At 70.7% G+C, this 115,343-nt stretch carries 94 protein-coding genes, 1 tRNA gene and 1 rRNA gene (1 of these 96 running past the window's edge); 31 read left to right on the top strand and 65 right to left on the bottom strand.

Annotated elements, in window-relative coordinates; translation table 11 throughout:
* Positions 1-1,178 carry the 3' portion of an ATP-binding protein gene (locus ACFYWX_RS33400; protein WP_389428570.1) on the top strand. It extends 493 nt beyond the left edge of the window, so only the last 1,178 of its 1,671 coding nucleotides appear in the window; the start codon falls outside the window, past its left edge; its stop codon occupies positions 1,176-1,178.
* Positions 1,175-1,855 (top strand): response regulator, encoded by a 681-nt coding sequence (locus tag ACFYWX_RS33395; protein ID WP_389428569.1) that lies wholly within the window; start codon positions 1,175-1,177, stop codon positions 1,853-1,855. Before ACFYWX_RS33400 ends, ACFYWX_RS33395 begins: the two co-directional genes overlap by 4 nt.
* 24 nt (positions 1,856-1,879) lie before the next feature.
* On the opposite strand, the gene ACFYWX_RS33390 is transcribed toward ACFYWX_RS33395, so the two are convergent.
* From ACFYWX_RS33390 to ACFYWX_RS33380, 3 genes are all read right to left on the bottom strand, one after another.
* Positions 1,880-2,941: an ABC transporter substrate-binding protein gene (locus tag ACFYWX_RS33390; RefSeq protein ID WP_389428568.1), complete on the bottom strand. Its 1,062-nt coding sequence runs from the start codon at positions 2,939-2,941 to the stop codon at positions 1,880-1,882.
* Between the two features lie 82 nt (positions 2,942-3,023).
* Complete coding sequence (locus ACFYWX_RS33385; protein ID WP_389428566.1) at positions 3,024-3,887, bottom strand: ABC transporter permease; 864 nt, start codon at positions 3,885-3,887, stop codon at positions 3,024-3,026.
* Positions 3,877-4,692: an ABC transporter ATP-binding protein gene (locus tag ACFYWX_RS33380; RefSeq protein ID WP_389428564.1), complete on the bottom strand. Its 816-nt coding sequence runs from the start codon at positions 4,690-4,692 to the stop codon at positions 3,877-3,879. The genes ACFYWX_RS33385 and ACFYWX_RS33380 overlap by 11 nt, the downstream gene beginning before the upstream one ends.
* A 159-nt stretch (positions 4,693-4,851) precedes the next feature.
* On the opposite strand from ACFYWX_RS33380, the gene ACFYWX_RS33375 reads away from it, so the two are divergent.
* Positions 4,852-5,544 (top strand): response regulator, encoded by a 693-nt coding sequence (locus tag ACFYWX_RS33375; RefSeq protein WP_389428562.1) that lies wholly within the window; start codon positions 4,852-4,854, stop codon positions 5,542-5,544.
* Positions 5,545-5,618: 74 nt separating this feature from the next.
* Here ACFYWX_RS33375 and ACFYWX_RS33370 read toward each other — a convergent pair whose 3' ends face one another.
* From ACFYWX_RS33370 to ACFYWX_RS33345, 6 genes are all read right to left on the bottom strand, one after another.
* A complete protein-coding gene (locus ACFYWX_RS33370; RefSeq protein WP_389428560.1) occupies positions 5,619-7,211 on the bottom strand; it encodes a cation acetate symporter in 1,593 nt (530 codons plus the stop codon).
* Positions 7,208-7,762, bottom strand: coding sequence for a DUF485 domain-containing protein (locus ACFYWX_RS33365; protein ID WP_389428558.1), 555 nt, complete (start codon positions 7,760-7,762; stop codon positions 7,208-7,210). The genes ACFYWX_RS33370 and ACFYWX_RS33365 overlap by 4 nt, the downstream gene beginning before the upstream one ends.
* Before the next feature lie 60 nt (positions 7,763-7,822).
* Positions 7,823-8,515, bottom strand: coding sequence for a response regulator (locus ACFYWX_RS33360; RefSeq protein ID WP_389428556.1), 693 nt, complete (start codon positions 8,513-8,515; stop codon positions 7,823-7,825).
* Complete coding sequence (locus ACFYWX_RS33355) at positions 8,512-9,666, bottom strand: sensor histidine kinase (protein ID WP_389428554.1); 1,155 nt, start codon at positions 9,664-9,666, stop codon at positions 8,512-8,514. The genes ACFYWX_RS33360 and ACFYWX_RS33355 overlap by 4 nt, the downstream gene beginning before the upstream one ends.
* Positions 9,663-10,187: a DUF1453 domain-containing protein gene (locus tag ACFYWX_RS33350; RefSeq protein WP_389428553.1), complete on the bottom strand. Its 525-nt coding sequence runs from the start codon at positions 10,185-10,187 to the stop codon at positions 9,663-9,665. Before ACFYWX_RS33350 ends, ACFYWX_RS33355 begins: the two co-directional genes overlap by 4 nt.
* A gap of 212 nt (positions 10,188-10,399) precedes the next feature.
* A complete protein-coding gene (locus ACFYWX_RS33345) occupies positions 10,400-12,523 on the bottom strand; it encodes a type IIA DNA topoisomerase subunit B (RefSeq protein ID WP_389428551.1) in 2,124 nt (707 codons plus the stop codon).
* 444 nt (positions 12,524-12,967) lie between these two features.
* Here ACFYWX_RS33345 and ACFYWX_RS33340 point away from each other — a divergent pair, with 444 nt between their 5' ends.
* Entirely contained in the window at positions 12,968-13,198 is a 231-nt protein-coding gene (locus tag ACFYWX_RS33340) for a hypothetical protein (RefSeq protein WP_389428549.1), read from the top strand.
* Between the two features lie 103 nt (positions 13,199-13,301).
* Here ACFYWX_RS33340 and ACFYWX_RS33335 read toward each other — a convergent pair whose 3' ends face one another.
* The 7 genes from ACFYWX_RS33335 to ACFYWX_RS33305 all read right to left on the bottom strand — a co-directional run bounded on the left by ACFYWX_RS33335 (position 13,302) and on the right by ACFYWX_RS33305 (position 24,673).
* On the bottom strand, positions 13,302-14,168 hold the full coding sequence (locus ACFYWX_RS33335) for a S1 family peptidase (RefSeq protein WP_389428547.1): 867 nt from the start codon (positions 14,166-14,168) through the stop codon (positions 13,302-13,304).
* 132 nt (positions 14,169-14,300) lie between these two features.
* A complete protein-coding gene (locus ACFYWX_RS33330) occupies positions 14,301-15,845 on the bottom strand; it encodes an RNA polymerase sigma factor (RefSeq protein WP_389428545.1) in 1,545 nt (514 codons plus the stop codon).
* A 431-nt stretch (positions 15,846-16,276) separates the two neighbouring features.
* Positions 16,277-17,164 carry a FadR/GntR family transcriptional regulator gene (locus ACFYWX_RS33325; RefSeq protein ID WP_389428543.1) on the bottom strand — a complete coding sequence of 296 codons (888 nt, stop codon included), beginning with the start codon at positions 17,162-17,164 and terminating at the stop codon, positions 16,277-16,279.
* A gap of 161 nt (positions 17,165-17,325) precedes the next feature.
* Positions 17,326-19,413, bottom strand: coding sequence for an ATP-binding cassette domain-containing protein (locus tag ACFYWX_RS33320; protein ID WP_389428541.1), 2,088 nt, complete (start codon positions 19,411-19,413; stop codon positions 17,326-17,328).
* Positions 19,414-19,481: 68 nt separating this feature from the next.
* Positions 19,482-20,240, bottom strand: a complete 759-nt coding sequence (locus tag ACFYWX_RS33315; RefSeq protein WP_133932823.1) for an NUDIX hydrolase — start codon at positions 20,238-20,240, stop codon at positions 19,482-19,484.
* Positions 20,241-20,370: 130 nt separating this feature from the next.
* Positions 20,371-22,308 (bottom strand): glycogen debranching N-terminal domain-containing protein, encoded by a 1,938-nt coding sequence (locus tag ACFYWX_RS33310; protein ID WP_389428614.1) that lies wholly within the window; start codon positions 22,306-22,308, stop codon positions 20,371-20,373.
* A 616-nt stretch (positions 22,309-22,924) separates the two neighbouring features.
* Positions 22,925-24,673 carry a DUF4192 family protein gene (locus ACFYWX_RS33305; RefSeq protein WP_389428539.1) on the bottom strand — a complete coding sequence of 583 codons (1,749 nt, stop codon included), beginning with the start codon at positions 24,671-24,673 and terminating at the stop codon, positions 22,925-22,927.
* Positions 24,674-24,792: 119 nt separating this feature from the next.
* Between ACFYWX_RS33305 and ACFYWX_RS33300 the strand changes: the two genes are divergently transcribed.
* Together ACFYWX_RS33300 and ACFYWX_RS33295 are read left to right on the top strand one after the other, a co-directional pair.
* Positions 24,793-26,958: a RecQ family ATP-dependent DNA helicase gene (locus tag ACFYWX_RS33300; protein ID WP_389428537.1), complete on the top strand. Its 2,166-nt coding sequence runs from the start codon at positions 24,793-24,795 to the stop codon at positions 26,956-26,958.
* A 333-nt stretch (positions 26,959-27,291) separates the two neighbouring features.
* The gene (locus tag ACFYWX_RS33295; protein ID WP_389428535.1) at positions 27,292-27,912 is read left to right on the top strand and encodes a hypothetical protein; all 621 of its coding nucleotides are present in this window, start codon (positions 27,292-27,294) and stop codon (positions 27,910-27,912) included.
* 384 nt (positions 27,913-28,296) lie between these two features.
* Here ACFYWX_RS33295 and ACFYWX_RS33290 read toward each other — a convergent pair whose 3' ends face one another.
* From ACFYWX_RS33290 to ACFYWX_RS33280, 3 genes are all read right to left on the bottom strand, one after another.
* Positions 28,297-28,938 carry a hypothetical protein gene (locus tag ACFYWX_RS33290; protein WP_389428533.1) on the bottom strand — a complete coding sequence of 214 codons (642 nt, stop codon included), beginning with the start codon at positions 28,936-28,938 and terminating at the stop codon, positions 28,297-28,299.
* 68 nt (positions 28,939-29,006) lie between these two features.
* On the bottom strand, positions 29,007-29,708 hold the full coding sequence (locus tag ACFYWX_RS33285) for a ribonuclease HII (RefSeq protein ID WP_389428531.1): 702 nt from the start codon (positions 29,706-29,708) through the stop codon (positions 29,007-29,009).
* 82 nt (positions 29,709-29,790) lie between these two features.
* Positions 29,791-30,414: a TetR/AcrR family transcriptional regulator gene (locus ACFYWX_RS33280; protein WP_389428529.1), complete on the bottom strand. Its 624-nt coding sequence runs from the start codon at positions 30,412-30,414 to the stop codon at positions 29,791-29,793.
* 187 nt (positions 30,415-30,601) lie between these two features.
* Here ACFYWX_RS33280 and ACFYWX_RS33275 point away from each other — a divergent pair, with 187 nt between their 5' ends.
* Positions 30,602-32,149 carry an MFS transporter gene (locus ACFYWX_RS33275; RefSeq protein ID WP_389428527.1) on the top strand — a complete coding sequence of 516 codons (1,548 nt, stop codon included), beginning with the start codon at positions 30,602-30,604 and terminating at the stop codon, positions 32,147-32,149.
* Between the two features lie 79 nt (positions 32,150-32,228).
* Positions 32,229-32,393, top strand: coding sequence for a hypothetical protein (locus ACFYWX_RS33270; protein ID WP_389428525.1), 165 nt, complete (start codon positions 32,229-32,231; stop codon positions 32,391-32,393).
* Between the two features lie 98 nt (positions 32,394-32,491).
* Here ACFYWX_RS33270 and ACFYWX_RS33265 read toward each other — a convergent pair whose 3' ends face one another.
* The 3 genes from ACFYWX_RS33265 to ACFYWX_RS33255 form a co-directional block, all read right to left on the bottom strand.
* Positions 32,492-33,397 (bottom strand): ADP-ribosylglycohydrolase family protein, encoded by a 906-nt coding sequence (locus ACFYWX_RS33265; RefSeq protein WP_389428523.1) that lies wholly within the window; start codon positions 33,395-33,397, stop codon positions 32,492-32,494.
* 12 nt (positions 33,398-33,409) lie between these two features.
* Complete coding sequence (locus ACFYWX_RS33260) at positions 33,410-34,069, bottom strand: histidine phosphatase family protein (RefSeq protein ID WP_389428521.1); 660 nt, start codon at positions 34,067-34,069, stop codon at positions 33,410-33,412.
* A 128-nt stretch (positions 34,070-34,197) separates the two neighbouring features.
* Entirely contained in the window at positions 34,198-34,803 is a 606-nt protein-coding gene (locus tag ACFYWX_RS33255; protein ID WP_389428519.1) for a YdbC family protein, read from the bottom strand.
* 156 nt (positions 34,804-34,959) lie between these two features.
* Here ACFYWX_RS33255 and ACFYWX_RS33250 point away from each other — a divergent pair, with 156 nt between their 5' ends.
* A complete protein-coding gene (locus ACFYWX_RS33250) occupies positions 34,960-35,493 on the top strand; it encodes a TerD family protein (RefSeq protein ID WP_389428517.1) in 534 nt (177 codons plus the stop codon).
* Positions 35,494-35,580: 87 nt separating this feature from the next.
* Here ACFYWX_RS33250 and ACFYWX_RS33245 read toward each other — a convergent pair whose 3' ends face one another.
* Together ACFYWX_RS33245 and nrdR are read right to left on the bottom strand one after the other, a co-directional pair.
* Positions 35,581-38,475, bottom strand: coding sequence for a vitamin B12-dependent ribonucleotide reductase (locus tag ACFYWX_RS33245; protein ID WP_389428515.1), 2,895 nt, complete (start codon positions 38,473-38,475; stop codon positions 35,581-35,583).
* A gap of 165 nt (positions 38,476-38,640) precedes the next feature.
* Positions 38,641-39,198 (bottom strand): transcriptional regulator NrdR, encoded by a 558-nt coding sequence (gene nrdR / locus ACFYWX_RS33240; RefSeq protein WP_389428513.1) that lies wholly within the window; start codon positions 39,196-39,198, stop codon positions 38,641-38,643.
* A 582-nt stretch (positions 39,199-39,780) separates the two neighbouring features.
* On the opposite strand from nrdR, the gene lexA reads away from it, so the two are divergent.
* Positions 39,781-40,560, top strand: a complete 780-nt coding sequence (gene lexA, locus ACFYWX_RS33235) for a transcriptional repressor LexA (protein ID WP_362445790.1) — start codon at positions 39,781-39,783, stop codon at positions 40,558-40,560.
* Positions 40,561-40,713: 153 nt separating this feature from the next.
* On the opposite strand, the gene ACFYWX_RS33230 is transcribed toward lexA, so the two are convergent.
* From ACFYWX_RS33230 to ACFYWX_RS33215, 4 genes are all read right to left on the bottom strand, one after another.
* Positions 40,714-42,744: an ATP-dependent DNA helicase gene (locus ACFYWX_RS33230; RefSeq protein WP_389428511.1), complete on the bottom strand. Its 2,031-nt coding sequence runs from the start codon at positions 42,742-42,744 to the stop codon at positions 40,714-40,716.
* Between the two features lie 181 nt (positions 42,745-42,925).
* The gene (locus ACFYWX_RS33225; RefSeq protein ID WP_389428509.1) at positions 42,926-43,723 is read right to left on the bottom strand and encodes a GNAT family N-acetyltransferase; all 798 of its coding nucleotides are present in this window, start codon (positions 43,721-43,723) and stop codon (positions 42,926-42,928) included.
* 20 nt (positions 43,724-43,743) lie between these two features.
* On the bottom strand, positions 43,744-45,666 hold the full coding sequence (locus tag ACFYWX_RS33220; protein ID WP_389428507.1) for an IucA/IucC family protein: 1,923 nt from the start codon (positions 45,664-45,666) through the stop codon (positions 43,744-43,746).
* A complete protein-coding gene (locus tag ACFYWX_RS33215) occupies positions 45,663-47,396 on the bottom strand; it encodes an aminotransferase class III-fold pyridoxal phosphate-dependent enzyme (protein ID WP_389428505.1) in 1,734 nt (577 codons plus the stop codon). The genes ACFYWX_RS33220 and ACFYWX_RS33215 overlap by 4 nt, the downstream gene beginning before the upstream one ends.
* 277 nt (positions 47,397-47,673) lie before the next feature.
* Between ACFYWX_RS33215 and ACFYWX_RS33210 the strand changes: the two genes are divergently transcribed.
* Positions 47,674-48,903: a trypsin-like serine peptidase gene (locus ACFYWX_RS33210; protein WP_389428503.1), complete on the top strand. Its 1,230-nt coding sequence runs from the start codon at positions 47,674-47,676 to the stop codon at positions 48,901-48,903.
* Between the two features lie 184 nt (positions 48,904-49,087).
* The gene (locus ACFYWX_RS33205) at positions 49,088-50,290 is read left to right on the top strand and encodes a trypsin-like serine peptidase (protein WP_389428501.1); all 1,203 of its coding nucleotides are present in this window, start codon (positions 49,088-49,090) and stop codon (positions 50,288-50,290) included.
* A 101-nt stretch (positions 50,291-50,391) separates the two neighbouring features.
* Here the strand turns inward: ACFYWX_RS33205 and hflX are convergent, their stop codons facing one another.
* The 6 genes from hflX to miaA all read right to left on the bottom strand — a co-directional run bounded on the left by hflX (position 50,392) and on the right by miaA (position 58,623).
* Entirely contained in the window at positions 50,392-51,885 is a 1,494-nt protein-coding gene (gene hflX / locus ACFYWX_RS33200) for a GTPase HflX (RefSeq protein WP_389428499.1), read from the bottom strand.
* Between the two features lie 180 nt (positions 51,886-52,065).
* A complete protein-coding gene (locus ACFYWX_RS33195) occupies positions 52,066-53,562 on the bottom strand; it encodes a M1 family metallopeptidase (protein WP_389428497.1) in 1,497 nt (498 codons plus the stop codon).
* Between the two features lie 99 nt (positions 53,563-53,661).
* The gene (locus ACFYWX_RS33190) at positions 53,662-55,845 is read right to left on the bottom strand and encodes a RelA/SpoT family protein (protein WP_389428495.1); all 2,184 of its coding nucleotides are present in this window, start codon (positions 55,843-55,845) and stop codon (positions 53,662-53,664) included.
* Positions 55,846-56,144: 299 nt separating this feature from the next.
* Positions 56,145-57,038, bottom strand: coding sequence for a diaminopimelate epimerase (gene dapF, locus ACFYWX_RS33185; RefSeq protein ID WP_389428493.1), 894 nt, complete (start codon positions 57,036-57,038; stop codon positions 56,145-56,147).
* A gap of 34 nt (positions 57,039-57,072) precedes the next feature.
* Positions 57,073-57,576, bottom strand: a complete 504-nt coding sequence (locus ACFYWX_RS33180) for a hypothetical protein (RefSeq protein WP_389428613.1) — start codon at positions 57,574-57,576, stop codon at positions 57,073-57,075.
* Between the two features lie 108 nt (positions 57,577-57,684).
* Positions 57,685-58,623 carry a tRNA (adenosine(37)-N6)-dimethylallyltransferase MiaA gene (gene miaA / locus ACFYWX_RS33175; RefSeq protein WP_389428491.1) on the bottom strand — a complete coding sequence of 313 codons (939 nt, stop codon included), beginning with the start codon at positions 58,621-58,623 and terminating at the stop codon, positions 57,685-57,687.
* 218 nt (positions 58,624-58,841) lie between these two features.
* Between miaA and ACFYWX_RS33170 the strand changes: the two genes are divergently transcribed.
* Both ACFYWX_RS33170 and ACFYWX_RS33165 read left to right on the top strand, forming a co-directional pair.
* Positions 58,842-59,192: a hypothetical protein gene (locus tag ACFYWX_RS33170; RefSeq protein WP_389428489.1), complete on the top strand. Its 351-nt coding sequence runs from the start codon at positions 58,842-58,844 to the stop codon at positions 59,190-59,192.
* Positions 59,193-59,217: 25 nt separating this feature from the next.
* Positions 59,218-59,487: an antitoxin gene (locus tag ACFYWX_RS33165; protein ID WP_389428487.1), complete on the top strand. Its 270-nt coding sequence runs from the start codon at positions 59,218-59,220 to the stop codon at positions 59,485-59,487.
* 213 nt (positions 59,488-59,700) lie between these two features.
* Here the strand turns inward: ACFYWX_RS33165 and ACFYWX_RS33160 are convergent, their stop codons facing one another.
* The 9 genes from ACFYWX_RS33160 to ACFYWX_RS33120 all read right to left on the bottom strand — a co-directional run bounded on the left by ACFYWX_RS33160 (position 59,701) and on the right by ACFYWX_RS33120 (position 67,761).
* Complete coding sequence (locus ACFYWX_RS33160; protein ID WP_389428485.1) at positions 59,701-60,414, bottom strand: class III extradiol dioxygenase subunit B-like domain-containing protein; 714 nt, start codon at positions 60,412-60,414, stop codon at positions 59,701-59,703.
* 210 nt (positions 60,415-60,624) lie between these two features.
* A complete protein-coding gene (gene miaB / locus ACFYWX_RS33155) occupies positions 60,625-62,169 on the bottom strand; it encodes a tRNA (N6-isopentenyl adenosine(37)-C2)-methylthiotransferase MiaB (RefSeq protein ID WP_389428483.1) in 1,545 nt (514 codons plus the stop codon).
* Between the two features lie 207 nt (positions 62,170-62,376).
* Positions 62,377-62,655, bottom strand: a complete 279-nt coding sequence (locus ACFYWX_RS33150) for a hypothetical protein (protein WP_389428481.1) — start codon at positions 62,653-62,655, stop codon at positions 62,377-62,379.
* 34 nt (positions 62,656-62,689) lie between these two features.
* Positions 62,690-63,064 (bottom strand): VOC family protein, encoded by a 375-nt coding sequence (locus ACFYWX_RS33145; protein ID WP_389428479.1) that lies wholly within the window; start codon positions 63,062-63,064, stop codon positions 62,690-62,692.
* Positions 63,065-63,093: 29 nt separating this feature from the next.
* On the bottom strand, positions 63,094-63,840 hold the full coding sequence (locus tag ACFYWX_RS33140; protein ID WP_389428477.1) for a PP2C family protein-serine/threonine phosphatase: 747 nt from the start codon (positions 63,838-63,840) through the stop codon (positions 63,094-63,096).
* Between the two features lie 128 nt (positions 63,841-63,968).
* Entirely contained in the window at positions 63,969-65,252 is a 1,284-nt protein-coding gene (locus tag ACFYWX_RS33135) for an NAD(P)/FAD-dependent oxidoreductase (RefSeq protein WP_389428475.1), read from the bottom strand.
* On the bottom strand, positions 65,249-66,046 hold the full coding sequence (locus ACFYWX_RS33130; RefSeq protein WP_389428473.1) for an amino acid ABC transporter ATP-binding protein: 798 nt from the start codon (positions 66,044-66,046) through the stop codon (positions 65,249-65,251). The genes ACFYWX_RS33135 and ACFYWX_RS33130 overlap by 4 nt, the downstream gene beginning before the upstream one ends.
* Positions 66,043-66,819, bottom strand: coding sequence for an amino acid ABC transporter permease (locus ACFYWX_RS33125; protein WP_389428471.1), 777 nt, complete (start codon positions 66,817-66,819; stop codon positions 66,043-66,045). Before ACFYWX_RS33125 ends, ACFYWX_RS33130 begins: the two co-directional genes overlap by 4 nt.
* Before the next feature lie 9 nt (positions 66,820-66,828).
* Complete coding sequence (locus ACFYWX_RS33120) at positions 66,829-67,761, bottom strand: substrate-binding periplasmic protein (RefSeq protein WP_389428612.1); 933 nt, start codon at positions 67,759-67,761, stop codon at positions 66,829-66,831.
* 240 nt (positions 67,762-68,001) lie between these two features.
* On the opposite strand from ACFYWX_RS33120, the gene ACFYWX_RS33115 reads away from it, so the two are divergent.
* On the top strand, positions 68,002-69,243 hold the full coding sequence (locus tag ACFYWX_RS33115; RefSeq protein ID WP_389428469.1) for a CdaR family transcriptional regulator: 1,242 nt from the start codon (positions 68,002-68,004) through the stop codon (positions 69,241-69,243).
* A gap of 3 nt (positions 69,244-69,246) precedes the next feature.
* Here ACFYWX_RS33115 and ACFYWX_RS33110 read toward each other — a convergent pair whose 3' ends face one another.
* Positions 69,247-69,906 carry a response regulator gene (locus ACFYWX_RS33110; protein WP_389428468.1) on the bottom strand — a complete coding sequence of 220 codons (660 nt, stop codon included), beginning with the start codon at positions 69,904-69,906 and terminating at the stop codon, positions 69,247-69,249.
* 112 nt (positions 69,907-70,018) lie between these two features.
* A complete protein-coding gene (locus ACFYWX_RS33105; protein ID WP_389428466.1) occupies positions 70,019-70,963 on the bottom strand; it encodes a sensor histidine kinase in 945 nt (314 codons plus the stop codon).
* Between the two features lie 258 nt (positions 70,964-71,221).
* Here ACFYWX_RS33105 and ACFYWX_RS33100 point away from each other — a divergent pair, with 258 nt between their 5' ends.
* Positions 71,222-71,707 (top strand): cation:proton antiporter regulatory subunit, encoded by a 486-nt coding sequence (locus ACFYWX_RS33100; RefSeq protein ID WP_389428464.1) that lies wholly within the window; start codon positions 71,222-71,224, stop codon positions 71,705-71,707.
* Positions 71,708-71,711: 4 nt separating this feature from the next.
* A complete protein-coding gene (locus tag ACFYWX_RS33095; RefSeq protein ID WP_389428462.1) occupies positions 71,712-73,028 on the top strand; it encodes a cation:proton antiporter in 1,317 nt (438 codons plus the stop codon).
* Between the two features lie 61 nt (positions 73,029-73,089).
* Here the strand turns inward: ACFYWX_RS33095 and ACFYWX_RS33090 are convergent, their stop codons facing one another.
* A complete protein-coding gene (locus ACFYWX_RS33090) occupies positions 73,090-73,497 on the bottom strand; it encodes a MazG nucleotide pyrophosphohydrolase domain-containing protein (protein ID WP_389428460.1) in 408 nt (135 codons plus the stop codon).
* Between the two features lie 122 nt (positions 73,498-73,619).
* Between ACFYWX_RS33090 and ACFYWX_RS33085 the strand changes: the two genes are divergently transcribed.
* Positions 73,620-74,618 carry a TAXI family TRAP transporter solute-binding subunit gene (locus ACFYWX_RS33085; RefSeq protein WP_389428458.1) on the top strand — a complete coding sequence of 333 codons (999 nt, stop codon included), beginning with the start codon at positions 73,620-73,622 and terminating at the stop codon, positions 74,616-74,618.
* A 29-nt stretch (positions 74,619-74,647) separates the two neighbouring features.
* On the opposite strand, the gene ACFYWX_RS33080 is transcribed toward ACFYWX_RS33085, so the two are convergent.
* On the bottom strand, positions 74,648-76,054 hold the full coding sequence (locus tag ACFYWX_RS33080) for an ATP-binding protein (RefSeq protein ID WP_389428457.1): 1,407 nt from the start codon (positions 76,052-76,054) through the stop codon (positions 74,648-74,650).
* A gap of 80 nt (positions 76,055-76,134) precedes the next feature.
* Positions 76,135-76,821 (bottom strand): response regulator transcription factor, encoded by a 687-nt coding sequence (locus ACFYWX_RS33075; RefSeq protein WP_389428455.1) that lies wholly within the window; start codon positions 76,819-76,821, stop codon positions 76,135-76,137.
* Between the two features lie 297 nt (positions 76,822-77,118).
* On the opposite strand from ACFYWX_RS33075, the gene ACFYWX_RS33070 reads away from it, so the two are divergent.
* From ACFYWX_RS33070 to ACFYWX_RS33040, 7 genes are all read left to right on the top strand, one after another.
* Positions 77,119-77,895 carry an amino acid ABC transporter ATP-binding protein gene (locus ACFYWX_RS33070; protein ID WP_389428453.1) on the top strand — a complete coding sequence of 259 codons (777 nt, stop codon included), beginning with the start codon at positions 77,119-77,121 and terminating at the stop codon, positions 77,893-77,895.
* 82 nt (positions 77,896-77,977) lie between these two features.
* The gene (locus ACFYWX_RS33065) at positions 77,978-78,814 is read left to right on the top strand and encodes a glutamate ABC transporter substrate-binding protein (RefSeq protein ID WP_389428451.1); all 837 of its coding nucleotides are present in this window, start codon (positions 77,978-77,980) and stop codon (positions 78,812-78,814) included.
* A gap of 76 nt (positions 78,815-78,890) precedes the next feature.
* Entirely contained in the window at positions 78,891-79,559 is a 669-nt protein-coding gene (locus ACFYWX_RS33060; protein ID WP_389428449.1) for an amino acid ABC transporter permease, read from the top strand.
* Complete coding sequence (locus ACFYWX_RS33055; RefSeq protein WP_389428447.1) at positions 79,556-80,452, top strand: amino acid ABC transporter permease; 897 nt, start codon at positions 79,556-79,558, stop codon at positions 80,450-80,452. The genes ACFYWX_RS33060 and ACFYWX_RS33055 overlap by 4 nt, the downstream gene beginning before the upstream one ends.
* A 174-nt stretch (positions 80,453-80,626) precedes the next feature.
* On the top strand, positions 80,627-82,228 hold the full coding sequence (locus ACFYWX_RS33050; protein ID WP_389428445.1) for an FAD-dependent monooxygenase: 1,602 nt from the start codon (positions 80,627-80,629) through the stop codon (positions 82,226-82,228).
* Between the two features lie 108 nt (positions 82,229-82,336).
* Positions 82,337-82,423 carry a putative leader peptide gene (locus ACFYWX_RS33045; RefSeq protein WP_319285218.1) on the top strand — a complete coding sequence of 29 codons (87 nt, stop codon included), beginning with the start codon at positions 82,337-82,339 and terminating at the stop codon, positions 82,421-82,423.
* Between the two features lie 138 nt (positions 82,424-82,561).
* Positions 82,562-83,071, top strand: a complete 510-nt coding sequence (locus tag ACFYWX_RS33040) for a cysteine dioxygenase (RefSeq protein WP_389428443.1) — start codon at positions 82,562-82,564, stop codon at positions 83,069-83,071.
* A gap of 133 nt (positions 83,072-83,204) precedes the next feature.
* On the opposite strand, the gene recX is transcribed toward ACFYWX_RS33040, so the two are convergent.
* Positions 83,205-84,089: a recombination regulator RecX gene (gene recX / locus ACFYWX_RS33035; RefSeq protein WP_389428441.1), complete on the bottom strand. Its 885-nt coding sequence runs from the start codon at positions 84,087-84,089 to the stop codon at positions 83,205-83,207.
* A 3-nt stretch (positions 84,090-84,092) separates the two neighbouring features.
* The gene (gene recA, locus ACFYWX_RS33030; RefSeq protein WP_389428439.1) at positions 84,093-85,226 is read right to left on the bottom strand and encodes a recombinase RecA; all 1,134 of its coding nucleotides are present in this window, start codon (positions 85,224-85,226) and stop codon (positions 84,093-84,095) included.
* A gap of 443 nt (positions 85,227-85,669) precedes the next feature.
* Here recA and ACFYWX_RS33025 point away from each other — a divergent pair, with 443 nt between their 5' ends.
* Positions 85,670-86,395 carry a hypothetical protein gene (locus ACFYWX_RS33025; RefSeq protein WP_389428611.1) on the top strand — a complete coding sequence of 242 codons (726 nt, stop codon included), beginning with the start codon at positions 85,670-85,672 and terminating at the stop codon, positions 86,393-86,395.
* 31 nt (positions 86,396-86,426) lie between these two features.
* Here the strand turns inward: ACFYWX_RS33025 and ACFYWX_RS33020 are convergent, their stop codons facing one another.
* Together ACFYWX_RS33020 and ACFYWX_RS33015 are read right to left on the bottom strand one after the other, a co-directional pair.
* Positions 86,427-87,674 carry an AI-2E family transporter gene (locus ACFYWX_RS33020; RefSeq protein ID WP_389428437.1) on the bottom strand — a complete coding sequence of 416 codons (1,248 nt, stop codon included), beginning with the start codon at positions 87,672-87,674 and terminating at the stop codon, positions 86,427-86,429.
* Between the two features lie 60 nt (positions 87,675-87,734).
* Positions 87,735-87,929: a DUF3046 domain-containing protein gene (locus ACFYWX_RS33015; RefSeq protein ID WP_389428435.1), complete on the bottom strand. Its 195-nt coding sequence runs from the start codon at positions 87,927-87,929 to the stop codon at positions 87,735-87,737.
* Between the two features lie 80 nt (positions 87,930-88,009).
* On the opposite strand from ACFYWX_RS33015, the gene ACFYWX_RS33010 reads away from it, so the two are divergent.
* From ACFYWX_RS33010 to ACFYWX_RS32995, 4 genes are all read left to right on the top strand, one after another.
* A complete protein-coding gene (locus ACFYWX_RS33010; protein WP_389428433.1) occupies positions 88,010-88,954 on the top strand; it encodes a hypothetical protein in 945 nt (314 codons plus the stop codon).
* A gap of 385 nt (positions 88,955-89,339) precedes the next feature.
* The gene (locus tag ACFYWX_RS33005) at positions 89,340-94,427 is read left to right on the top strand and encodes an ATP-dependent helicase (RefSeq protein WP_389428432.1); all 5,088 of its coding nucleotides are present in this window, start codon (positions 89,340-89,342) and stop codon (positions 94,425-94,427) included.
* Between the two features lie 85 nt (positions 94,428-94,512).
* Positions 94,513-95,355: an Fpg/Nei family DNA glycosylase gene (locus ACFYWX_RS33000; RefSeq protein ID WP_389428430.1), complete on the top strand. Its 843-nt coding sequence runs from the start codon at positions 94,513-94,515 to the stop codon at positions 95,353-95,355.
* 107 nt (positions 95,356-95,462) lie between these two features.
* Positions 95,463-96,227 carry an SDR family NAD(P)-dependent oxidoreductase gene (locus ACFYWX_RS32995; RefSeq protein ID WP_389428428.1) on the top strand — a complete coding sequence of 255 codons (765 nt, stop codon included), beginning with the start codon at positions 95,463-95,465 and terminating at the stop codon, positions 96,225-96,227.
* On the opposite strand, the gene ACFYWX_RS32990 is transcribed toward ACFYWX_RS32995, so the two are convergent.
* The 10 genes from ACFYWX_RS32990 to ACFYWX_RS32945 form a co-directional block, all read right to left on the bottom strand.
* The gene (locus tag ACFYWX_RS32990) at positions 96,175-96,498 is read right to left on the bottom strand and encodes a hypothetical protein (RefSeq protein ID WP_389428426.1); all 324 of its coding nucleotides are present in this window, start codon (positions 96,496-96,498) and stop codon (positions 96,175-96,177) included. The genes ACFYWX_RS32995 and ACFYWX_RS32990 overlap by 53 nt on opposite strands.
* Before the next feature lie 120 nt (positions 96,499-96,618).
* Positions 96,619-97,089 carry a Dps family protein gene (locus tag ACFYWX_RS32985; protein ID WP_389428424.1) on the bottom strand — a complete coding sequence of 157 codons (471 nt, stop codon included), beginning with the start codon at positions 97,087-97,089 and terminating at the stop codon, positions 96,619-96,621.
* 204 nt (positions 97,090-97,293) lie between these two features.
* Positions 97,294-97,668, bottom strand: coding sequence for a helix-turn-helix domain-containing protein (locus tag ACFYWX_RS32980; protein WP_030178264.1), 375 nt, complete (start codon positions 97,666-97,668; stop codon positions 97,294-97,296).
* 109 nt (positions 97,669-97,777) lie between these two features.
* The gene (locus tag ACFYWX_RS32975; protein ID WP_389428422.1) at positions 97,778-98,323 is read right to left on the bottom strand and encodes a CinA family protein; all 546 of its coding nucleotides are present in this window, start codon (positions 98,321-98,323) and stop codon (positions 97,778-97,780) included.
* Positions 98,320-99,087 (bottom strand): CDP-diacylglycerol--glycerol-3-phosphate 3-phosphatidyltransferase, encoded by a 768-nt coding sequence (gene pgsA, locus ACFYWX_RS32970; protein ID WP_389428420.1) that lies wholly within the window; start codon positions 99,085-99,087, stop codon positions 98,320-98,322. Before pgsA ends, ACFYWX_RS32975 begins: the two co-directional genes overlap by 4 nt.
* Positions 99,084-100,556 carry a 30S ribosomal protein S12 methylthiotransferase RimO gene (gene rimO, locus ACFYWX_RS32965; protein WP_389428418.1) on the bottom strand — a complete coding sequence of 491 codons (1,473 nt, stop codon included), beginning with the start codon at positions 100,554-100,556 and terminating at the stop codon, positions 99,084-99,086. The genes pgsA and rimO overlap by 4 nt, the downstream gene beginning before the upstream one ends.
* Positions 100,557-100,640: 84 nt before the next feature.
* Complete coding sequence (locus tag ACFYWX_RS32960; RefSeq protein ID WP_389428416.1) at positions 100,641-101,477, bottom strand: helix-turn-helix domain-containing protein; 837 nt, start codon at positions 101,475-101,477, stop codon at positions 100,641-100,643.
* A 268-nt stretch (positions 101,478-101,745) separates the two neighbouring features.
* Positions 101,746-104,511 (bottom strand): DNA translocase FtsK, encoded by a 2,766-nt coding sequence (locus ACFYWX_RS32955; RefSeq protein WP_389428414.1) that lies wholly within the window; start codon positions 104,509-104,511, stop codon positions 101,746-101,748.
* A 124-nt stretch (positions 104,512-104,635) separates the two neighbouring features.
* Positions 104,636-105,322 carry a two-component system response regulator gene (locus ACFYWX_RS32950; protein ID WP_389428412.1) on the bottom strand — a complete coding sequence of 229 codons (687 nt, stop codon included), beginning with the start codon at positions 105,320-105,322 and terminating at the stop codon, positions 104,636-104,638.
* Positions 105,323-105,661: 339 nt separating this feature from the next.
* Positions 105,662-111,139, bottom strand: a complete 5,478-nt coding sequence (locus ACFYWX_RS32945) for a HAMP domain-containing protein (RefSeq protein WP_389428410.1) — start codon at positions 111,137-111,139, stop codon at positions 105,662-105,664.
* Positions 111,140-111,519: 380 nt separating this feature from the next.
* On the opposite strand from ACFYWX_RS32945, the gene ACFYWX_RS32940 reads away from it, so the two are divergent.
* A complete protein-coding gene (locus ACFYWX_RS32940; RefSeq protein ID WP_389428408.1) occupies positions 111,520-114,270 on the top strand; it encodes a SpoIIE family protein phosphatase in 2,751 nt (916 codons plus the stop codon).
* Positions 114,271-114,326: 56 nt separating this feature from the next.
* Here ACFYWX_RS32940 and ACFYWX_RS32935 read toward each other — a convergent pair.
* From ACFYWX_RS32935 to rrf, 3 genes are all read right to left on the bottom strand, one after another.
* A tRNA-Thr gene (locus tag ACFYWX_RS32935) sits at positions 114,327-114,402 on the bottom strand.
* Between the two features lie 74 nt (positions 114,403-114,476).
* Entirely contained in the window at positions 114,477-115,139 is a 663-nt protein-coding gene (locus tag ACFYWX_RS32930) for a DegT/DnrJ/EryC1/StrS family aminotransferase (protein ID WP_389428610.1), read from the bottom strand.
* 116 nt (positions 115,140-115,255) lie between these two features.
* Positions 115,256-115,343 (bottom strand): 5S ribosomal RNA (gene rrf / locus ACFYWX_RS32925); the annotation flags it as partial.

The raw sequence follows: 115,343 nt of genomic DNA, 5'->3' as shown, positions 1-115,343 counted from the left end.
TCTCGGTCGGCATCGAGTACGACAGCGTCCGGGCCCGGCTGATCCACGCCATCCCGGGGCTGTTCGCCTACGCCGGCGGTGCGCTGGCCGTGGGCGCGCTGGCCGCCTGGCTGATCTCCCGCCGGGTGCAGCGGCAGACCCGGGATCTGGCCTTCTCGGACATCTCGGGGCTGCTGGCGGAGCGGGAGGCGATGCTGCACGGCATCCGGGAGGGCGTCGTCGCCCTGGACCGCGCCGGCCGGATCCGCCTCGTCAACGACGAGGCACAGCGTCTGCTGAGCATCGGCGACGAGGTCGTCGGCCGGTCTCCCGACGAGGCGCTCGGCGAGGGACGTACGGCCGACGTCCTGGCCGGCCGGGTGAGCGGCACCGACCTGCTGACGGTCCGCGGTCAGCGTGTGCTGGTCGCCAACCGCATGCCCACCGACGACGGCGGCGCCGTCGCCACCCTGCGCGACCGCACCGAGCTGGAACAGCTCGGCCGGGAACTCGACTCCACACACGGCCTCATCGACGCCCTGCGCGCACAGGACCACGAGCACGCCAACCGCATGCACACGCTGCTCGGGCTGCTCGAGCTGGAGATGTACGACGACGCCGTGGAGTTCGTCGGAGAGGTGGTGGGCGACCACCGGGTCACCGCGGAACAGGTCACCGAGAAGATCGAGGACCCGCTGCTCGCCGCTCTGCTCGTCGGCAAGGCCACCGTCGCGGCGGAGCGTGGCGTCGCCCTGTGGGTCTCGGACCGCACGCGGCTCCCGGACCGGCTGATCGACCCCAGGGGGCTGGTCACGGTCGTCGGCAACCTGGTGGACAACGCGCTCGACGCCGTAGGGGGCACACCGCACGCGCGCGTGGAGGTCGAACTGCGCGCCGAGGGACGCACCGCCACCCTGCGGGTGCGCGACACAGGGCCCGGGATCCCGGCGGAGCAGCGGGAACTGGTCTTCACCGAGGGGTGGTCCACGAAGAAGCCGCCGGCGCACGGCAAGCGCGGCATCGGGCTCTCCCTGGTGCGCAGACTCGCCGAACGACAGGGCGGCAGCGCCGCGGTGACCGAAGCCGACGGCGGCGGCGCGCAGTTCACCGTCGTCCTGCCCGAGGCGCTGACCGAACCGGCCCTGGAACCCGCCCTCACCGCCCCCGTGAAGGCTGCTGTCGAGGAGGAGACGCGATGATCGAGGTCCTGGTCGTGGACGACGACGCCAGGGTCGCGCAGGTCAACGCCGCCTACGTCGAGAAGGTACCGGGATTCCATGTCGCCGCCGAGGCGCACAGCGCGGCCGAGGCGTTGCGGCAGCTGGAGGCGCTGCCGCGGCTGGACCTGGTCCTCCTGGACCACTATCTGCCCGACGAGACGGGTCTGGAGGTGGTCCAGGAGATGCGCCGTCGCGGCCATCAGACCGACGTGATCATGGTGACGGCCGCACGGGACGTCTCCACGGTGCAGGCAGCGATGCGGCACGGGGCGCTGCAGTACTTGGTCAAGCCGTTCGCCTTCGCGGGCCTGCGCGCCAAGCTGGAGGCGTACGCGGAGCTGCGGCGCACCCTCGACGGCGGCGGCGAGGCGGAACAGGCCGACGTGGACCGCATCTTCGGCGCGCTGTCCGCGTCCTCGGAGCCCGGACTGCCCAAGGGGCACTCCCCCACCACCGCGGAGCTCGTGCGGCAGTCCCTGATGAACGCGGAAGGGCCCCTGTCGGCGCAGGAGATCGCCGACCGGACCGGGGTCAGCCGTCAGACCGCCCAGCGCTATCTGAAGCTCCTGGAGCGCACGGGGAGGGCCCGGCTGACCCTCAAGTACGGCGACGCGGGCCGCCCGGAACACCGTTACGTGTGGGCGACCCGCGCGTGAGGGCCGTGCGTCGGGGTGCGGCGGTCAGCCGGCCGCCTTCTCGACGAACTCCGTCGTGTACGTCTTGGTCAGGTCCACCTTGGCGTTCTGAATGTTGGGGTTGAACGCCTTGAGGACCTTCTCGACGGTCTCGGGACCGTCCTTGGGCATGACGCCGTCCTTGGTGAACATCGGCAGGGTGCTCTTGATCGCCGCCGCGTAGAGGATCTTGTTGCCCTGCGAGTAGTCGGCCGGCATCTCGTCGGCGATCTCGGAGGCGCTGTGCGTGGACATCCACGTGAGCGTCTTGACGAACGCGTTGGCCAACTTCTGGACGGTGTCCTTGTGGCTGTTCACCCAGTCCGTCTGCATGTACAGACTTGACGACGGGTAGGGCCCGCCGAGCGCCTCGAGCGAGCCGGCGGGCGTGCGCATGTCGAGGAGGACCTTGCCCGCCCTCTTGGCGAGGATCGTCGCGACGGTCGGGTCGGTCGTCATACCGCCGTCGATGGCGCCCTGCTGGAGCGCCGAGATGAAGGTCGGGCCCGCGCCCACGGCGACCGGCGTGAACTCGTTGACCTTCACACCGTTCTTGACCGCGAGGTACTTGGTGAGGAAGTCGGTCGAGGAACCGAGGCCGGTGACGCCGAGCTTCTTGCCCTTGAAGTCCTTGGGCGAGGTGATGTCGTCGGCCGCCTTGTTGGAGACGACCTCCACCTCGCCCGGTGCGTGCGAGAACTGCACGACGGACTCGACGGACTTGCCCTTCACCTGGAGGTCGAGCGTGTGGTCGTAGAAGCCGACCGCGCCCTGCACCTGGCCGGAGACGAGCGCGGTCTCGGCCTGCACGCCGGCCGGCTCGCTGAGCAGTTCGACGTCGAGGCCTTCGGCGTCGAAGTAGCCGAGCCGCTGGGTGAGCATCGCGGGCAGGTAGATGACCTTGTCGAGGCCACCGACCATGATCTTGACCTTGGTCCCCTTGCCGTCACCCTTGCTGCCGGAACCGGTGGACGCGGTGCTTGCCGCGTCGTTGGCACAGGCGGTGAGTGAGGAGAGGGCGAGCAGTCCGGCAGCGGCCAGGGCGGCGTATCTGGCGGGCTTGTGCATGGCGGTTCACGTCCTTGTGAGAGGGCGGTGCGGGGAGAAGGCGCACACGGAGGAGGAGCGACGGGGAGGGGGGCGAGGTGGTTCAGCTGTCGGAGCCCGACGCCTTCCACCGGAAGATGCGGCTCTCGGCGAACGTCAGCAGCCCCTCGGCCACGAGCGCGACGACGGCGAGGATGACCATCGCGGCGTAGACACCGGCCGCGTTGAAGGTGCCCTGCGACTGGGCGACGAGCAGTCCGATCCCCTTGGTCGCGCCGATGTACTCGCCGACGATGGCGCCGATGAGGGCGAAGCCGAAGCTGACGTGGAGGCTGGTGAAGATCCACGAGGTGGCCGAGGGGATGACCACCTGAAGCGTCACCCGACGGTCGCTCGCACCGAGGATGCGGGCATTGGCGACCAGGTTGCGGTCGACCTCCCGGGCGCCCTGGAAGGCGTTGAAGAAGACCGGGAAGAACACCAGGACCACGGCCGACGCGACCTTGGAGGCGGGCCCGAGGCCGAACCAGATCACGAAGATCGGTGCCAGGACGATCCTGGGGATCGAGTTGAGCACCTTGATGTATGGACCAAGGACATCGGCGAGGAAGGCGATCCGCCCCAGGGCGATACCGAACACGACACCGGCGACGACACCGATGACCCAGCCGAGCAGTGCCTCGTGCAGGGTGTACCAGATCTGTTCGCCCAGGGAGCCGAGCGCGGTGCCATGGGTGATCCAGGTGTAGATCTGGTCCCAGATCTTCGAGGGCATCGAGAAGTTGAACGGGTCGATGGTCTTGGTCCGGGCGAGCAGCTCCCACAGGCCCAGGACGCCGATCAGCAGGAGCACGCGCGCGCCGGTGACGACGGCCTTGCGTCTGCGGGCCGCCCGGGCCCGCGACTGGGCTCGGTTCGGGGCCTTGACCGTGTCGACGACCGGTGTGCTGAGAACCTCATGCGACATGCGCGGCACCCCTCTCGCGGGTGATGCGGACCTCTTCGCCGAGGGACTCCCAGATCTCGCGGTAGATCTCGATGAAGCGCGGCTCCAGGCGGACGGACTCGACCTTGCGGGGCCGGGGCAGGTCGATGTCGAAGACGTGCTTGACGGTGGCCGGGCCCGCCGTCATGACGACGACCCTGTCGGCCAGCGCGATGGACTCCTCCAGGTCATGTGTGACGAAGACGACAGAGGCGCCCGTGCCCTCCCACAGCTCCAGCAGCTCGTCCGACATCAGCGCCCTGGTCTGCACATCGAGGGCCGAGAACGGCTCGTCCATGAGCAGGATCTCGGGGTCGTTGACGAAGGTCGCGGCGAGCGCGACACGCTTGCGCTGGCCGCCGGAGAGCTGGTGCGGGTAGCGGTCCTCGAAGGCGGAGAGCCCGACGCGGGCCAGCCACTCGCGGGCCTTCTGCTTCGCCTCGGACTTGGGTACGCCGCGGAAGCGCGGGCCCGCCATGACGTTGGACAGGACCGTGCGCCACGGGAAGGTGGCGTCCTGCTGGAAGACGAAGCCGACCTTGTCGCCGACGCCCCGGACCGGTCGGCCGGTGACCAGAACCTCGCCCTCGGAGGGCTCTTCCAAGCCGCTGACCAGCGTCAACGTGGTCGACTTGCCACAGCCGGTCGGTCCCACGACGGCCACGAACTCGCCCCGCCGGACCGTGAGGTCCAGTTCCCTGACGGCCGTGTGCAGACCCCCCGACGGGGTCTTGAAGATCTTGCTCGCGCCCCGCAGTTCGATGGCGGGGCTGGTGTCTGCGCTCATGGCCGGGGACAGTAGGTGTGACCCGGGCCACGACAGCAGCCTTGTGGGCACATGCGCTTCTTTTGCCTGCAACGGCCTGTTGTGCTCGTTTTGCTCGCGCTACAACAACGGAGCCGAAACACGGGCTTTACGCGCCTGGGCTTGAGGGAAAGAGGCCCGATGATTGACGTCCTGGTCGTGGACGACGACTTCCGCGTCGCTGAGATAAACGCAAAGTACGTGGGCAAGGTTCCCGGCTTCCGGGTGGCCGCCCGCGCGCACAGCGCCGCCCAGGCTCTGGCCACCGTCGAGCGCGGCACCATCGACCTGGTCCTGCTCGACCACTACCTACCCGACCAGACGGGCCTCCAACTCGTCCACCGCATGCGGGAACAGGGCCACGGCACCGACGTCATCATGATCACGGCGGCCCACGACGTCACCACCGTGCAGACCGCAATGCGCCTGGGCGCCCTGCACTACCTCGTGAAGCCGTTCACCTTCGCCGCGCTGCGCAGCCGCCTCGACTCCTACGCCGCCCTGCGCCGCACCGTCGACCGGGTCGGCGGCCGAGGCATCGCCGGCCAGGAGACGGTCGACCGGATCTTCGGCGCCCTGCGCACCACCCCGGCACCGTCGTCACCGGGACTGCCGAGCGGCCACTCGGAGCCGACCACCGACCTGATCTGCGCGGTACTGCACGGCGCGGACCACCCCCTCTCGGCCCACGAGGTCGCCGCCGAGACCGGCCTGAGCCGCTCCACCGCCCAGCGCTACCTGCGCCACCTCGAACAGGCCGGCCGCCTCCGCCTCTCCCTGAAGTACGGCGACACGGGCCGCCCGGAACACCGCTACGCCTGGGTGGCGCCCTAGCAACCGCCCTCTGCCGGCTTCTGCCGACCTCTGCCCCCCAGCCGAACGCGCTACGAGGATGAAGGCCGCGCCCGCTACACGGCCCCCGCCCCCGTCAGTGACCGCACCTCGGTCTCCGCGTGCCTGGCCTCGTCCGGGAGCTCCGCCGAAGTGACCGTGCCGAGCCAGCCGGCGACGAAGCCCAGCGGGATCGAGACGAGGCCGGGGTTCTCCAGCGGGAAGTACTGGAAGTCCACGCCCGGGAAGAGGGACTGGGGGCTGCCCGACACCACCGGCGACAGCAGCACCAGCACGAGGGCCGGGATCAGCCCGCCGTACACGGCCCACACGGCTCCGCGTGTGGTGAAGCCGCGCCAGAACAGCGAGTAGAGCAGCACCGGCAGGTTCGCGGACGCGGCGACCGCGAAGGCCAGGCCCACCAGGAAGGCGACGTTGAGGTCGCGCGCCAGCAGACCGAGGGCGATCGCGACGACGCCGACACCGACCGCCGCCAGCCGTGCCACGGCGACCTCACTGCGCGGCTCGGAGCGCCCGCGTCGCAGTGACGCGTACAAGTCGTGGGCCACCGATGCCGAGGAGGCGAGGGTGATCCCGGCGACCACGGCGAGGATCGTGGCGAAGGCGACGGCGGCGACGATCGCGAACAGAACAGTTCCGCCGGTGGAATCGGCACCGCCGCCCAATTCGAGGGCGAGCAGCGGTACCGCCGTGTTCCCGGCCGCGTTCGAACCGCGGACCGCCTCAGGACCGATGATCGCCGCCGCTCCGAAGCCCAGGACGATCGTCATCAGGTAGAAGCCCCCGATGAGCCCGATCGCCCAGACCACCGAACGCCGTGCCGCCTGCGCGGTGGGCACGGTGTAGAAGCGGGAGAGGATGTGCGGCAGCCCCGCCGTGCCCAGCACCAGGGCGAGCCCGAGGCTGATGAAGTCGAAGCGCGCCGTCCAGTCCCCGCCGTACTTCAGCCCGGGAGCCAGGAACGCCGCCCCGTGACCGCTGCGCTCGGCCGCCGTCATCAACAATCGGTCGAAGTCGCCGTGGAACCGCATCATGACGAGCACCGTCAGCGCGATGGTGCCGCCGAGCAGCAGAACCGCCTTGACGATCTGGATCCACGTCGTGGCCCGCATCCCTCCCAACGACACATAGATCACCATGAGCGCCCCGACGCCGATGACCGCCCAGGCCTGCGCCGCCCCGCCCGTCCGCCCGAGGAGCAGCGCGACCAGACTGCCCGCACCCACCATCTGCGCCACCAGATACAGAACGGACACGGTGACCGAGGAAGTTCCCGCCGCGATACGCACCGGCCGCTCCCTCATCCGCGCCGCGACCACGTCGGCGAGCGTGAACCGCCCGCAGTTGCGCACCAGTTCGGCGACGAGGAACAGCACCACCAGCCAGGCCACCAGGAACCCCACCGAGTACAGCAGCCCGTCGTAGCCGAAGAGCGCGATCAGCCCGGAGATGCCCAGGAAGGATGCGGCCGACATGTAGTCGCCCGCGATGGCAAAACCATTCTCCATCGGTGAGAAGAGCCGCCCGCCCGCGTAGAACTCCTCGGCCGAACCCCGCCTTTTGCGGCTCACCCAGGTCGTGATCCCCAGGGTGACCGCGACGAACGCGCTGAACAGGAGCAACGCCGGCGTCTGATGGTTACCGTTCACGACGCACCGCCTCGGGCGCCGCGGGCCAGCTCCTGGGTGTCCCAGCGCAGTTCGAGTGCGGCGCGGTCCCTGCGCAGCCGGGCGTGCCGGGCGTAGCCCCAGGTGAGCAGGAAGGTGCTGAGGAACTGCCCGAGTCCGGCGAGCATCGCCACGTTCACGGCGCCCGCCACGGGCCGCGCCATGAACCCGGGTGCGATGGTCGCCGTCACCACATACCCCACGTACCAGGAGAAGAAGACCGCGACCGCCGGAATCACGAACCTCCGGTACCGGGTGCGCACCTCCTGGAAGGCGGCGCTCCGCTGCACCTCGAGATAGACGTCGGCCTCCGCCCCGCCCACCCGCTCCGGGCGCGGCTCCGCGACAGCCGCATCGAACGTGTTGTCGGCGACCGACTCGCCCCAGCCCGAGGCGAGTGCGTCGTACCAGGGGTCGTCGTATTGCACGTCCGTGGACGCCTCGGCCGGGGCCGAATCTTGACCTGCGTGGTCCTCGACGGATCTGTCGGGACCACCCCCGCCGCCGCGGGCGCGACCGTTGCTTGACTGCATGCCCAAGGATGGACAGAACGGGAAGATCCCTGACTCTTCTTCCCTGTGCTCTTCACCCCATCAGGTGACTTCGCCCGCGGGTGGCCGCACCAGCCCCTTCGCATAGGCGTAACGCACCGCCTGCGCCCGGTCCTTGATCCCCGTCTTGGCGAAGAGGTTGTTGATGTGGGTCTTCACGGTCGCGGTGGAGACATGCAGCCTGCGGCCGATCTCCTGGTTGCTGAGGCCCTCGGCGATCAGCACCAGCACCTCGGATTCCCGTGCGGTGAGCCCGTCCGGCAGCTCCGGGGGCGCGGTCGGCCTGGTTCCTGGTTCCGACAAGCGCTCCAGCAGCCGCAGCTGGATGCTCGGCGACAGCCCGGCGTCCCCCGACAGCACGCTGTGCACGGCCCGCACGATCTCGTCACCGCCCGCGTCCTTCGTGAGGTACCCGCGCGCCCCCGCTCTCAATGCCGGGAACAGCGAGTCGTCGTCCGCGTACGTCGTGAGCACCACGACCTGGGTCCCGGGGTGCTCCGTCCGGATCCGCCGCGTCGCCTCCACTCCGTCGCAGCGGGGCATCCGCAGGTCCATCAGCACAACGTCCGGGGCCAGTTCGGCAACGAGCTTCACCGCCTCGTCACCGTCACCGGCGGCACCGACGACCTCGACGCCGGGCAACAGCCCCAGCAGCATCACGATGCCCTCCCGCACGACGGTCTGGTCGTCCGCCACCACCACCCGCGCAAGCTTCTCCCCGCCCTCCTCCGTCATGCCGGCACCTTCAACGTCACCACGAACCCCTCCTCGCCCGGTCCGGCCCGCAGCGAACCGCCCAGCAGTTCGGCACGCTCCCGCATGCCCAGCAGACCGTATCCGGCCCCCGCCCCGGCGAGCTCGCCCGGAGAGCCTCCCGTGTCCCGTACGTCCAGCGTCACTTCGTGCGGGCCGTACTCCAGCCGCACCCGCACCTTGGCGCCCGGGGCGTGCTTGCGGACGTTCGTCAGGGCTTCCTGGGCGACCCGGCGCACGGCCTGCGACGCCTCGGCCGACAGCGGTCTGCGTTCACCCGTAATGGCGACCTCGGCAGTGTCCACCGCCGTGCCGACCAGACCGCTCAGGAAGTCCTCCAGCGGGGTCAGCTCGCCACGCAGAGCGGACAGCGCCTGCCGGGTCTCGGCGAGGCCGTCGCGGGCCATGCCCCGTGCCGCCACGACCCGTTCGTGGATCTGCTCGCGCTCGGCCCCGCGCTCGATCAGCAGTCTCGCCGCCTCCAGGTGCACCAGCTGCGCCGAGAGACTGTGGGCCAGTACGTCGTGGATCTCCCGCGCGATGCGCGTGCGCTCGGCCAGCGCGGCCGACTCCGCCTCCGCCGCACGGGCCGCACGCTCCTGGGCGAGCAGCCGCTGGGCACTGCCGCGGGCCTCGGCGTCCAGCCTCAGGGTGTATCCGGCGAGGGCCATTCCACCGACGGTGGCGACGGCGGCCGGGAACGAGTCGTCGCTGACCACGGCGAACCACCCGAAGGCGATCGAGGCGACGGGCAGTGCGGCCCCGATGGGCATCCGCTCCAGCGCCGTGATCGCACAACCGCACCACACGACGAGGGTCAGAGTCCCGAAGCCCGCGGAGTGGGCCGCGGCCGCCAGTCCCACCAGCAGCAGGACGAGCACCAGTGACGGCCCCAGCCGGTGCTGGAGCGTGGTCCGGAAGAAGGACCACGCCAGCACCCCGGCGACGATCACTCCCCCGGCACCGGCGGCCGTCATCCACCCATGAACGTGGTCGTTGTGGAAGGCGCCCCACAGCAACAGGGCGAGGACGAGCAGCCGCACGGTCCAGCCGAGCATGCGCCTGGTTCCCGACATCCCGTCGCGCCCCAGAGCCTCCCGAGAGGGCCAGCGTGTCCAGGCGTTCTCCCTCACACACGCTCCTTCCGTGCGGACGCGGCCAGGGTGTCACCGTACGACGTGCCCACCGCGTGAACCGGGCTCAGAGGCCGTGCCCGCCAGGCCATGATCCCGGAGCGGACCAGCAGGGTGCCGGCGAGCCCCAGCATCAGGGCCGAGCTGTCCTGGTGGACGCCGAGCATCGCGCCGCACGCGAACAGCCCCGCGCGCAGTCCGATGCCGACGATCCAGACGGCCACGCTCGCCTTGGTGCTCTTGCTCCACACGGCACCGTCCGTCGCCACCCATATCCGGGTGGTCCAGGCCCAGCCCGCTCCGGTGGCCAGGCCGACGAGCAGTTCGGCGCCGACGAGCAGGATCGACTCGGTGCGGTGGTGGGTGTCGAGGATGCCGGGCTCGCGCAGGGCCACGACCGCCAGGATCGCGGGGGCGAGCCACCATCGCCGGTCCGCGTCGATCCTTTGGACACGGAACTGGCGCACGATCACCAGGGCGATCACGGCCACGATCAGCAACGCGTTGACGAGCCCGGGCATCTGAGCCTCCGTGAGCGGAAGGGAGTGCCGGCGACGAGTGCCGCCGACGCCTTCGACGCTACGGAAACGCGCAGGTCCGCAGATCGGAGCCGGGGTGGATCACGGGTGGATCCTCGGACGCCCGCCGTCTCCACCCAGGGGTGGAGAGACACCCCTGCACGCGACGGTGCGGCGCCTGCCGGCGCCGCACCGTCCCCTTGCGAGCAGAGCGGTTACGCGTCGATCCGCGACCGGTCCAGCGTCGCCGCGGAGCTGGAGATGAACTCCTTGCGCGGCGCCACGTCGTTGCCCATCAGCAGATCGAAGACCTGCTCGGCGGCCTCCAGGTCGGAAAGGTTGATCCGGCGCAGGGTGCGGTGACGCGGGTCCATCGTGGTCTCCGCCAGCTGGTCGGCGTCCATCTCGCCGAGGCCCTTGTAGCGCTGGATGGAGTCCTTGTACCGGATGCCCTTGCTCTGGAACTCCATGAGCTTGTCGCGCAGCTCACGGTCCGAGTACGTGTAGACGTACTTGTCCTGCCCCTTCTTGGGCTGGATCAGCTCGATGCGGTGCAGCGGCGGCACCGCGGCGAACACCCGGCCGGCCTCGACCATGGGACGCATGTAGCGCTGGAACAGCGTCAGGAGCAGACAGCGGATGTGAGAGCCGTCCACGTCGGCGTCGGTCATCATGATGATCTTGCCGTAGCGGGCCGCGTCGATGTCGAAGGTACGCCCGGACCCGGCTCCTATGACCTGGATGATCGCACCGCACTCGGCGTTCTTCAGCATGTCCGTCACGGACGACTTCTGGACGTTGAGGATCTTGCCGCGGATCGGCAGCAGCGCCTGGAACTCGGAGTTGCGGGCGAGCTTTGCGGTGCCGAGCGCGGAGTCTCCCTCCACGATGAACAGCTCGCTGCGGTCGACGTCGTCGCTGCGGCAGTCGGCGAGCTTCGCGGGCAGCGAGGACGACTCCAGGGCCGTCTTGCGGCGCTGCGCGTCCTTGTGCTGGCGGGCGGCGATGCGCGTACGGGCCGCGGCGACGGCCTTCTCGAGGACCACGCGGGCCTGAGCGGCCGCGTCCCGCTTGGTGGAGGTCAGGAACGCCTTGAGCTCCTTGGAGACCACCTGCGTCACGATGCGGCGGGCCGCCGAGGTGCCGAGGACCTCCTTCGTCTGACCTTCGAACTGCGGCTCGGCGAGTCGCACGGTGACGACGGCGGTGAGGCCTTCCAGGGCGTCGTCCTTGACGACGTCGTCCTCGGCGACGCGCAGCAGCTTCTTGGTCCTCAGCACCTCGTTCATGGTGGCGGCGACGGCCTGCTCGAAGCCCGCGACGTGGGTGCCGCCCTTGGGGGTGGCGATGATGTTCACGAACGACTTGAGGGTCGTGTCGTAGCCGGTGCCCCAGCGCATGGCGATGTCGACGCCGAGCTCACGGGTGACCTGGGTGGGGGTCATCTGGCCGTGCTCGTCCAGGACGGGAACCGTCTCCCTGAACGTGCCCTGCCCGGACAAGCGCAGGACGTCACAGACAGGCTTGTCCGAGGCCAGGTACTCGCAGAACTCACTGATGCCGCCGTCGAAGCGGAAGGACTCCTCGCCCTTGCTGCCGCCCTCGCCGAGCCCGTACTCGTCACGGACGACGATCGTCAGGCCGGGCACCAGGAACGCGGTCTGGCGGGCACGCTGGTGCAGGTTCTCCAGGGAGAGCTTGGCCTCCTTGAGGAAGATCTGGCGGTCGGCCCAGTACCGCACGCGCGTGCCGGTGCGGGTCCTGGGAATCTTCTTGGCCTTGCGCAGACCGCTGCCGGACTCGAACTTCGAGTCCGGGCCGTTCGTGGCGAAGGCACCCGGGACACCTCGCCGGAAACTGATGGCGTGGGTGTGGCCGCTGCGGTCGACCTCGACGTCCAGGCGCGCCGAGAGCGCGTTCACCACGGAGGCGCCCACGCCGTGCAGACCGCCGGAGGCCGCGTAGGAGCCGCCGCCGAACTTGCCGCCGGCGTGCAGCTTGGTCATGACGACCTCGATGCCAGAGAGGCCGGTCTTGGGTTCGACGTCGACCGGGATGCCGCGGCCGTTGTCGCGCACCTCCACGGAGCTGTCGTCATGAAGGATCACTTCGATGTGGTCGCAGTAGCCCCCGAGGGCCTCGTCCACGGAGTTGTCGATGATTTCCCACAGGCAGTGCATCAGACCTCGACTGTCGGTCGAGCCGATGTACATACCCGGGCGCTTGCGCACGGCCTCGAGGCCCTCGAGGACGAGCAGGTGCCGCGCGGTGTAGTTGGAACCGTCCCGGTCTGCTCCTGCCAGCAGCGCTGTGGACGGCACGGACGTCTCGGCGGTCACGCGGTTCGCTCCTCGCTGAATTTCAGGGTGGGCCCTTCTGGGTAAGGGCGCGGCATCGGTAGCCATTCAGAGGGTACCGAGGCCTGGTAGAGCCGTTGTAACGCCACCCTCGTCTGACCTGAGCCTAGTCCAGAGTCGCATACACGTTCGATCCCTCGTTGGAGTGAAGTACATATCACGTTCCCTTCGGGGCATGAACCATTTAGGCTCCGGGCACGTCCTCATGAACAAACCGGCAATCCAGCCGGGAGGACCGACCACTGACCAAGAGCGCGAAACCGTAAGACACGACTGACACGCAATACGGCACATTCGCCGCCAAACCGGCAGCAGACGGCCGCCTCGAAGGATTTTTTTCGAGGAGAAGCCACGAGCGGGAACGTTTTGGGGCTGGTTGGATGTTGACCCTGGTACGACAGCTCGTCGAGCTAGAGAAGAGGCGACGTGACTACTGTTCTGACCCCCGCGAGCCCGCTGACGGCCGCTGATCGCTGCGACCGTTGCGGCGCCCAGGCCTACCTGCGGGTCGTCCTGGTGAGCGGCGGAGAACTGCTCTTCTGCGCCCACCACGGCCGCAAGTTCGAGCCGGAACTCAAGAAGATCGCCGCTGAGATACAGGACGAGACGGAGCGGCTGACGTCCGTTCCGGCAGCTACCTCCGAAGAAGAGCGCTGACGCTTCGCACCACGACGAGCCAGCTCCGGCACAGGCCGGCATACGGGCGGCCGCCCCTGCTTCCAGGGGCGGCCGCCCGTACTCACAGCGTGGTGAGGGCCGCTCAGGCGCCCTCAGGCACTTCGTGTGGCCGTCGCGCCCCGTCGCCGGGGCTCAGCGCCCGCACGACGTCGGACAGGCGCGTGTAGACGCCGGGGCTCCCCGGCCATCCGCAGCCGCTCCCCCACGACACCAGCCCGATCAGCCGCCCCTGGGCGACGAGCGGCCCCCCGCTGTCCCCCTGGCAGGCGTCCCGGCCGCCTCCCACCTCCCCCGCGCAGACCATGGCCGTGGCGAGGTACGTGCCTTCGGCGCCGCCCGGGTACGCCTTCTCGCACAGGGCGTCGTGCAGCACGTGTACGCGTGCGGCCCGCAGACTGGGCGCGTAGTCACCGGCGCTCGTGGTGTCCCCCCAGCCGTAGACCGCCGCTTCCACCCCCGGCTCGTAGGCGGGATCGTCCCCGGCGGCCATCCGGATCACCGCCGTCGGCGGGAGAGGCTCGGAGAGGGTGAGGACGGCGAAGTCCCCGGCGTTACTGAAAGCGTCGTAGCCCGGATTCACCCAGGTACGGCGCACCGGGATCTCCTGCCCCTGATCCGAGAGCAGGTTCGTACGTCCGGTGATGACCTTGAGATCGCGCACGCGGTCCGGTGGCGCGCCCAGGACGTCCTCGCCCAGGCAGTGGGCCGCGGTGAGCACGATGGTCGGCCCGACCGCCACACCTCCGCAGAACTGCCCCGACCGCATACCCCCGAACCGGTCACGGCTCGACAGGGCGACCGTCCAGGGGCTCACGGAGATGTCCACGGGGAATCCGCCGACGACGACACTGTCGGCAGCCACGGGGACGGCCGACACCAACGGTATGACGGCCGCCGCGGCCGCCAGGACCAGCGGCCGGGTCAACACCCGGACAATGAGACGACGCATGCGGGCTCCTCACTCTGGGGTGGTCGTGGGAAACCCAGAGTGATCCACGGCGTCGCGCCCCGCACCCGCGCCCGACGCCGAAGGCCCGGCTCCCCAAGGGGAGCCGGGCCTTCGGCGTCGTACTGGTGCGACCTAGTCGAGGTAGTCGCGCAGCACCTGGGAACGCGACGGGTGGCGCAGCTTCGACATGGTCTTGGACTCGATCTGGCGGATGCGCTCGCGCGTGACGCCGTACACCTTGCCGATCTCGTCGAGGGTCTTCGGCTGACCGTCGGTGAGACCGAAGCGCATCGAGACGACGCCCGCCTCGCGCTCCGACAGGGTGTCGAGGACGGAGTGCAGCTGCTCCTGAAGGAGCGTGAAGCTGACCGCGTCGGCCGGGACGACGGCTTCGGAGTCCTCGATGAGGTCACCGAACTCGCTGTCGCCGTCCTCGCCCAGCGGGGTGTGCAGCGAGATGGGCTCGCGGCCGTACTTCTGGACCTCGATGACCTTCTCCGGGGTCATGTCGAGCTCCTTGGCCAGTTCCTCCGGGGTGGGCTCGCGGCCCAGGTCCTGGAGCATCTGGCGCTGCACACGCGCGAGCTTGTTGATGACCTCGACCATGTGCACCGGGATACGGATGGTGCGGGCCTGGTCGGCCATCGCGCGGGTGATCGCCTGACGGATCCACCAGGTGGCGTACGTGGAGAACTTGTAGCCCTTGGTGTAGTCGAACTTCTCGACCGCGCGGATCAGACCGAGGTTGCCCTCCTGGATGAGGTCCAGGAAGAGCATGCCGCGGCCGGTGTAACGCTTGGCCAGCGAGACCACCAGACGGAGGTTGGCCTCCAGGAGGTGGTTCTTGGCGCGGCGGCCGTCCTCGGCGATGATCTCCAGCTCACGCTTGAGCTTCGGTGCCAGCTTGTCGGCGTTGGACAGCTTGTCCTCGGCGAACAGGCCCGCCTCGATGCGCTTGGCGAGCTCGACCTCCTGCTCGGCGTTGAGCAGGGGGACCTTGCCGATCTGCTTCAGGTAGTCCTTGACCGGGTCGGCGGTGGCGCCGGCCGCGGCGACCTGCTGGGCGGGCGCGTCGTCCTCGTCGTCGTCGGAGAGGACGAAGCCCGCGCTCTCGGTGCCCTCGGGCTCCTCGCCGGGCTTGGGGGTCTCCTCGAGAACCTCGTCCTCGAGGACCTCGGCGTCGTCCTTCTTCGCGCTGGTCTTCTTGGCCGCCGTCTTCTTGGCGACGGTCTTCTTCGCGACCGCCTTCTTGGCGGTCGTCTTCTTCGCTGCGGCCTTCTTGGCGGGCGTGGCTTCCTCGGCCGGGTCGACCGCAGCAGGGTCGGCGGGCGCTGCCGGGGCAGCCGTGGTGGCGGTGGCCTTCCTGGTGGTCACCGTCTTCGCTGCGACCGTCTTGGTGGCGGTGCGCTTGGCCGGACTCTTCGCTGCGACGCTCTTTCGGGTGCGCTTGGGCTCCGCGGCACTGACCATCAGCGTCACACCCTCTTCCTCGAGGATCTGGTTGAGGCTGCGCAGTACGTTCTTCCACTGAGTGGCCGGAATCTGGTCAGCTTCGAAGGCCCGACGCACATCGTCGCCGGCGATCTGCCCCTCAGCCTTTCCCCGCTCAATGAGCGCCATGACAGAGACGGACTCGGCGATCTCCGGCGGGAGCGTACGGGATGTGCTGGCCGACACGAACAACCTCTCGGAACGTTGGAAAACGGCTTCCGGCCCCGTCCAGGACGGACAGGAGCCGACCACCGGCCTTGGTAATGGGCCGACGGCGCGGGCGGGGGCCGGGGAAGATGCACAGCGCCTCGAACGGCGTCCGTATTCCCTCCGCGACTGTCACCTCTTAGGTCATCGCACTGCCCGCGCGAGCGTTACGCCCAATCTGCGTGGCCCGAGTCACACCCCGTAAGCAATCAAAAACGGTCAGACACGGGCAGAGCAGGTCAGCTGCCGCGCCGACCTGGACCGCTCCGGCGGATGTGCCACCTCATCGCACCGTCGGACCCCGCAGCAACCCGGAGGTTCCTGCGGGGTCCGACGGAGGACGACCCGCCGACTGACGGATGCCACAGGAGCGGGGAGACATCCCCGGCAGCGCCGCCCGCGGCGCGCGGTCAGTGTTCGCGCGGTGCGGGGACCACGCGCTCCACTTCGGGGTGGATGGTGAGCAGCTGGCGCATGGCCGCCTCGGCGCCCGGGCCGTCGGCACCGGCGAGGGCGTCCACGATCCTGGCGTGGTGCGCGAGAGAGGTCTCGTTCGGCCGGTCACAGCCCGTGACCGGGCCGCCTGAGACCTGCAGGGCGGCCGACACGATCCCGGACAGGTGCTCCAGCATGCGATTGCCCGCGACCTGGATGAGCAGGGAGTGGAACTCGGCGTCCGCGCGGGAGAAGGTGAGCGCGTCACCCTGCGCCAGGGCGTGACCCATGATCTCGACCATGTCGACCAGCCGCTGCTGTACGTCCTCGCGCCCGTGCCCGGCGGCGAGCCGGGCGGCGAGCGGCTCGATCGTCCAGCGCAGCTCGCTCAGCTCACGGCGCTGATCGTCGCGCTGCGGCCCGAAGGCGCGCCACTCGATGATGTCCGGGTCGAGGAGGTTCCAGTCACTGACGGGGCGCACGCGCGTGCCGACGTTCGGACGGGCACTCACCAGGCCCTTGGCTTCCAGGACGCGGAGCGACTCACGGACGACGGTGCGGGAGACCTCGAACCGCTGGCCGATCTCCTCGGGGACCAGCGGCCGGTCGGCACCCAGGTCGCCCGAGACGATCATCTGGCCCAGCTGCTGGACGAGTTGGCCGTGCAACCCGCGGCCCCGGCTGCCCGTGGCGCGCCGGCCCACCCGGCCCAGGTCGGGGTCCGCGCTCTCCCAGGAGGGAGCTCCGACGCGGTCGGCGGCGGGGGCCTCCGCGTAGGGATAGCGGTCGAGTCCGCCCGGGCCGGCCAGACCGGAGTCTGCGGAGCGGGCGGCGGTCATCATGGTGTGCGCAAGGGTACTCACGGATCCTTTGTCGGCGTTGGCTCCAACTCCCTTGAGGTCTTTGGTGAAAAGCACACGAAAGGGTGATCGCTCACCCCGTCGCAATTGACGCCTTATCGGAAAGAAACGGGCGTTCTTCGGGGAGTTGCGTGCAGGCCGGGAACCGAAGGGCGCCGATGTCGTCACCGGACCCTGCTACGCAGGGTCGCGAGCAGATACGCGCAGAGCAGGGCGGTCAGCGACAACGTCAGCGCCCCGCCGACGGGTTGGGCGACGACCTTGGCCACACCGGAAAGATAGCGCTCTCCCCCGAAGGGCCACTGCAGCAGGAACACCTCCCGAAGCCGCATGGGAACCCCTGCGGCGGTCCGCACGGACGGCCCCTCCAAGACCTTTTGTACGAGGGGTACGACGACGACGGGCACGGCGAGCACCGCCGCGAGCCCGGCCGTGGTGGACCGGAAGACTCCCGCGGCCAGCACTCCGGCCCAGGCACACCCGGCCACGAGACCGGTCCAACTCGCACCGAGGGAGATCCAGTCCGCGGGAACCTGAGCGAGCTCCCGTCCGTAGACGAGATAGAGCACTTCGGCGTCGCAGCCGATCGTGAGGGAGGCCAGCAGCAGTGCGGTGGCACCGGTGACGAGGAGCTTGGCGGCAAGCAGCCCCAGCCGACGGGGTACGGTGCCGCGGTCCGCAGCCAGGGCGGGGTGGCGGAACTCGTCGCCGAAGGCGAGCGCGCCCAGGAGCCCGGCGCCGAACGCCGCGGGCGGCAGGGGCAGCTCCCGTGGCCACGCGGCCAGCAGGCGGGGCTGAGGGGTGTGCCCGAAACGGGCCAGCAGTACGGCGGTGAGGGCGGAGGTGACGAGCACTGCGGTGGCCGTGAGGAACGCGGTACTGATGCCGGCGACTCGACGGAGTTCGTAGCGGAGCGGGCGAAGGGGGCTGGGAGCGGGGCGGACCGAGATGGGCGGAGGCAGCGGGGGGAGAGCGTCGAGTGTGTGGGCTGCGGGCGGACGGACGATGTGCGGGGTGGGGTGCGGGCCGGATGGTTGCGGGGGGTGTGTGGTCGAGGCGAGGGAGCGCGGGGGCTGGGCTGGGTCGGTTGGGTCGGAGCCGTCTTCAGCCTCGGTATCGGCTGGGTGACGGGGGCTTCGCTCAGCGGTGAACCCGTGGAGCTGCTCGGCGACTGTCTGGTGGGCGTCGGGCCAAGGCCACTCACCGCCGGCGACCGTCGACCTCTCCCGGGTCGGCTCTGACTCGTCGGAGCCATCCACCGGGACGGCGGGGCATGGATGATCGGGGCCCTCCGCTTCGATGGCCGGGCACAGGCCATCCGAGCCGTCCGCTCCCGCCTCCGGACGCACATGGTCAGCGCCCTCTACGCCCGCTCCCGGCCCCATGTCCCCGACCTCGTCCGCGAGTTGGTGGACCAGGATGCCGTTGCGGAAGGCCGTTTCGCCGACCTCGGCGCAGGTGGTGCCGTAGACGGAGAGATGATTGCCGCCTTCCTGCACGACCTCGACGGAGAGGTGGGAGGTGCGGGCCTTCTTGGTCAGCAGGGCCGCGAGGCGGGCGGCGTGCGGGCTACGGACGGCGACGCGGGGGCGGAGGCGCGTGCGGGCGAAGTCCGTGGCCTCTTGGTCGGCGACGAGTCTGCCCTGTTCCAGGGTGACGACCCGGTCGGCGGTGCGGGCCGCTTCCTTGGGCTCGGCCGTGGTCAGCAGGACCGTACCGCCGTGCGCCGCGTGGGCGCGCAGCATGCCGTGCAGCCAACGGCTTTCACGGACGGAGAGACCGTCGGCGGGATCGTCGAGCACGAGTGTGTGCGGGTCGCTGAGCAGGGCGCAGGCCAGGCCGAGCCGACGGTCCATGCCACGCGACAGGGTGCCGAGGCGTTCCTCGCGCAGGCTGAGGAAACCGACCGCTTCCAGGACTTCGTCGGCCCGTCGGACGGGTACGCCCGCAGCCGCGCAGAGCATGCGGAGGTGGCCGCGGACCGTGCGGGCCGGGTGACCGGGCACGTCACCGAGGAGCACCCCGACCTCGCGGGACGGGTGGGCGATGCGGTGCAGGGGGCGGCCCCTGAAGTAGGTGATGCCACGGCCCTGTTGAAGTTCGAGCATGAGTCTCAGCGCCGTGGTCTTGCCCGCACCCGGCGCTCCGAGCAGGACGGTGACGTGGCCCGCACGCGCCTCGAAGGAGACGTCGTCGACGGCAGGCGGAAGCTCCTTGCGGGAGTTGCTGGTCAGTCCGATGGCCTGGATCACCCAAAGCAAGATAGCGTGCTATGTCCGGTTTTTCGGGCACCGCACTGCTGGCCGGCCGAGGATGGAAGTCACACCTCCGGGCGCAGCATCGGGGGGTTGAGCAGCGTGGCGCCGCCGGCGCGGAAGAGCTGCGCGGGGCGGCCGCCCTGACGTGTGGTGGTACCGCCGGTGGGAACCAGGAAGCCGGGCGTCCCCGTCACTTTGCGATGGAAGTTGCGTGGGTCGAGCGCGACTCCCCACACCGCCTCGTAGACACGGCGCAGCTCACCGACCGTGAATTCGGCAGGGCAGAACGCCGTGGCCAAGGAGGAGTACTCGATCTTGGAGCGAGCGCGTTCCACCCCGTCCGCGAGGATCTGGGCGTGGTCGAAGGCGAGCGGGGCGACCGGTTCGCCGTCACGGCCGTAACCACCCTGCTGCAGCAGCTCCTCGACGGGCGCCCAGCGGGCGTTGCTGGCGTCGCCGCCCGCCCGGGGCGCGGGCAGGTCGGGAGCGAGCGCCAGGTGGGCGACGCTGACCACGCGCATCCGGGGGTCACGCTTGGGATCGCCGTACGTGGCGAGTTGCTCCAGGTGGGCGCCGTATTCCGGGACCGGGACGGAGGGGTCGTGGGCGCGCAGTCCGGTCTCTTCGGCCAGCTCGCGTGCGGCGGCCTGCGCCAGGTCCTCGTCGGCCCGTACGAAACCGCCGGGGAGCGCCCAGCGCCCCTGGAACGGCGGCTCCCCCCTGCGTACCGCGAGCGCACAGAGGGCATGGCGGCGCACGGTCAGCACGACCAGGTCCACGGTGACGGCGAAGGGCGGAAACGCTGACGGGTCGTAGGGCATGCGGCGATCATAGTCGTCTGCCTGACGATAAACACTCCCTTCATCGGCCGCACAGGTGGCTGATCCACTTCGTTCCGTTCTGAGCCTCGTCTCTGCTCCCCGCTGTCCGGATTCTGTGCGTCGTACGAGGTCACACCCCCAGTTGCAGGCCGTCAGCCGCTTCCTCGACCATGGCCAGGCCGAGCCGGCTGACCCGCACGGAGAAGGGGGCACCCGCCACCCGTAAGCCCGTCAGGCCGATCTCGCCCAGGGGGGCGCTGTGCATGGGGCGCAGCGTGACCGTCCCGGCCGGGGCGTCGGGGCGGATGCCCGCGAGGGTGGTCAGCAGCAGCACCCCCGCGGCCGCCGCGGTGGCGGCGGGTCGGCAAGCGGCCGGGTGCGGCAGGGGAGCGCTCCCGTCGGTGCGCTGCTCCCCCGCGTACATCTCCGGCAGCCGGTGGTCGAAGGCTTCGGCCGCCGCCAGCACGCCCCTCAACAGCGAACCCGCCTCCTTCTCGTATCCGGCGTCGGCCAGGCCCGCGACGGCGACCGCCGTCTCCTGCACGCGTACGGCGCCGACGCGGTGCCCGAACGGGTTGTGTCCCGGCTCCTTCACGCCCAGTCCGCGCAGCCCCCACCCCGAGTCAAGCACCGGACTGCCGAACAGCCTCGCCAGCTGTTCGGTCTGCACCTTGTCGAGCAGTCCGGGTGCCCGTTCGCCGCCGCCCAGCAGGCCGGTGTCGAGGAGATGGGCGGCAGCCGCACCGAGATGCGGTACAGGTCGTCCGTCGGGAGCGAGGGCGGCGGCCGGACGGCCGCCGCCGAGGTCGTCGATCCAGAAGTCCTCCCGGAAGGCCGTCCGGAGTGCCCGGGCCCACTGCCGCAGCTCGGTGCCGCCCGGCCTGCCGCAGGCGTCGAGCAGGTCGGCGCCCAGCAGCGCCGCGCGGTGGGCATGGGCCTGCGTCTCGCACCGGGCGGGTCCGCCGGGCTGCGGATCGCGTATGTACGGGCCGTCGCCCGCGGTGGTCCTCAGCCAGGTAAGACAGCGCTCGGCCGTCGGCAGCAGCTCCTGTGTCTCGGCCTCGGGGAGCCCCCAGCGGCGGGCCTCGGCGAGGAGCACGGGAAACAGGAGCGTGGCCTCCGTGCCCGTGCATCCCGGCGGCAGATGTCCGCCGGCGTCCCGTCGCGGCCCGGGGATCATGCCGGATCGAGGGCCCGGGCCGGGGATCTGGGTGCGGGCGAGGGTGCGCAGTGTGCCCGCGGCCAGCCGGGTGCCGAGGGGCAGCGCCATTCGGGCCGCGGCGAGGGCCTCGGCCGGGGCCAGGCCGCACCTCCAGGGGGCCCCGGCCGCGAGGTGCGTGTCCGCAGGGTGCGCCGGGTCGCGCACCAACAGGGCCTGGAGGTCTTCGACGCTGGTCCGCAGGAGTATCTGAACGCGTGGGTCGTCGCCCGTCGCTTTCGCGGGAGCCGTCGCGCCGGCGGGAGTCAGGGGGCTGGTCGCCGCGCGGCCCACGGCTCGGACCGGGCCCGCGCCTTCCGGGCGTACCCGTAGCTCCACGGTCGTGCTGCCGCCCGGAGGCAGTTCGAACTCCCAGCGCAGCAGGCCGGCGGAGGCCAGCGCGTCGGTGGGCGGCGGGTCTGCCGTGACGGACGAGGACCCGCTGGGGCCGGTCCAGCGCAGACCGGAGTCGTGGACGCTCGCGGGCAGCTCGGGTCCTGTGGTGCAGGACGCGATCGCCCCCAGGTCGGCGAGGTCCGTGCCGAGGGCCACCTCGACCGGCAGGCGCAGGGGGCGCGGTGCCACGCTGTGCAGGGTGATCCGCTCCGTGCCGTCCGCCTGACGGATCCGCTCGACGACGACGTCCGGGTCGGGTCCTGCGTGCGGGGAGGTACGCAGGGTGCCCACGAAACGGGCCTGGTCGGCCGCGGTCATCCGGGCCTGAACCGCGAGCGGCTCACGCCCTGCCACGCGCACCTGGCACCGGGCGAGCACACGTCGGCCGGCCCGGTAGAACCCCTCCAGCCCTCGGCCTGTCAGCTGCCCTTCCCTCGTGGAGATGGCGAGGCCGGGGAGGGCGACGCAGATCATGGCGGAGTGCACGGGAGGCAGTTCGCCGGAACGGCGAGGGGCTGGAGCCGTGGTCGGGGGTCTGGTGCCTCGGGGGGAGGTGAGGGAAGCGCGTCGCGTCTGGTCGGTGGGTGGGGACGGGGGCGACGTCCGGGTGGGGGCGATGGGCGGAGTGTTGGACGGTCGGGGGGCCGGACGGGGAGAGGACCAAGCCTTTGGAGCGTCGGTGGGTTGAGGTGGAGAGCAGCCCTCTCCGGGGCCGGTGGGCCGGGTCGGCGAGGCGGGCTCGTGGTGTCCGGTGCCGCCGGCCGCAGTCGGCAGACCGACGCCGGGCCGACGAGGCGGCGAGGCCCGGTTGATGGTGGAGCGGTCGTCGTCGGTGGTGGCGGGCGAGGTCGGCTGATGCATGCGCTGGCTTTCTCCTGCGCTCTGTGTGCCTCGGGCGTGGTCGGCGCCGGGTCGAAGGCCCCGGCAGGACAGGGGCGGGTGGCGACACACCCCGGCCGGGCGGTTCCGCCACTCAGGTGAACGGAGCGGGACTCCCCAGGGTCACGGCCATGGCTGGGCAGCCCCTCCGAATGGCCGGTGTGTGTCGCCAAGACCGGGCTTCGGCTGCGTCTCACGGTTCAGGAGCGGCTCACACCTCCCGCTCGCCGTCACCACTCGCGGGGTTGAGTCCTCCCGCACAGGTGTCTCGGCGCCGTGCCGCTCCCTTCCCCGTGGCGCGGGGGCGCGTACCGCCGGTTCGCGCGGTGGTGGGGCCCGTTCGGCCTGAGGTCGGCGTGCGGGGGCGCAGAGCGTTCGGCCCGGCCTCGCGTCCTCCGCTGCTCGGGACGTGGGAGGAGTCAGCGGCACCCGCGGGGCGTGGGCGGCGGCGCCGACGGGAGGTCGGCTGGGGCACGGGCTCGGGGCTCGTCACCGCGTCGATGCCCTCACCCTCCTCGGCCTCGTCCGCTCGGTCGGCGCCATCGCTCTCCTGCGCCTGCTCCACCCCGTGGACGCCTTCGCTCTCCTCTGCCTGCTCCACCCCGTACTCGTCGCCTTCGTTCCCCTCCGCGTCCACCACCCCGCCGTCGTCGCCTTCATTCCCCTCCGCGTCCGCCACCCGATAGACACCCTCGGGAAGAATCTCGGCCCCCTCCCCCATGCCGAGGCCTTCGGACTCCCTCGCACCGCCTGGCCTCGCTTCTGCGGTCCGCCTCCGATCCGCTCGTTCGCCGCGCAGGCAGCGTCGGACCGACTCCGGGTCCACGCCCTCGTTGCAGGCCTGGTGGAGGAGGCGGGCGAAGAGGTAATCCGGATCCGCGCCCAGGGCCATCGCGAAGGCTTCCCTGGCCTCGATGCCGTCGCCGGTCGACCAGGCCACCCAGCCGGCCAGGGTGAGAGGAGCTGCGGCGTGCTCGCCGTAGGGGCCCACGCAGCGGCGGGCCAGGGCTCGCCAGAGGCGTAGGGCGGGGCCCGCCTCGTCGCCCTCCATCCACTCGGCCGCGCGATCACGGGTCGTGCGGTCCTGGAGGCCGAGGATCAGCGTCGCGGCTTCGTCGTGCCCGATCAGTTCGTCGTCGCGGCGGTCCGCCATGAGCGTGCCGGACACGGGCGGTGCTTCGGCGAGGCGCCCCAGCACGAGTTCGGCCAGTTTCACCGTCTCCGCTGCCACTTCGAGGCGGCCCGTGTCGTCGAGGATCCTGGGAATCAGCGCCCTGTTGGCCGTGTCCAGGGCGGCATTCTGCTCCAGGGCCGCGGCTGTCTCCCAAGGGAGCAGCCTGGCGCGCAGTTCCCGCAGGGTGCCGCGTACCTGGATCCCCGCGTAGGTGGCGGCCGCGGCGAGGACGGAGGTGCCCGGCAGGCCCATGGGCGTCCCCTCGACGGGACAGCAGCCCTCGCTGCCGCAGCAGTACGACCAGAAGCGGCCGTCGGAGATGCACAGCGCCTCGATCACCGGCACGTCGAGAGCGCCGCACTCGACGCGCAGCTTCTGGGCCAGCGGTCGCAGTCGTTCCATGACCTGCCGCCCCGACTCGCCCGTGGTCGGCTCTTGGCAGACGTAGGCGACGATCTGCTCGGGCCGGGCTCCTCTGCGTTCGCTGCCGGTCACCAGGCCGTGCGCCAACTGACGGGCCACGGGTGCCCAGTCGTCCGTGTGCGCGGGAATGCCGAGCCGGGCCCGGCCGCCGAACCTTCCGCGGCCGTCCCGGTCGTGGAGGGCAACCAGGACGATGCTGTCCTCGGGGCGGTAGCCGAGCAGGTAGGGCAGGGCGTCTGCCAGTTCGGCCGGCGTGCGCAGGGTGACCTGGTGGGTGCCGTGGCCTTCGTACGGGTCTTGTCCGTCACGTCCGGCAATATCGTCGTCTTCGAAAGATCCAGTGGTTTCGCCGTGATTCGTCATGCGCCGACGATCTCGCGGATCACGAAGTTCCGCTTGACCCTGTGGATAACTCAAGTCAGGGACACGTCACCCACCTCGGCCGTGCCTGGATTGTCAGTGCGGTCCTGTTGTATGGACGCATGGAACACACGAGCAACGCGGATCTCCGGGCGGCCGCCGACGCGGTCCTCGCCCGGCTCGTCGGTGACGCCACGGGCGCGGCCAGGCTGCGCGAGGACCAGTGGCGGGCGATCGAGGCCCTGGTCGCCGACAGACGCCGCGCTCTCGTGGTCCAGCGCACGGGCTGGGGCAAGTCCGCGGTCTACTTCGTGGCGACGTCGCTGCTCCGGGCCCGCGGCGCCGGTCCCACCGTGATCGTGTCCCCGCTGCTCGCGCTGATGCGCAACCAGGTCGAGGCCGCAGCCCGGGCCGGGATCAGGGCCCGGACGATCAACTCCTCGAACACCGAGGAGTGGGACACCGTCCAGGACGAGATCGCAGCCGGCGACGTCGACGTCCTGCTGGTGAGTCCGGAGCGCCTCAACAACCCCGACTTCCGGGATCAGGTGCTGCCCGAGCTGGCCGCCGCGACCGGCCTCCTCGTCGTGGACGAGGCCCACTGCATCTCCGACTGGGGCCACGACTTCCGCCCCGACTACCGGCGCCTTCGGACGATGCTCTCGGACCTCCCGCCGGGCGTGCCCGTCCTCGCGACGACCGCCACGGCGAACGCGCGCGTGACGGCCGACGTCGCCGAACAGCTCGGCACGGGCGGCGCGTCCGACGCCCTGGTGCTGCGCGGCCCGCTGGACCGGGAGAGCCTGAGCCTGAGTGTGCTGCGACTGTCGGACGCCGCGCACCGGATGGCCTGGCTCGCCGACCACCTCGGCGAGTTGCCCGGCTCGGGAATCATCTACACGCTCACCGTGGCCGCTGCCGAGGAGGTAACCGCCTTCCTGCGGCAACGCGGGCACACCGTCGCCTCGTACACAGGGAAGACGGAGAACGCAGACCGGCAGCAGGCCGAGGACGACCTGTTGGCCAACAAGGTCAAGGCGCTGGTCGCCACTTCGGCCCTCGGCATGGGTTTCGACAAGCCCGACCTCGGCTTCGTGGTGCACCTCGGCTCGCCCTCCTCCCCCATCGCCTACTACCAACAGGTCGGCCGGGCCGGCCGCGGTGTCGAACACGCGGAGGTGCTCCTGCTGCCGGGCAAGGAGGACGAGGCGATCTGGGAGTACTTCGCGTCGCTCGCCTTCCCTCCGGAAGACCTGGTGCGCCGCACCCTGGACGTCATCGGACGCGCGGAGAAACCCATGTCGCTGCCCGCGCTGGAGCCACTGGTGGAGCTACGCCGCTCCCGTCTGGAGACGATGCTGAAGGTCCTGGACGTGGACGGGGCGGTGAAACGGGTCAAGGGCGGCTGGGTCGCGACCGGGCAGCCGTGGACGTACGAGACGGAGCGGTACGACTGGGTCGCTCGCCAGCGGAAGGCCGAACAGCAGGCGATGCGCGAGTACGCGTCGACGCCGGACTGCCGGATGGAGTTCCTCCAGCGCCAGCTGGACGACGAGGGCGCCAAACCCTGCGGCCGCTGCGACAACTGCGCGGGAGCGCGCTTCGCGGCGGACACGTCCACGGCCGCGGTGGACGCCGCGCGCGTGGACCTCGGCCGGGCGGGCGTCGAGGTGGAGCCCCGCCGTATGTGGCCGACGGGCCTGCCGGCCATCGGTGTCGACCTCAAGGGCCGCATTCCGGCAGGCGAACAGGCGGCTTCCGGCCGAGCGTTGGGGCGTCTGTCGGACATCGGCTGGGGAAACCGGCTACGGCCCATGCTCTCGGCCCAGGCGCCGGACGGCCCCGTGCCGGATGACGTGGCCAAGGCCGTGGTGGGGGTACTGGCCGACTGGGCCAAGGGACCTGGTGGTTGGGCCTCGGCGGCGACGGACGCCCAGCCGCGCCCGGTCGGCGTGGTCACCATCGCCTCGCGCACCCGCCCGCGACTGATCAGTTCCCTGGGCGCGCGCATCGCGGACATCGGGCGGCTGCCCCTGCTGGGCAGTGTGGAGTACACGGAAGACGCCTCGCGGGTCTCCCGGAGCAACAGTGCACAGCGTCTCAAGGCGCTCGCGGGCGCGCTGAGCGTGCCGCCCGAGCTCGCCTCGGCACTCGCCGAGGCACAGGGGCCCGTCCTCCTCGTGGACGACTACACCGAGACCGGCTGGACCTTGGCGGTCGCGGCCCGGATGCTCCGACGTGCCAGTGCGCAGGGGGTGTTGCCACTGGTCCTGGCCGTCCAGGGCTGATGGTGTGCGCAGAACCACGACGGACCCGGCACGCGGGAGTCCGGTCGCAGCACTGCGGGCACGCCCCCGCACCCACCGTCCACTGCCGGCCTACGTGTCGCCCGGTCGAGCCCCACGCGTCGCCCGGTTGACCACGGGGTAGGGATATAAGTCACGCACCACCGCATAACCGTCGGTGGCCCCAATTGCTCGTTGCCGCATCCCAGTTCGACAGGAAGAATTGAAGTCCGCTCCCCGCGAGGCCCGTCCGTTGATGACGTAGGGCTCTGCTGCGGTGTGCGCTCCCCCGAATCTGACCTGCCCGCTGTGTGGGCCGTAGCCGAAGGGAGGAACGTGACCTTCGGATTCGCGCCGTCCTCGGCGGCCTCGTTGTCTACGTCCGCGTCCGCCGCTTCCGCCAGCCGCTTGCTCGAGCCCGCGGAGTGGGCCGCCGCGGGCATCCCGCTGCTGCGCAACCCCCGGGAAGTCGTCAGCGGGCTGCACTCGCGGCATCACCCCAAGCCGGCGACGGCGATCGTGGCCGTGCTCGACCAAGACGAACGGGTCCGGGCGAGCGCCTCGTTCATCCGGCGCTCGGCCCCGGCGGACGGCTGGATGTTCCGCAACGCACTGCTGGCCCAGCTGCGCCGGGTCATTCCGCACGACCTGCGGCGCCGCACCCCGGCGCGCACCGCCGTGCTGCTCTACTGCCGTGACGGCGACCAGCGCTGGACGGAGGAGGACGGCGCATGGATGTGGGGCCTGCGTGACGCGTGCACGCTGCACGGGCTGCGTTGCGGGGCGTACATCACGCTGACCAGTGACGGCTGGCAGGTCCTCGGCGAGGGCCGTGGCGGCCGTCGCCCCAGTGCGGACTCCTCGCCGGAGCCCTTTGGGATATCCGAGGCACCGCCGCCACTGCCCCGCACCGGCGGTGCCGCTTCCGAGGTGCTCCGCCGCGCGGCCGCCCGCTGAGAGGACGACCGGAGTCTCACCAGCGCTCCGAGCCTCGGCAGCCGACGACCGACGGCACGACCGACTTGTGTACGGCACGACCGACTTGCGTACGGCACGCGTTCCCGCCACGTCCCGCCTGCCCTACCGCCCGCCTGCCCGACCGCGCAGAACCAAGCGCACGACCACCTTTGAGACCCGCCGCACGCGCGCACGGCGATGTCGCGGGCGTGCCGCGGACTCGCCCCGGCGTGCGCTCAGGCCGGGCGGCCCGCTGCACGCCGAACACGTCCCCGCCTACGCCCCCCGCCGTCCGCGCATGCCAAAGCACCGCCGTGCAGAAACCCCCCACGGCGGCACCCCGTCACCCCGGGCACCCCCGCGCCCGGGCCCACCGGAACCGGCTCAGACGCCGGCGCCCAGCACCGCGTTGATCCGCTGCGGGTCACCGCAGACGATCAGCAGGGTGCCGGCCCGGCCGAGGGCCAGGGGCAGAACGGCGGCGGCCACCGCGTCGGAGTCGCCGTTGAGGGCGACGACGACCACGGGGCGGGAAGTGGCCCGTCCAACGACCGCGGCATCGGCGTAGAACACGTCGTCGCGGGCGTCGTGCTGGGCCCAGTAGGAGGTTTCACCGAAGGACAGCTCGTGGGTGGCCCACGGGTGCTGCTCGCCGGTGGTGATCACCAGCACTTCATCGGGGGCACGACCCGAGTCGAGGAGCAGGTCCACTGCCTCCTCCGCGGCGTCGAGGGCACCCTCGGCCGAGGCGGGGATCAGCTGGACCTGCGGGGTCGCAGGGGTCTGAGCGGAAGCGGCCGGAGCGGCCGGGCCCGAAGACTCGGGCTGGGCGGCGACCCCGTCGCGCGGCGCACGTTGCACCGGCGGCGCGGGCCGCACAGGGCCCGGACGACCGGGGCGCGGCGGAGCCGCGGGGCGGGGGCCGGGTACGGGGCGAGGGGTCGGCGCGGTACGGCCACTGGCCGGAGTGGCGCGGGGACCCTGGGCACTCTCGTGAATCTGAGGCTCCTCGGGAATGAGAGGCATGGGCTGTTATTTATCAAACATTAGTGCGGCTCGCATCAGCGGGTGGCACATCAGTGCGAGCGGAATCGTCAGAAATCGAAGCCGAGCTGACCCTCGATCTCCGGAACGCTTCCGTCCGCCCAGGTGCGGGCCTTCTTGAGATGCCGCCACTGGGGCAGCGCATCAAGATACGCCCACGACAACCGGTGGTACGGGGTGGGGCCCCGTGTCTCCAGTGCGGCCTTGTGCACGGGCGACGGATACCCGGCGTTGTCCGCAAAACCGAAGTCTGCATGGTCGATACCCAGTTCGGCCATCATTTTGTCGCGCTGAACCTTGGCGATCACCGAGGCCGCCGCGACCGCCACGCACGACCGGTCCCCTTTGATGACCGTACGGACCTTCCAGGGGACACCGAGATAGTCGTGCTTGCCGTCGAGGATCACCGCGTCGGGGCGGACCGGCAGGGCATCCAGTGCGCGCACCGCGGCGAGCCGCAGCGCCGCCGTCATCCCCAGGCTGTCGATCTCCTCCGGGGAGGCGTGACCCAGGGCGTACGACGTCACCCACTTCTGCAGTTCCACAGCGAGCGTGGTGCGCCGTTTCACGGTGAGCAGTTTGGAGTCGGTGAGACCTTCGGGGGGCCGGCGCAGTCCGGTGACCGCCGCGCAGACGCTGACGGGACCGGCCCACGCACCGCGCCCCACCTCGTCGACACCGGCAATGATCTTCGCTCCGGTCGTGGCTCGGAGGGAGCGCTCGACGGTGTGGGTAGGTGGTTCGTACGGCATGGCGCCCTTAGCGTACGCCGCCGGGAACCCCGCGCGACACCCGGCTTCCCCAAGCAGCCGCAGGGGCCTTCGCCGACTCCACTCAGGCCCGGTCGGGGCGCAGCAGCGGCAGCATCAACTGGTCGATCATCTCTGCGAGATCCTGGTCGTTCCATTCGCAGGCAGAAATCTTGGATCGATACATCATCATGGCCGGGATGGCGTCGCAGACATAGCCGTTCACCGCATCGGATCGCACTTCTCCCCGCTGGATTCCACGGCTGATGACCTCGCGGAGAAGCCTGATGGTGGGCTCCACCACCCCTCCGAAGATCACGTTGTGAAACCGCTCCGCCTGACGGGGATCGCATTCGTGAATGACTGATCGCAGCGCGAAGCCAGGGCGCGAGAACATCGCGTCGCGCGCCTGACGGCACAGCTCCAACAGGTCCGCACGGACGCCACCGAGATCGGGCGCCGCATCCAGGCGCGGCAGTCCGGCCTCCAACGCGTCCGCGACGAGGTCCTCCTTGGACGGCCACCGCCGATAGACGGCGGCCTTGCCGGTCTGGGCGCCGGCGGCGACACCCTCCATCGTCAGGCCGTTCCAGCCGACCGTACTGAGCTGCTCGAGTGCGGCGTCGAGAATCGCACGTTCGAGCACGGCGCCACGCCGGCGGGGGGAGGCCGCCCGAGCGGGGGCGGCCGTCCAGCGTGAAGTAACCATCTGAGCGTCTCCAGCAAGCAGAGGGAGCGGGTATTGCGGGGATCGGGGAGGCGCCGCACGGCAGCGCAAGGGGACATGCGCCACGAGGGCGACGTGAGTGAACGCTTGCGTTCACTACTGGGGAGTCACTACCGTTGACGCGACAGTGAACGCGGGCGTTCACTAACGCACTTATGGGGGACCCATAGTGACAACCTCTCAGTTGATCAAAAATCAAAAGCCAGGTGCGGCCCGCAGGGAGGGGCACCCCGGCATCGCTCTCACCGTCATCGCCGCCTGCCAGCTCATGGTGGTCCTGGACGCGACGATTGTGAACATCGCTCTGCCGCACATTCAAGAGGCACTGCGATTCAGCACCACCGACCTCACGTGGGTCGTCAGCGCCTACACGCTCACCTTCGGCGGCCTGCTGCTGCTCGGCGCCCGGGCGGGGGACATCCTCGGCCGCCGGCGGGTGTTCATGGCGGGCATCCTGCTGTTCACCTTCGCCTCGCTGCTCGGCGGACTCGCCCAGGAACCCTGGCAGTTGCTGGCGGCGCGCGCCCTGCAGGGCGTGGGAGGCGCGATAGCCTCGCCCACCTCCCTGGCGCTCATCACCACCACGTTTCCCGAAGGCCCGGAACGCAACCGGGCGTTCGGCGTCTTCGCCGCCGTCTCGGCGGGCGGCGGAGCCATCGGACTGCTGGCGGGCGGCATGCTCACCGAGTGGCTCGACTGGCGCTGGGTGCTGTTCGTCAACGTGCCCATCGGCGTACTGATCGCCGCGCTCGCACCGCTCTACATCAACGAGTCCCAGCGGCATCCCGGCCGCTTCGACATCGCCGGCGCGCTGACCTCGACGCTGGGCATGGCGTCCCTGGTGTACGGCTTCATCCGCGCGGCGGAGGAAGGCTGGCGTGACACTCTGGCCCTCGGGTCCTTCGGGGTCGCGGTGGTGCTGCTGGTGGCCTTCGTGTTCACCGAGATGCGGGCCAAGGAGCCGATCACGCCGCTGAGGATGTTCGCCGACCGCAACCGCTCGGGCACCTACGTGATCATGCTGAGCCTGGCTGCGGCGATGTTCGGGATGTTCTTCTACATCGTGCTGTTCGTGCAGAACGTGCTGGGATACAGCCCCATCAAGGCGGGCGTCGCCTTCCTTCCCGTCACGGTCGCGATCGCGGTGGGAGCGGGTCTGTCGCAGCGGTTCCTGCCGGTGCTGGGCCCCAAGCCGTTCCTGCTCGCGGGTTCCGCGCTCGTGGTGGTCGGGCTCACCTGGCAGACCTTGATCAGCCCGGACAGCTCGTACGCCGGTGGGGTGCTCGGTCCGATGCTGGTGTTCGGCTTCGGCATGGGCCTGAACTTCGTGACCGTGACGGTCACCGCTGTCTCCGGGGTCGCCCAGCAGGACGCGGGCGCCGCGTCCGGACTGCTCAACGCCACGCAGCAGGTGGGTGGTTCGCTCGGGCTGTCCATCCTGACGACGGTGTTCGGCACGGCCAACAAGAACGAGGCGGAGAAGCAGATTCCTGACTTCCTCGCGCACGGCTCTGCGGAGCAGAAGGCGGAGTTCGCCCAGACGCGGCAACTGCCCGCGCCCTGGGGGCACGAGGTGCTCGCCCATGGCATCTCGACTGCCTTCGTGCCCGCCGCCGCGATGGCCGCGCTGGCTCTGGTCACCGCCTGGCTGGTGCTCCGGGTCCGCAAGAGCGACCTGGAAGCCCTCTCCGGAACGGCGGGTCCGATGGCCGGCTGACGGGAGAGCACCGCGGGCCGGCCCAAAGGGCTCGCCGAAGGGCGCCACGGGGGTGCGTCCACGGCGGCCGGGCCGGCCCGTGCGCGTCCAGAGGGACGGCCACCGACCCCACCGGCCGCCCCACGCGCTCCACATCCCGAGCCTCACGCTCGGCCACATCACCCACACCGTCGCCGACACGGCGAACACCATCCAGAAACGCATCGCCACCCCCGGCCCGCTCACACCCGCCACCCGCCCGTGAGCACTGACTCGTCACACAGCGGTTGCCAGGACAACGAGCCAGTGGTCACGCAGAGTTCCCGCCGAGCACGGAGAGTTTCCCGAGGAGGCCAGTCCGCGTCAGACGGGCCCCGGCGCCCAGTCCGGCAGCGTCTCCGTCTGCTCCACCCACGCGGCGGGCGGCGCCCCCGCCTTCCCCGCGGCGAGCACCCCGCCCACGATGGCGCAGGTCGTGTCCACGTCCCCGCCGACCTGCGCGGTCGTCCAGAACGCCTTCTCGTAGTCACCGAGGGCTCGCGCGGCCGACCAGAGGGCGAAGGGCACGGTGTCGTGGGCGGTCGTACGCCGTCCGCAGCCGAGCACGGCCGCCACGGTGGAGGCGTCGTCGTAGTCCAGCATGTCGCGGGCGCGCCGCAGGCCCGCGCCGACGGCGCTCTTCGGGACGAGCGCGATCACGCCGTCGAGCAGTGCCCCTGCGCTGGGCGGGCCGCCGGGGGCTGCGGCCAGGGAGGCGGCAGCGGCGACGGCCATGGCGCCGACCACGCCCTCGCGGTGCTGGTGCGTGGGGTAGGCCGAGATCTCCGCCTGGTGCGTCGCCTGCTCCGGGTCGTCCGCGTACCAGGCTCCCAGGGGCGCGATCCGCATGGCGGCGCCGTTGCCCCAGGATCCCTGGCCGTTGAAGAGCGCGGCGGACAGTTCGCGCCAGTCGCCGCCCTCCCGGACCAGCCGCAGCAGCCGGTTGACGGCGGGGCCGTACCCGCGGTCGAAGTCGTGGCGCTCGGCGAAGGAGCGGGCCAGTGCGTCCTGGTCGATGCGGTGGTGGGTGGCCAGGATCGCGACCACGGAAGCCGCCATCTCCGTGTCGTCCGTCCACTGCCAGGGGGCGGGCGGCAGCTCTCGGCGCTTCAGCAGCGGATGGTTCGCGGGAACGAAGAACTGTGAGCCCAGCGCGTCCCCCACCGCCAGTCCGCGCAGCGCTGCGAGGGCGCGGTCCAGGCGCCCGTCGGGTGAGGAGTCAGCGGTCATCGCCCTGCCACTCTATCCGGTGATCCCATAGGGCTCCGGATCTCGCCAGCGTGCGAACGGCCGGTTCAGCGTGTACTTGCCGTCCTCCCCCAGAACGAGCATCCGCATCTCGGCGTTCCCCGGGTTGGCCAGCGACTCGAACTCGGCGACCGTCCAGTGGAACCAGCGCATGCAGAACAGCCGCATGGCCAGGCCGTGGGTCACCAGGAGCACGTTCGGCGGGTGGTCGGGGTCCTCGAAGCTGCGGAACAGGCTCTCCAGGAAGTTGCCGACCCGGTCGTACACGTCGGCCCCGCTCTCCCCCTGGGCGAAGCGGTAGAAGAAGTGCCCGTAGGCGTCCCGGTAGGCCTTCTGCAGCCGCACGTCGTCGCGGTCCTGCCAGTTCCCCCAGTCCTGCTCGCGCAGCCGCGGTTCCTCGCGCACGCGTATGAGGCCGGGGTCGAGGTGGAAGGCGCGGAGAGTCTCGTGCGTACGGCGGTACGGGGAGACGTACACGCTGACGCGCTCGCGGCCGAACAGCTCCCGCAACTCCTTGCCGGTCTCCTCGGCCTGCCGCCGGCCCCTCGCGGTCAGCGCCAGGGCATGGTCGGGTTCACGCTCGTAGACGGTGTCATCAACATTGCCCGTTGACTCCCCGTGCCGGACAAGGACGATGCGCCGTGGTCGTGCCATGCCAGAACCCTAGATCGGTGGACGGGTCATAGAGCACTCGTACGGCCTCCATACGGCGTAGGTCACACAGTTCCTGCACCGTGGGTCACATCGGGACGCACGAAAAGGGCTGCCGGAAAGTCCGGATGTCAAACCGTCCAGGTCGGCTCCAGTTCCACGATGTCGCCCGTGAGGGAGGCGATGTCCGCCTCCGTCTGGGCACGCAGGGCGAGCCGTTCCACCCGCTCGGTACGGTACTTGCCGTGCTCGGCCTCGGAGCGCCACATCGACAGCACCAGGAACTCGTGCCCCGGCGCCTCGGCGAACAGCCCGCGGATCATGCCGGGCGAGCCGGCCATCGCCGGGTTCCAGACCTTCTCCTGCATCAGGGTGAAGTGCTCGGCGCGCTCCTCGTGGACGCGGCACAGGGCCGCCCGCAGCAGGTCGGCGTCCGTGAAGCGCGGCTCGAAGCCGGTCTTCACGTCGAAGCGGTAGTCGAACAGCCTGACCTGGGCGTCCTTGAAGGTGCCCGACTGGGCCGCGGCCAGTCGGTCGTGGGAGCGGGCCATGAAGGAGTCGTAGAAGGCACGGCTCTCCCAGAACGCGAAGACATGCGCCACGGAGGGCCGCCCCCTGCTCCAGCCCCCGCCCTGCCCCCGAAAACCCGGCTCCCCCGGAAGCCCCGCCCACTTTCGCTGCCCCCGCTCGAAGCCGCGGCGGTCCACCACGGTGCAGCGAATCCACTTGACCAGCACGGCGCCATCGTAAGGCCAGCGGGCGTGGCGCTGGTCACTATCCGGCGGAGAGTGAGCCCGCGAACGCACGCGTACGCATGGCAGGATGGACAACCGGCCTTGACGGTCCGGCAGTTCGGGCCGGGGCGAACGGGGAGACGGGTAAGGGGAGGCCTGGTGAGCGGGATCAGCAAGGGGATCAGCAAGGTCGAGATCTCACTGAAGTGGGATCCGAGTCCGGCGGGGCAGCCGGCCACGGACCTGGACGTCGTCGCCGCGCCCTACCTGGCGGGCGACCCCTACGGGGACCCGGCCTACGTGGTGCACTTCGACAGCCGCTCCCCCGACGGCACCATCAACCTCAACCGTGACAGCAAGGACGGCAAGGGCTTCGGCTGGGACGAGGTCATGACCGTCGAACTCGACCGGCTCGACGCCCGGTACGCGCGCGTGGTGGTCGGTGTCGTCATACAGCAGCGTTCCGGGCGGCGGGCGTTCGTCGACGTGATCAACCCGGCCATCCGGATCCGTGAGGGTTACACAGTCCTGGCCGAGGACGACTTCGGCGGCGCTCTGGGGGCCACGGCCGCGACGATCGCGGAGTTCGTGCGCGACGAGTCCGGCGAGTGGTCCTTCCACGCGGGGGTCCACGGCTACGAGGACGACCCGGCCGACTTCACGAACATCATGGGACGGGCGCGACGGTCCTGACAGCCCCCCTCGGGGCAGCCTGACGAGAAAAACGTTGAGGGCGGTGGAGCCGAAGACCGGCCCGACCGCCCTCACCGGGTCAGGTGATCAGCTGCAGCCGCTGGTCGAGCCGCAACCCTCGCAGATGTAGCAGGAACCGGCCCGCTGCATCTTCGTACCGCAGGAGAAGCACAGCGGGGCGTCGGCCTGGATGCCCAGCTGCATCTCGACCAGCTCGGCGCTGGTGTGGGCCTGCTGCGGGGCGGGCTTGGCCACCTCGACCTCGGCCTTCGGCGTGACGACCGCCTTCAGTTCCTGGGCGCGGGGCGCCGACTGGGCCAGGCCCTCGACATCCACGTCTTCCTCGGCGGGCTCGTACGAACCCGTCTCCAGGTGGCGCTGACGCTCCTCGGCGGAGTGGATGCCGAGCGCGGAGCGCGTCTCGAAGGGCAGGAAGTCGAGCGCCAGGCGGCGGAAGATGTAGTCGACGATCGACTGCGCCATCCGCACGTCCGGGTCGTCCGTCATGCCGGCCGGCTCGAAGCGCATGTTGGTGAACTTCGAGACGTACGTCTCCAGCGGCACCCCGTACTGGAGGCCGACGGAGACCGCGATGGAAAAGGCATCCATCATGCCCGCGAGCGTCGAGCCCTGCTTGGACATCTTCAGGAAGACCTCGCCGAGACCGTCGTCCGGGTAGGAGTTGGCGGTCATGTAGCCCTCGGCGCCGCCGACCGTGAAGGACGTCGTGATGCCGGGACGGCCCTTGGGGAGGCGCTTGCGGACCGGGCGGTACTCGACGACCTTCTCGACCGCCGCGCGGATCGTCTCCTCGGCCTTCTCCGTGACCTCGGCCTTCTCCTTCTCCTTGGTCTTGGCGGAGAGGGGCTGGCCGACCTTGCAGTTGTCGCGGTAGATGGCGAGCGCCTTGACGCCGAGCTTCCAGGCCTCGAAGTAGATCTCCTCGACCTCCTCGACGGTCGCCGTCTCCGGCATGTTGACCGTCTTGGAGATGGCGCCGGAGATCCACGGCTGGATCGCGGCCATCATGCGGACGTGGCCCATCGGGGAGATGGCGCGCTCGCCCATGGCGCAGTCGAACACCTCGTAGTGCTCGTGCTTCAGGCCGGGGGCGTCGATCACGTTGCCGTGGTCGGCGATGTGGGCGACGATCGCCTCGATCTGCTCCTCCTGGTAACCCAGGCGGCGCAGGGCCTGCGGGACGGTGCCGTTGACGATCTGCATCGAGCCGCCGCCGACCAGCTTCTTGAACTTGACCAGCGCGAGGTCGGGCTCGACACCGGTGGTGTCGCAGGACATCGCGAGGCCGATGGTGCCGGTCGGGGCGAGGACGGACGCCTGGGAGTTACGGAAACCGTTCTTCTCTCCCAGCCGCACCACGTCCTGCCAGGCCTCCGTGGCGGCGGCCCAGACCGGGGAGTCCAGGTCGTCCATGCGGACGGCCGTGCCGTTGGCGTCGGAGTGCTGCTTCATGACGCGGTTGTGGGCGTCGGCGTTGCGGGCGTAGCCGTCGTACGGGCCGACGACCGCGGCCAGTTCGGCGGAGCGCTTGTACGCCGTGCCGGTCATCAGGGAGGTGATGGCGCCGGCGAGGGCGCGGCCGCCGTCGGAGTCGTAGGCGTGACCCGTGGCCATCAGCAGGGCGCCGAGGTTGGCGTAGCCGATGCCGAGCTGGCGGAACGCGCGGGTGTTCTCACCGATCTTCTGGGTCGGGAAGTCCGCGAAACAGATGGAGATGTCCATCGCGGTGATGACGAGCTCGACGACCTTGGCGAAGCGCTCGACGTCGAAGGACTGGTTGCCCTTGGCGTCGTCCTTCAGGAACTTCATCAGGTTCAGCGAGGCGAGGTTGCAGGACGTGTTGTCCAGGTGCATGTACTCGCTGCACGGGTTCGACGCGGTGATCCGGCCGGACTCGGGGCAGGTGTGCCAGTTGTTGATCACACCGTCGTACTGGATGCCCGGGTCGGCGCAGGCCCACGCGGCCTCGGCGAGCTTGCGGAACAGCGCCTTGGCGTCGACCTTCTCGATGATCTCGCCGGTCATGCGGGCGCGAAGGCCGAACTCGGTGCCGTTCTCGACGGCCGTCATGAACTCGTCGTTCACGCGGACGCTGTTGTTGGCGTTCTGGTACTGGACGGACGTGATGTCGTCGCCGCCCAGGTCCATGTCGAAGCCCGCGTCGCGCAGGGCGCGGATCTTCTCCTCTTCCTTCACCTTGGTGGCGATGAAGTCCTCGACGTCCGGGTGGTCCACGTCGAGAACGACCATCTTGGCGGCGCGGCGGGTGGCGCCGCCGGACTTGATGGTGCCGGCGGAGGCGTCGGCGCCCCGCATGAAGGAGACCGGGCCGGAGGCGTTGCCGCCGGAGGACAGCAGTTCCTTGGAGGAGCGGATGCGGGAGAGGTTCAGGCCGGCACCGGAGCCGCCCTTGAAGATCATGCCCTCTTCCTTGTACCAGTCGAGGATCGACTCCATGGAGTCGTCGACGGCCAGGATGAAGCAGGCGGAGACCTGCTGCGGCTGGGGCGTGCCGACGTTGAACCAGACGGGGCTGTTGAAGCTGAAGATCTGGTGCAGGAGGGCGTACGCCAGTTCGTGCTCGAAGATCTCGGCGTCGGCGGGCGAGGCGAAGTACTTGTGGTCCTCGCCGGCCTTCCGGTACGTCTTCACGATGCGGTCGATCAGCTGCTTGAGGCCGACCTCGCGCTGCGGGGTGCCGACGGCACCGCGGAAGTACTTGCTGGTGACGATGTTGACCGCGTTCACCGACCAGAAGTCGGGGAACTCGACGCCACGCTGCTCGAAGTTGACCGAGCCGTCGCGCCAGTTGGTCATGACGACGTCACGGCGCTCCCAGGCCACCTCGTCGTACGGATGCACGCCGGGGGTGGTGTGGATGCGCTCGACACGCAGTCCCTTGGTGGCTTTGGTGCCCTTCGCCCGGGTACCCCTTGCCGGACCGCTCGCCGTCTCTGTCATGCCGCCTCCCTGTACGGGCGAAAACGCCCTGAAGTGCCACGTTGTTCCCGTGACACGGTGTTCTGTCTGGTGTTGCGGGCGCACTCTCGCTGCCACCCGCAACAGGTCTTCGATCGCCGCCGCCCGGCCGGACCCGGAGCCTGGATCCCGGTTCCGGCCCGTCGGTCAGTCGGCGGCGTGGACGGGCTCGGGGACCTGCACGGTCCCGGGCCCTCCGTCGTCCTCCCGGCTCCCCGCACCCGCGTCCTCGCGGTCGTCGTCGTCCGCGGCGAGGCGTCCCGGCTGTTCCCTGAGTTCCGCGATCGCGGCCTCGAAGTCCTCGAGCGAGTCGAACGCCCGGTAGACGGAGGCGAATCGCAGATAGGCGACGAGGTCGAGCTCCTGCAACGGGCCGAGTATGGCCAGTCCCACGTCGTGGGTGGTCAGCTCGGCGCTTCCGGTGGCCCGCACCGCCTCCTCGACCCGCTGGCCGAGCTGGGCGAGTGCGTCCTCGGTGACAGGCCGCCCCTGGCATGCCTTGCGCACACCGTTGATGACCTTCGTACGGCTGAACGGCTCGGTGACTCCGGACCGCTTCACCACCATGAGCGAGCACGTCTCCACGGTCGTGAAACGACGGGAGCAGTCAGGACATTGGCGGCGCCTGCGGATCGACGTGCCGTCGTCGGTCGTACGGCTGTCGACGACGCGGCTGTCGGGATGCCTGCAGAAGGGGCAGTGCATGGACTCCAACCCTCCTCACAGCAGACTCAATAGCCCCAGAGGCCTCTCGGGCCCCTCGAAGCAGCCTCAAGCATAGGCGATCTCTCGGAGCGGGAAGACCCGGGGGACCACAACTTCTGGGCTGCTGCCGCAATCCAACCACTACATGTGGGGATTGGCTCATACATTCACCCTACGCGCGCGTGTCCCGCACGTAGCGGCATGTGCCGCCGGTCCGGACCGTCACACCGAGCTCGGCGGACACGCGCGATGCGCGGCTACACAGCCGTACCGCTTCGACACATACGGAGATACCGTGGGCGCCACCGGGAGAAGGCGTGCGACTCCCGCACAGAGCGGGGCCGGTCCCCGGTCGACAGGACGCCGGATGGCAGACTGGGGCGACAACCTACGAGGTTCAACAACCCGGCGGTGAAGGGTACAACAATCAGCCCTTTTGTCCGCCAGGCATCGCGTTAGCCATACACCCAGACACATGATCAGTACAGGCGAATCGCGTTTTTTCACTCGAACGTGTGTTTGGCGCAACCTTTCGAAAGCAACTACCGTTGTGCTGCAGGGAGACCATCGAGAGGGGCCGACGTGACCACCACCGCAGACAGTGCCACCATCACTGCCCAGGACCGCTCCCAGGGCCGACTCGAGCCGGTGCATGCGATGAACGAAGCCACCAACCCCGAGGGGCACAAGCGCTCCCTGCCGGGCCGACCTCCAGGCATCCGGGCGGACAGCTCGGGACTCACCGACAGGCAACGCCGGGTGATCGAGGTCATCAGGGACTCCGTGCAGCGGCGCGGCTACCCGCCGTCGATGCGGGAGATCGGCCAGGCTGTCGGCCTGTCCAGCACCTCCTCGGTCGCACACCAGCTCATGGCGCTGGAACGCAAGGGCTTCCTGCGCCGCGACCCGCACCGCCCGCGCGCCTACGAGGTCCGCGGCTCCGACCAGGCATCCTCCGTGCAGCCCACGGACACCGCGGGCAAGCCGGCCGCGTCGTACGTCCCGCTCGTCGGCCGGATCGCCGCCGGTGGCCCGATCCTCGCCGAGGAGTCGGTCGAGGACGTCTTCCCGCTCCCCCGCCAGCTCGTGGGGGACGGCGAGCTGTTCGTCCTGAAGGTCGTCGGTGACTCGATGATCGAGGCCGCGATCTGCGACGGCGACTGGGTCACCGTGCGCCGCCAGCCGGTCGCGGAGAACGGCGACATCGTGGCCGCGATGCTCGACGGCGAGGCCACCGTCAAGCGCTTCAAGCGCGAGGACGGCCATGTTTGGCTTCTCCCACACAACTCGGCCTACGAGCCGATCCCCGGTGACGACGCGACCATCCTCGGCAAGGTGGTGGCCGTTCTGCGCCGCGTCTGAGACCAGCCGCGTCTGAGACCAGCGGCGGGCGGGCCTCACCGACCCGCCCCCAGACTGGGCCCCGGGATCCCTGCGCCGATTCCGGGGCCCTGTGCTGTACCGGGGGCCTGTGCTGTACCGGGGGCCTGTGCCGGGCCCCGGTGAGCGTCCCTTCTACTCCGCCTCCGCCTGCTTCTCCGTTTCGGGTTCCGTTTCGGCTTCCGCTTCCGATTCCGATTCCGCCAGCTTCGCCGCAGCGTCGATCGCCGAAAGCGACCTGCGGACCTGGTTGCGGTCCGTGGTGTACCAGAAGTCGGGCAGCGAGGCCTTCAGGTAGCTCCCGTACCGGGCCGTGGCCAACCGCTGGTCCAGGACGGCGACCACACCGCGGTCCCCCGACGCCCGTACGAGGCGGCCGGCGCCCTGGGCCATGAGCAGCGCCGCGTGCGTGGCGGCGACGGCCATGAAGCCGTTGCCCCCGGCCTCCTCCACCGCCTTCTGTCGGGCGCTCATCAGCGGGTCGTCGGGACGCGGGAACGGGATCTTGTCCATGACGACCAACTGGCAGCTGGGGCCGGGGACATCGACGCCCTGCCAGAGCGACAGCGTGCCGAACAGACAGGTCTTCGGGTCCGCCGCGAAGTTCTTGATCAGCTCACCGAGGGTCTCCTCGCCCTGAAGGAGGATCGGGAACTCGGGGATCCGGGAGCGCAGCTCCTCCGCGGCGAGCTGGGCACCGCGCATCGAGGAGAACAGGCCCAGGGTGCGACCGCCGGCCGCCTGAATCAGCTCGGTGAGCTCGTCGAGCATGTCCGCGCGGTCGCCGTCACGGGCGGGGCGCGCCAGGTGCTTGGCGACGTAGAGGATGCCCTGCTTGGGGTAGTCGAAGGGCGAACCGACGTCGGCGCCCTTCCACTGCGGGACGTCGTCGCCCTCCGTGCCCTCGGGGGCGAGGCCCAGGGAGGCTCCGACGCCGTTGAAGTCCCCGCCCAGCTTCAGGGTCGCGGAGGTCAGGACGACCGAGCGGTCCGTGAAGAGCTTCTCCCTGAGCAGACCCGACACGGACATGGGGGCGACGCGCAGGGAGGCGCCGAAGCGGTCGTGGCGCTCGTACCAGACAACGTCCCACTCCGAGCCGTTCACGATCCGCTCCGCCACGTCGTGCACGCTCTCCACGGAGGCCAGCGCCTGCTTACGGACGGCGTCCTCGTCCTGGACGGACTTGTCTCGGGTCGCCCCGATCCCTGAGATGACGGTGCGGGCGGCGTCACGCAGTGCCATCAGCGCGTACCCGAGGTCCTCCGGGATCTCCTCCAGGCGGCCCGGCAGCGCCAGCTCCATCAGCCGTTCGAAGCCTTCGGCGGCGGTCTGGAGCTGGTCGGCGGCCTTCTCGTTGACGAGCTTCGCGGCGCGGCGCACAGCCCTGTTGACCTGCCCCGGGGTGAGCTCGCCGGTGGCGACGCCGGTGACCCGGGAGACCAGCTCGTGCGCCTCGTCGACGATCAGCACCTCGTGCTGAGGGAGCACCGGCGCACCCTCGATGGCGTCGATCGCCAGCAGCGCGTGGTTGGTCACGACGACCTCGGCGAGCTTGGCGCGCTCGCGGGCCATCTCGGCGAAGCACTCGGCGCCGTACGCGCACTTGGTGGCGCCCAGGCACTCCCGTGAGGAGACCGACACCTGGGCCCAGGCCCGGTCGGAGACGCCCGGCGTGAGATCGTCGCGGTCGCCGGACTCGGTCTCGTCCGACCAGCCGCGCAGGCGCAGCAGGTCCTGGCCGAGCTTACTGGTGGGCGCGGCCGCCTCGAACTGGTCGAAGAGGCCCTCCTCCTCGTCCTGCGGCATGCCCTCGTGGAGGCGGTGCAGGCACAGGTAGTTCGACCTGCCCTTGAGCATCGCGAACTCCGGGCGGCGGCGCAGCAGCGGGTGCAGCGCGTCGACCGTGCGCGGCAGGTCCCGCTCCACGAGCTGGCGCTGGAGGGCGAGCGTGGCCGTCGCCACGACGACACGCTCCCCGTGCGCGAGCGCGGGCACCAGATAGCCCAGCGACTTACCGGTACCGGTGCCGGCCTGCACCAACAGGTGGGAGCCGTCGTCGATCGCCTCCGCGACGGCTTCGGCCATGGTCACCTGGCCGGGGCGCTCCGTACCGCCGACGGCGGTGACGGCAGCATGCAGGAGTTCGGGGAGTGAGGGCTTCGTCATAGCGCGACCACCCTACGACCCGGGACTGACAAACGGGTGATCACGGCGGAGGCGAGGAGTGGGATCAAGACCTTGGGCTTCTCGGGTGGGATCGGATCGAGGCGGTGATCGAGCGGTGGTGGAGGCGGTAACCGCGGCGGTGATCGTGGCGGTATCTGATCGGTCGGATCGGCACGGGACGTCACAGCAGATCGCGCAGGGACCGGTCCCGGACCATCAGGGCGGCCCGCTTGGCGGGCAGGTCGACCTCGGCGTCGTACCGGAAACCGGCGCTGAGGAACGCGGCGACGCAGGGGATGTTGCGCAGGTCCGGCTCCGCGACGACCCGGGCGCAGGCGGGCCGCCGGTCGAGTACGAGGTCGGCGACGGCCCTGAGCAGGGTGCCGCCGAGTCCTCGGCCCCGGTCGGCGACGGCGCCGATCAGCAGGTGGAGGCCGGTGTCGTGCGGCCGAGCGGGATAGTGGCGGGCCAGCGGGTCGAGGTCGGCGCGGTAGATCTCCCAGTAGCTCATCGGCGTGCCCTCCAGGAGGCCCAGGCACGGAACGCTGCGTCCGTCGCCCGCGAGCTGGGCGCGCAGGTGCTCCTCGGTCGCGCTCCGGGGTCCGGCCATGCCCCAGAACGCCGCGACGTCGGAGTCGTTCATCCACCCGTGGACGAGGGGAAGGTCGCGCTCGACGCTGACGGGGACGAGGTGAAACTTCCCCACGGGGGTGAGGGCCGGGCCCCACTCCTCGACGCGGTCGAGCAGGTCGCCGTAGGAAAGCCGGTTCGGCCACCGTCCGGCGACGGTCCCGGTCCGCTCCTCCTCGATGAGCGCGAGGAACTCCTCGGGCAGCTGAAGGTCGAGGGTGTCCTCACTGTCCGAGCTGATCGAGCTGTTCGAGCTGTTCGAGCTGTTCGAGCCGTCCGAACTGGTCGAGCTGTCCGAATGGGCCGGTGGAGACACGGCGGCGCTCCTCTCAGGAGGCGGGTGGGGCATGGTCCTCGAGCGGGTTCGGGTCAGCTGTGCAGCGGGTTGGCGACGGTGACGTAGACGGACTGTGTGTCCACCGGGCCGACGAGTTCGTCGAGGCCGTGCAGCCGCGTCAGCAGATTGGCCTTGCAGCGCAGGACCGGTGACTCGAGCAGACGGGCGGGCAGGGTGCTGCGCAGCCGGTCGGGGCCGGACGCGGCGGCGTCGAGGAAGCGGCGGAACGCGGCGAGCAGCAGCGGTTCGTCGGCGAGACCCTGGGAGCCGAACGCGCCGACGAGGCCGAGCACGTTGTTGATCGCGAGGTAGTACGCGAAGCGTTCGTCCGTGACCTCGTCGGAGACGAACGTGTCGCTGCGTTCGCCGATGCCGGGCAGCCGGGCGTCCAGCTCCGCGCGCCGGGACTCGCGGAAGTAGTAGCCCTGGTTGTCGCGGTAGCGGCCGCCGGTGGGCCACCCTTCGGCATCCAGCAGGAGCAGCGTGTTCTGCTGGTGCGCCTCCAGGGCGATTCCCGCCTCGCCGTCCAGCCAGAGCACAGGGCGCACGACCTGCTCCAGGTAGCGCAGGAACCACTCGGCGGCGACGGCTCCACGGGAGCGGCCGGTGTGGCCGGCGAGGCGCGTGACGATCTCGGCCAGCCGGGAACGCAGCACCGCCGCCTGTCGCCGGGGCCGCGGTGAGACGAGTCCGGCGATGCAGGAGACGTCGTCGGTCGGGGCGAACGGGTTGTGCCGGATCATCACGTCGAGCCCGGTCACGGGGGTGCCGTCCGGTCCGTCCACGGCGAGCCAGGCCGGGTCGCGGACGATGTCGAAGCCCGGGTGGGCGGCCCGCCACCGCTCGGACAGACCGGCGCGCAGCAGGCGGTGCACCTCGACGCCGCGGTGGAGCTCCTTGCGGAGGTTGTCCCGGCGGGAGTTGGTGATGCGCAGGCCCAGGGACAGCTTGAGCATGGCGGGAGCGCCGGACCGGTGCACGGTACGTACGGAGGAGGTGGGGTGCCACTCAGGACCCTGCGCGCCGAGGTCGCGGAGCAGGCGGGCGTCGAGCATGGCCGCCACGTCGGGGCGCTGCCGGACCTCGCGCAGCTGCCAGGGGTGCAGGGGCAGGGCGGCGTAGCCGTCGGGCAGCGGCGGCAGACCGTCTCCGGCGAGTCGTGCCGTGAGCTGCGCCGCGGGGACGGGACGGCCGCGCTCGGTCCAGGCCGAGTCGGTGGCGAGCACGGAGGGGGCGACGGACAGCCAGTGCAGGGGGAAGGAGCCGCGCGACTCGGGCGAGTACAGCCGTGCCTCCGCCTCGGAGAGGCCCTCACGGCTCTTCGGGGTCGGGTGCAGCGGGTGCCCGAGCAGGAGTGCCTGTTCGGCCGAGAGAAAGAGGTCGGGGCCGTCGGCGGGGCGCTCCCTGCGCTCGCTGATGAAGGTGACGGTACGGCGGAGGGAGTCGGCGACTCGGGCGACGAGGTCAGGGCCGTGGCCGGTGGCGGGTGTGGCGGTGGGTGCCGCGGCGTGCGCGGAGGCCCGCTCGTCGGACTCACCGGCCGTCTCCCGCGCGAGCAGCGCCGCCACCATCACCGCGTCGGCCGGCGGGGACTGCGTCGGTGCGTCGGCCAACTGTGGGAGGCCGAAGCGATGCCAGCCGGTCGGGGACCAGTAGTGGACGGGGACGAGCAGGGCCGTGCCGCTGGCGGGCAGCGGGAGGCGCAGGGTGCCGTCGGCGGGGGCGGGCAGGCCGGCCTCGCGGACCCAGCAGCGCAGCAGGTTCTCCACGGCGGCGGCCTGGGCCGCGGTGTACGGGTCGAGGTGCTCCAGGAGATCGGTCACGGGACCGTGCGGTCGCTCCGCCTCCGGGGCTCCCGCCTGCTGCCGGACAGCCGGGGCGGGCATGTTCCGGGTGGCGGAGGGACCCGGAGTCGCTGTCTGGGAACGGTCGTCGTGCGTGGGGGTGAAGTTCAAGACGGTTCCTCGGGGAGTGCTTTTGGTGCGTGTGGCGACGAACGGGGTGGCCTCGCGGTACGGCCGCGAGGGGAGGGCGTACGGGTGTCTGCTCGGGTTTCGGGCCGGCCGGCCCGGTGTCCGTGGACCGCCGCCAGCGCGTCGAGGAGTCGGTCGAGGACCGCGTCCGCCTGCTCGTCGGTGATCGTCAGCGGTGGAAGCAGACGGACGACGCTGCCGTGCCGACCGCCGACGTCGACGATCAGACCCCGCCGCAGACACTCCCCCTGGACGGCGACCGCGAGTTCGGGCGCGGCGGGGTGAGGCGGACCCGTGGGCTGTTGCGGGCACGCGGGCTGAAGCGGGTCGGCGGATTGAAGCGGGCCGACGGATGAGACCGGACCCACGGATGAGACCGGACCGGCTGACGGGAACTGGCCGACGGCCGGGAAGGGCCCCACGGACGGGAGCGGATCGACGGATTCAAGCGGACCGACGGATAGGAGCGGGCCAGCGGATGCAACCGGACCGAGGGATGGAAACGGGCCACCGGACGGAAGCGGATCACCGGAAGAAAACGAACCGGATGGGAACGAACCAGCGAATCGAAGCGGGCCCTCGCATGACGACAGACCGGCAGGCCGAGTCGTGCCCGCGGCATCCGGATCCACCAGCTCGACCCCGATCATCAACCCGCTCCCCCGCACATCCCCCACCCAGGGGAACGCCCGCACCTGCTCGCGCAGTTGGCAGAGCATCCGCGAGCCGAGCGTCGCCGCCCGCTCGGCGAGGCGGTGGGCGCGGACGTGGGCGAGCGTGGCCGTACCCGCGGCCAGGGCCAGTTGGTTCCCACGGAAAGTGCCCGCGGACGTGCCCGCGGACGAGCCCGTTCGCCGCACGTCGAGGTCGTCCCGGTGCACCACCACGGCCAATGGCAGGCTCCCCCCGATGGCCTTGGACAGCACCATCACGTCGGGCGTGACGCCACTGTGCTCCACCGCCCAGAACGTTCCGGTCCGCCCCACACCCGTCTGGGACTCGTCGGCGATCAGCGGAATGGACCGGTCGGCGGTGAGCCGTCGCATACGCCGTATCCAGGCGTCCGGTGCGGGGACGACGCCGCCCTCGCCCAGGACGGGTTCGAGGATCATCCCGGCCGGGTGGCGGGCGTTTGAGTCGGGGTCGTCGAGGACGGACTCGGTCCAGCGGGCGGCGAGTTCGGCCCCCCGCTCGCCGCCGACGCCGAACGGGCAGCGGTAGTCCTGCGGATACGGCAGACGCGCCACGCGTGCGTCGAACGCCCCGTCGCCCGTCGTCCCGTGGTGGGCACCGGTGAACGCCAGGATGCCGGTGCGGCCGGTCGCTTCCCGGACCAGGTCGAAGGCGGCCTCCACCGCGTCCGTACCGCCGGGGCCGCAGAACCGCACGCGCGCGTGCCCCGCGAGTCCGGGCGGCAGGGTGTGGAACAGCTCGGTGACGAAGGCGTCCTCGACGGGGGTCGCCAGGTCCAGGACGTCCAGCGGGGCGCCGGAGTCGAGGACCTTGCGGATCGCCTCCAGGACGACGGGGTGGTTGTGGCCGAGGGCGAGTGTTCCCGCGCCGGAGAGGCAGTCGAGGTAACGGCGGCCGTCCGCGCCCTCGATGGTCAGCCCGCGGGCCCGCACCGGCACGATCGGCAAGGCTCGCGCATAGGTGCGCGCCGCCGACTCGCGCGCCGACTGGCGTCGCAGGATCCCCTCGGTCACGGCCACGGCTGCTCCCTCACCCACGACTCCGCCCCGCCCCGGACAGCAGGCACCCCACCGCTACAACCCCGGACGGCTCACCGGGTTACGGGTTGTTCCAAGATCCTTGCCGTGACGGAACCGTTGCCGTTCCATCGGAAGTCCCGCACAGCGAGCGCATATCGTGTGTTGCCGTTCCCGGTGGTCGTGAGGCCGGCATGAACTCGGCGTGAGATCATCCTGAGTTCCGTCGGCGGCCCACGGCCCCGGCGCCAAGTCGGTTCACCCCAGGGGGAGTCAGATCATGCGCTACATACGCCCGTCGTCCACCGCTCGTCGAGGGAGGAACGCGCGCCGCAGCACCTCCCCCGTGCTGACCGCCCTCGCCCTCGCGTCGGCGCTCGCGCTCACCGCCACCGCCTGCGAGTCGGGCGACGACGCGAGCGCGGACGGCCAGGCCTCCGCCTCCGCCGCCGCGGGCGCCGGTGACGGGAAGATCAAGATCCCGGACGACATCAAGGACCAGCTCAAAGAGCACGGGATCGACCTCGACAAGTGGAAGAACGGCGCCTGGAAGAACTGGGACAAGGACGACTGGCTGCGCGAGGCCAAGGACTACGTCAACCCGATCATCGAGGGTCTGTGGGACCCGGACCGCATGCGTGAGGCCGAGGACCCGGACAAGGGTGTCGACGACAGCGACATCTCCGGCGACCAGGGCGTGACCGACCCGGAGCCGGCGCCGGTCCAGGCCAAGGCCGTACCGGCCAAGTACCACGCCAACACCCCCGAGGCGGGCAAGGTGTTCTTCGACTCCCCCGAGGGCACGATGGTGTGCTCGGCGACGGTCGTGCAGGACCCGGCGCACCCCGGCAAGTCCAACCTCGTGTGGACGGCGGGCCACTGTGTGCACGCGGGCAAGAAGGGCGGCTGGTACCGCAACATCGCCTTCGTCCCGTCGTACAACGACTCGGCGAAGACCACCGCGCAGCTGAAGAACGCCACGCAGGAGGAGGTCGCTCCCTACGGCGTCTGGTGGGGTGACTGGACGCGGACCTCTGACCAGTGGATCGCGCAGGGTGGCCAGACGGGCGGCGACGGCGCCTCGTACGACTACGCCGTCATCCATGTGACGCCGGAGAAGGGTGGCAACGGCAAGTCGCTGGAGGAGACGGTCGGTTCGGCGCTGCCGGTGGACTTCAAGGCCCCGGCGGTGGCGAAGGTGAAGAGCATCACGGCGACCGGTTACCCGGCGGCTCCGCCGTACGACGGCGAGACGATGTTCCAGTGCCAGGACAAGCCGGGCCGGCTGTCGCTCACCGCGTCCGACCCGACGATGTATCGCATCGGCTGCTCGATGACCGGCGGTTCGTCGGGCGGTGGCTGGGTCGCCACGGGCTCGGACGGAAAGCCTGCGCTGGTGTCCAACACCTCCATCGGCCCGGTGGACGCGGGTTGGCTCGCGGGCCCGCGGCTGGGTGACGTGGCCAAGGGCGTGTACGACTCGGTCAGCGACAAGTTCGCCAAGCAGTGATCCGGCGGCGGTGGGGCGGCTGACGGGAACCCGTGTCTCACGGGAACCTTCACCGCCCCATCGCCGTTCGTCCCGAATTCGCCGGGCATAGTGGGGTGTTGCTTCCGGCGGTCTCCGCACGGAGGCGTCATCTCCACCTGACAAGCACATGACATTCACGCGTTTCAACGGGGGAATTCGCACCATGCGCTCCATACGTACGCCCGTCGCGCACCGGCGCGGCCGGCGGCACAGCCTCCTGGTCGCCGGCGGCCTCGTCGCGGCCCTGGCGCTCACCGCCACCGCCTGTGGTGGCGGGGACGAGGACAAGGCGGCCGGCAAGCCCGGCGCCACCACCTCCCAGGCCGCCGACGGCAAGGTCAAGGTCCCGGCCGACATCGCGGGCAAGCTCAAGGAGCACGGCATCGATGTCGACCAGTGGGCGAACGGCGGCTGGAAGGACTGGGACAAGGACAAGTGGCTCAGTGAGGCCAAGGACTTCGTCAACCCGGTGATCGAGGGGCTGTGGAAGCCCGACCGGATGAAGTCCGCGAAGGAGGCCGACAAGACGGTCTCGACGAAGGACGCGGCGGCCGGCCAGGGTGTCAGCGACCCGGAGCCGGAGCCCGTGAAGGCCGCGGCGGAGAAGACGCCGTACCACGAGTACGCGGCCCCCGTCGGCAAGGTCTTCTTCGACTCGCCCGAGGGTGCGATGGTCTGCTCCGGCACGGTCATCAAGGACGCGAACCACCCGGGCAGGTCCAACCTCGTCTGGACGGCCGGCCACTGTGTGCACGCCGGTGGCGAGGGCGGCTGGTACCGCAACCTCGTGTTCGTCCCGGCCTACAACGACCTCGGCAAGTCCGAGGCCCAGCTGGGCAAGGCCACCGCCTCGCAGATCTCTCCCTACGGCAACTGGTGGGCCGACTGGGCCTCGACCTCGAACGAGTGGATCCAGGGCGGCTCGGAGACGGGCGGCGCGGGTGCCGCGTACGACTACGCCGTGCTGCACGTGAAGCCGGAGCAGGGGTCCAAGTCGTTGGAGGAGACGCTCGGCGGGGCGCTGGACGTGGACTTCTCGGCCCCGTCCGCGGCCGAGGTCACCAAGATGGGCGCCTGGGGCTACCCGGCGGCTCCGCCGTACAACGGCCTGAAGATGTTCAAGTGCATCGACCAGCCGGGCCGGCTGTCGCTGAGCACGAGCCTGCCGACCATGTACCGCATCGGCTGCACCATGACCGGCGGTTCCTCCGGCGGCGGCTGGTTCCGGGTGGTGGACGGCAAGACCAAGCTGGTCTCCAACACCTCCATCGGCCCGACGGACAACACCTGGCTGGCGGGCCCGCAGCTGGGCCCGGAGGCCGAGGCGCTCTACGAGAACATGAGCAAGAAGTACGGCGGTCAGTGACCCCCACCCGCTGACACGCACACCACGCACACGCTGAAGGCCCGCCCCCTCTGCTGTCGCAGGGAGGGCGGGCCTTCACATCATGTGGCGTCCGTCCGAGATCAGACGGCCGACGCCGGGACGTACGGCGCGAGATCCGCCGCCAGTTCCTCGTGCACCCGCGCCTTGAGCAGCGTGCCCTCCGCGGTGTGCTCGGCGGAGATCACCTCGCCCTCGTCGTGGGCACGGGCGACCAGCTTGCCGTGCGTGTACGGCACGAGCGCCTCGATCTCGACCGACGGCCTGGGCAGCTCATTGTCGATGAGCGCCAGCAGCTCGTCGATGCCGAGGCCGGTGCGGGCCGAGACAGCGATGGCGCGCTTCTCGATCCGCAGCAGCCGCTGAAGCATCAGCGGGTCGGCCGCGTCCGCCTTGTTGATCACGACGATCTCGGTTACGTCGGTGGCGCCGACGTCCCTGATCACCTCGCGCACGGCGGCCAGCTGCTCGTCCGGGTTCGGGTGCGAGCCGTCCACCACGTGCAGGATCAGGTCGGACTCGCCGACCTCCTCCATGGTGGAGCGGAACGCCTCGACCAGGTGGTGCGGCAGGTGCCGGACGAAGCCGACCGTGTCGGCCAGCGTGTACAGGCGGCCGCTCGGGGTCTCGGCCCGGCGCACGGTCGGGTCGAGGGTCGCGAACAGGGCGTTCTCGACCAGCACGCCCGCGCCCGTGAGGCGGTTGAGCAGCGAGGACTTGCCGGCGTTGGTGTAGCCCGCGATGGCGACGGACGGCACCTTGTGGCGCTTGCGCTCCTGGCGCTTGATCTCGCGGCCGGTCTTCATCTCCGCGATCTCCCGGCGCATCTTCGCCATCTTCTCGCGGATCCGACGCCGGTCCGTCTCGATCTTGGTCTCACCGGGACCACGGGTGGCGAGGCCGCCGCCCTTGCCGCCGCCCATCTGCCGGGACAGCGACTGACCCCAGCCGCGCAGCCTCGGCAGCATGTACTGCATCTGCGCGAGCGCGACCTGCGCCTTGCCCTCTCGGGACTTGGCGTGCTGGGCGAAGATGTCGAGGATCAGAGCCGTACGGTCGATGACCTTGACCTTGACGACGTCTTCGAGGTGGATGAGCTGGCCGGGGCTCAGCTCACCGTCGCAGATGACGGTGTCCGCGCCCGTTTCGAGGACGATGTCGCGCAGCTCGTCGGCCTTGCCGGAGCCGATGTAGGTGGCCGCGTCGGGCTTGTCGCGGCGCTGGATCACGCCGTCGAGCACGAGCGCGCCCGCGGTCTCCGCGAGGGCGGCGAGCTCCGCGAGGGAGTTGTCCGCGTCCTGCACGGTCCCCGAGGTCCAGACGCCGACGAGCACGACCCGCTCCAGGCGGAGCTGGCGGTACTCGACCTCGGTGACGTCCTCGAGTTCGGTGGAGAGACCCGCGACGCGGCGCAGGGCCGCGCGCGCGGAGCGGTCGTACTGGTCGCCGTCCCGCTCTCCGTCGATCTCGTGGCTCCAGGCGACGTCCTCTTCCATCAGGGCATCGGCCCGAAGACCTTCGGGATAGGCGTGCGCGAAGCGCTTGGTGTCCTGGGAAGGGGAAGAAGAGGAGGTCATTGGGTCCTTACGTCGATGGGAATACCGATACCGCGGTCAGTGTGCACAACGCACGAGCACTCCGGGAGATTCCCGTGCCCCGTGCCGCGCCGACCTGACGATGGTCGCACGGGACGGGTCGTCTCGTCACTGTGTTATCCAGCGGCCGTTCCCCGCGTTGTCCAGCGGTCGTTCCCCGCGTCATTTCCCGGTCGTCTTCCGCGCCGCCACCGGCTTCCAGTCGGGGTGGCCGGGCATCGGCGGGGTCTTCTGGCCGTAGAGCCAGTCCTGGAAGAACCCGCGCAGGTCGCGCCCGGAGACGGTGGACGCCAGCGCCACGAAGTCGGCCGTGGTCGCCGTGGCGTCCCGGTGGCGGCTCACCCAGGCCCGCTCCAGCTGCTCGAAGGACTTGGAGCCGATCTTCTGGCGGAGGGCGTAGAGGACGAGGGCGGCGCCGTCGTAGACGTTCGGCCGGAAGATGCTGATCTTGTGGCCGGGGTCGGGCGCCTTGGGCGCGGCAGGTGGTCCGCCGGCCGCGCGCCAGCCGTCGGAGGCGCCGTACGCCGCCTTCATCCGCGCCTGGAGCGGCTTCTTCGCCTTCTCCTGCGCGTACAGGGCCTCGTACCAGGTGGCATGCCCCTCGTTGAGCCACAGGTCGGACCAGGTGCGCGGGCTGACGCTGTCGCCGAACCACTGGTGGGCCAGCTCGTGCACCATGACCGACTCGACGTACCAGGCGGGGTAGGCGGGCTCGGTGAACAGCCCCTTCTCGAAGAGCGAGAGGGTCTGTGTCTCCAGCTCGAAGCCGGTGGAGGCGTCGGCCATGAGCAGCCCGTACGTCTCGAAGGGATACGGCCCGACCTTGCTCTCCATCCAGGCGATCTGGTCGGGGGTCTTCTTAAGCCACGGTTCCAGCTTGGCGCGGTCCTTCGTGGGCACGACGTCCCGCACGGGCAGCGCGTGCGGGCCGGTGCGGTGCAGGACGCTGGAGCGGCCGACGGAGACCTGGGCGAGCTCGGTGGCCATGGGGTGCTGGGTGCGGTACGTCCAGGTGGTGGCCCCGCCGTCGCGGTCGACGCCGGTCGGCAGACCGCCCGCGACGGCCGTGTAGCCGTTGGGCGCGGTGACCCGGATGGTGAACATCGCCTTGTCGGAGGGGTGGTCGTTGCACGGGAACACCAGGTGGGCGGCGTCGGCCTGGTTGGCCATGGCGAGCCCGTCCGCGGTGCGCACCCAGCCGCCGTCGCGGTCCTCGGCGGACACGGGGTCACTGGTGTGGCGCACGGTGATCCGCGTCCAGCTCCCTTCCGCCAACGGCCTCGGCGGCGTCACCACCAGGTCCTCGCCCGCTCCGGCGAAGGAGGCGGCCTCCCCGTCGACCTCCACCGAGGTGACCTTGCCGTGGGCGAAGTCGAGGTTGACGCGCTCCAGCTCGGTCGTCGTCCGGGCGTCGATGGTGGTGACGGCCTGGAGCGGCTTGTCGTTGGTGCCGGGGTAGGTGAACGAGAGGTCGTACGACGCGACGTCGTATCCGGGGTTGCCGAGGTACGGGAAGAGCCGGTCGCCGACGCCCAGCGGGGCCACGGGGGCACTGGCGGCGACGAGGCAGACGGAGACGGCGGAGGCGAGGAGCGCTGCTTTCAGGTGCCTGTGGTTGCGGCGGGCCTGGCTGCGCTGGGCGCGGGGGATGAGCGGCATGCACCACCGCTACCAGCGCGCGCGTGCCTCATGGCGACGACGCGCGCCCGGCCCACCCGAACGAGTTGCGCTGGGCTACAGGTTCACGGCCGCACAGGCTCAGGGTGTCGTCGCGTGATGCTGTGCCCTGCTGACGTCGTACACGCCCGGTACGTTGCGCATGGCCCGCATGAGGGTGGGGAGGTGGGCCGCGTCGGGGAGTTGCACGGTGTAGGTGTGGCGTACGCGCTGCTGGGTCGGGGGTTCGACGGTGGCCGAGACGATCTCGGCGCCCTCCAGGGCCATGGCTTCGGTGAGGTCGGCCAGCAGGTGGGGGCGGCCGAACGATTCGGCGACCAGGGTGACCCGGCACTCGGTGGTGTCGCCCCAGCGCACGCCGACCTCCGCGCGCCCCGCGTCCTTCATGCGCGCCACCGCGGAGCACTCCACGCGGTGCACGGTCACCACTCCCCCGCGCACGGAGAAGGCGGTGACCTCGTCGGGCGGTACGGGTGTGCAGCAGCCGGCGAGCCGGACGGTCGCGCCCGGCTGGTCGACGACGACGTCCGCGGTGCCGGGTCGCGCGGCGGAGCCGTCCGGTGCCTCTGCCGTCCTGAAGGGTGTCTCGGCCGTCGCGTCGGCCGGGGCCGAGGCCCCGTCCGGGTCCGGCGCCGCCTCCTCCGCACCCGTCTCCGCCGGCGCCGGATGCGTGGCGAGCCATCGTTGGATGGCGATCCGGGCGGCGGGGGTGTGGGCGTGCTCCAGCCACTCTCTGGAGGGCTCGGAGGCAGGGTCCTGGCCCATGAGGAGCTGGACGGTGTCGCCGTCCTTCAGGACGGTGCTGAGCGTCGCCAGGCGGCCGTTGACGCGCGCGCCGATGCAGGCGTGCGCGTCCTCGCCGTACTGCGCGTAGGCGGCGTCCACGCAGGTCGCGCCCTCGGGCAACCCCAGGGTGCCGCCGTCGGGCCGGAAGACGGTGATCTCGCGGTCCTGGGCGAGGTCCTCGCGGAGGGTGGACCAGAAGGTGTCGGCGTCGGGGGCGGCCTTCTGCCAGTCGAGGAGGCGGGAGAGCCAGCCGGGGCGCGTGGGGTCGATGCGCTCGCCGTCGATCGAGGCGGTCTGCTCCTCCGAAGGGGGAGCGTAGGGATTGCCCAGCGCGACGACGCCGGCCTCGGCGACCTTGTGCATCTGGTGGGTGCGGATGAGGACCTCGGCGACCTGGCCGTCCGCATGGGCGACGGCGGTGTGCAGCGACTGGTAGAGGTTGAACTTGGGGACGGCGATGAAGTCCTTGAACTCCGAGACGACGGGCGTCATGCACGTGTGAAGCTCGCCGAGCACCGCGTAACAGTCCGCGTCCTCGTTCACCAGCACGAGGATGCGCCCGAAGTCCGCGCCGCGCAGCCGGCCGCGCTTGCGGGACACGCGGTGGACGGAGACGAAGTGGCGGGGCCGGATGAGGACTTCGGCCTGGATGTCGGCGTCGCGCAGCACCGCGCGGATCGCGTCGGCGAACTCGGCGAGCGGGTCGTCGGCGCGGGAGGTGTTCTCGGCGATCAATTCCCGCGTGTGCTGGTACTCCTCGGGGTGCAGGATCGCGAAGACGAGGTCTTCCAGTTCGGTCTTGAGCGCCTGGACGCCGAGCCGTTCGGCGAGCGGGATGAGGACGTCCCGGGTCACCTTGGCGATACGGGCCTGTTTCTCGGGGCGCATCACGCCGAGAGTGCGCATGTTGTGCAGCCGGTCGGCGAGTTTGATCGACATCACCCGGACGTCGCTGCCGGTGGCCACGAGCATCTTGCGGAAGGTCTCGGACTCGGCCGCCGCGCCGTAGTCGACCTTCTCCAACTTCGTGACGCCGTCGACGAGGTAGCGGACCTCCGCGCCGAACTGCTCACCCACCTGATCGAGCGTCACGTCGGTGTCCTCGACGGTGTCGTGGAGCAGGGACGCGGTCAAGGTGGTCGTCTCGGCGCCGAGTTCGGCGAGGATCAGGGTCACGGCGAGCGGGTGCGTGATGTACGGCTCGCCGCTCTTGCGCATCTGGCCGCGGTGCGAGGACTCGGCCAGGACGTAGGCGCGGCGCAGCGGTTCGATGTCGGCGTCCGGGTGGTGAGCGCGGTGGGCCTCGACGACATGGCCGATCGCGTCGGGCAGCCGGTCGCGGGCGGCGGAGCCGAGCAGCGCGACCCGGCCCAGGCGGCGCAGGTCGATCCTGGCGCGGGCCTTGCGTCGGGGCACGGCCGGCGTCATCGCGCCTGCTACCGGGCCTGGGCTCGCGGGATTCGTGGCCTCCGCACTCATGGGCACCTCCGGCTGCGTGGACCGGCGGACGGGGTGCCCCATGGCGGACACGGCTCAGGGGATGGCAACGAGTCCCCCGTCCGGGCCGGTGCTTGATGCTACCGAGCCCATCACGTGCGACTGACCGCCTCTCGTCGAGCGTGAAACGGATCACCCAATCGAGCGACGGTTTTGATGTTTACGCTTTTGCGCCACGCGACTTGGGATCTGACGTCATGTCGAACCCGCGTCCGGGCCCCGGAGGTCACCTTGTGAACCGCCAGGGCACCGGAACCTGGGATCCCAAGCCGCCCACTCGGTCAACGAACCGACGTTTCCAGCCACTCGAGGTCGATCTCGCCCTCGGCGACAATCACCGCGGGGCCGGTCATCTCGATCTCGCCGTCGGGCCGCTCGGTGATCACCAGGCGTCCGCCGGGGACGTCCACGGTGTACGTCGCCGGAGCCCCCGTGGCGGCCGGGTCGACGCCGTCCCTGCGGGCGGCGGCCACCGCGACGGCGCACGCGCCCGTGCCGCACGAGCGGGTCTCACCGGCGCCGCGCTCGTGCACGCGCATCGCGACGTGGGCGGGGCCGCGATCGACGACGAACTCGACGTTCACCCCGTCCGGGTAGGCCGAGGCGGGGCTGAACGGGGGCGGGGTGAACAGGTTGCCGGCGTGGTCGAGGGCGTCGACGAAGGCCACGGCGTGCGGGTTGCCCATGTTCACGTTCCGCGCGGGCCAGCTGCGCTCGCCGACGCTCACCGTGACGTCGCCTTCGAGGAGACGTGCCCTGCCCATGCCGACGGTGACGTCACCCGCGGCGGAGCCGCTGATGGATGGAGTCTTGGCGAGGTGCACGCTCTTCACGCCTCCGCGTGTGGCGACCGCGATGTCCCCTTCGGTCACATGTCCGGCGCGCTGGAGGTAGCGTGCGAAGACGCGCACGCCGTTGCCGCACATCTCCGCGATCGAACCGTCGCCGTTGCGGTAGTCCATGAACCACTCCGCCTCGGCCGCCATCTCCCTGGCCTCGGGGTGCGCGGCTGACCGCACGACGTGCAGCAGTCCGTCACCGCCGATGCCCGCGCGGCGGTCGCACAGGGCGGCGACGGCGGCCGGGGGCAGGTCGACGGTGTTGTCGGGGTCCGGGACGATCACGAAGTCGTTCTCGGTGCCGTGCCCCTTGAGGAAGGCGATCCGCGTGCTCATTCCTCGATCGTACGGGGTGGGTACGACAGGGACGTCAGCGCAGCCTGGCCACGCGCCACACGGCCAGGACGACGATCGCGGCGACCATGACGACGTATCCCAGCACGACCCGCCAGTCCGGGCGGCGCCCGGAGCCCCGCTGGGGCAGCCCGGGCCACGTGTAACCAACGCGACGCGCGGCCATCATGCCCCAGCCGGCCGCACAGGAGCTGATCAGCAGCCCGAGCATGGCGATCACGGCGCCGCTGTCGCCGAAGTCGAAGGCCAGCGGGAACGCGAACATCAGGGAGCCGATCGCGGCCAGGGCCACGATGGGCGCGAGCTGCCAGATCCGCAGCCGACGCTGCGGGCGCAGCTCGACCTCGACCTCGGGGCCGCTCGCGAACATCTCCTCGGGTTCGGGACCGTCGGCGGTCACACCGCCCTGGGTGTCGTCCGGCCCGTCGGGGCTCAGACGCTCCTCCTCCGGCTCCGCTTCACCACTCCTGGTGGTGACGGGCTCGGTGTCCTGTGCGGTGTCGCGAGGGCCGGCCTCCATCGCCACGCGCCCTCCCAACTCGGACTCCACTTGGTCGATCGAAGCTCGATGATGGCACGGCACCGGAGGCACGAATGGCGGCCTGCGCGTCCCGATGCCATGACGTGATCAGGCTGTGACCGGTCGTTCGACCAATGCCAGAGCGAGGTGAGGAAGTTCCGTGAGATCCGACGCCGCCCCACTCAACCAGTGCACCCGCGGATCGCGCCTGAACCACGAATCCTGGCGGCGCGCGAAGCGCTTGGTCGCACGGACGGTCTCGGCGCGCGCGTCGTCGTCCGTGCACTCCCCCGCGAGCGCGGAGAGCACCTGCTGGTAGCCGAGCGCGCGCGAGGCCGTACGCCCCTCGCGCAGCCCGTGCGCCGTCAGGGAGCGCACCTCCTCCACCAGCCCGGCCTCCCACATGCGGTCGACCCGGCGCGCGATGCGCTCGTCGAGTTCGGGGCGGGCGACGTCGACGCCGATCTGCAGGGTGTCGTAGACGGAGTCGTGTCCCGGGAGGTTGGCCGTGAAGGGCTTGCCGGTGATCTCGATCACTTCGAGGGCGCGGACGATCCGCCGGCCGTTGCTGGGCAGGATCGCCTGCGCGGCCTCGGGGTCGGCGGCGGCCAGGCGGGCGTGCAGCGCGCCGGAGCCGCGCAGCGTGAGCTCCTCCTCCAGCCGGGCCCGGACCTCCGGGTCGGTGCCGGGGAACTCGAGGTTGTCGACGGCGCCGCGGACGTACAGCCCGGAGCCACCGACGAGGATCGGCCAGCGCCCCTCGGCGAGCAGTGCGTCGATCCGCTTCCGGGCGAGGCGCTGGTACTCGGCGACGGACGCCGTGACGGTCACGTCCCAGATGTCCAGGAGGTGGTGCGGGACGCCGCCGCGCTCCTCGGGCGTCAGCTTGGCGGTGCCGATGTCCATCCCTCGGTAGAGCTGCATGGAGTCGGCGTTGACGACCTCGCCGCCGAGTTGCCGGGCCAGGAAGACGCCCAGATCGGACTTTCCGGCCGCGGTGGGGCCGACGACGGCGATGACACGGGGGGCGGGGGGTGCACTGCTCACCGCACCAGTCTCCCAAACGTCACGCACTGCCTCGAACGAGTTACGTGACGGCACGGGTGCGGCGTCGTTGCCCGTTGCGAGGTTTCCCGCCGCCGTTTCGCAGGGGCGGCGACCCGGGCGGCGCATTCGGACGCTCCCTCAGGCTCTCGGCTTCGCTCGAGCAGGGGGTCCCATGGCCAAGCGGGATTTCGTCCGCACAAGTAGCATATGGAGTTGATATGGGCGTTTTTGCGCGACTTTTCCGTAGGTCGAAGGCCACGGAGGAGGCGTCGACCGAGGAGGCGCAGACCGCTGAGGCGCAGGCCGACGCTACGGCGGCCGAGCCCACGGAGGAGAAGGCCGCAGCCGACGAGCAGTCGGCTGCGGAGGCGGAGGAGGCGACTGAGGCGAAGGGGGCGGCTGAGGCGAAGGGGGCGGCTGAGGCCGACTCCGAGTCCGAGTCCGAGGACGCTGCGGAAGAGGCCACCGAGGCCGCGGCGGCCACCGCTTCCGACAGCGTCGAGATCCCCAAGCAACAGTCGGCCGGCGAGGCGGCCGACAGCGAGGCCGACGAGAGCGCCCGCACCTGACGGTCCCCGCGTGGGAAGGTGAGCCATGGGTCTGTTGAACAACCTGAAGGCCAAGCTCGGCCCGACCAAGGGCAAGGTCTCCGACCTCGCGCAACGGCACGAGGGCAGGATCCACCACGGCCTCGACAAGGCCGCGAAGGTCGTCGACGAGAAGACCAAGCACAAGTACAGCGGCAAGATCCAGACCGGCACCGGCAAGGCCAAGGGCGCCATGGACCGGGTCGCGCACAAGGACGGTGACACGTCGAGGGGCGGCCCCACCACACCACCCGGCTCACCACCGCCGACATCCTGAACAACAACACCCCCGACCGGCGGACGGCCGCGCCCCCAGAGGCACGCGGCCGTCCGCCGTTTCGGGGCCGGGGGGCGAAGGGGGCGACCGCCGCTTCACGCGTAACCGCTGCCTTGCCACCCACGGGGCACGACAGGGCAGACCCCGCTTCACCGACGCCGGCACGACAGGCCCCGTTTCGACGGCCGTACGACAGGACAGCCGCCGGAGCACCTACGACCAGGCCGCCACCACATACCCCACGCCGTACGGCGCGTCTTCGTACAGGAGCGTGCCGGAGAGCCCGGCGCCCTCCGCCGCGCCCGCGAGCACCTGCCAGGCGGCGCGCCCCGACGCCTTCAGTTCCTGGGCCAGTTCGGCGTCCAGTGCCGCGACGGCAGCGACATCGGCAGCTCCCAGCGCCCGCGCGACCTCCGCGTCGAAGGGGGCCGCCCGTTCGTCGAGGTAGCCCGGTGCCTTCAGCGTTCGGCAGGCGCTGGCGTCACCCATCACCAGCAGGGCCACCCGCCCGGCCTGCGCGCCGATCTCCCTGCCGACCTCGGCGCACCGCTCGGGCGCGAGGGGTTCGCCGACCCCGAGCCCCTCGATGGGGGCATCGGACCAGCCGGTCCGCTCGATGAGCCACGCGGCCACGGCGAGCGAGAGCGGCAGCTCGCGCCCGGGTTCGCCGCCCGCGTCACGGCCCAGCCGTACGTCGAGGTCCACGCCGAAGCCCCGGAACGAGCCCCGCGTGCCCTCCGGGTGTGGGCCCCGGCCGCTCTCCTCGGCGGGGCCGACGACGACGAGCCGGTCGGGCCGGGCGGCGGCGAGCACCCCGAGTGCGTCCGTGCAGGCCGCACGCGCGGCGTCCAGCTCGGGTGCGGCCCCTGTGGCGACCTCGGGCACGAGAAGGGGCGGACAGGGGCAGACTGCGGCGGCGACAAGCATGATCGGCAGGGTAACCCCGTACGGGAGCCAGAAGGCAACCGAACGGAAGCCGACCCCGGCGTCGTGACGTCGACACTCCCCGCCACGACCGCCACCGCCGACCGCATCAGTAGCCCAGCATGGGCCCTCGACGCCAACCGCAGCAGCAACAGTCGGCCTCAGCCCTGCCGGCTACTGCGGCGGACAACCCCCTGCCGGCACCGTGCCGTGTCAGTCGCAGCCGCAGCCGCCGGCGCCGGCCGTGGCGACCGGCAGTGGCTCGGGCGCGCCGATCTTGGGCAGGCCGAGCATGACACCGGCCGACTGGGCGGCCTGCGCTGCTTTCTCGACGTTCCGCTTCTCCCACGCGTCCCCCGCACGCGTACGGCGCACGTCGAGGACGGTGCCCTCGGCGAGGAGGTGGTGCGGGGCGGCGTACGTGATGTCGACGGTCACCACGTCGCCGGGGCGCACCTCCTGCTCCGGCTTGGTGAAGTGGACCAGGCGGTTGTCGGGGGCGCGGCCGGAGAGGCGGTGGGTGGCGCCGTCCTTGCGGCCCTCGCCCTCGGCGACCATCAGCTCCAGGGTGCGGCCGACCTGCTTCTTGTTCTCCTCCCAGGAGATCTCCTCCTGGAGGGCGACGAGACGCTCGTAGCGCGCCTGGACGACCGCCTTGGGGATCTGGTTCTCCATGGTGGCGGCCGGGGTGCCGGGCCGCTTGGAGTACTGGAAGGTGAAGGCCTGCGCGAACCGCGCCTCGCGCACGACGTGCAGCGTCTGCTCGAAGTCCTCCTCGGTCTCGCCGGGGAAGCCCACGATGATGTCGGTGGTGATCGCGGCGTGCGGGATGGCGGCGCGGACCTTCTCGATGATTCCGAGGTACCGCTCCTGGCGGTAGGAGCGGCGCATCGCCTTCAGGACGGCGTCCGAGCCCGACTGCAGGGGCATGTGCAACTGCGGCATGACGTTCGGGGTCTGAGCCATCGCCGCGATCACGTCGTCCGTGAAGTCGCGCGGGTGCGGCGAGGTGAACCGGACGCGCTCCAGGCCCGCGACGTTCCCGCAGGCGCGCAGCAGCTTGCTGAACGCCTCGCGGTCGCCGATGTCGGAGCCGTAGGCGTTGACGTTCTGCCCGAGCAGCGTGATCTCGGAGACGCCCTCGGCGACCAGCGCCTCGATCTCGGCGAGGATGTCGCCGGTGCGGCGGTCCTTCTCCTTGCCGCGCAGCGCCGGGACGATGCAGAAGGTGCAGGTGTTGTTGCAGCCGACGGAGATGGAGACCCAGGCCGCGTAAGCGCTCTCGCGCCGCGTCGGCAGCGTCGAGGGGAACGCCTCCAACGACTCGGCGATCTCGACCTGCGCCTCCTCCTGCACCCGGGCGCGCTCCAGCAGGACCGGCAGCTTGCCGATGTTGTGCGTGCCGAAGACGACGTCCACCCAGGGCGCCTTCTTCACGATGGTGTCCTGGTCCTTCTGCGCGAGACAGCCGCCGACGGCGATCTGCATGCCGGGCCGCGAGGCCTTCTTCGGCGCGAGGCGGCCCAGGTTGCCGTACAGCCGGTTGTCGGCGTTCTCGCGCACGGCGCAGGTGTTGAAGACGACGACGTCCGCGTCCCCGTCCGCCCCCTCGGGCGCGCGCACGTACCCGGCCTCTTCGAGCAGCCCGGACAATCGCTCGGAGTCGTGGACGTTCATCTGGCACCCGTAGGTGCGCACTTCGTACGTCTTGGTTCCCTGAACGTCCACCACGAGACTCCGGTCGCTGCTGCTGGTCATTCCTCAAGAGTAGGCGGTCCCGAGGGGGCCCCCGTCTCGGCGTTCGGGGCTCCCCTGTCGCCTTATGTCACCGACCTGTCACAGTCGGACACGGCGGCGCCAACTCTTCCACGGCATCCCGGGTCGAACCGGGCGTCGGTGACAAACGGGGTAAGCCTTCGGTGCCCAGGTCCGGCTCGTCGACACCGACGACGAGTGACGGAGCCGTCAGGTCTCCATCACGGCATCACAGTCGGGGCAGACCACGGCTGCGTGTTCCGCGGGGTACCAGGGCCCACCGGGATGCTCGGAAGGCTTCCAGTGGGCCGTCTCCATGGCGAAGGTGTCCCGGCCGCAGAGGGTCCGCGGCCCCGTCGCGGTGGGCTCCCCCGGAGCGGTGGGGGCGGCGTGCACCCTGCGGACGCGCCGCTCCGCACCGCTGGATGTTCCCGGTGCGGAGCGCGCGGCCACCGGCTTGTCGAGCTCGTAGACGACGATCTCGCTCATGTCTCCACCGTAGGCGATGCCGTCCGCACGTCTTCTACGCGGATTCCTGGAGGACGGAGAGCACGTTGCCGGCGGGATCGGTGAACCACGCGATCAGCGGGCCACCGCCGCGGAAGATGCCCTTGTCGTCGGCCTTGAGGTGGTCGTAGTGCTCGAAGCTCACGCCCCTCCTGCTCAGCTCGTCGACCGCCGCCTCGATGTCGTCGACGGGGAAGTTGAGAATCGTGAACGTCGCCGGGGTGTGGTCGGGCTTGGGGTAGACCAGGATGTTCCGGTCCCCCGCGATGTGCAGGGTCAGCAGACCGTTCTCCTCGGACACCCGCAGCCCTAGCGTCTCGCCGTAGAACTTCCTGGCCGCGTCGATGTCGTCCACCGAGAAGCCGCTGAACGCCTTCGTCGTACCGAACATGATCGCCTCCGGGCGTGGTTCCTTGTCAGTTACTCGTCCGCGACGCGTACGACCGCCAGCGTGATGTTGTCGGGGCCGCCCGCCTCGATGGCGGCTTTCCACAGTTCGTAGGCGGCCCGGCCGTCGTCGTGCTCGCTCAGCACCTCGGCGAGCACGTCCGTCGTCACCGGGTCGGTCAGACCGTCGGTGCAGACGAGGTAGCGGTCGCCGGGCGCCAGGGGCGCGGCCGTCACATGGGGGCTGATGGTGTGCTCGCCGGGCGTACCGCCCAGGCACTGGGTGACGAGGGAGGTGGTGCGTCGCCCGGGCTCGAGCGGAGGGCTGTCGTCGACGCTCACCTGGCGCAGCCCGTCGCGCGAGACCGCGAAGACCTTGCTGTCACCCACGTTGAACACCAGCAGCGAGCCGGGCCGTATGACGACTCCGGCGACCGTCGTCCCCATGACGGCGAGCTCGCTTCCTTCGCCGCCGGCGGCCTCGTACACGGCGCTGTTGCAGGCGTTCAGGGCGCCGCGGACGGCGTCCTCGCTGTTCAGCGCGGGACCGATCGATGCGATCCCGCGGGCCACCAGGGCGCTGGCCACGTCGCCGTGGGGATGCCCGCCGAGCCCGTCGGCGACGGCGACGACGAGGGGCGTGCCGAGCGGGAAGACCAGGGCCTGCGGATTCTCCGTCACCGTGGCGCACAGCGTCCACGGTCCGACGACCAGACTGTCCTCGTTGCGCATGCGGAGCAGCCCGGGGTGACTCAGCGCGCTCACAGCGACGTACGGCATCGAGCGCCACCGCCTTCCGGGACGCCGCAGCGGGCCGGGGTCGGGCTCCGGTCACTGCTGCCGGTCATGACTCCAGCGTAGGCGGTGTCGGGGTACGGAACCCGATGGGCGGCGTCCGGAAGCCGATGTCACCAGCGCCCCCGTTCGTAGCGGAACGGCGTGAGGGACTCGGGACGCCGGCCGGTGCGGACGTACTCGGCGAGTCTGTGGCCGGTGACGGGGCCAAGGGTGACGCCGAGCATGCCGTGGCCGGTGGCCGCGAAGGCGTTGGTGTGGCCCGGGACGCGGTCGATGACCGGGAGTCCGTCGGGCAGGAACGGCCGCCCGCCGACCCATGGGTCGCGGATCAGGCCGACGAGGTCGTCGGGGTCGTCGAACCAACGGCCCAGATAGTGCCGGCTGGCGAGGGCGACGGCGACGACGCGGCGCCAGTCGAGGCGGTTGTTGTTGCCGCTCAGCTCCATCGTGCCGCCGATGCGCGTGGTGGCGCCGAGCGGGGAGGCGACGGCTCTGCGCTCGCCGAAGTAGAGCGTGTGGCGGGGCGCGGGATCGAGGTCCACCGAGAAGCTGTAGCCCTTGCCGGCCTGGAGCGGCAGCGGATGGCCCAGCCCGCCCAGCAGGCGTGAGGAGCGGGTGCCGGCAGCGACGACGACCGCCGCGCAGGGAAGGTCGCCCTGGGTGGTGCGCAGCGCGGTGACGCGCTCCCCGGCGGTGCGGAACCCGAGGGCCTCCGCGTTCTCACGGACCTTCACCCCCGCCGCGGTGAGCGCGTCACCGAGGCCGCGGGCGAACGCCTCGGGGTCGACCACGCCCTCCCCCTCGACGAGGTAGGCCGCGCGGACCCGGGGGGACAGCGCGTCGTCCAGCAGCCGGGCCTCGTCGCCGACCACGACGTCGTCGGGCAACGGGTAGCGGCCGTCCGCCATCTGCCTCTGGAGGGCGAGGTGGTGGCGTGCCTCGGCCGGGGACAGGAAGGCGTGGACCATGCCGGGGCGGGTCAGGGTCGTGTCCACGCCTGCCTCGCGCAGGCCGTCGAAGAGGTCGAAGGTGTCGTGGTTCAGCTCGGCGATCGCCGCGTAGCCGCGTCGGAAGGCGGCCGGTGTGCTGCTGCGCCAGAACCGCCACAGCCACCGTACGAACGCCGGATCGGGCAGGGGCCGTAGATACAGGGGGGAGTCCGGCCGCCCCAGTGAGCGCAGGGCGTAGCGCACGACGCCCGGGGCCGGGACCGGCGTCGAGTGGCTGAGGCAGATCCAGCCCGCGTTGCCCCGGGACGCCCCGGAGGCCAGGCCGCGCCGTTCGACGACCTCCACCGGGAGGCCCGCCGCGGCCAGGTAGTACGCCGTGCACAGGCCCACTACGCCGCCCCCGACCACGACGACCGGCCCCTCGCCGCCGAGCGCGGCGGTCATGACGCCGACCCGTAGGCGGCGAGGAACTCCCGGGTGCGGGCCTGGGCGGGGTGGTCGAGGACGTCGCGCGGCGCGCCCTCCTCCACGATCCGTCCGCCGTCCACGAAGACGACGTGGTCGGACACCTCGCGGGCGAAGGGCAGTTCGTGGGTGACCAGCAACATGGTCATGCCGTCCGCGGCGAGTTCCCGCATCACGCTCAGGACCTCCCGGGTGGCCTCGGGGTCCAGGGAGGAGGTGGGCTCGTCGAAGAGCAGCACCTCGGGCCTGAGCGCGAGCGCCCGGGCGATGGCGACGCGCTGCTGTTCCCCTCCGGAGAGCTGGTCGGGCCGGGCGAGGCCGCGGTGGGCCACACCGACCCGGCGCAGCAGCGCGACGGCCGCCTCCAGCGCCTCCCGCTCGGGGACGCCGGCCTTGCGCTGGGCCAGGACGACGTTCTCGACGGCGGTGAGGTGCGGGAACAGGTGAAAGCGCTGGAAGACCATGCCGACGGTGCGGCGCAGCCGGGGCAGGTCGCGGCAGACGGTCCGGCCGCCGCTGTGCACCACTTCGCCGGCCACCTCGACCGTGCCCCGGTCGGGGCGTTCCAGCAGGTTGACGCAGCGCATCAGGGTCGTCTTGCCGCCGCCGCTCTGTCCGATGACGCTCACGATGCGGCCGCGGCCGACCTCCAGGCTCACGTCGTCGAGCACCAGCCTGCCGTCGAAGGACTTGCTCAGCCCCTCGATGCGTACGACGGCGTCGGCGGTGGGCGCGGGTGCGAGGGTCTCCGCGGTGGTGGCGTGCTCCGTCATACCGCCGCCTCCTTCCGGTTCTCGGTGTCGGTCCTCACGTCGGCCGCGAGGAGTTCCCGGGCCGTCCGCATCCGCCGCCGTCGCCACGGGGACAGCGGGACGCCCGCCCGTACCTTCCTCTCCAGGAGCAGCAGGAGCTGGGAGAGCGGGTAGCACAGCGCGAAGTAGAGGGCGGAGATGACCAGGTACACCTCCAGCGCCCGGAAGGTCGCCGAGGTGATGAGCCGCCCTTCGGACATCAGCTCGGCGGCGGAGACGGTGACGAGCAGGGAGGTCGACTTCAGCAGGTCGACCAGCATGGTGTTGGTGCCGGGCAGGGCCTGACGGACGGCCTGTGGCAGGACGACATGGCCGAAGATGCCGGCCCGGCCCAGGCCCAGCGCCTGACCGGCCTCCGTCTGTCCGGCGTGCACGCCGCTGATCGCGGAGCGGAAGATCTCGGACAGGTAGGCGGCGTAGAAGACGACGAGGCTGAGGCACCCGGCGGTGAACACGTCCAGCCGGAGACCGGCGGAGGCCAGGCCGAAGTAGGTCAGGAAGATGATGGCCAGGAGCGGGACGTTCTTGAACACCTCGGTGTAGACGGCGGCGACGGCACGCGCTGGCCAGGCCCGGCTCAGTCTGAGCAGCGCCACGGCCAGGCCGAGCAGCACCGCGCCGACGAAGCTGACGAGCGTGTAGGAGACGGTACGCCCGAGGGCATCGAGCAGGTCGGGGCGGTAGTCGGACCAGGGGACCTGGAAGAGACCGGACGACGTGGAGATGTTGGACATGTCATCCCCTCACTGACCGAGCTGACCGAGCTGGCCGAGGGACGGCGGCGTCCAGTCCTGGGGCCGGTCCACGCCGCGGCGCGCGGTGGCCACGTCGGCGGCCGGCTTGAGGAACTGCTGGGGGTCGCCGCCGTACTTCTCGACGAGCCTGGCCATCTCGCCGTTCTTGTACATGGCGTCGATCTGCGCGGAGATCGCCTTCTCCAGCTCGGTGGCGGTCTTGGGGAGGTAGAAGCCGGTCTGGTACGGCTGGAAGTACTGGTAGGCGGGCTTGGCCTTCACCTCCGCGGCACTCGGCGGTGTCAGGTACTCCGTACTGATCTTCAGCTCCGGCCGCTGCTTCTGGGCCGCGATGATGATCAGCGGGTCGAGGAAGCCGATGTCGACGCGGCCCGCGCCGAGGTCGTCGAACACCCCGGTGGCGTCCGGGTAGGCGTGCAGCTTGGCGCCGGGCACGGACTGGATCGACTTGACCCAGACGTAGCCCTCGACCGTGCCCAGGTCGAGGCCCTTGAGGTCGTCGACCGTCTTGTACGTCTTGCCGCTCCGTACGGCCATCGCCGGGGGCGAGTAGTAGGGCGGGTCGGTGAACAGCCCCTGCTTCTGCCGGTCGGCGCTCCAGGCGACACCGCCGATGGTGATGTCCGCCCGGCGGGACTGCACTCCGGCGAGCATGCCGGCGAAGTCGGTGACCTGGGGCTTGATGGCGAGGCCGAGCTTCTCGGCGACGTAGGTGAGGATGTCGCCGTCCAGGCCGACGATCTTGCCGCCCTGGACGCTGGTGTAGGGGGCGTACGGCTGTACGGCCACCTTGATGACGCCGGGGGTGAGGGTGCCCAGTGCCGCGGTCTTCGCGGACACGTTCTTCGGGGCGTCGTCACCGCCGCCGGAACCGCAGGCGGCGACCGACGCGAGGAGCACGGTCGCGAACAAACAACACACGAGGGAACGCACACGGATCATCGGCTTGGGCCTTCCGTCCTGGTGCCTGAAGGAACCCGCCGTTCACCTCGCTGTGCCCCCGGCGGGGATGTGATGGGGCCACACGCTAGGGACCCGCCCGCCGGAGCGTCACCGGTCACTTCGTACGAAGTTGAGGCGGAAACCGCCTTGTCGCCTGTACGGTGCGTCCAGCCCCGGCCCGTAACGCCGGTTCCCCGAGCTTCCCTTCGGGAGGATCCCGTGCTGAGCCCGTCCCTCGCACAGGAGATCGCCGCGGACACCTCCGCCGTGATCGGCTTCAACGTGCTGATCACGGACGGGGACGGCACGGTCATCGGCAGCGGCGACAGCAGCCGCGTCGGCACCTTCCACGAGGCGTCCGTCGAGGTCATCCGCACCAAGGAACCCGCCACGCACAGTGCGTCCCAGGCCCAGCTGCTGCGGGGCGTGCGCCCCGGGGTCACCCTGCCGCTGATCACCGACGGGCAGGCGGTGGGCACCGTCGGGATCACCGGCACGCCCGCCCAGGTGCGCCGCTTCGGGCTGCTGGTCAAGCGCCAGACGGAGATCCTGCTGCGGGAGTCCGTGATGCTGCGCTCCCGCCTGCTCGCCGAGCGCGCCGCCGAGAAACTGCTCGCCGACATAGCCTCGTACGACCCGCAGGTCGTCGAGAGCGACTTCCTCGTGTTCCGGGCCGCCGAACTCGGCTTCGACCTGCGCCTGCGACGGGTCGCGGTGGCATTCGAGGTGACCGTGCCGCAAGGGGCCGCACGACGTCCGGGCGCCCCCGCCCGGGACATGGCGCTGATCCGGTCGGAGCTGATCCGCACGGTCCGTGAGGTCTTCGCCGACCCCCAGGACGTCGTCGCCGGTACGGCCCCCGGCTGGATCGGCGTGCTGCACCGGCTCCCGGCGAGGCGCTCCCCGGCTTCCCCGGGCGCCGGCGCTTCCCTGGGTGCCCCCGCCTCCCTGGTCGCCGACTGCCGGCGGATCACCGACGTCATCGCGGCCCAGGACGGTCTCACAGCCCGCGCGGGCATCGGCGAGCCGGGCACGTCCGTGCGCGGCCTGCACGACTCCTACCAGGACGCCTGCGACGCGCTCCGCCTGGGCGGCCGGCTACCCGGCCGCTCCCCCGTCCACCTGATCTCCGACCTGCGCGTCCACCAGGTCCTGGCGGCGGTGAGCCACTCGGCCCGCAATCGCCTGCTCGACCTCACCACCGCCGAGCTGCGCGCCCAGCCGGACTGGCCGGCGCTCCGCGACACGATCACCGCCTGGTGCGAGAGCGGCTTCAACCTCGTACGCGCCTCCACGGCGTTGCACATCCACCGCAACACCGTCGTCTACCGGATGAACAAGATCGAGCAGCTCACGGGGCGGCCCCTGCGCGACCATCGGGCGACGATGGCGCTGTATCTCGCGTGTCTGGCGGACAGTGGGGCACCGATCGCGCCGGGGGACGACGGCGCCGGACCGTGAGGCTCATGGATCGACGAGGCCCGCCCGGATCGCGTACCGCGTCAGTTCCAGGCGGTCGCGCATGCCGAGTTTCTGGAGGAGGTTGGCGCGGTGGCGTTCGACCGTCTTGGCGCTGATGTGGAGGAGGCCGCCGATCTCCCTGGACGTGTGGCCCTCGGCGACGAGCTTGAGGATCTCCTCCTCGCGCTCGGTGATGGCGCGCTCGGGCAGGCCGTCACCGCGGTGGAGGCGGTCGAGGTAGGAGCGGACGAGGGTGCGTTCCGCGCCCGGGTAGACGAAGGGCTCGTCGCGTACGGCCGCGCGGCACGCCTCGACCAGGTCGCGGTCGGCGACGGACTTCAGGACGTAGCCGCTGGCGCCGGCCTTGAGGGCCTCGAAGAAGTACTGCTCGTTGTCGTACATCGTGAGGATCAGGATCCGCAGGCCGGGCAGCCGTCGGGAGAGCTCCCGGGCCGCCTGGAGGCCGGTCGTGCGGGGCATGGCGATGTCCAGGACGGCCAGGTCGATGTCCCCGGCCCGGGCCCGTTCGACCGCTTCCGCACCGTCACCGGCCTCCGCGACGACCGTCAGGTCCGGTTCACCGTCGAGGATCAGGCGCACTCCTCGGCGTACGAGGGTGTGGTCGTCGGCGAGCAGGACGCGTATCGGGGGGCCGGGGGTCACGGTCGGCCGCCGGTGGGTGTGCGCGGGGGGATGTCCGGGGCCGTGCGCGGTATGCGCGGGCGAACGACTGTGCCCGGGCTCGGTATGCGGGGACATTCGGCCGTGCCCGGGCTCATCGCCCACCTCCGGAAGGTATGTGCAGGCGTACGTCCGTGCCCCGTCCCGGTGCTGGTTCCAGGGTGAGGGTCGCGCCGATCAGGAGGGCGCGTTCGCGCATGCCGGTGAGGCCGGCGCCGTCGGTCGCGCCGTCGAGGCCCCTGCCGTTGTCGCGGACGAGGAGTTCGACGCCGTCCGGGGTCGGCCCGAGCCGGAGTTCGGCACGGTCGGCGGCGGCGTGCCGGGCCGTGTTGGTGAGGCCTTCCTGGGCCACGCGGTAGACCACCAGTTCCGTCTCCCCGGTCAGCGCGGGCAGTTCCCCCGCGAGGTCGTGGCGCACCGTCAGCCCGTGCGCGGAGAACTCCGCGGCGAGAGAGCGCAGCGCGCTGAGCAGGCCGAGTTCCTCCAGCACCCCGGGGCGCAGCCGACGGGCGATGCGGCGGATCTCGTCGAGGCCGGAGCGGGTGGCTTCCTGTGCCTGGGTCACCTCGTCGCGGAGGTTCTCGGGCGCCCGGTCGGCCACACGCTTGAGCTGGAGGAGGACCGCGGTGAGGGTCTGGCCCACCTCGTCGTGCAACTCCCGGGCGATGCGCCGGCGTTCGCGTTCCTGGGCGGACAGCGCTCGGGCGGCACTGGCGGCGCGCTCCGTCTCGAGCCGGTCCAGCATCGCGTTGTACGTCGTGATCAGCTCGGCCGTCTCCACCGGACCGGCGACCACGGGACGCGTCCCCGGGCGCAGCAGATCGGCCGTGGCCATGGCGCGGCCCAGCCGCCCGAGCGGAGCCAGTCCGACGCGGAGCACGACCGCGTTGACGACCAGCAGCGCGGCGAGGCCCACGACGACGACCAGCACCTCGCCCGGCAGCACCGGCGTCGAGACGGTGACCGGACCGAGGAGCAGGGCCGCGGCCACGACCAGGCCGACCGCGTTGAGGGAGAAGATCCGCCAGAACAGCGACACGTGTCCGGCCCCTCCCTTCTCCACCTTCGCCGATCTCGTCCATGGCACCGCCGTGACCAGCCTCTCCGCCGTTCGCCGACCGTGTCCATCCGTAACGACACCCATGTCGTCACCGTACGGGGGGATGGCAGCATGGCGACTCGGGGCACCCGAGGAACGACGCGTCGGACGGACCACCGGTCGGTCGGACGGCGCGTCAGACGAACGACGAGTCGGACGAACGACGCGTCAGATGGACGACCAGCAAGGGGAAGAAACGTGTCTGCTCCACGCCTCCGGGCGACGCCGCTGCCGGGCATCGGAGTCCAGTACGACCTCGTGACGCGCGAACACCGCCACCTGTCCGTGGTGGCGCACCGGGACGGAACCCGCACGGTGAGCATGTACCGGACCGATGACCCCGACTCCTGCGCCCAGTCGCTGCGGCTGACCGGCGCCGAGGCGGGCTCGCTGATCGACGCGCTGAAGCCGTCGCACCACAGCGCGAGCCTGCTCTACACCACGGACCTGGGACTGGTCGCGGAGCGCGTGGAGGTGGCCGCGGCCTCGCGCTGGAACGGGCGTGTGCTCGGCGACACCCGGATGCGCACGGAGACCGGGGCGTCGGTGGTGGCGGTGCTGCGGCGGGCGGAGGCGATTCCGTCCCCGGCGCCGGACTTCCGGCTGGCGGGCGGTGACATCCTGATCGTGATCGGCACCCGCGAGGGTGTCGACGCGGCCGCCGCGATACTCGGGCGGGAGTGATCGCGTGCACTCCGCGGTCCTGCTGATCGAGTTCGGTTCCATCATCCTCGGCCTCGGCCTGCTCGGCCGGGTCGCCGCCCGTTTCCAGTTCTCGCCCATCCCGCTCTATCTTCTCGCCGGTCTGGCCTTCGGCGAGGGCGGGCTGCTGCCGCTCGGCGCGAGCGAGGAGTTCGTCGCCATCGGCGCCGAGATCGGCGTGATCCTGCTGCTGTTGATGCTCGGCCTGGAGTACTCGGCTAGCGACCTGGTCTCCAACCTCAAGTCCCACTATCCGTCCGGCCTGGTCGACTGCGCGCTCAACGCCCTGCCCGGCGCCGCCGCCGCGCTGCTGCTGGGCTGGGGGCCGGTGGCCGCCGTGGTGCTGGCGGGCGTCACCTGGATCTCGTCGTCCGGGGTCATCGCCAAGGTCCTCGGCGACCTGGGCCGTGTGGGCAACCGTGAGACCCCGGTGATCCTGAGCGTCCTCGTCCTGGAGGACCTGGCGATGGCGGTGTATCTGCCCATCGTCACCGCGCTGGTGGCCGGCGTCTCTCTCGCGGCGGGCAGCGTGACCCTGGCGATCGCGCTGGGCGTCGCGGGCCTGGTGCTGTTCGTGGCGGTGCGCTACGGGCGTGTCATCTCACGGTTCGTCTCGAGCGACGACCCGGAGAAGCTGCTGCTCGTCGTCCTCGGCCTGACGATCCTGGTCGCCGGGGTCGCCCAACAGCTCCAGGTGTCGGCCGCGGTGGGGGCGTTCCTGGTCGGCATCGCGCTGTCCGGGGAGGTCGCCGAGGGCGCGCACACCCTGCTGAGCCCGTTGCGCGACCTGTTCGCCGCGGTGTTCTTCGTCTTCTTCGGGCTGCACACCGACCCGGCGAGCATCCCTCCCGTCCTGCTGCCCGCCCTCGCGCTGGCCGCCGTCACCGCCGCGACGAAGATCGCCACCGGGTACTGGGCGGCACGGCGGGCCGGGATCTCGGTCAAGGGGCGGTGGCGTACGGGCGGTGCGCTGGTGGCACGCGGCGAGTTCTCGATCGTCATCGCCGGGCTGGCCGTCACGGCCGGCATCGAACCGTCCCTGGGGCCGCTGGCCACCGCGTACGTGCTGATCCTCGTCATCGTGGGCCCGCTCACCGCGCGGTACACGGAGCCGATCGCGGCGTGGTGGGGGCGGCGACGCGCGACCGGAACACCGGACGCCGCCTCTCCTGAGCGGGAGAGCGCGGGCGCTCCGGGGGGTACGGGCTCTACGGGCGCTACGGGCTCCACGACCGGAACGCCGGACGGAGCGCAGCCCGCGGAAGCCGCCGGTTCACGCACCCAGTCATCGGTGAACGACTGACACACGCGTGACACCCGGGCGCGGGCGGCACCGACCTGGTCGCCGCCCGCCGCCGCACGCCTCACTCCGCGCCGTCGGGAGCCCACCCCTGGCGGCGCAGGACGGCCGACACGTCCGGGGCCTTGTAGTGCTCCCCCTTGAGGACCTTGCCGTCGGCACGGCGGGCTGTCCGGCCGTCGGGTCCCACCTTGGTCATGTTCGAGCGGTGGATCTCGGCGATCACCGCGTCGAGGTCGATCCCGTGGACCAGGGCAGTGCCGTACGCCACGTAGACCACGTCGGCCAGTTCGTGCGCGAGCCGGTCGAGCGGACCGTCCACCGACACCTCGGCGACCTCCGCGGCCTCCTCCGCCAGCAGCATTGCGCGGTGGGCGGCGAGCGCGGGGGACACCTCCGTGGGCGTACTGCGGGCGTCGAGTCCGAAGGCGAGGTGGAAGGCACGGACCAGGTCGGCGGGCGAGGAGCTCATGCGGCGACTGTAGCGAGCGCCTCTGACAACGCCGTCGCCCCGTCACGGCGAGGGAAGGGCCCTGCGCCGGCACCCCGGCCGCCCCTGGTCAGCAGGCCGTCCCGGCTGGCAGGATCGCGCCCATGTCCAGAATCTTCCCCCGTATCGGCAGGCGCCGGGCCCTCCAGGGTGCGGCCGCCGGTTTCGTCGCTCTCGGGCTGCTGCTGTGGTGGCTGCTGCCACTGGGCGAGGAGCCGCCGAGCGGGACGATCACGGTCATGACGGGGACACCGCGCGGCGTCTACCAGGACTACGGCCGCCGGCTGCGCAACGAACTCGACAAGGACATGCCGGATCTGCAGGTGAGGCTGCAGACCAGCGACGGCTCGCAGGAGAACGTCGCGCGCGTGGCGGCCGGCGAGGCCGACTTCGCGATCACGGCGGCCGACGCGGTGGAGACGTACGAGCTGCAGCACGGCCGCGGCGCCGACCGGCTGCGTGGTGTCGCCCGGCTCTACGACGACTACGTGCAGCTCATCGTGCCACGCGACTCGGCCATCAGGTCCCTGGCGGACCTACAGGGCAAGCGGGTGGCCATAGGGCCGCCCGAGTCCGGCGTGCGCCTGATCGCCGACCGGCTCCTCGGCGCGGTGGGCATCGACGCGGAGAAGGACATCGAGCCGGAGGCAGACGGCATCGGCACCGCGCCCGGCCGGCTGCAGCGGGGCGAGATCGACGCGTTCTTCTGGTCGGGAGGGCTGCCGACCGCAGGTGTGAAGGAGCTCGCCAACAGCTTCGCCTTCCGGTTCGTACCGATCGACGCCGCCGTCGTCGCGAAGCTGCACAAGGAGGGCGACGCCACGCGCTACTACCGGGCCACCAACATGCCGGAGTCGGCCTATCCCGCCATCCAGAACGGCCTCTCCGTGCCGACGATGGCGGTGTCCAACCTGCTGATCACCCGCGCGGACGTGGACCCCCGGCTCACCGAGTGGGTGACCCGCACCGTGATCAGGAGCCGGGACGGCATCGGCCAGCACGTCCACTCCGCACAGCTCGTCGACCTGCGCACGGCGATCTACACCGACCCGCTCCAGCTGCACAAGGGCGCCCGGCGTTACTACCGCTCCGTGAAGCCGTAGGGCCACCGCGCCCTGCGCAGCACCGCGGCTCAGGCCACGGGCGCCGACCTCGGCACGGTCACCGTCACCCGCAGCCCGTGCGGTTCGTTGTGGCCGTACGCGATGGAGCCGCCGCCCGCGGCGAGCAGGGTCCGGGAGATGGACAGGCCAAGGCCGGAGCCCTTGATGTTCTGGTGGTGGCCGCTGCGCCAGAAGCGGTCGCCGATACGGGCCAGCTCCTCTTCGGTGAGGCCCGGACCGTGATCGGTGACGACGACGGTCGAGGTCGTGCCGTTGGACGCGACGCCCACCGCGACGCTCTCGCCCTCGGGCGTGAACTTCACCGCGTTGTCGATCACCGCGTCCAGGGCGCTGGACAGCGTGACCGGGTCGGCCCAGGCGGTGGTGGGCGGACAGGTGCCCACCAGTCGTACGCCCTTGGCGTCGGCGGTGGGCGCCCAGGCCGCGACGCGCTCGGCGGTCAGCGCGCCGATGTCGGTGATCCGCAGGTCGGCTTCGGTGTGCTCGGCCAGCGCCAGATCGAGCAGGTCGTCCAGAACCTGCGCGAGGCGCTTGCCCTCGGTCTGGACGGAGGCGATCTCCTCGTTGCCCTCGGGGAGTTCGAGAGCGAGGAGCTCGATGCGCAGCAGCAGCGCCGAGAGCGGGTTGCGCAGCTGGTGCGAGGCGTCGGCGACGAAGGCGCGCTGCTGCTCCAGCACGTCCTCGACGTTGTCCGCCATCTCGTTGAACGACCGGGCCAGCCGCCGAAGTTCCGGCGGTCCACTCGCCACCGCGACCCGGGACTTCAGGCGACCGCTCTCGATCGCGTGGGTCGTGGCGTCCAGCACGCGTACGGGTTTGAGCACCCATCCGGTCAGCCGGAGCGCGGCGCCCACGGCGAGCAGCATCGCGGCGATCTCACCCGCCCCGATGACCAGCCAGCCCTGCAGGATCCGCGAACGCATCTGCCCGGTGGGCGAGTCGGTGACGACGACCGCGACGACGTCGCCGTCCCGGATGACGGGCGAGGCGACGATGAGACGGCCACGCTGCCAGGGCCACACCTGCTTGGGGTCGTGGCTGCGACGGCTGAGGAACGCCTCGTCGAAAGCGTCCCGCACCTCCCCCTCTTCGGGGAGGTACCAGTCCGTCGGTGCGTGAGCCATGGGCGTGTCACTGCGGTAGAAGACACCGGCGCGAATGCCGTAGACCTCGTAGTAGCTGATCAGTTCGCGGCTCAGGGTCTCGCGGCGCTCGTCCGTAGGCGTGCCGGCGGACTCGCTGGGCGTGTCGGTGACGAACTGGGCGAGGGCCGCGAACCGCGCGGTGTCGTCGATCCGGTCGACGACCACCTTCTGTTGCTGCGCCCCGGCCACGCTGACGGCCAGCGGGATACCCAAAGCGAGCAGCACGGCCGCCATCAGGACGATGAGCAGCGGCAGCAGACGTGTGCGCAAGCCGTTTCCGCCCTATCCCCGCTCACCTGTGTTCATCGGACGCCACTGCCTTCCCTCCGACCCGATCCGCCGGACAGACCCTACGCAGCCGGGGCGACGAGCCGGTAGCCCACGCCCCGCACGGTCTCGATCAGGGCCGGCATACGCAGCTTGGCCCGCAGGGACGCGACATGCACCTCCAGGGTGCGCCCCGTCCCCTCCCAGCTGGTGCGCCACACCTCGCTGATGATCTGCTCCCGACGGAAGACCACCCCGGGCCGCTGGGCGAGCAGGGCAAGGAGGTCGAACTCCTTGCGGGTCAGTTGGACAACCGAACCGTCCACCGTGACCTGGCGCGTCGGCAGCTCTATGAGCATGGAGCCGAGACGCAGCGCGGTTTCGACGGCCGCCGCGGGGTCCTCCTGGACGGTGCGCCGGCTGACGGCGTGGATCCGGGCGAGCAGTTCCCCGGTGTCGTACGGCTTCACCACGTAGTCGTCGGCGCCGAGGTTGAGGCCGTGAATGCGGGAGCGCACATCGGACCGCGCGGTGACCATGATCACCGGGGTGGCGGTGCGCTTGCGGATCTTGCCGCAGACCTCGTAGCCGTCCTGATCGGGCAGGCCCAGGTCGAGGAGGACGACTCCGAAGCCGGGGCCTTCCGGGATCAGCGCCTGGAGGGCCTCCTCGCCGCTGCGGGCATGGGTGACGTCGAAGCCGTGCCGTTTCAGGACCGCGGACAGAGCCGCGGCGACGTGGTTGTCGTCCTCGACGAGGAGCAGTCGCATCCCGGCCCCCTCCGATTCATCAGCCGTATGGTGTCGTTATGTACAAAACGCGTGCACGCGCGCGCGTGCACCATGGCAGTCACGCTGATTCAGGACGACGCCGTCAAGTGGGTTCCGGTTCCGGGCGACTTCCGTTATCCGGCCGATACGCGCGCTGATTGCGCCCAGGTCACAAGTGCTACGACACGTGTCCGATTGCTATCGGATCGTGATGCTCAGATTCCCCTCAGATGTAATGACGCTGGTCGTACAGGGTCACTACTGTCCTGCGAAACCGAGGAGGACGGAGCCCGAGCGATGACCAAAGTATCGGTGGCCAAGGAGGACGCGGCCCCTACCGGAGACCTGGTCGTCCTGAAGAGCGTCAACAAGCACTTCGGCGCGTTGCACGTTCTCCAGGACATCGAGCTGACGATCACACGCGGTGAGGTGGTCGTAGTCATCGGACCCTCCGGGTCCGGTAAGTCCACCCTTTGCCGCACCATCAACCGCCTGGAGACCATCGACTCCGGTGCGATCGCGATCGACGGCAGGCCCCTGCCCGATGAGGGCAAGGAGCTGGCCCGGCTGCGTGCCGACGTCGGCATGGTGTTCCAGTCGTTCAACCTGTTCGCGCACAAGACCGTGCTCGAGAACGTGATGCTGGGGCAGATCAAGGTCCGCAAGACCGACAAGAAGAAGGCCGAGGAGAAGGCACGCGCCCTGCTCGACCGGGTCGGCGTGGCAACCCAGGCCGACAAGTACCCCGCGCAGCTCTCCGGCGGCCAGCAGCAGCGCGTCGCCATCGCGCGCGCCCTGGCCATGGACCCGAAGGTCATGCTCTTCGACGAGCCGACGTCGGCGCTCGACCCGGAGATGATCAACGAGGTGCTGGAGGTCATGCAGCAGCTCGCCCGAGAGGGCATGACCATGGTCGTCGTCACGCACGAGATGGGCTTCGCACGTTCGGCCGCAAACCGCGTGGTGTTCATGGCGGACGGCAAGATCGTCGAACAGGCTGCGCCCGACCAGTTCTTCAGCAACCCGCGCAGCGACCGTGCCAAGGACTTCCTTTCGAAGATCCTTCACCACTGACGGCGCACCTCGCGCCCACCCTGTCGACCTGCGTCACCCGCTCCTGACGGACCGGATCGTCACCACTCAAAGGATGTTCATCATGAAGCTCCGCAAGGTCACCGCCGCCTCGGCCGCCGTACTCGCGCTGGCCGTGACCGCCACCGCGTGTGGGTCCGACGACAAGGACAACAGCGGCTCCTCCGGTGGTGGCAAGACAATCACCGTCGGCATCAAGTTCGACCAGCCCGGCATCGGCCAGAAGACCCCGCAGGGCTACGCCGGCTTCGACGTCGACGTCGCCACGTACGTCGCGAAGAAGCTGGGCTACAACGCGGACCAGATCGAGTGGAAGGAGTCGAAGAGCGCCGACCGCGAGACCATGCTGCAGCGCGGTGACGTCGACTTCATCGCCGCCTCCTACTCGATCAACCCGGAGCGCGAGAAGAAGGTCGACTTCGCCGGCCCGTACCTCCTCGCCCACCAGGACGTCCTGCTCCGCGCCGACGACACCAAGATCAAGTCACCGGCGGACCTCAACAAGGCGAAGCTGTGTTCCGTGACCGGCTCGACCTCGGCGCAGAACGTCAAGGACAAGCTGGCCCCCGACGCCAACCTGCTGAAGTACCCGACGTACTCGGCCTGCCTGACGGGTCTGCAGAACAAGGCCATCGACGCGCTCACCACGGACGACTCGATCCTCGCCGGCTACGCGTCCCAGGAGCAGTTCAAGGGCAAGTTCAAGCTCGGCGGCTTCAAGATGACCAACGAGAACTACGGCATCGGCGTCAAGAAGGGCAGCGACCTCAAGGCCAAGATCAACAAGGCCCTTGAGGAGATGGTCGCCGACAAGTCCTGGCAGAAGGCCGTGGACAAGAACTTCGGTCCGGCCGGCTACAAGAACGAGCCCGCGCCGAAGATCGGCGACGTCAAGAGCTGAGTCAGCGCCCGACTGGTGCGCCGCCCGGTGAGGGCGGCGCATCGGGGCCAACCCACACGCGGAAGCGCGGGAGATCGTGTTCGACTTTCTTGAAGGTTACGACCTGCTGGGCGCCTTCTGGGTGACGGTGCAGCTCACGCTGCTCTCGGCCGTCGGCTCCCTGGTCTGGGGAACGATGCTGGCGGCCATGCGCGTCGGCCCGGTGCCCCTGATGCGCGGCTTCGGCGCCGCCTACGTCAACATCGTGCGGAACATCCCGCTGACGGTGATCATCCTCTTCACCTCGCTGGGCCTGAACCAGACGCTCAGCATCTCGCTCGGCGGCGGGGACGACTTCGACACCATCAACTTCCGGCTCGCCGTACTGGGTCTGATCGTCTACACCTCGGCGTTCGTCTGCGAGGCGATCCGCTCCGGCATCAATACGGTCCCGGTCGGCCAGGCCGAGGCGGCCCGCGCGGTGGGGCTGAACTTCACCCAGGTCCTGACGCTGATCGTGCTCCCCCAGGCGTTCCGCTCGGTGGTCGGCCCACTGACAAACGTCCTCATCGCCCTGACCAAGAACACCACGGTCGCCGCCGCGATCGGCGTGGCAGAGGCGGCCCTGCTGATGAAGGACATGATCGAGAACGAGGCAGAGCTCCTCCTGATCGCCGCGATCTTCGCGTTCGGCTTCGTCTGCCTGACGCTGCCGACCGGCCTGATCCTCGGCTGGGTGGGCAAGAAGGTGGCGGTGAAGCGATGAGTTCGGTCCTGTACGACGCCCAAGGGCCCCGGGCCAAGCGGCGCAACGTCCTCTTCACGGTCCTGTTCCTGGCCGCCCTCGCCGCAGTGCTGTGGTGGGTCTACAAGAGCCTGGATGACAAGGGCCAGCTCGAGTGGGCGAAGTGGGAGCCCTTCACCAAGTCCGAGGCATGGACGACGTATCTCCTGCCCGGCCTGAAGAACACGCTGATCGCGGCGGCCCTGGCGATGGTCATCGCGCTCCCGCTGGGCGCCGTCTTCGGAATCGCGCGGATGTCCGACCACGCGTGGGTCAGGATCCCGGCCGGGGTGATCGTGGAGTTCTTCCGCGCCATCCCGGTGCTGATCCTGATGATCTTCGGTGTGGCCCTGTACTCGCAGTACACCGACATCAGCTCGGACGACCGTCCTCTGTACGCCGTCGTCACCGGCCTGGTCCTCTACAACGCCTCGGTGCTCGCGGAGATCGTCCGCGCCGGCATCCTCGCCCTGCCGAAGGGGCAGACGGAGGCCGCGCAGGCGATCGGTCTGCGCAAGATCCAGACCATGACGTCGATCCTGCTCCCGCAGGCGGTCACCGCGATGCTCCCGGCGATCGTCAGCCAGCTCGTCGTGATCGTGAAGGACACCGCCCTCGGCGGCGCGGTCCTCACCTTCGCGGAGCTGCTGGGCTCGGTCTCCCCGATGAGCTCGTACTACGGCGCGAACACCATCGCGAGCTTCACGGTCGTGGCGCTGATCTACATTGCGATCAACTTCGCCATAACCACGTTCGCGGGCTGGCTGGAGGCACGACTGCGACGCGGCAAGAAGTCGACCGGCGCTGTGCTCAAGGCAGACGACGCGGCGGTAGGGGGAACCTTCGGAACCGGAGCAGGCGGAGCCAACGCCTGACGGACGTTCACCCGGCAGGCACACGTAGGGCAGTGGCGTGATCGCCACTGCCCTTCGTCGCTTGACGCGGGAACCGGCAATGGGTTGCATACGTTCTGTGATCGTGCACCCTGCTCCAACCCTCTGTTCACCCACGTCCCCGACGACGACACCACAGGCAGGGGGCCCCACACCGTGGACCCGGTGATCATCGTCGGAGCCGGCCCCGTCGGGCTCACGCTCGCCCTGGCCCTGGCGCGCCAGGAGGTTCCGTCGGTCGTTCTCGACGAGGGGCCGGGCAAGGACGAGCCGCGGCTCGCGCGCACGGTCGTGCTGCGTGAGGACACCACCGCGCTGTTGGAACGGCTGACCGGCGTTCCGCTCGCCGAGGCCGGGGTGCGTTGGGCCGGATGGCGGTCGATGCGGCGCAGGCAGGTGATGCGCGAGGTCACGTTCGACGACACCGAACCGGCCCCCCTGCACATCGCCCAGCACGTGGTGACCGGCGTCCTGCGCGCGGCCCTCGTGGGCGAGCGGCGCGTCAAGGTCGCCGTGGACAGCCGCCTCGACTCCGTCGAGCAGGAACCTTCAGGCGTCAACGCCCACACCCGCGGCGCCAAGGGCACCTGGTGGCGGGGCAGTTACCTGGTCGGCTGCGACGGCCCCCGCTCGACCGTGCGCAAGCTGTTGGACATCCGCTTTCCCGGCCGTACGGCGGTGGAGCGGCACGCGGTGGCCGCGCTGCGCACGGAACTTCCCTGGACCGACCAGGCGTTGCTCCACCGGATGCCGCCGTGGCGGACGTCCGGCCCCTCCGCCGGGGAGATCACCGGCCGCCCGCTCCCGGACGGCGTCTGGCGCCTGGACTGGCTGCTCCCGCCCGGCAAGGACCTGGTCACGCCCGAGCTGCTGGTGGCCCGCGTCCGCGAGACCCTCGCCGGCTGGAGCGACGGTCCGACACCGCCGTACGAGCTCCTCGACACCGGCGTCCACACCGTGCATCACCGGCTGGCCCGCCGCTGGCGCGAGGGCCGGGTCTTCCTCGCCGGGGACGCGGCGCACCTGCTGGGCACGCTCGGCACCCAGGGGCTCGACGAGGGCCTCAGGGACGCCGACAACCTCGCCTGGAAGCTGGCCGCGGCCTGGCACCACGGTCCGCACGAGGGGCTCCTCGACAGCTACCAGACGGAGCGGCGCGCGCTGGTCTCCGCCCGGCTGCGCGCCGCCGACCAGGCGTTGCCCTTGCTGCGCGGTGGCGGGGGCCTGCGCGCGTACGTCCCGGGCTCGGCCCGCGGCCACGACGCGCTGCTCACCGACGGTCACCTCGGCCGCGGCCCGCTGGGTACGCCCGGTACATACGCCGACTCCCCGCTCGCACCCCTGCATCTGGAGGCGGAGGTCCCGGTGGACACGCCGCCCGGCGCCCCGGTCGAGGACGTACGGGTGACGGCGGAGGACGGCTCCTTCGTACGGCTGCGGGACCGGCTCGGGCGCGGCGCGCTGCTCGTCGTCCTGATCGCGCCGGGCACGGGGGTGTGGGAGCGCAGGCACTGGGTGTCCGCGGGGATCATGCCCCGGCTCGCTGCGGCGGTGACGGCCCTGCCGCATCCCGCCGAACTGCTGGTCGCGGAGAGCTACCCGGGCGCTGCCGCCCACACCGTCCTCCTCGTCCGGCCCGACGGCCACCTGGTCACGGCGCTGAACGGGGTGCGTCCGGCCGACCTGTACGCGGCGGCGGAGGCGACGCTGGGCGGACCGGTGAAGGCGGCGGCTGCGGCTGGCTCCGGGGCGAAGTAGGCGGACTCCGGGGCGAAGGAGGCGAAGTATTCGCACAGGCTGTCACCTTGCGGTCCACATGGTGACAGTGAGTTGACCGGTCTGCACCGTCATGGTGTACTCCGGAGCGTGACCGACACCAATGTGCGCCTGTGGCGGAGGGTCCATATGGACCTCGTCCGCTATGCGGGCTGCGTGTGTCGGCCGTCCTGCTGAATTCGCATCCCTTCCTTCCCGCGCGCGTCGCCCTCTGCTGTCGCGCGCTCCCACGCGAACGCTCATCAGGACGGTGCTGTGTCTCTCTCCGCGTCTCTTCCTGCTTCCGGGTCTGCCTCCGGGGCCGTCTCGCCCTCCGTGTCCGCCCCCGCCGCCGCACCCACCCAGACGGACCTCCTCGACTTCGTTCGGCGTACGGCTGCCGACGCCGAGCTGATCTCCTCGCTTCCCCTCGACCCCGACGGCCGTACCTGGGTGCGTCTCGAAGGTCCGGGCGGTAGCGAGGCCTGGCTGATCGGCTGGCCGCCCGGCACGGGCACGGGCTGGCACGACCACGCCGACTCGGTGGGTGCCTTCCTCACCGCGCAGGGTGAGTTGAAGGAGAACTCGCTCGCGGCTCGGCTGCCCACCGACGGCTGGAGGACCCTGGAGCTGGCGGACGGCGTCGACCGGGAACGCCGACTGTCGCCCGGCAAGGGCCGTGCCTTCGGACGCCACCACGTCCACGAGGTCCTCAACGAGTCCAGCGACCGGCACGCCATCTCTGTCCACGCCTACTACCCGCCCCTGCCGCAGATCCGCCGCTACAGCCGTACGGGCCAGGTGCTGCGGCTGGAGCAGGTGGAGCGTCCGGAGGACTGGCAATAAGACGACCGGCAGTAAGAGGGATGGAGTCAGTGCGTTTCCTGAACGCGATGGACGCCCCCGTGCGTCCCCCGAGTTCAGGGCTCACACATTCCCCCCGAAGGAACCCCGGGGCCTACTGGCCCCTGGCCCAGCCCTAGTCATCGAGGAACTCCGTGTCCTCGCCCTCCTCCTCCAGCGCCTGCCGGACCACCCGCAGGGCCATGCCCTCGGAGTAGCCCTTGCGGGCGAGCATGCCCGCGAGGCGACGCAGGCGCTTGTCACGGTCGAGGCCACGGGTGGCACGCAGCTTGCGGGCGACCAGCTCGCGTGCGGTCGCCTCCTCCTGCTCGGAGTGCAACTGGGCGACGGCCTCGTCGATCAACCCGGGGTCGACGCCTTTGGTCCGCAGTTCCCGGGCGAGTGCGCGCCGGGCCAGCCCTCGGCCGTGGTGCCGGGACTCCACCCAGGCGTCGGCGAAGGCACTGTCATTGATCAGCCCGACCTCCTCGAACCGTGACAGCACCTCCTCGGTGACGTCGTCCGGGATCTCCCGCTTACGCAGGGCGTCCTCGAGCTGCTTGCGGGTGCGCGGGGTCCCGGTGAGCAGGCGCAGACAGATCGCCCGCGCCCGCTCAGCCGGGTCCCCTGGAGGTGCCCCCTGCTCGGCCCTCGACGAGGAGAGGGCACCTCCGTCTTCACCGGACGGCTCTCCGAAGCCACGGCGACGGCGCCCGCGCCCACCTGGCCCACCGCGAGAACCGCCCTCGCCACGTCGCGCGCGACCGCCCCGGCGCCGACCGTCACCGTCCGCGCCCTCTTGGTGGGGGTCGCCGTCGTCTCCGCGGTAGGAGCCGCCGCCCTGCCATCCGTCGTCGCTGTGGGACGAGCCGCCGTCCGGCCACCCGTCATCGCCGCGGTACGAGCCTCCGCCCGGCGGGCCCTCGCCGTCCCGGGCGAAGCCCCCGTCGCCCTCCTCCGGCCCCGGCTGCCCCGGGGCGCCGGAGTAGGTGTACTCGGCCCAGTCGGTTCGTCGCGTCACGGATCAGCTCTTGGTAGCAGCGGCCTTGGTCTTGGCGGCCTTGGCCGCCGCGGGGGCGGGCACCGCCTTCGCGGCCTCGTCCGCGGCACCGGCCGTGGAGACCGCCGCGTCCGCACCCGGCTCGGCGGGCGTCTCCTGGGGACGTACGCCGACGCCCAGCTTCTCCTTGATCTTCTTCTCGATCTCGTTGGCCAGGTCGGGGTTGTCCTTCAGGAAGTTGCGCGCGTTCTCCTTGCCCTGGCCGAGCTGGTCGCCCTCGTACGTGTACCAGGCGCCGGCCTTGCGGACGAAGCCGTTCTCCACGCCCATGTCGATCAGGCCGCCCTCACGGCTGATGCCGTGGCCGTAGAGGATGTCGAACTCGGCCTGCTTGAAGGGCGGCGCGACCTTGTTCTTGACGACCTTGACGCGGGTGCGGTTGCCGACCGCGTCGGTGCCGTCCTTCAGCGTCTCGATGCGACGGATGTCGAGCCGCACCGAGGCGTAGAACTTCAGCGCACGCCCACCGGTCGTGGTCTCCGGGGAGCCGAACATCACGCCGATCTTTTCGCGGAGCTGGTTGATGAAGATCGCGGTGGTCTTGGACTGGTTGAGCGCGCTGGTGATCTTCCGCAGGGCCTGGCTCATCAGGCGGGCCTGGAGACCCACGTGCGAGTCGCCCATCTCGCCCTCGATCTCCGCGCGGGGGACGAGCGCCGCGACGGAGTCGATGACGATGAGGTCGAGGGCGCCGGAGCGGACCAGCATGTCCACGATCTCCAGGGCCTGCTCGCCGTTGTCCGGCTGGGAGAGGATCAGGTTGTCGATGTCGACGCCGAGCTTCTTCGCGTACTCGGGGTCGAGGGCGTGCTCCGCGTCCACGAAGGCGACCTGGCCACCGGCCTTCTGTGCGTTCGCCACCGCGTGCAGGGTCAGGGTCGTCTTACCGGAGGACTCCGGTCCGTAGACCTCGACGACGCGGCCGCGCGGCAGGCCGCCGACGCCGAGGGCCACGTCGAGCGCGGTCGACCCGGTCGGGATGACCTCGATGGGCTCGTTCGGCCGCTCGCCCATGCGCATGACCGCGCCCTTGCCGAATTGCCGTTCAATCTGTGCGAGCGCGGCATCCAGGGCCTTCTCGCGGTCGGTACCTGCCATGGGTTCCACCCGATTTGCTTGAGTCGATCGCTTCACGTCAAAGACGCTAACGCCTGCCACTGACAATGCGCCTCGACGCTGGTCCGGCCTGTGGATAACTCGGTCGCTTCTCCACCGAAACCGGGTCGAAACGCCCTGCGAGAGCCTCGCCGGAGCCTCCATAAGAACGGATGTTCGATTTTTGTGTCAAGCGCACCACGCGGCACATCCGAGACTACGCTCGCGGCCCGACAAGGGGCCTGACGCCCGGCCAGGGGCGCTGACGGAGCGCCTACTTCCGCCGGCGTACCGCGTCCGCCTCCAGCCGTACGACGACAGCGCACGGCCGTTCCCGAGAGGCTCGCTCCATGGACGACGTGAGGACATCCCAGGTGAGCCGCGGAACGGTCCGCCCTCGATCAGTGGTCGGCGGACGGACAGCCGGTGCCGCGCCGCCCCCGCTCGTGGACCGTCTCTGTCGTGCGACCGGCCTCCTCCTGACCCTCTCCGGCCTCGCCCATCTGCTGGTGTTCGCCGTGGACGGCGGTCCGTGGGACGGGCCCGTCTCCTGGCGCAAGCCGGTGACCTTCGGGCTCTCCTTCGGGGTGACGCTCCTCGCGGTCGCCTGGGTCACGTCGTATCTGCGCGTCGGACGACGGCTGCGCGCCGCGCTGCTCGCGGTGTTCGCCGCCGACTGTGTGGTGGAGGTCGGCGGCATCACCCTCCAGGCCTGGCGCCGGGTGCCCTCGCACCTCGACATGGAGACGCCCTTCGACACGGCGGTGTCCATGACCCTCGCGGTGGGCGGCGGTGTCCTCGTCGTGGTGCTCACCGTGTTCGCGGTCACGTCCTTCCGGCACCGGCCCACGGGCCCCGCGGGAATGGCGCTCGCGGTGCGTTCCGGGTTCGCGATCCTGTTGGTGGCACTGGCCTCGGGCGCGGCGATGATCGCGCGCGGCGTGGTGCTCACCCGCACCGGTCACCAGGAGGCCGCCTATCACTCGACGGCCCCGCTCAAGCCGCTGCACGGCGTGAGCCTGCACGCTGTGCTGGTGCTGCCAGCGCTGGCCTGGCTGCTGTCCCGCACGTCCTGGAGCGGGACGACACAGCGGCGGATCCTGGCCGGGGCGGTCGTCTGCTACGCGGCTGCGGTCGCCGCGGCCGGCGTATGGGCTGCCCTGACGTACTGAAGCGGCAGGCGCGCCGCGGCCGCTCCCCCGGTCAGGAGGAGTCCTCCCCCGACCCGGCCGACCGCCGCTTCTCGAAGAGGCGCCGCGCGCGCGTGAGCAGGTTCTTCCCCGTCCCCCGGAGGCGGTGGCCGTGCACGCGGGGATCGTCCGTGACGGCGTACCGCTTCACGTACACCCCGAGGAACGCCTGGAGCGTGGCGACCGCCGGGATGGCGATCAGCGCGCCGACCGCGCCCAGGAGGGCGGTTCCCGCGATGACCGACCCGAAGGCGACGGCGGGGTGGATGTCGACGGTCTTCGAGGTGAGCTTGGGCTGCAGCATGTAGTTCTCGAACTGCTGGTAGATCACCACGAAGATCAGCACCCACAGCGCGTACCAGGGATTGACCGTGAAGGCGATCAGCATGGGCAGGGCGCCCGCGAGATAGGTGCCGATGGTGGGGATGAACTGCGAGACCACGCCCACCCACAGGGCGAGCACGGGCGCGTAGGGGATGCCCAGCGCCTGGAGGAGTACGTAGTGCGCCAGGGCCGAGATCAGTGCCATCAGCCCGCGCGAGTACAGATAGCCACCGGTCTTGTCGACGGCGATCTCCCACGCCCGCAGCACCTCGGCCTGCCGGCTGGGCGGCAGCACGGAGCACAGCGTGCGCCGCAGCCGCGGTCCGTCGGCGGCGAAATAGAACGAGAACAGCGCGATGGTCAGCAGCTGGAAGAGGCCGCCCAGGACCTGCGCGGACACGTCGAGGACACCGGTGGCGCTGTTCTGGACGTACTTTCTCAGCCAGTCGGAGTGCAGCAGGCTTTCCTGGATGTCGACGCGTCTGAGGTTGGTGTGGAACGTCGTGTTGACCCAGTTGATGACGGAGTCGAGGTACTCGGGGAAGCCCTCGATCATCTTGATGATCTGCCCGGCGAGCATCGAGCCGAGCAGCGTGACGAATCCGGCGAGGACGACCAGCAGTCCCAGGAAGACCAGGAAGGTGGCGAACCCCCGGCGCATGCCGTGAGCGGCCAGCCTGCTCACCGCGGGCTCGATGGCGAGGGCCAGGAAGAACGCGATGAGGATGTTGATCAGCAGCCCGACGAGCTGGTGGAAGGCCCAAGTGCCGAGTTGGAACGCGGCGATGAGCGCGAGCGCGAGCACCATGGCACGCGGCAGCCAGCTCGGCATGCCGGCGTCCGGCACGGCGCCGTCGGCCGGGGGCCTGTCGGGCGGCGTCGTGCCGGAGGAGGATGCGTGCTGGGCGACCTGCCCGGTCTCGTCAGTGGGTGCCACGGTCCAAGTCTCGCCCACTCCTCTGACAATCGGTCGACGCGGGGCGATCTTCGTGACAGATCAGCGCTTCTCCTGCGGAACGTTCATCACCGTGCAGACCACACGCCACACGTCCTTGGTGTCCCAGCCCGACGCCAGCGCCTCCTGCACCGTGCGCCCGCCGAGCTCGGACATCACGTGATCGCGCGCGAAGGTTTCGGCGTATCCCGCGCCGAATTGCTCCGCCATCCGCTGCCAGAAGACCGTCAACCGCATGACATCAGTATCCCGCCCCTGAGAGTGGGCCCGAGCCGGGACCCCCTGTCGAGACCGCTTTCCGCCCTACGGTCTGACGCATGGCCGAAACCGGAGCATCCCCACTCCCTCCTACGCCCCCGGCGCACTCCCCGCTCTTCCGCGCCGAACACTTCGTCTGGCTCACCGCGCGCGTGCTGGAACAGCGCCTCTTCGCCCACCACTTCCTCAACGGCGGCGCCGACCCGGTGGAGACGGCACTGGACGCCTACCGCAACGCCGACGGCGGGTACGGCCACGCGCTGGAACCCGACCTGCGCGGCCCGGTCAGCCAGCCGCTCCACACCGCTCACGCCCTGCGCGTCCTGGACGCCGTCGGACGCTGCGGCGGGCAGCGCGTGGAGCGCGTGTGCCGCTATCTCACCTCCGTCTCCACGCCGGACGGCGCCCTGCCGGCGATCCATCCCGGCCAGCGCGGATACCCGGCGGCGCCCTTCATCCCGATCGTGGACGATCCACCCGGCGAACTCCTCGCCACCGGTCCGGTGGTGGGCCTGCTGCACCGCAACGAGGTGTGGCACGCCTGGCTCTTCCGGGCCACGGACTTCTGCTGGCAGCGCGTCGAGTCGCTGAAGCAGTCCCACCCCTACGAGATCGAGGCCGCGGTGGCCTTCCTGGACTCCGCCCCCGACCGCTCCCGCGCGGAGGCCGCCGCCGACCGCCTGGGCCGTCTGGTGCGCGAACACCGCCTCGCGGCGCTGGACCCGGACGACCTGGACGCGTACCCGGTCGCGCCCGGCTACGCCCCCGGCGAGCACCACTTCCCGCACGACTACGCCAGGACACCCAGTTCCCTCGCGCGCGCGTGGTTCACGGACGCCGAGATCACCCGCTCCCTGGACTTCCTGGCGAGTGAGCAGCAGGAGGACGGCGGCTGGCCGATCCGCTGGCGCCAGTGGGCCCCGGGCACCGCCCTGGAGGCCCGCCCGAGGGTCACGATCGAGGCACTGCGCACCCTGAGGGCCTACGGCCGCGCCATCGGCTGACCCACGCGTCAGCCACTCATGGGCGACGACGCGCTCCGTGTCCGTCAAGCCGACGAGAGGGCCGCGTCTCAGCCACATCGACGGGAGTGCCGCCGACGAACGGGAGCGGGCCGCGGTGGTGCGTCGCAGCCCGTCGCGTAGCTGGTCCCAGTACCGCCCCACTGTGGCAACGAGCAGAGGGGCACGACAGGCGACCGGCTCGACGCACCACCGCGGCCCCGACCCACGACGAACACAAGCGAGCCGCCCCGCACCCACACCACACCCACACCCACACCCACACCCAAGCCGCACCCACTCACCCCAGCCGACCACTCCACCCCCCCCCACCGAAGCGAACCCGCAGGTCAACGCGATTGTCAGTGCCCGGGTGCACGATGGACACATGGTCAGCTCCGCACACCGAGCCCTAGACGGCTTCTCCCCCGCGACCCGCGGCTGGTTCACGGGGGCCTTCTCCGCGCCCACCGCGGCCCAGTCCGGCGCGTGGCAGGCCATCCGCGAGGGCTCGGACGTGCTGGTGGTCGCCCCGACCGGCTCCGGCAAGACCCTCGCCGCCTTCCTCGCCGCCCTGGACCAGCTCGCCTCCACCCCACCCCCCGCCGACCCCAGGAAGCGCTGCCGCGTCCTGTACGTCTCCCCGCTCAAGGCCCTGGCCGTGGACGTCGAGCGCAACCTCCGCAGCCCCCTGACCGGCATCCGCCAGGAATCCGTCCGTCTGGACCTCCCCGAACCCGAGGTCAAGGTCGGCATCCGCTCAGGCGACACTCCCGCCGCCGAGCGCCGCGCGCTGTCCACCCGCCCCCCGGACATCCTGATCACGACCCCCGAGTCCCTGTTCCTGATGCTGACCTCGGCCACGCGTGACGCGCTGACCGGCATCGAGACGGTGATCCTCGACGAGGTCCACGCCGTAGCGGGCACCAAGCGCGGCGCCCACCTCGCCCTCTCCCTGGAGCGCCTGGACGAGCTCCTCCCGAAGCCGGCCCGCCGCATCGGCCTCTCCGCCACCGTGCGCCCCGTCGACGAGGTCGCCCGCTACCTCTCCCCGCGCCGCAAGGTGGAGATCGTCCAGCCGAAGTCGGGCAAGGAGTTCGACCTCTCGGTCGTCGTCCCGGTCGAGGACCTGGGCGAACTCGGCGGCTCCCCGGCCGCCGACAGCTCCGACGGCTCCACCGGCTCCGAGCGCCCGTCGATCTGGCCGCACGTCGAGGAGCGCATCACCGACCTCGTCCAGGCCCACCGCTCCACGATCGTCTTCGCGAACTCCCGCCGTCTCGCGGAACGCCTCTGCAACCGCCTGAACGAGATCGCCTACGAGCGGGCCACCGGCGAACCCCTCGACGAGCACCACGCGCCGGCCGAGCTCATGGGCGGCTCGGGCGCCGCCCAGGGCGCCCCGACGGTCATCGCGCGCGCCCACCACGGCTCGGTCTCCAAGGAGCAGCGCGCCCTTGTCGAGGAGGACCTCAAAGCGGGCCGGCTCCCCGCCGTCGTCGCGACCTCCAGCCTGGAGCTCGGCATCGACATGGGCGCCGTCGACCTCGTCGTCCAGGTCGAGTCCCCGCCCTCCGTGGCCTCCGGCCTCCAACGCGTCGGCCGCGCGGGCCACCAGGTCGGCGCGGTCTCCACGGGCGTGGTCTTCCCGAAGTACCGGGGCGACCTCGTCCAGGCGGCCGTGGTCACGGAGCGCATGCGCACGGGTTCGATCGAGTCCCTCAGGGTCCCCGCCAACCCCCTCGACGTGCTGGCCCAGCAACTCGTCGCCATGACGGCACTGGACACCTGGCAGTTCGACGACCTGCTCGCCATGGTCCGCCGCGCCGCCCCCTTCGCCTCGCTCCCGGAATCCGCCTTCACGGCCGTCCTCGACATGCTGGCCGGCCGCTACCCCTCCGACGCGTTCGCGGAGCTGCGCCCGCGTGTGGTGTGGGACCGCGTCGCCGGCACGGTCACCGGCCGCCCCGGCGCCCAGCGCCTCGCCGTCACCTCCGGCGGCACGATCCCCGACCGCGGTCTCTTCGGGGTCTTCCTCGCCGGCGCCGACCCCAAGAAGGGCGGCGGCCGCGTCGGCGAGCTCGACGAGGAGATGGTCTACGAGTCGCGCGTCGGGGACGTTTTCACGCTCGGCACCAGCTCCTGGCGCATCGAGGACATCACGCGCGACCGTGTCCTGGTCTCCCCCGCGCCGGGCGTCCCCGGCCGGCTCCCCTTCTGGAAGGGCGACCAGCTGGGCCGCCCCCTCGAACTGGGTCGCGCGGTGGGCGCGTTCCTGCGCGAGGTCGGCTCCCTGAGCAAGGAGGACGCCCGCCTGCGTCTGCTGACGGCGGGCCTGGACACGTGGGCGGCGGACAACGTCCTGTCGTACCTGGACGAGCAGCGAGAGGCCTGCGGCCACATCCCGGACGACCGCACGATCGTCGTGGAGCGGTTCCGTGACGAGCTCGGCGACTGGCGGGTCGTCGTGCACTCCCCCTTCGGCGCCCAGGTCCACGCCCCGTGGGCGCTCGCCCTCGGCGCCAAGCTCTCCGAGCGGTACGGCATGGACGCCCAGGTCATGCACGCCGACGACGGCATCGTCCTGCGCCTGCCCGACGCCGACCTGATGGGCCTGGAGCTGCTCGACCAGGAACCGGCGAAGATCGGCAGGGAGTACGACGCGGACCAAGCCCCCGTGGGCGCGGCGGACGTCGTCTTCGACAAGGGCGAGGTCGACCAGGTGGTCACCGATCAGGTCGGCGGTTCGGCCCTGTTCGCGTCCCGCTTCCGCGAGTGCGCCGCCCGCGCGCTGCTGCTGCCGCGCCGCAGCCCCGGCAAGCGCACACCCCTCTGGCAGCAGCGCCAGCGCGCCGCCCAACTGTTGCAGGTGGCCAGCGAGTTCGGGTCGTTCCCGATCGTCCTGGAAGCGGTCCGCGAGTGCCTCCAGGACGTCTTCGACGTACCCGGACTCGTCGAGCTGATGGGCGACCTGGAATCCCGCAAGGTGCGCCTCGTCGAGGTCACCACCCCCGAGCCCTCCCCCTTCGCGCGCTCCCTCCTCTTCGGGTACGTCGCCCAGTTCCTCTACGAGGGAGACTCCCCGCTCGCCGAACGCCGCGCCGCCGCCCTCTCCCTGGACTCACGGCTGCTGGCCGAGCTGCTCGGCCAGGCGGAGCTGCGCGAGCTGCTCGACGCCGAGGTGCTGACCGACCTGGAGCGGGAACTCCAGTGGCTCACCGAGGACCGCCGCGTCAAGGACGCCGAAGGCGTCGCCGACCTGCTGCGCCTCCTGGGCCCGCTCACGGACGCCGAGCTGGCCGAGCGGGGCGCCGAGCCGCAGTGGGCGCAGGAGCTGGCCGCCGCCCGCCGCGCGATCCGCGTCCGTATCGCCGGCGCCGACCACTGGGCGGCGATCGAGGACGCGGGCCGCCTGCGCGACGCGCTCGGCACGGCGCTGCCGGTCGGCGTCCCGGAAGCGTTCACCGAGCCCGTGAAGGACCCGCTCGGCGACCTCCTCGCGCGCTACGCCCGCACCCACGGCCCGTTCACGTCGGCCACAGCGGCGACCCGCTTCGGCCTGGGCGTCGCGGTCACCGAGGGCGCGCTCCAGCGGCTCGCGGCGAGCGGCCGTGTCGTCCAGGGCGAGTTCCACCCCGCCGGCATCGGCCAGGAGTGGTGTGACGCGGCCGTGCTTCGCCGGCTGCGCCGTCGCTCCCTCGCCGCCCTCCGCCACGAACTGGAACCGGTGCCCCCGGCCGCGCTCGCCCAGTTCCTCCCGCAGTGGCAGCACATCGGAAAGGGCCACTCCCTGCGCGGCGTCGACGGACTGGTCCGCGCCATCGAACAGTTGCAGGGCGCGTCCGTGCCCGCCTCCGCCCTGGAGAAGCTCGTCCTGCCGTCCCGCGTCAGGGACTACACCCCGGCGATGCTCGACGAGCTGACCGCTGCCGGAGAGGTGGTGTGGGCCGGGGCGGGCGCGCTCCCCGGCAAGGACGGCTGGGTCTCGCTGTACGTGGCGGACGCGGCCCCACTGCTCCTGCCGCCCCCGCACCCCTTGGAGCTCACCGCCCTCCACCAGTCCGTCCTGGACGCCCTCAGCGGGGGGTACGGTCTGTTCTTCCGCCAGATCGCCGACCAGGTCCGCGCCACCACACACCCCGACGCCACGGATCCCCAACTGGCCGATGCCCTCTGGGACCTGGCCTGGTCCGGCCGGCTCACCAACGACACTCTCGCGCCGATGCGCTCCCTCCTGGGCTCGGGCCGCACCGCGGGCTCCACGGCCCACCGGGCCAAGCGCACGGTCCCGCGCGGCCGCTACGGCTCCCTGACCGCCGCCGCACGCCCCACGTCCCGCAGCGGCCCACCCACCGTCGCCGGCCGCTGGTCGCTGCTCCCGCGGCGCGAGCCGGACACCACCGTGCGCGCCCACGCGCTGGCCCGCACCCTCCTCGACCGGCATGGCGTGGTGACCCGGGGAGCGGTCTCCGCCGAGGGCGTCGAGGGCGGGTTCTCGGCGACGTACCGCATCCTGTCCGCCTTCGAGGAGACCGGTCAGGCCCGGCGGGGCTATGTGGTGGAGGGGCTCGGCGCCGCACAGTTCGCGATGGACGGCGCCGTGGACCGCCTCCGCGCGGTCGCCAACGCCCGAGACCGGGGCGACGCACCGCCCTCCACCTTCGGAAACGGCACCCCTGACGGCTACGGCTCACCCGACGGCTTCGACCGGCCGGACGCCGTCGGTACCCCCGACAGCTACGGCCGGCCCGACGCCGTCCGTAAGCCCGACGACCACGGGCGCCCCGACGGCCTCGGCACCCCCGACGCCTACGGCCGACCCGACGCCTTCGGCACCCCGTCGCCCGACCACACCGGCTCCCCCACCGACTGGCGCGCGTCCGACGCCGCCTCCGGCAACCCGGCGTACGACTTCCCCGACCTCGACGGCGATTTCCTGGACGGCCCCATCGCACCGGGCGGCGCCCACTTCTCGCCCCAGGACCGCCCCGCGCCGGGCGACTACGTCTCCCCCCGGGACCATGCCCGCCCGGCGTCCCAGCAGCCCCAAGCCTTCCCCCCGCACCGCACGCGCCCCACCCCCGCGTCCCGAGCCGTCGTGCTCGCCGCGGCCGACCCCGCGAACGCGTACGGCGCGGCCCTCCCCTGGCCCGAGCCGCCGACCGGTGCCGGGCACAAGCCGGGCCGCAAGGCGGGTTCCTTGGTGGTGCTCGTCGACGGCGAACTGGCCCTCTACATGGAGCGCGGCGGCAAGACACTCCTGGCCTGGCCCGCCGAACCCGACACCACCGCCACGCAGGACCCACGCCTGCAGGCGGCCGCGGAGGCCCTCGCAGCAGCCGCACGCGCGGGTTCCCTCGGCACGGTCACGGTGGAGCGCGTCAACGGCGCCTCGGCCCTGACGTCCCCCATCGGCACCCTCCTGGAAGGAACGGGCTTCATCGCGACCCCGCGCGGCCTGCGCCTACGGGCGTGACCTTCCGACCCCCGGCCCTTGCGCCCGCCCTTGCGTCCGGCCCTCGCGCCCGGCCCTTGCGCGCCCCGCGTGCCACTCTTGACCCATGCCCGAAGGAGACACGGTCTGGCAGACCGCCAAGCGTCTGCACGGCGCGCTGGCCGGCAGGGTGCTGACCCGCTCCGACCTCCGGATCCCCAAGTACGCCACCGCCGACCTCACCGGCCGTACCGTCCTGGACGTCACACCGCGCGGCAAGCACCTCCTCACCCGCATCGAGGGTGGCCTGACACTCCACTCGCACCTGCGGATGGACGGCTCCTGGAAGGTGTACGCCGCCGACCAGCGCTGGAGCGGCGGCCCGGCCCACCAGATCCGCGTGATCCTCGGCAACGCCGACCGCACGGCCGTCGGCTACCGCCTCCCCGTCCTGGAACTGCTGCGCACCACCGACGAACACCGTGCCGTCGGCCGCCTCGGCCCGGACCTGCTGGGCCCGGACTGGAACGCTGAGCAGGCCCTCACCAACCTCCTCGCGGACCCCGCCTGCCCCCTCGGCGAAGCGCTGCTCGACCAGCGCAACCTCGCCGGCATCGGCAATGTCTACAAGAGCGAGCTCTGCTTCCTCCTGGGCGCCACCCCCTGGCTGCCCGTCGGCGAGCTGCCCGCCGACCGCGCCGAGAAGCTTCCCGCTCTCGCCAAGAGGCTCCTGGAGGCCAACCGCGAGCGTCCGATACGCGCCACGACGGGTCACCGCGGCCAGGACCTGTTCGTCTACGGACGCGCACGCCGCCCTTGTCTCCGCTGCCGCACACCGATCCGCGTGGCCGACCAGGGCGACGGCTCCCGCGAGCGCCCCACGTACTGGTGCCCGGCCTGCCAGGTCGGCCCGGCACCGGCTCCGGGCACCCTCGCGACCCAGCGATTCCGTCCCCGCACGACCAATTGACGGGCCGTCCATTGCCGAACCACCAGTTGCCGAACCATCAATTGACAAACTGTCAATTGACGAACCACTAATTGACGGACCGTCAGAAACGCTCGTACCGTCGCATCATGCCCGTCAAGGCGTACGACCTCACCGGCCGCACCGCATTCGTCACCGGCGCCGCGAGCGGCATAGGCCGCGCCAGTGCGGTCCTGCTCGCGGAGGCGGGCGCCACCGTGCACTGCGCGGATCGTGACGCGCAGGGCCTGCACGAGACGGCGACCCTGATCAAGGGCCGCGGCGGCACGGCCCGCACCCATCACCTCGACGTCGCCGACCGGGCCCAGGTCAAACAGGCCGTCGAGAGCTGCGAGCGCCTGGACGTGATGGCCGCGATCGCCGGGATCATGCACAGCAGCCCGGTCCTGGAGACCCGTGACGAGGACCTCGACCGGGTGCTGAACGTCAACTTCAAGGGCGTGCTGTACGCCTGCCAGGAGGCGGCCCGCCTGATGCTCGCCCGGAACATCCGGGGAAGCATCGTCACCATGGCCTCGGGCGCCGTCGACACCGGCGGCCCCGGCCTGCTCTGCTACGGCGCGGCCAAAGCGGCCGTCGTCCAGTTGACGAAGACGCTGGCGACGGAGCTGGGCCGGCACGGCATCCGCGTCAACGCGGTCGCCCCGGGCTGGATCCGCACCCCCATGACCGACCGCCACGACTCCGCCGCCCAGGCGCACACCGAGGCGCTCATGTCCCGCATGTCGCCGCTGGCCCGCGTCGGGGACCCGGAGGACGTCGCCCATGCCGTCCTGCACCTGGCCTCGGACGCGTCAGCCTTCACGACGGGCCAGATCCTCCGTCCGAACGGTGGCGTGGCGATGCCTTGGTAGGTGTCTGCCCGCCAGCCGCGGCCCCCCGCCACGCCTCCACCCACCGCCCCGCACCGACCGCCCCCACCGCCCGCGCCCTGGCCACACAGTGCACCGGCAACAGACTGAGCCCCCACCCCCCGGCCGCGACCGCTCCCTCCAGCACCCCCGCGTCCGGCGCCAACGCGATCCGCAACACAGCCCACCACCACAACGCCCCGAGCCCCAGACCAGCCCCCCAGGCCCTCCAGCCCCACCGCCCCGCCCCGCCCCACCCTGTCCGGCCCGTCATCGCCGCCACCTCCAGCCGGACGCTAGATCGACGTCCCGGCGCGCACACAGGGCGCACACGAGGCACGACGGAGCACTTCTCAGCGCGGGCCGGCCTCAGTCGAGGGATACACAGGCACTCTCACCCGTTCTCGGCCTGGAACATCCAGTGATGCTTCTCGAGATCCGCCGTGATCCCGATGAAGATGTCCTGGGTGACGGGATCCGGGTCCCCGGTCGCCGCCACCCGCTCCCGCATCCGGCCGATCACCGCGCCGAGCGCCCTCACCAGCGTCCCCACCGCGTCCGTGTCCTTGATCCACCCGTCGGGCACCTCACCGATGCCGCTTCCTGAGGCGACCGTCGCGGCCCGCCCGTCCGGCGGGACACCCAGCGCCGACGCCCGTTCCGCCACGGTGTCGGAGTGTGTGCGCGCGGAGTCCACGACCTCGTCGAGCTGGAGATGGACAGAGCGGAACCGGGGTCCGACCACGTTCCAGTGGACCTGCTTGGCGACGAGCGACAGGTCCAACAGGTCGACGAGCGCGCCCTGCAGTGCCTCGGACACGGTCTTCAGCGCGGCGTCCGGCAGCGGGCTCTTCACGACGTACATGCACATCCTCCGTGGGTTCGTCCCCCGGCCATGTCCCTCCACCATGACCGCCGCGCCCCGCCCCGGCAACGCGAAAACCCCGACCGCACTCCCCCGGGACCTCCCGGAGAAGCCCCGGCCGGGGCCTCATGCGTACACGGCGAACGTGCACGTCATCAGTACAGGCAGGCTCACACCCGCATCACACACGCACGCGCGTGAACCTCACGCGGCGACCACGTCCACCGCTTCGGCGGGTGCCTTGATGGTCACCCTTTCCGGTGGCACACCGGTCACCGACACGGAACCCAGCATCGGACGAACCGGCGTGGGAACGGGCTCGGTGGCCGCAGCAGACTGGGCCAGCTCGGCGAGGGCGAGCTCGTCGCTCACTTCCCGCATGAGCTCGGACATCCGTACGTCCAACGCGTCGCAGATGGCGGAGAGCAGCTCGGAGGAAGCCTCCTTCTGCCCCCGCTCCACCTCGGAGAGATAGCCGAGTGAGACTCGGGCGGACGAGGAGACTTCGCGCAGAGTACGGCCCTGGCGCTGGCGCTGCCGACGCAGCACGTCACCAAGCAGGCGGCGGAGCAGAATCATCGGTGGCTCCCTCCTCGGACCGCGTAGCCGCATCCTTCTCGCCCCACCGTACCGCCTCGCGCCGCGGCCGTGCGGGGAGCGATGTCGTGTTCACTCAGGGCTGCAAACATCAAAACCCCCCGTTCCGTTCCGTATCCTGTGCCCGCTCATTCCCAGTGTGTTCGCTCACAAGCTCCGTCAGAAGCAGTGCGAGTACGCTCCGTACACTCTCCATACGAATTTCCGCGCGGTCGCCGTTCAACCTCAGCGCCTCCACTTTTCCGCCAGCGGCGGAACCGGAATTCGCCGCCACGGGCCCGTCGACGGCCACGAAGACCGTCCCGACCGGCTGTCCGTCCTGTGGTTCCGGGCCGGCCACGCCGGTGGTGGCGATACCCCAGTCGGCACCCAGTGTCTTGCGCACCCCGGCCGCCATCTGGGCCGCGACCTGCGCGTCCACCGCTCCACGGTCGGCCAGCAGGGTGGCGTCGACACCGAGCAGGCCGTGCTTGAGGGCGGTGGCGTATGCCGTCACGGACCCCTGGAAGGCCTTGGACGCCCCGGGGACCGATGTGATCTCCGCCGCGACCAGGCCCCCGGTCAGCGACTCCGCCACAGCGAGGGTCTCACCCCTCACCGTGAGTAGTCGCACCACGTCGGTGGCCGTGGAACTCACGCTTCCGTCTCCTCCAACGCGGCCTTGCGCTCGGCGATTCCCTGCCGGCGCAGCACAATGGCCTGTCTCACATAGTCGAGTCCGGTCACCACGGTCAGCACGACCGCCACGGCCATCACCCACCACCTCAGGGTGGCCAGCCATCCCGTCAGCGCCAGCACATACATCCCGACCGCCACGCCCTGGGTGAGCGTCTTGAGCTTGCCGCCCCGGCTCGCCGGGATGACGCCGTACCGGATGACCCAGAAACGCAGCAGCGTGACCCCGAGTTCCCGGCCGAGGATGACCGCCGTCACCCACCAGGGCAGGTCGTCCAGCGCGGAGAGACAGATCAGCGCCGCCCCCATGATCGCCTTGTCGGCGATGGGGTCGGCGATCTTCCCGAAGTCGGTGACGAGGTCGTAGGTGCGCGCGAGGTGTCCGTCGAACAGGTCGGTGATCATGGCGATGGCGAACGCGGCCCAGGCGAGCGCGCGCCACGCCGGGTCGTATCCGCCGTCGGCCAGCATCAGCGCGACGAAGCCCGGCACCAGGATCAGCCGGAGCATGGTCAGCAGGTTCGCGATGTTCCAGACGCTGGCCTGGTTGACGGCGGCGGCAGCGATCTTCCCGCCCCGCGCCGCCTTGGTACCGTCCTCCGCCCCGGACCCGGCGTCGGACGCGGGCCCGGAGGACGTGGCCGACACACCGGCCGCGGCGGCCTTCGGCCCGGCCCCCTTCGCCTGGGAGGAACCACCCGCGGCTGATGCCGGAACACCCGTCATCTGCCCGCCTCCTCAGCCCACGCGAACGAGCCACGCAGCGGCTCGGCCACCAGGTCGACACCCTCCGTGCCGACCACCTTCGCCTCGACCATACGACCGACGCTCAGGCCTTCGCCGCTCGTGAGCAGGACCTGGCCGTCCGTCTCCGGAGCCTGGTGCGCCCCGCGGCCGTACGCGCCCTCCTCGCCGTCGACCGACTCCACGAGCACGCGCACGGTCTCGCCGAGCCGCTCCTCGGCGCGCTGCGAGACGAGCTCCTCGGCGAGCCGGGAGATGCGCGCGAGCCGCTCGGCGACGATGTCCGTGTCGAGCTTGTTCTCGTACGTCGCCGCTTCCGTGCCCTCCTCGTCGGAGTAGCCGAAGACACCGATGGCGTCCAGCCGGGCGCCGTTCAGGAACCGCTCCAGCTCGGCCAGGTCGGCCTCGGACTCGCCGGGGAAGCCGACGATGAAGTTGGAGCGCACGCCGGCCTCGGGGGCCTTGCTGCGGATGGTGTCGAGCAGTTCCAGGAAGCGGTCGGTGTCGCCGAAGCGGCGCATGGCGCGCAGCACGCCGGGCGCGGAGTGCTGGAAGGACAGGTCGAAGTAGGGCGCGACCTTCGGGGTGGAGGTCAGCACGTCGATGAGGCCGGGCCGCATCTCGGCCGGCTGGAGGTAGCTGACGCGCACGCGCTCGATGCCGTCGACCTCGGCGAGCTCGGGCAGCAGTGACTCCAGCAGGCGGATGTCGCCCAGGTCCTTGCCGTAGGACGTGTTGTTCTCGGAGACCAGCATGATCTCCTTGACGCCCTGCTCGGCCAGCCAGCGCGTCTCGTTCAGCACGTCGCTCGGGCGGCGGGAGATGAAGGAGCCGCGGAAGGACGGGATGGCGCAGAAGGAGCAGCGCCGGTCGCAGCCGGAGGCGAGCTTCACCGAGGCGACCGGGGCGCCGTCCAGGCGGCGGCGCATGGGTGCGCGGGGGCCGGAGGCCGGAGCGAGGCCCTCCGGAAGATCGACCGGGCCGTGTCCGGGCAGCGCGACCTCGGCGGCCGAGTCCTGGCGCTGCGCGGGGCTGATCGGCAGCAGCTTGCGCCGGTCGCGCGGGGTGTGCGCGGCGTGGACGCCGCCGGACAGGATGGTCTGGAGGCGGTCGGAGATGTCGGCGTAGTCGTCGAAGCCGAGCACGCCGTCGGCCTCGGGCAGGGCCTCGGCGAGTTCCTTGCCGTACCGCTCGGCCATGCAGCCCACCGCCACGACGGCCTGCGTTCTCGCCTGTCCCTTGAGATCGTTGGCCTCGAGGAGGGCGTCGACGGAGTCCTTCTTGGCGGCGTCGACGAAGCCGCAGGTGTTGACGACGGCCACGTCGGCGTTCGCGGCGTCCTCGACGAGCTGCCAGCCGTCCGCCTCCAAACGGCCTGCGAGCTCCTCCGAGTCCACCTCGTTACGGGCGCAGCCAAGGGTGACGAGTGCGACGGTACGGCGTTCAGGCATGGGCTCAAGACTACTTCGTCCCGCTGACACCCCACGTCGACGGGGTTGGCCCATCCTGGCCGGCCCCGAACACGCGTCCCGCTCTCAGCCGACCTGGGGATCGCCCTTCGTGTAGGTCAGGCGCTCCACGGCCCCGGGCCGGAAGTCGTCGTCGATCTTCTTGCCGTTGACGTACAGCTGAATGGCGCCTGCGTCACCGAGGACCAGGTTGACCTTGGTGCTGTCCTGGAAGGTCTTGGACTGGCCCTTCTTGAGCAGCCCGTCGAAGAGCAGCCGGCCGTTGTGGTCCTTGGCGGAGATCCAGCTGCGCCCGTCGACGGCGCTCACCTGGACGGTCACCTTGTCCTGCGGCGCGGCCGCGATGGCGCTGTCCGTGGGGTCCGGCTTCTCGTCGGGCTTGGTGGTCTTCGTGGTGGGAGAGGCGGAGTCGGTGGCGGTGGGCGTGGTGCCCTCGGCGACCTGCTCCTTCGTGCCGCCGTCGTCGCCGCCCTTGAACACGGTGAACCCGACGAAGCCGACCACGACGACGATCGCGGCGACCATGGCCGCGGTCCAGTTCGGCCCGCGCCGCTCCGGGCGGATGCGCTCCGCCTCGAACAGGGGCGCGGCCGGGGTGGGCGCCGGTCGGCCGCCGTGATCGGCGTCGTACTGCTCGATCAGCGGAGCCGGATCGAGGTGGACGGCCCTGGCCAGCGTCTTGATGTGCCCACGGGCGTAGACGTCACCGCCACAGGGTGCGAAGTCGTCCGCTTCGATCGCGTGCACGATGGCGATGCGGACCCGGGTGGCGGTACTGACGTCGTCGACGGTCAGCCCGGCCGCGATACGCGCCTGCTGCAACGCACGGCCGACGGAGGGGCGGGCTTCCTCGGAGACGTCTTCGAACGGACGCTCGTCTTCAGGGGAGTTGCCGATGGACACGGGGGCGCCTTTCGAGCGTGTAGCCACCTGTGCTGGAGGTTCAGTCTAGGGGTGGTGCAAAAGGGTGGGGCAACCGGACGGCGGGGCTTTGTACGCCATCGGAATGGCCGGACACTCCGACGGTGGGGTACGCGCTTGTTACTTCCCTCAACTTGACGTATGCCGAAGGGAAACGGTTGCTCAATGATCCCTTACGGGTAAATCACGATCCGAACATCACCCGGTTGCGCTCCCGCCCGCGGGACCACCGTCGTGCTCGCGTTTTCCCTTACCCTTCGGTCTCCCCGCGAATCACCGCGAGCACATCATCCAACTCGTCAGGCTTCACAAGAACGTCACGAGCCTTCGATCCCTCGCTGGGGCCGACGACGCCCCGCGACTCCATCAGGTCCATCAGCCGTCCGGCCTTCGCGAAGCCGACGCGCAGCTTGCGCTGGAGCATGGACGTCGACCCGAACTGCGTGGAGACGACCAACTCGGCCGCCTGGCACAGCAGGTCGAGGTCGTCGCCGATGTCCTCGTCGATCTCCTTCTTCTGCTTGGTGCCCACGGTGACGTCGTCCCGGAAGACGGGCGTCATCTGGTCCTTGCAGTGCTGGACGACGCCCGCGATCTCCTCCTCGGTCACGAACGCGCCCTGCATACGGGTCGGCTTGTTGGCCCCCATCGGCAGGAACAGCCCGTCGCCCTTGCCGATCAGCTTCTCGGCGCCGGCCTGGTCGAGGATGACGCGCGAGTCGGCGAGGGAGGAGGTGGCGAAGGCGAGCCGCGAGGGCACATTCGCCTTGATCAGGCCGGTGACGACGTCGACGGACGGCCGCTGTGTGGCGAGCACCAGGTGGATGCCGGCCGCGCGCGCGAGCTGCGTGATCCGCACGATGGCGTCCTCGACGTCCCGCGGCGCCACCATCATCAGGTCGGCGAGCTCGTCGACGATGACCAGCAGGTACGGGTACGGCTGGAGCTCTCGCTCACTGCCCTCGGGCGGCTTGACCTTCCCCTCGCGCACCGCGCGGTTGAAGTCGTCGATGTGCCGGTAGCCGTACGCCGCCAGGTCGTCGTAGCGCAGGTCCATTTCCCGTACGACCCACTGGAGCGCCTCGGCGGCCCGCTTGGGGTTGGTGATGATCGGCGTGATCAGGTGCGGGATGCCCTCGTAGGCGGTCAGCTCGACGCGCTTGGGGTCGACCAGGATCATGCGGACGTCCTCGGGGGTCGCCCGCATCATGACCGACGTGATCAGACAGTTGATGCAGGACGACTTGCCGGACCCGGTGGCGCCGGCGACCAGCATGTGGGGCATCTTCGCCAGCGAGTGCATGACGTAGCCGCCCTCGACGTCCTTGCCGAAGGCGACCAGCATCGGATCGTCGTCCTCCGCGGACTCCGCGAGGCGCAGCACGTCACCGAGGTTGACCATCTCCCGGTCGGTGTTCGGGATCTCGATGCCGACCGCCGACTTGCCGGGGATCGGGCTGATGATCCGCACGTCCGGGCTGGCCACGGCGTACGCGATGTTCTTCGTCAGGGCGGTGATCCGCTCGACCTTCACGGCGGGGCCGAGCTCGACCTCGTAGCGCGTGACCGTCGGTCCGCGCGTGAAGCCGGTGACGGCTGCGTCGACCTTGAACTCGGTGAAGACGGTGGTGAGTGAGGCGACGACCGCGTCGTTGGCGGCGCTGCGCGCCTTCCCGGGGCCCCCGCGCGTGAGGAGGTCGAGGACGGGCAGCGCATACGTGATGTCGCCGGAGAGCTGAAGCTGCTCGGCGCGCGGCGGCAGGTCCCGGTCCTGCTGGGGCGGCGCCTTGGTCAGGTCCGGGACCTCGCCGGAGCTGAGCTTCTGCTGCCTGGGCTTGTCCTGCCTGGGCTTCTCCTGCCGGGGGCGCGCGGCCGGTGCCGGGACAGGTGTCGGCGTCGTGTCCTCGCGGTCGCCCACGCTCACGCCCTGGGTGAGGTCGGCGACGACCGGTGAGGGCGGCATGCCGTGCAGGACGGCGCCGTCGAGCGCGGCCGCGGCCGCCGCCGCGACGTCCACGGCGTCCATCTGCCGCCCCATGTCGGGCTGCGGCACGGCGGAGCGCCGGCGGCGGCCACGGCGCTGGGAGAGGGCCTCCTGCTCGGCGCTGTCGGGGTCGTACTCCTGAGGGGCGCTCGAGCGCCGACGGGGGCGCGCGGGGAGCGCCTCGCGCCACTGATCGTCGTAGCGCTCGTCGTCCGCGGAGTACTCGGCGTACTCGTCCTGCGTGGGGTCGTGCAGGATGCCCAGCTTCACGCCGAGCAGCCGCAGCCGCTGCGGGATGGCGTTGACCGGGGTGGCCGTGACGACCAGCAGCCCGAAGATCGTGAGCAGCACGAGCAGCGGTACGGCGAGGATCTCGCCCATGGTGTACGTCAGCGGGGTCGCCGCGCCCCAGCCGATGAGGCCGCCGGCGTCCCTTATGGCCTGCATGCCGTCACTGCGGGCGGGCGCGCCGCAGGCGATGTGGACCTGGCCGAGCACGCCGATGACGAGCGCGGAGAGGCCGATCACGATGCGGCCGTTGGCCTCGGGCTTCTCGGGGTGCCGGATGAAGCGCACGGCGATGACCGCGAGCAGTATCGGCACCAGCAGGTCCAGGCGTCCGAAGGCGCCGGTCACCAGGATCTCGACGAGGTCACCGACGGGCCCGCGCAGATCGGCCCAGGTCCCCGCGGCGACGATCAGCGCCATGGCCAGCAGCAGCAGCGCGACGCCGTCCTTGCGGTGGGCCGGGTCGAGGTTCTTCGCGCCGTTCCCTATCCCGCGGAACACCGCGCCGACGGCGTGGGCGAGCCCGAGCCAGAGGGCGCGCACGAGTCGGTAGATGCCGCCGGTGGGGCTCGGAGCCGGCGGCGGCACCGGCTTCTTGGCCGCGGCTTTCCTGGCGGGCACCTTCTTCGCCGGAGTCTTCTTCGCCGGGGCCCGTTTCGCAGCGGCCTTCTTCGCCGGAGCCTTCGCCGGAGCGGCAGCCTTCTTGGCGGGCTGCTTCTTGGCTGCGGAGGGACGTGAGGCCATAGGTGGGAGATTACCGGTGGAGACGACAGCGGACACGTGTGCCCACTGCTTCACCCGTTCGTGTCGCCTTTGTCGAGGCGTGAAACTGACGCGCGCTCACGCGCAACTGCGTGCGCGGCACGCGTCAGTTCTGCGACGGCACCGGCGCGCCGCCGCTTCCGGTGCCCGGTTCCAGGGCGTCCAGCGCCCGGCGCAGGCCGGTGAGTTTGCGTTCCAGATGGGCCGCCGTGGCCACCGCCGCCGCGTCCGCCGACTCGTCGTCCAACTGCTTGGACAGCGCCTCGGCCTGCTCCTCGACGGCCGCGAGCCGCGCGGAGAGCTCGGCGAGCAGACCCGCGGGCTCCTTGGCCCCGCCGACCGCGGCCTTGCCGTCACCGCCCTCCAACTGAAGCCGCAGCAGCGCCGCCTGCTCACGCAGCTGGCAGTTCTTCATGTACAGCTCGACGAAGACGGAGACCTTGGCGCGCAGCACCCACGGGTCGAACGGCTTGGAGATGTAGTCGACCGCGCCCGCCGCGTATCCCCGGAAGGTGTGGTGGGGGCCGTGGTTGATCGCGGTCAGGAAGATGATCGGGATGTCCCGTGTCCGCTCCCGCCGCTTGATGTGCGCCGCCGTCTCGAAACCGTCCATTCCCGGCATCTGCACGTCCAGCAGAATGACCGCGAAGTCGTCCGTCAGAAGCGCCTTGAGCGCCTCTTCCCCGGACGATGCCCGCACCAGCGTCTGATCGAGCGCAGAGAGGATCGCCTCCAGCGCCAGCAGATTCTCCGGCCGGTCATCGACCAGGAGGATCTTGGCCTTCTGCACCATGGCCCGCCCTCCTCGCCCCGGCATGGGGCCTCCCCTGTCCGCAGGACTTGGGGTGACACCGCCCGGTGCAGCCCCAGGGGACGACTCCCTTGCGCCGCCCGTCCTCGTGCCGGTCATCGTAGCCGCACCCCGCCCGTCGCCACACCCTGTCACCGTGATGTCACTGTGCACAGAGCAGAAACGTGGCGGGAGACCAGAAGGTTCCCCGAACACCGTGCTTCTACACGGCTTCCGGCACCCTCAATCAGCAACTCCACCAGCAACTCCTCGAACACCTCGAAGGTTCCCGCGCATCGGCACGAACCCTCGACGAAGCCTCGACAAGTCCTGCCGTTCCGGTCACTCGACCCTCATCCACTGCTGCATCACCGCGAGCAGATGGTCGGGGTCGACCGGCTTCGTCACATAGTCGGAGGCGCCGGACTCGATCGCCTTCTCCCGGTCGCCCTTCATCGCCTTCGCGGTGAGCGCGATGATCGGCAGCCCGGAGAACTGCGGCATCCGGCGGATCGCCGTGGTCGTCGCGTATCCATCCATCTCGGGCATCATGATGTCCATCAGGACGACCGCCACGTCGTCGTGCTGCTCCAGCACCTCGATGCCCTCACGGCCGTTCTCGGCGTACAGCACCGACAGACCGTGCTGCTCCAGGACGCTGGTCAGCGCGAACACATTGCGGATGTCGTCGTCGACGATCAGCACCTTCTCGCCGCCGAACCGGATCCCGGGGTGCGCCTGCGGCGCCGGCTCCTGCTCCGCCACCGACCACGGCTGCGGCTCCTGCTGCGCGGACCGGAGCTGTCCGTTGCCCGGCAGCGCCCTGCGGCGGCGCCGGAAGAGCGCGGCCGGGCCGTTCTGCGTCTCCCGGTACGACTTCACCTCGGCCGGCGTCTCGATCTCCGTGTCGGAGAGCTCGGTCAGCGCGGCCGCCCTGCTCTCCGCCGCCGCCACGAGCTCCCCCGGCGCCAGAGAGGGCACGAGCTGCTGGTAGCCCTGCGGCGGCAGTTCGCTCGGGTGCAGCGGCAGGTACAGCGTGAACGTCGAGCCGCGCCCCGTCTCGCTCTGTGCGTAGATCTCACCGCCGAGCAGCTGCGCGATCTCCCGCGAGATGGACAGCCCCAGGCCCGTACCGCCGTACTTGCGGCTGGTGGTGCCGTCGGCCTGCTTGAACGCCTCGAAGATCACCCGCATCTTGCTGGCCGCGATGCCGATGCCGGTGTCGGTCACCGAGAACGCGATCAGCGGCGCGTCCGGGTCGGTGAGCGAACCCGCCTCCAGAAGCTGCTCCCGAATGCCGAGGGGGACATCCGCCCCGGACGGCCGGATGACCAGCTCCACCGACCCGGAGTCGGTGAACTTCACCGCGTTCGACAGCAGGTTGCGCAGCACCTGGAGCAGCCGCTGTTCGTCGGTGTGCAAGGTGGCCGGCAGCTCCGGCGACACCCGTACGGACAGGTCGAGGCCCTTCTCCGCGGTCAGCGGCCGGAAGGTGGCCTCCACGTAGTCGACGAGCTGGACGAGCGCGATGCGCGTCGGGGAGACGTCCATCTTGCCCGCCTCGACCTTCGACAGGTCGAGGATGTCGTTGATCAGCTGGAGCAGGTCGGAACCGGCACCGTGGATGGTCTCGGCGAACTCGACCTGCTTCGGCGACAGGTTGCCCTCGGCGTTGTCGGCGAGCAGCTTGGCCAGGATCAGCAGCGAGTTGAGCGGCGTCCGCAGCTCGTGCGACATGTTCGCCAGGAACTCGCTCTTGTAGCGCATCGACACCGCGAGCTGCTCGGCGCGCTCCTCCAGGACCTGTCGCGCCTCCTCGATCTCGGTGTTCTTCACCTCGATGTCGCGGTTCTGCTGGGCCAGTAGCTCGGCCTTCTCCTCCAGCTCGGCGTTGGACGCCTGGAGGGCCTTCTGCCGTTGCTCCAACTCCGCCGACCGCTCCCGAAGTTGCTCGGTCAGCTCCTGCGACTGCTTCAGCAACTGCTCCGTCTTGGTGTTGACGGAGATCGTGTTGACGCTGGTCGCGATCATCTCGGCGATCTGGTTCAGGAAGTCCTTCTGGATCTGCGTGAACGGCGTGAACGACGCCAGCTCGATCACCCCGAGCACGCTCCCCTCGAACAGCACCGGCAGCACGATCACCTGCGCGGGCGGTGCCTCGCCGAGCCCCGAGGAGATCTTCAGATAGCCGCTCGGCGCGTTCTCCACGAGGATCGTGCGCTTCTCCTCAGCGGCCGTCCCGACCAGCGCCTCACCCGGCCGGAACGACGTCGGCATGGAGCCCATCGAGTAGCCGTACGAGCCCAGCATCCGCAGTTCGTACGGGTCCCCCGAGCCGTCGGCCGACGTCATGGCCACGAAGAAGGCGCCGTGCTGCGCGGAGACGACCGGCGTCAGCTCGCTCATGATCAGCGAGGCCACGTCCTCCAGGTCCCGGCGCCCCTGCATCAGCGCCGAGATACGGGCCAGGTTGCCCTTGAGCCAGTCCTGCTCCTTGTTGGCGATCGTGGTGTCGCGCAGGTTGGCGATCATCTTGTTGATGTAGTCCTGGAGTTCCTGGATCTCGCCGGACGCGTCCACGTCGATCTTCAGGTTCAGGTCGCCACGGGTCACCGCGGTCGCCACGCGCGCGATGGCACGCACCTGCCGGGTCAGGTTCCCGGCCATCTCGTTCACCGACTCGGTGAGGTCACGCCACGTTCCGTCGACGTCACGCACGCGTGCCTGACCGCCGAGCTGTCCCTCCGTACCCACCTCACGGGCGACTCGGGTGACCTCCTCGGCGAAGCTCGACAGCTGGTCGACCATCGTGTTGATGGTCGTCTTCAGCTCGAGGATCTCCCCGCGCGCGTCGATGTCGATCTTCTTCGTCAGGTCGCCCTTGGCGATGGCCGTCGTGACCATGGCGATGTTGCGCACCTGACCGGTCAGGTTGGACGCCATCTGGTTCACCGACTCGGTGAGGTCCTTCCACGTACCGGCCACGCCGGGCACGTGCGCCTGACCGCCGAGGATGCCGTCCGTACCCACCTCGCGGGCCACCTTGGTGACCTGGTCGGCGAAGGAACTCAGCGTCTTCACCATCGTGTTGAAGGTGTCGGCGAGCTGCGCGACCTCACCGCGCGCCTCGATCGTCACCGTCCGCGTCAGGTCACCGTTGGCGACCGCCGCGGCGACCTGGGAGATGTTGCGCACCTGAACGGTCAGGTTCTTGGCCATCAGGTTGACGTTGTCGCTGAGGTCCTTCCAGATGCCCGTGACGCCGGGCACGTGCGCCTGGCCGCCCAGGATGCCCTCCGTGCCCACCTCACGGGCCACGCGGGTCACCTGCTCGGCGAACGACGACAGTTGGTCCACCATCGTGTTGACGGTCGTGACCAGCTCGAGGATCTCGCCCTTCGCGTCAACGGTGATCTTCTTCGACAGGTCGCCCTTGGCGACCGCGGTCGTGACCTCGGCGATGTTGCGGACCTGAATGGTCAGGTTGTTCGCCATGAAGTTCACGGACTGCGTGAGGTCCTTCCAGGTGCCCGAGACACCCTGCACCTCGGCCTGACCGCCGAGGATGCCCTCCGTGCCCACCTCACGGGCCACACGCGTGACCTCTTCGGCGAACGACGACAGCTGGTCGACCATCGTGTTCAGGGTGTTCTTCAGCTCCAGGATCTCCCCGCGCGCGTCCACGGTGATCTTCTGGGACAGGTCACCCCGGGCCACCGCCGTGGCCACCTGGGCGATGTTGCGCACCTGGCCGGTCAGGTTGGACGCCATGCCGTTCACGGAGTCGGTCAGGTCGCGCCACACACCGGCGACGCCGGGCACCTGCGCCTGACCGCCCAGCCGGCCCTCCGTACCCACCTCGCGGGCGACCCGGGTCACCTGGTCGGCGAAGGCGGACAGCTGGTCCACCATCGTGTTGATGGTGTTCTTCAGCTCCAGGATCTCCCCGCGCGCGTCGACGTCGATCTTCTGCGACAGGTCACCCCGCGCCACCGCCGTCGTCACCTGGGCGATCTGCCGCACCTGAGAGGTGAGGTTGCCACCCATGAAGTTGACGGAGTCGGTCAGCTCCTTCCAGGTGCCCGACACACCGTCCACCCGGGCCTGCCCGCCCAAGCGGCCCTCCGTGCCCACGTCACGGGCCATCCGGGTCACCTGGTCGGCGAAGCTCGACAGCTGGTCCACCATCGTGTTCACGGTGTTCTTCAGCTGGAGCATCTCGCCGGAGACGTCGACGGTCACCTTCTGCGACAGGTCGCCGTTGGCCACCGCCGTCGTCACCTGGGCGATGTTCCTCACCTGCCCGGTGAGGTTGCGGAACGCGGTGTTGACGGAGTCGGTGAGGTCCTTCCATGTACCGGCCGCCCCGGACACCTGCGCCTGACCGCCCAGCTCACCCTCGACACCGATCTCCCGCGCCACGCGCGTCACCTCGGCACCGAACGCGGACAGCTGGTCGACCATCCCGTTGACGGTGTTCTTCAGCTCCAGCATCTCGCCGGCCACGTCCACGGTGACCTTCTGCGACAGGTCCCCGTTGGCCACCGCCGTCGTCACCGCGGCGATGTCCCGCACCTGCGTGGTCAGGTTCCGGAAGACGGTGTTCACCGAGTCGGTGAGGTCCTTCCAGGTCCCCGCCGCACCCGGCACGTTCGCCTGCCCGCCCAGAGCCCCCTGGGACCCGACCTCGTTGGCCACGCGCGTGACCTCGTCCGCGAAGATCCGCAGCGTCTCGGTCATCTGGTTGATCGTGTCGGCGAGCTGCGCGACCTCACCGCGCGCCGGAACGGTCACCTTCTGTGAGAGGTCGCCGTTGGCGACCGCGGTGGTCACCTGAGCGATCCCACGTACCTGGGCCGTGAGGTTGCCGGCCATGGTGTTCACCGAATCGGTGAGTTCCTTCCACACACCGTCGACGCCGGACACCTGTGCCTGGCCGCCCAGGATGCCCTCCGTGCCCACCTCTCGGGCCACACGGGTCACCTCGGAGGAGAAGGCCGAGAGCTGGTCGACCATCGTGTTGACGGTGTTCTTCAGCTCCAGCATCTCGCCGGCGACATGAACCGTGACCTTGCGTGACAGGTCACCCTTGGCGACCGCCGTCGTCACCAGCGCGATGTCCCGCACCTGGGCGGTGAGCCGGTCCGCCATCGTGTTGACGGAGTCCGTCAGGTCCTTCCACGAACCGGACATGCCGCGCACCTGCGCCTGCCCGCCCAGCTTGCCCTCCGTACCGACCTCACTGGCCACGCGCGTGACCTCGTCGGTGAACGTCGACAGCTGATCGACCAGGTTGTTGACGGTCCGCCCGACCTTCAGGAACTCACCGCGCAGCGGGTGCCCGGGCCCGTCCGGGGTGTGCGTCCGCAGCTCCATACGCGGCGACAGATCACCCTCGGCCACCGCCGACAGCACCCGGCTGACCTCGGAAACGGGCCGTGCGAGGTCCTCCACGAGCGCGTTGGAGTTGTCGATGGCCGTCGCCCAGGAACCCTCGCAGGCACCCGTCTCCAGCCTCTCCGTGAGCTTTCCCTCACGTCCCACCATGCGCCGCACCCGCGCCAGCTCACCCGTCAGCTGCAGGTTGCGGTCGGCGACCTCGTTGAAGACCGCCGCGATCTCCGACATCACACCGTCGCCGGACACCGTGAGCCGCCTGCGGAAGTTCCCGTCGCGCATGGACACCAGGGCCGCCATCAGACGGTTCAGGGCGGCCGTGTCCACGACAGTGGTCCCGCCTCGTGGTGTGCGCTGCTTGCTCAGGGACTGTCCGCCTTTCGCGCGCGCCTTGGTGCTTCGCGTCGCTGCGCCAGACTCCACTGTGTCCCTCCCGCAGGGGTCGACCGTTACTGCTGTACTCGGCTGGTGTCGTACCGGTTGCTGCCGCTACTGCTGCGTATTCCTGCCCGATGTAATCAGCCCGGGCCAAGGGGCTGCTTCCCGACATACACAGAAGACACGCGACCTGCCCGGACCTTCACAAGAAGCTTGCCCAGTGTTTCACCCTCACCCAACCAGGCCATAACAGTTCGGCAGCTTCGCACACGGTCCGCACACCCGTGAGGCGGAATCACAGGCGACCGGCATCCGCACGGTGGGGGAAGGTAAGTAACCTTGCATGCGGCTGTCCAGCCGCGCCGGCCCGTCCGGCCTGGGCGGTGGCACGAGGACGAGCGGGCATCGGAGGGGCGGCCGCACACATGACCACCGGACTGATCCCGGGGGGACAGACCCCGGACCCCCGGCCGACGAGCGCGCTGCCGCCCCACCAGCGGAGCGAGCAGGTCGGCCAGGCACCCCAGCACGCCGACAGCCGGTCGAGGAGTTCTGTGATCACCGCGCGCGCGGCCGCCAGCTTCGAGCCCGTCGGGCGATCCGTCGCGACCGCCCGCTCGTTCGTCCGCGACACCCTCCAGGGCTGGGGCTTCGGTGACGTCGTCGACGACGCCGTCGTCCTCACCAGCGAGCTCGTGACCAACGCCGTGGTGCACGCCGGCACCCACGCCGACGTCCTGTGCCTGCGCGGCGACGACGGCGTACGGATCGAGGTGGCCGACCGCTACCCCGAGCGCGAGATCCCGCTCCAGGGCTCGGCCGTCACCATGGGCAACCTGGACCGGGAGGGCGGTCGCGGCCTCCAGCTGTGCGCGGCCATCGCCGGCCGCTGGGGTGTCGAGTACACGCCCACGCACAAGCAGGTGTGGTTCCAACTCAACCTCCCGGAACGCCCGGTGGGCACCCGCGCGGCCGGCCCGGCCCTCCCCGCCGACCTCCTCCCGCTCGCCGACGGCCGCGTCCGCGTCGCGGTCGTCCAGATCGACCGTACGGGCTCCATCTCCGCCTGGAACGAGGACGCCGAGGAACTCTTCGGCTATGCCGCCGACCAGGTCGTCGGCAAACCCCTCACCGACCTCGCCGCCTGGCCGCACACACCGGGCACCAGCACCGGCATCGCCGAGGCCCTCCAACTCTCCCGCTGGGAGGGCAGTTACGGCATCCGCGGTGCCGACGGCCGCGTGACCCCCGTGTACGCCTCCCACCTCCGCGTCCGCGACACCGGCGGCGAGCCGTCAACCGTGTGCCTCCTCGTGCGTGACCACGAACGGGCTGTTCTGCAGACCCCGTTGCGCGTCCCGTCCTCAGACGCGACGCCCTCCGCCGACGGCCCGAACACCGACCCGTTCGAGGTGTTCATCGGCTCCCCGGCCCCGGACGACCTCGACGGTCTCCTCCAGCGCACGGTCGAACGCGCCCGCGACATGCTCGACGGCGACTCCGCCTTCCTGCTCCTCGCGACCGACGACGAGACGGAGTTGGAGGTCCGCGCCTCCACGGGCCTGCCCTCCGCCCGCCAGCGCTTCGCGCGCGTGCCCGTCGAGGCGGGCCCCGGCCGCTACGGCTCGGCCCGGATGCCCGCGGTCCACGAGGACCTCACGGCCGTACCGGGTGCGGTCCCCCTGTTGAACGGCACCGGAATGCGTTCGGTGGTGACGGTCCCCCTCAAGGTCGAGGGCCGCCTCACCGGCTCCCTCGGCGTCGCCGCGGAGTCTCCTGGCCGCTACTCCAACGAGGAGGCGCTGCGCCTGCAGTTCGCGGCCGACCGCATCGCCCTGGCCGTCGAGTCGGCCCGCCTGGGCGAGCTGGAACGCCTGCGCCGAGGCTCGCTCAGCTTCCTCGTCGAGGCGTCCGACCTCCTCGCCGGCACCCTGGACCGCGACCAGACGCTGGCGCTGATGGCCCAGATGACCGTCCCGACCCTGGCGACCTGGTGCGCGGTCTACACGATCGCCGACCAGGCCTCGGAGCCGTATCTGTCGTACGTCCTGCACGAGGACGAGGAACTCATCGACGGCATCAAGTCGTTGCTGTCGAAGATCTCGCCGCCGGATCCGGTCCCAACCCCCGGCGCCCGCGTCTGGCCTGCCCCCGCGGAGGCCGCCCACCAGGCCGCCCTGCGCACCTCCATGCGCAGCCTCGGTCTGGGCGAGCCCACCACCGTCAGCTCCGGCATCGGCCCGACGCTGGCGACGGCCTCGGCGGTGGGCGGCGAGACGGTCGTCCTCCCTCTGGTCGCCCGCAACCGCGTCATCGGCATGCTCACGCTCGGCAAGCCCACGGACGAACACTTCCGCCAGGAGATCCTGGAACTGGCCGAGGACCTCTCCCGGCGCGCCGCCCTGGCCCTGGACAACGCCCGCCTCTATTCGGAGCGCACGGCCATCAGCCAGTCCCTCCAGCGCAGCCTGCTGCCACCGGAGCTCCCCGAGATCGACAGCGTCGAGGTCGAGGTCATCTACCGCGCGGCCGGCGAGGGCAACGAGGTCGGCGGCGACTTCTACGACGTCTTCCCGATCCGCGACGGCGCGTACGGCTTCGCCATCGGCGACGTCTGCGGTACGGGTCCGAACGCGGCGGCGGTCACCGGCCTGGCCCGGCACGCCCTGCGCCTCCTGGCCCGCGAGGGCCTCAGCGGCCCGGCCGTGCTGGAGCGCCTCAACTCCGCGATCCTCGACGAGGGCGCCCGCAGCCGCTTCCTGACCCTCCTCTACGGCGAACTCCGCCCCCAGGAGGACGGCAGCGCCGAACTGAAGGTGGTCTGCGCCGGCCACCCCCTTCCGCTCCGCCTGCGTCAGGACGGCACGGTCGAGGCGGCCGCCGAACCCCAGCCGCTGCTCGGCGTCATGGACGATCTCGAGCTCTACGAGCAGACGGTCACCCTCGACCCCGGCGACGTCCTCCTGTGCGTCACGGACGGCGTCACCGAGCGCCGCGAGGGCACCCGCATGCTGGGCGACGACGGCCTGGCCGACGTTCTCACCACCTGCACGGGCCTGACGGCGGGCGCGGTCGCGGCCCGCATCATGCGCGCCGTGGAACGCTTCGCTTCGGACGCCCCCTCCGACGACATGGCCATCCTGACGATGCGGGTGCCAGGCGTCCACAAGGACTGAAGGACTGAGGTGGGCATGGAAAAGGCCCCCGCCCGAAAGGGCGAGGGCCTTATTTCTGGAGCCCCCAAACGGAATCGAACCGTTGACCTTCTCCTTACCATGGAGACGCTCTACCGACTGAGCTATAGGGGCCTGTCGCCTTTTGAGGTTTCCCTCGCGGCAACGGAATAGATCATACCCCGAACAGACCCATGCTCCCAAGCCGTTCAGAAGGCGGGCTGCAGCAGTCCACCGAGCGCGTTGCACGCGGCCACGGTTCGCTGCATGTCCCGCTTCGTCAGCAAGGCGTCGACCGGCAACGCGAGCGTCTCGTCGGCGGCCCGCTCGGTCTCCGGCAGGGACACACAGCGCCGGAACTCGGGCAAGCGGTGCACGGGAGTCTTCACCGGCACCCGGCAGTCAACGCCCTTGGCCCGCACGGCCCGAGCGAACGCGTCCCGGTCCGGCCGCCCGTTCCCGGGCACCCTCACGACGTACTGCTGGTAGGTGTGCCCGTCCCCACCGTCGGGCGTGCGCACCCCCCGCAACTTCCCGTCGAGATAGGCGGCCCGCTCCCTGCGCTGCGCCACTTCGTCGTACGGCGACTCGGACTCGGCCTGCTCCAGTACGAGCAGCCCGTGCCGCTGCCCCACACCGTGCAGCCGCGCGATGTCGGACGGCCGACCGAAGCGGTGTACGGCAACGACGGCCGCCGTCCGCTGAGTTATGACCGCTTCGACAGCGGACGGATCAAGGCAGTAGGTCACGGCGTCTATGTCGGCGAACACCGGGAGCGCCCCGGCCAGGGTCACCGCCTCGGCGACTTCCACGTTGCCGAAGGCCGGCACGACCACCTCGTCGCCGACTCCTATGCCGGCGGCCCTGAGCATTGCAGCAGTACCCATGCTCTGGATGCTGGTTCCGCAACGTGAACTTCAAGTGACGGACAACAAAAAAGGGTTGGACCCGGAACCGAAGGTTCAGGGTCCAACCCTTTTGAATGATTGTTCGGCGGCGTCCTACTCTCCCACAGGGTCCCCCCTGCAGTACCATCGGCGCTGTGAGGCTTAGCTTCCGGGTTCGAAATGTAACCG

It is taken from the genome of Streptomyces sp. NPDC002888 (genome assembly GCF_042888465.1).
GTDB lineage: Bacteria > Actinomycetota > Actinomycetes > Streptomycetales > Streptomycetaceae > Streptomyces.
Note: the sequence above shows the minus strand (reverse complement) of the source record. Positions and strands in the feature narration are given on the sequence as shown.

Bases quoted from the DNA above. Each gene is read 5' to 3' on its own strand.
- ACFYWX_RS33385 (WP_389428566.1), bottom strand. From the start codon at position 3,887: ATGTCGCATGAGGTTCTCAGCACACCGGTCGTCGACACGGTCAAGGCC.
- ACFYWX_RS32995 (WP_389428428.1), top strand. From the start codon at position 95,463: ATGCCCGTCAAGGCGTACGACCTCACCGGCCGCACCGCATTCGTCACC.
- ACFYWX_RS33085 (WP_389428458.1), top strand. From the start codon at position 73,620: ATGTCCAGAATCTTCCCCCGTATCGGCAGGCGCCGGGCCCTCCAGGGT.
- ACFYWX_RS33315 (WP_133932823.1), bottom strand. From the start codon at position 20,240: ATGCCCTACGACCCGTCAGCGTTTCCGCCCTTCGCCGTCACCGTGGAC.
- ACFYWX_RS32985 (WP_389428424.1), bottom strand. From the start codon at position 97,089: ATGTACGTCGTGAAGAGCCCGCTGCCGGACGCCGCGCTGAAGACCGTG.
- ACFYWX_RS33310 (WP_389428614.1), bottom strand. From the start codon at position 22,308: ATGATCTGCGTCGCCCTCCCCGGCCTCGCCATCTCCACGAGGGAAGGG.
- recA (WP_389428439.1), bottom strand. From the start codon at position 85,226: ATGGCAGGTACCGACCGCGAGAAGGCCCTGGATGCCGCGCTCGCACAG.
- hflX (WP_389428499.1), bottom strand. From the start codon at position 51,885: ATGACCTCCTCTTCTTCCCCTTCCCAGGACACCAAGCGCTTCGCGCAC.
- ACFYWX_RS33140 (WP_389428477.1), bottom strand. From the start codon at position 63,840: ATGCCGTACGTCGCTGTGAGCGCGCTGAGTCACCCCGGGCTGCTCCGC.
- ACFYWX_RS33280 (WP_389428529.1), bottom strand. From the start codon at position 30,414: ATGGTTACTTCACGCTGGACGGCCGCCCCCGCTCGGGCGGCCTCCCCC.
- ACFYWX_RS32955 (WP_389428414.1), bottom strand. From the start codon at position 104,511: ATGGCCTCACGTCCCTCCGCAGCCAAGAAGCAGCCCGCCAAGAAGGCT.
- ACFYWX_RS33230 (WP_389428511.1), bottom strand. From the start codon at position 42,744: ATGACGAAGCCCTCACTCCCCGAACTCCTGCATGCTGCCGTCACCGCC.
- ACFYWX_RS33170 (WP_389428489.1), top strand. From the start codon at position 58,842: ATGGGCGTTTTTGCGCGACTTTTCCGTAGGTCGAAGGCCACGGAGGAG.
- ACFYWX_RS33365 (WP_389428558.1), bottom strand. From the start codon at position 7,762: ATGCAGTCAAGCAACGGTCGCGCCCGCGGCGGCGGGGGTGGTCCCGAC.
- ACFYWX_RS32990 (WP_389428426.1), bottom strand. From the start codon at position 96,498: ATGACGGGCCGGACAGGGTGGGGCGGGGCGGGGCGGTGGGGCTGGAGG.
- ACFYWX_RS33245 (WP_389428515.1), bottom strand. From the start codon at position 38,475: ATGACAGAGACGGCGAGCGGTCCGGCAAGGGGTACCCGGGCGAAGGGC.
- ACFYWX_RS33210 (WP_389428503.1), top strand. From the start codon at position 47,674: ATGCGCTACATACGCCCGTCGTCCACCGCTCGTCGAGGGAGGAACGCG.
- ACFYWX_RS33165 (WP_389428487.1), top strand. From the start codon at position 59,218: ATGGGTCTGTTGAACAACCTGAAGGCCAAGCTCGGCCCGACCAAGGGC.
- ACFYWX_RS33260 (WP_389428521.1), bottom strand. From the start codon at position 34,069: ATGGCACGACCACGGCGCATCGTCCTTGTCCGGCACGGGGAGTCAACG.
- ACFYWX_RS33180 (WP_389428613.1), bottom strand. From the start codon at position 57,576: ATGGAGGCCGGCCCTCGCGACACCGCACAGGACACCGAGCCCGTCACC.
- ACFYWX_RS33190 (WP_389428495.1), bottom strand. From the start codon at position 55,845: ATGAGTGCGGAGGCCACGAATCCCGCGAGCCCAGGCCCGGTAGCAGGC.
- ACFYWX_RS33225 (WP_389428509.1), bottom strand. From the start codon at position 43,723: ATGCCCCACCCGCCTCCTGAGAGGAGCGCCGCCGTGTCTCCACCGGCC.
- ACFYWX_RS33065 (WP_389428451.1), top strand. From the start codon at position 77,978: ATGAAGCTCCGCAAGGTCACCGCCGCCTCGGCCGCCGTACTCGCGCTG.
- ACFYWX_RS32940 (WP_389428408.1), top strand. From the start codon at position 111,520: ATGACCACCGGACTGATCCCGGGGGGACAGACCCCGGACCCCCGGCCG.
- pgsA (WP_389428420.1), bottom strand. From the start codon at position 99,087: ATGACGGGTGTTCCGGCATCAGCCGCGGGTGGTTCCTCCCAGGCGAAG.
- ACFYWX_RS33005 (WP_389428432.1), top strand. From the start codon at position 89,340: ATGGTCAGCTCCGCACACCGAGCCCTAGACGGCTTCTCCCCCGCGACC.
- ACFYWX_RS33375 (WP_389428562.1), top strand. From the start codon at position 4,852: ATGATTGACGTCCTGGTCGTGGACGACGACTTCCGCGTCGCTGAGATA.
- ACFYWX_RS33075 (WP_389428455.1), bottom strand. From the start codon at position 76,821: ATGCGACTGCTCCTCGTCGAGGACGACAACCACGTCGCCGCGGCTCTG.
- dapF (WP_389428493.1), bottom strand. From the start codon at position 57,038: ATGAGCACGCGGATCGCCTTCCTCAAGGGGCACGGCACCGAGAACGAC.
- ACFYWX_RS33195 (WP_389428497.1), bottom strand. From the start codon at position 53,562: ATGCCGCTCATCCCCCGCGCCCAGCGCAGCCAGGCCCGCCGCAACCAC.
- ACFYWX_RS33125 (WP_389428471.1), bottom strand. From the start codon at position 66,819: ATGTCCAACATCTCCACGTCGTCCGGTCTCTTCCAGGTCCCCTGGTCC.
- ACFYWX_RS33300 (WP_389428537.1), top strand. From the start codon at position 24,793: ATGGAACACACGAGCAACGCGGATCTCCGGGCGGCCGCCGACGCGGTC.
- ACFYWX_RS33010 (WP_389428433.1), top strand. From the start codon at position 88,010: ATGGCCGAAACCGGAGCATCCCCACTCCCTCCTACGCCCCCGGCGCAC.
- rimO (WP_389428418.1), bottom strand. From the start codon at position 100,556: ATGCCTGAACGCCGTACCGTCGCACTCGTCACCCTTGGCTGCGCCCGT.
- ACFYWX_RS33070 (WP_389428453.1), top strand. From the start codon at position 77,119: ATGACCAAAGTATCGGTGGCCAAGGAGGACGCGGCCCCTACCGGAGAC.
- ACFYWX_RS33395 (WP_389428569.1), top strand. From the start codon at position 1,175: ATGATCGAGGTCCTGGTCGTGGACGACGACGCCAGGGTCGCGCAGGTC.
- ACFYWX_RS33335 (WP_389428547.1), bottom strand. From the start codon at position 14,168: ATGCGTCGTCTCATTGTCCGGGTGTTGACCCGGCCGCTGGTCCTGGCG.
- ACFYWX_RS33390 (WP_389428568.1), bottom strand. From the start codon at position 2,941: ATGCACAAGCCCGCCAGATACGCCGCCCTGGCCGCTGCCGGACTGCTC.
- ACFYWX_RS33360 (WP_389428556.1), bottom strand. From the start codon at position 8,515: ATGACGGAGGAGGGCGGGGAGAAGCTTGCGCGGGTGGTGGTGGCGGAC.
- ACFYWX_RS33000 (WP_389428430.1), top strand. From the start codon at position 94,513: ATGCCCGAAGGAGACACGGTCTGGCAGACCGCCAAGCGTCTGCACGGC.
- miaB (WP_389428483.1), bottom strand. From the start codon at position 62,169: ATGACCAGCAGCAGCGACCGGAGTCTCGTGGTGGACGTTCAGGGAACC.
- ACFYWX_RS33285 (WP_389428531.1), bottom strand. From the start codon at position 29,708: ATGCCGTACGAACCACCTACCCACACCGTCGAGCGCTCCCTCCGAGCC.
- ACFYWX_RS32930 (WP_389428610.1), bottom strand. From the start codon at position 115,139: ATGCTCAGGGCCGCCGGCATAGGAGTCGGCGACGAGGTGGTCGTGCCG.
- ACFYWX_RS33265 (WP_389428523.1), bottom strand. From the start codon at position 33,397: ATGACCGCTGACTCCTCACCCGACGGGCGCCTGGACCGCGCCCTCGCA.
- ACFYWX_RS33160 (WP_389428485.1), bottom strand. From the start codon at position 60,414: ATGCTTGTCGCCGCCGCAGTCTGCCCCTGTCCGCCCCTTCTCGTGCCC.
- ACFYWX_RS33015 (WP_389428435.1), bottom strand. From the start codon at position 87,929: ATGCGGTTGACGGTCTTCTGGCAGCGGATGGCGGAGCAATTCGGCGCG.
- ACFYWX_RS33380 (WP_389428564.1), bottom strand. From the start codon at position 4,692: ATGAGCGCAGACACCAGCCCCGCCATCGAACTGCGGGGCGCGAGCAAG.
- ACFYWX_RS33205 (WP_389428501.1), top strand. From the start codon at position 49,088: ATGCGCTCCATACGTACGCCCGTCGCGCACCGGCGCGGCCGGCGGCAC.
- ACFYWX_RS33290 (WP_389428533.1), bottom strand. From the start codon at position 28,938: ATGCCTCTCATTCCCGAGGAGCCTCAGATTCACGAGAGTGCCCAGGGT.
- ACFYWX_RS32980 (WP_030178264.1), bottom strand. From the start codon at position 97,668: ATGATTCTGCTCCGCCGCCTGCTTGGTGACGTGCTGCGTCGGCAGCGC.
- ACFYWX_RS33090 (WP_389428460.1), bottom strand. From the start codon at position 73,497: ATGAGCTCCTCGCCCGCCGACCTGGTCCGTGCCTTCCACCTCGCCTTC.
- ACFYWX_RS33130 (WP_389428473.1), bottom strand. From the start codon at position 66,046: ATGACGGAGCACGCCACCACCGCGGAGACCCTCGCACCCGCGCCCACC.
- nrdR (WP_389428513.1), bottom strand. From the start codon at position 39,198: ATGCACTGCCCCTTCTGCAGGCATCCCGACAGCCGCGTCGTCGACAGC.
- ACFYWX_RS33055 (WP_389428447.1), top strand. From the start codon at position 79,556: ATGAGTTCGGTCCTGTACGACGCCCAAGGGCCCCGGGCCAAGCGGCGC.
- ACFYWX_RS33135 (WP_389428475.1), bottom strand. From the start codon at position 65,252: ATGACCGCCGCGCTCGGCGGCGAGGGGCCGGTCGTCGTGGTCGGGGGC.
- ACFYWX_RS33305 (WP_389428539.1), bottom strand. From the start codon at position 24,673: ATGACGAATCACGGCGAAACCACTGGATCTTTCGAAGACGACGATATT.
- ACFYWX_RS33145 (WP_389428479.1), bottom strand. From the start codon at position 63,064: ATGTTCGGTACGACGAAGGCGTTCAGCGGCTTCTCGGTGGACGACATC.
- ACFYWX_RS33350 (WP_389428553.1), bottom strand. From the start codon at position 10,187: ATGCCCGGGCTCGTCAACGCGTTGCTGATCGTGGCCGTGATCGCCCTG.
- ACFYWX_RS32950 (WP_389428412.1), bottom strand. From the start codon at position 105,322: ATGGTGCAGAAGGCCAAGATCCTCCTGGTCGATGACCGGCCGGAGAAT.
- ACFYWX_RS33150 (WP_389428481.1), bottom strand. From the start codon at position 62,655: ATGAGCGAGATCGTCGTCTACGAGCTCGACAAGCCGGTGGCCGCGCGC.